This window comes from Bradyrhizobium sp. 2TAF24, from assembly GCF_052115025.1.
Classification (GTDB): domain Bacteria; phylum Pseudomonadota; class Alphaproteobacteria; order Rhizobiales; family Xanthobacteraceae; genus Bradyrhizobium_A.
Genome location: NZ_JBFRFW010000001.1, coordinates 228,411 through 343,753, shown reverse-complemented (window position 1 = coordinate 343,753; position 115,343 = coordinate 228,411). Strand labels below are relative to the sequence as shown.

88 protein-coding genes, 1 other RNA gene and 2 pseudogenes (1 of these 91 only partly in view) are annotated in these 115,343 nt (G+C 66.5%); 63 read left to right on the top strand and 28 right to left on the bottom strand.

The window, feature by feature from the left end:
• Positions 1-58: 58 nt before the first annotated feature.
• The 5 genes from AB4Z37_RS01470 to AB4Z37_RS01450 form a co-directional block, all read right to left on the bottom strand.
• Complete coding sequence (locus AB4Z37_RS01470) at positions 59-1,276, bottom strand: ABC transporter substrate-binding protein (protein ID WP_441514894.1); 1,218 nt, start codon at positions 1,274-1,276, stop codon at positions 59-61.
• Positions 1,277-1,439: 163 nt separating this feature from the next.
• Positions 1,440-2,768 carry an ATP-binding protein gene (locus tag AB4Z37_RS01465; RefSeq protein WP_441514893.1) on the bottom strand — a complete coding sequence of 443 codons (1,329 nt, stop codon included), beginning with the start codon at positions 2,766-2,768 and terminating at the stop codon, positions 1,440-1,442.
• A complete protein-coding gene (locus tag AB4Z37_RS01460; RefSeq protein ID WP_441514892.1) occupies positions 2,765-3,487 on the bottom strand; it encodes a response regulator in 723 nt (240 codons plus the stop codon). The genes AB4Z37_RS01465 and AB4Z37_RS01460 overlap by 4 nt, the downstream gene beginning before the upstream one ends.
• 264 nt (positions 3,488-3,751) lie before the next feature.
• Positions 3,752-5,293, bottom strand: coding sequence for a DUF4403 family protein (locus AB4Z37_RS01455; RefSeq protein WP_441514891.1), 1,542 nt, complete (start codon positions 5,291-5,293; stop codon positions 3,752-3,754).
• Positions 5,294-5,437: 144 nt separating this feature from the next.
• Positions 5,438-6,103 (bottom strand): L,D-transpeptidase, encoded by a 666-nt coding sequence (locus AB4Z37_RS01450; RefSeq protein WP_441515238.1) that lies wholly within the window; start codon positions 6,101-6,103, stop codon positions 5,438-5,440.
• A gap of 626 nt (positions 6,104-6,729) precedes the next feature.
• Between AB4Z37_RS01450 and AB4Z37_RS01445 the strand changes: the two genes are divergently transcribed.
• On the top strand, positions 6,730-7,950 hold the full coding sequence (locus AB4Z37_RS01445) for an extensin family protein (protein ID WP_441514890.1): 1,221 nt from the start codon (positions 6,730-6,732) through the stop codon (positions 7,948-7,950).
• Positions 7,951-7,954: 4 nt separating this feature from the next.
• Here the strand turns inward: AB4Z37_RS01445 and AB4Z37_RS01440 are convergent, their stop codons facing one another.
• Positions 7,955-8,599: a TetR/AcrR family transcriptional regulator gene (locus tag AB4Z37_RS01440; RefSeq protein ID WP_441514889.1), complete on the bottom strand. Its 645-nt coding sequence runs from the start codon at positions 8,597-8,599 to the stop codon at positions 7,955-7,957.
• Positions 8,600-8,861: 262 nt separating this feature from the next.
• Here AB4Z37_RS01440 and AB4Z37_RS01435 point away from each other — a divergent pair, with 262 nt between their 5' ends.
• From AB4Z37_RS01435 to AB4Z37_RS01405, 7 genes are all read left to right on the top strand, one after another.
• A complete protein-coding gene (locus tag AB4Z37_RS01435) occupies positions 8,862-10,088 on the top strand; it encodes an HlyD family secretion protein (RefSeq protein WP_441514888.1) in 1,227 nt (408 codons plus the stop codon).
• Between the two features lie 47 nt (positions 10,089-10,135).
• Entirely contained in the window at positions 10,136-11,740 is a 1,605-nt protein-coding gene (locus AB4Z37_RS01430; protein WP_441514887.1) for a DHA2 family efflux MFS transporter permease subunit, read from the top strand.
• A gap of 45 nt (positions 11,741-11,785) precedes the next feature.
• A complete protein-coding gene (locus tag AB4Z37_RS01425) occupies positions 11,786-12,769 on the top strand; it encodes a hypothetical protein (protein ID WP_441514886.1) in 984 nt (327 codons plus the stop codon).
• A 340-nt stretch (positions 12,770-13,109) separates the two neighbouring features.
• Positions 13,110-14,267: an MBOAT family O-acyltransferase gene (locus tag AB4Z37_RS01420; RefSeq protein WP_441514885.1), complete on the top strand. Its 1,158-nt coding sequence runs from the start codon at positions 13,110-13,112 to the stop codon at positions 14,265-14,267.
• Between the two features lie 401 nt (positions 14,268-14,668).
• On the top strand, positions 14,669-16,498 hold the full coding sequence (locus tag AB4Z37_RS01415; RefSeq protein ID WP_441514884.1) for an ABC transporter ATP-binding protein: 1,830 nt from the start codon (positions 14,669-14,671) through the stop codon (positions 16,496-16,498).
• A 254-nt stretch (positions 16,499-16,752) separates the two neighbouring features.
• Entirely contained in the window at positions 16,753-17,889 is a 1,137-nt protein-coding gene (locus AB4Z37_RS01410) for a thiolase family protein (protein ID WP_441514883.1), read from the top strand.
• Positions 17,886-18,263 carry a Zn-ribbon domain-containing OB-fold protein gene (locus AB4Z37_RS01405; protein ID WP_441514882.1) on the top strand — a complete coding sequence of 126 codons (378 nt, stop codon included), beginning with the start codon at positions 17,886-17,888 and terminating at the stop codon, positions 18,261-18,263. The genes AB4Z37_RS01410 and AB4Z37_RS01405 overlap by 4 nt, the downstream gene beginning before the upstream one ends.
• A 35-nt stretch (positions 18,264-18,298) precedes the next feature.
• Here the strand turns inward: AB4Z37_RS01405 and rnpB are convergent.
• Positions 18,299-18,717, bottom strand: an RNA gene (gene rnpB / locus AB4Z37_RS01400) — RNase P RNA component class A.
• 3 nt (positions 18,718-18,720) lie between these two features.
• Complete coding sequence (locus tag AB4Z37_RS01395) at positions 18,721-19,629, bottom strand: N-acetylmuramoyl-L-alanine amidase (protein WP_441514881.1); 909 nt, start codon at positions 19,627-19,629, stop codon at positions 18,721-18,723.
• Between the two features lie 571 nt (positions 19,630-20,200).
• On the opposite strand from AB4Z37_RS01395, the gene rsmH reads away from it, so the two are divergent.
• From rsmH to AB4Z37_RS01345, 10 genes are all read left to right on the top strand, one after another.
• A complete protein-coding gene (gene rsmH, locus AB4Z37_RS01390) occupies positions 20,201-21,220 on the top strand; it encodes a 16S rRNA (cytosine(1402)-N(4))-methyltransferase RsmH (protein ID WP_441514880.1) in 1,020 nt (339 codons plus the stop codon).
• Positions 21,221-21,223: 3 nt separating this feature from the next.
• Entirely contained in the window at positions 21,224-21,610 is a 387-nt protein-coding gene (gene ftsL, locus AB4Z37_RS01385; RefSeq protein ID WP_441514879.1) for a cell division protein FtsL, read from the top strand.
• Positions 21,607-23,352 (top strand): peptidoglycan D,D-transpeptidase FtsI family protein, encoded by a 1,746-nt coding sequence (locus AB4Z37_RS01380; protein WP_441514878.1) that lies wholly within the window; start codon positions 21,607-21,609, stop codon positions 23,350-23,352. The genes ftsL and AB4Z37_RS01380 overlap by 4 nt, the downstream gene beginning before the upstream one ends.
• Positions 23,353-23,476: 124 nt before the next feature.
• Positions 23,477-24,937: a UDP-N-acetylmuramoyl-L-alanyl-D-glutamate--2,6-diaminopimelate ligase gene (locus AB4Z37_RS01375; protein ID WP_441515237.1), complete on the top strand. Its 1,461-nt coding sequence runs from the start codon at positions 23,477-23,479 to the stop codon at positions 24,935-24,937.
• Positions 24,934-26,373 carry a UDP-N-acetylmuramoylalanyl-D-glutamyl-2,6-diaminopimelate--D-alanyl-D-alanine ligase gene (locus AB4Z37_RS01370; RefSeq protein WP_441514877.1) on the top strand — a complete coding sequence of 480 codons (1,440 nt, stop codon included), beginning with the start codon at positions 24,934-24,936 and terminating at the stop codon, positions 26,371-26,373. Before AB4Z37_RS01375 ends, AB4Z37_RS01370 begins: the two co-directional genes overlap by 4 nt.
• A 112-nt stretch (positions 26,374-26,485) precedes the next feature.
• Positions 26,486-27,571: a phospho-N-acetylmuramoyl-pentapeptide-transferase gene (mraY, locus tag AB4Z37_RS01365; protein WP_441514876.1), complete on the top strand. Its 1,086-nt coding sequence runs from the start codon at positions 26,486-26,488 to the stop codon at positions 27,569-27,571.
• A 7-nt stretch (positions 27,572-27,578) separates the two neighbouring features.
• The gene (gene murD, locus AB4Z37_RS01360) at positions 27,579-28,976 is read left to right on the top strand and encodes a UDP-N-acetylmuramoyl-L-alanine--D-glutamate ligase (protein WP_441514875.1); all 1,398 of its coding nucleotides are present in this window, start codon (positions 27,579-27,581) and stop codon (positions 28,974-28,976) included.
• A 161-nt stretch (positions 28,977-29,137) separates the two neighbouring features.
• The gene (gene ftsW / locus AB4Z37_RS01355; protein ID WP_441514874.1) at positions 29,138-30,289 is read left to right on the top strand and encodes a putative lipid II flippase FtsW; all 1,152 of its coding nucleotides are present in this window, start codon (positions 29,138-29,140) and stop codon (positions 30,287-30,289) included.
• Positions 30,290-30,306: 17 nt separating this feature from the next.
• Entirely contained in the window at positions 30,307-31,407 is a 1,101-nt protein-coding gene (gene murG / locus AB4Z37_RS01350) for an undecaprenyldiphospho-muramoylpentapeptide beta-N-acetylglucosaminyltransferase (RefSeq protein WP_441514873.1), read from the top strand.
• A 123-nt stretch (positions 31,408-31,530) separates the two neighbouring features.
• Positions 31,531-32,817 (top strand): hemolysin family protein, encoded by a 1,287-nt coding sequence (locus AB4Z37_RS01345; RefSeq protein WP_441514872.1) that lies wholly within the window; start codon positions 31,531-31,533, stop codon positions 32,815-32,817.
• Between the two features lie 48 nt (positions 32,818-32,865).
• On the opposite strand, the gene AB4Z37_RS01340 is transcribed toward AB4Z37_RS01345, so the two are convergent.
• Positions 32,866-33,471 (bottom strand): TetR/AcrR family transcriptional regulator, encoded by a 606-nt coding sequence (locus AB4Z37_RS01340; RefSeq protein WP_441514871.1) that lies wholly within the window; start codon positions 33,469-33,471, stop codon positions 32,866-32,868.
• 102 nt (positions 33,472-33,573) lie between these two features.
• Between AB4Z37_RS01340 and AB4Z37_RS01335 the strand changes: the two genes are divergently transcribed.
• From AB4Z37_RS01335 to AB4Z37_RS01320, 4 genes are all read left to right on the top strand, one after another.
• Positions 33,574-34,287 carry a PspA/IM30 family protein gene (locus AB4Z37_RS01335; RefSeq protein WP_441514870.1) on the top strand — a complete coding sequence of 238 codons (714 nt, stop codon included), beginning with the start codon at positions 33,574-33,576 and terminating at the stop codon, positions 34,285-34,287.
• A gap of 33 nt (positions 34,288-34,320) precedes the next feature.
• Entirely contained in the window at positions 34,321-34,596 is a 276-nt protein-coding gene (locus AB4Z37_RS01330; protein ID WP_441514869.1) for a YiaA/YiaB family inner membrane protein, read from the top strand.
• 189 nt (positions 34,597-34,785) lie between these two features.
• Positions 34,786-35,838, top strand: coding sequence for a hypothetical protein (locus AB4Z37_RS01325; RefSeq protein ID WP_441514868.1), 1,053 nt, complete (start codon positions 34,786-34,788; stop codon positions 35,836-35,838).
• On the top strand, positions 35,835-37,037 hold the full coding sequence (locus AB4Z37_RS01320; protein WP_441514867.1) for a hypothetical protein: 1,203 nt from the start codon (positions 35,835-35,837) through the stop codon (positions 37,035-37,037). Before AB4Z37_RS01325 ends, AB4Z37_RS01320 begins: the two co-directional genes overlap by 4 nt.
• Here AB4Z37_RS01320 and AB4Z37_RS01315 read toward each other — a convergent pair.
• A complete protein-coding gene (locus tag AB4Z37_RS01315) occupies positions 37,034-37,939 on the bottom strand; it encodes a LysR family transcriptional regulator (protein ID WP_441514866.1) in 906 nt (301 codons plus the stop codon). The two genes, AB4Z37_RS01320 and AB4Z37_RS01315, sit on opposite strands and share 4 nt — an antisense overlap.
• A gap of 114 nt (positions 37,940-38,053) precedes the next feature.
• On the opposite strand from AB4Z37_RS01315, the gene AB4Z37_RS01310 reads away from it, so the two are divergent.
• Positions 38,054-39,235 (top strand): MFS transporter, encoded by a 1,182-nt coding sequence (locus AB4Z37_RS01310; protein ID WP_441514865.1) that lies wholly within the window; start codon positions 38,054-38,056, stop codon positions 39,233-39,235.
• Positions 39,236-39,269: 34 nt separating this feature from the next.
• On the opposite strand, the gene AB4Z37_RS01305 is transcribed toward AB4Z37_RS01310, so the two are convergent.
• Positions 39,270-39,647: a helix-turn-helix transcriptional regulator gene (locus tag AB4Z37_RS01305; protein WP_441515236.1), complete on the bottom strand. Its 378-nt coding sequence runs from the start codon at positions 39,645-39,647 to the stop codon at positions 39,270-39,272.
• Between the two features lie 460 nt (positions 39,648-40,107).
• On the opposite strand from AB4Z37_RS01305, the pseudogene AB4Z37_RS01300 reads away from it, so the two are divergent.
• The 14 genes and pseudogenes from AB4Z37_RS01300 to ligA form a co-directional block, all read left to right on the top strand.
• Positions 40,108-40,290: pseudogene (locus AB4Z37_RS01300) on the top strand (hypothetical protein); the annotation flags it as partial.
• A gap of 537 nt (positions 40,291-40,827) precedes the next feature.
• On the top strand, positions 40,828-41,415 hold the full coding sequence (locus tag AB4Z37_RS01295; protein WP_441515235.1) for an FAD-dependent oxidoreductase: 588 nt from the start codon (positions 40,828-40,830) through the stop codon (positions 41,413-41,415).
• Between the two features lie 27 nt (positions 41,416-41,442).
• Positions 41,443-41,847 (top strand): hypothetical protein, encoded by a 405-nt coding sequence (locus tag AB4Z37_RS01290; RefSeq protein WP_441514864.1) that lies wholly within the window; start codon positions 41,443-41,445, stop codon positions 41,845-41,847.
• Between the two features lie 155 nt (positions 41,848-42,002).
• The gene (murC, locus tag AB4Z37_RS01285) at positions 42,003-43,415 is read left to right on the top strand and encodes a UDP-N-acetylmuramate--L-alanine ligase (RefSeq protein ID WP_441514863.1); all 1,413 of its coding nucleotides are present in this window, start codon (positions 42,003-42,005) and stop codon (positions 43,413-43,415) included.
• Positions 43,415-44,356 (top strand): UDP-N-acetylmuramate dehydrogenase, encoded by a 942-nt coding sequence (gene murB, locus AB4Z37_RS01280; protein ID WP_441514862.1) that lies wholly within the window; start codon positions 43,415-43,417, stop codon positions 44,354-44,356. Before murC ends, murB begins: the two co-directional genes overlap by 1 nt.
• On the top strand, positions 44,356-45,342 hold the full coding sequence (locus AB4Z37_RS01275) for a D-alanine--D-alanine ligase family protein (RefSeq protein ID WP_441515234.1): 987 nt from the start codon (positions 44,356-44,358) through the stop codon (positions 45,340-45,342). The genes murB and AB4Z37_RS01275 overlap by 1 nt, the downstream gene beginning before the upstream one ends.
• A gap of 78 nt (positions 45,343-45,420) precedes the next feature.
• Positions 45,421-45,712, top strand: a pseudogene (locus tag AB4Z37_RS01270) (D-alanine--D-alanine ligase); the annotation flags it as partial.
• A complete protein-coding gene (locus AB4Z37_RS01265; RefSeq protein WP_441514861.1) occupies positions 45,688-46,677 on the top strand; it encodes a cell division protein FtsQ/DivIB in 990 nt (329 codons plus the stop codon). The pseudogene AB4Z37_RS01270 and the gene AB4Z37_RS01265, both read left to right, overlap by 25 nt.
• Positions 46,674-48,002, top strand: coding sequence for a cell division protein FtsA (ftsA, locus tag AB4Z37_RS01260; protein ID WP_441514860.1), 1,329 nt, complete (start codon positions 46,674-46,676; stop codon positions 48,000-48,002). The genes AB4Z37_RS01265 and ftsA overlap by 4 nt, the downstream gene beginning before the upstream one ends.
• Before the next feature lie 102 nt (positions 48,003-48,104).
• Positions 48,105-49,859 carry a cell division protein FtsZ gene (ftsZ, locus tag AB4Z37_RS01255; RefSeq protein WP_441514859.1) on the top strand — a complete coding sequence of 585 codons (1,755 nt, stop codon included), beginning with the start codon at positions 48,105-48,107 and terminating at the stop codon, positions 49,857-49,859.
• A gap of 338 nt (positions 49,860-50,197) precedes the next feature.
• Complete coding sequence (lpxC, locus tag AB4Z37_RS01250; RefSeq protein WP_441514858.1) at positions 50,198-51,160, top strand: UDP-3-O-acyl-N-acetylglucosamine deacetylase; 963 nt, start codon at positions 50,198-50,200, stop codon at positions 51,158-51,160.
• Positions 51,161-51,470: 310 nt separating this feature from the next.
• Positions 51,471-52,376, top strand: coding sequence for an outer membrane protein assembly factor BamD (locus tag AB4Z37_RS01245; protein ID WP_441514857.1), 906 nt, complete (start codon positions 51,471-51,473; stop codon positions 52,374-52,376).
• A gap of 13 nt (positions 52,377-52,389) precedes the next feature.
• On the top strand, positions 52,390-54,063 hold the full coding sequence (gene recN / locus AB4Z37_RS01240; RefSeq protein ID WP_441514856.1) for a DNA repair protein RecN: 1,674 nt from the start codon (positions 52,390-52,392) through the stop codon (positions 54,061-54,063).
• A 217-nt stretch (positions 54,064-54,280) separates the two neighbouring features.
• Entirely contained in the window at positions 54,281-56,455 is a 2,175-nt protein-coding gene (gene ligA / locus AB4Z37_RS01235) for an NAD-dependent DNA ligase LigA (protein WP_441514855.1), read from the top strand.
• 27 nt (positions 56,456-56,482) lie between these two features.
• Here the strand turns inward: ligA and AB4Z37_RS01230 are convergent, their stop codons facing one another.
• Both AB4Z37_RS01230 and AB4Z37_RS01225 read right to left on the bottom strand, forming a co-directional pair.
• Complete coding sequence (locus AB4Z37_RS01230) at positions 56,483-57,751, bottom strand: multidrug effflux MFS transporter (protein ID WP_441514854.1); 1,269 nt, start codon at positions 57,749-57,751, stop codon at positions 56,483-56,485.
• A gap of 69 nt (positions 57,752-57,820) precedes the next feature.
• Positions 57,821-59,650, bottom strand: coding sequence for an aminopeptidase P family protein (locus AB4Z37_RS01225; protein ID WP_441514853.1), 1,830 nt, complete (start codon positions 59,648-59,650; stop codon positions 57,821-57,823).
• Between the two features lie 219 nt (positions 59,651-59,869).
• Here AB4Z37_RS01225 and AB4Z37_RS01220 point away from each other — a divergent pair, with 219 nt between their 5' ends.
• Complete coding sequence (locus AB4Z37_RS01220) at positions 59,870-60,061, top strand: hypothetical protein (protein WP_441514852.1); 192 nt, start codon at positions 59,870-59,872, stop codon at positions 60,059-60,061.
• A 102-nt stretch (positions 60,062-60,163) separates the two neighbouring features.
• Here AB4Z37_RS01220 and AB4Z37_RS01215 read toward each other — a convergent pair whose 3' ends face one another.
• Positions 60,164-61,072: a 50S ribosomal protein L11 methyltransferase gene (locus AB4Z37_RS01215; protein WP_441514851.1), complete on the bottom strand. Its 909-nt coding sequence runs from the start codon at positions 61,070-61,072 to the stop codon at positions 60,164-60,166.
• 406 nt (positions 61,073-61,478) lie between these two features.
• Between AB4Z37_RS01215 and AB4Z37_RS01210 the strand changes: the two genes are divergently transcribed.
• The 4 genes from AB4Z37_RS01210 to AB4Z37_RS01195 all read left to right on the top strand — a co-directional run bounded on the left by AB4Z37_RS01210 (position 61,479) and on the right by AB4Z37_RS01195 (position 76,085).
• A complete protein-coding gene (locus AB4Z37_RS01210) occupies positions 61,479-62,192 on the top strand; it encodes an STN domain-containing protein (protein WP_441514850.1) in 714 nt (237 codons plus the stop codon).
• Positions 62,189-62,710 carry an RNA polymerase sigma factor gene (locus AB4Z37_RS01205; protein WP_441514849.1) on the top strand — a complete coding sequence of 174 codons (522 nt, stop codon included), beginning with the start codon at positions 62,189-62,191 and terminating at the stop codon, positions 62,708-62,710. The genes AB4Z37_RS01210 and AB4Z37_RS01205 overlap by 4 nt, the downstream gene beginning before the upstream one ends.
• Before the next feature lie 99 nt (positions 62,711-62,809).
• The gene (locus AB4Z37_RS01200) at positions 62,810-63,772 is read left to right on the top strand and encodes a FecR family protein (RefSeq protein ID WP_441514848.1); all 963 of its coding nucleotides are present in this window, start codon (positions 62,810-62,812) and stop codon (positions 63,770-63,772) included.
• 220 nt (positions 63,773-63,992) lie between these two features.
• On the top strand, positions 63,993-76,085 hold the full coding sequence (locus AB4Z37_RS01195; RefSeq protein ID WP_441514847.1) for a filamentous haemagglutinin family protein: 12,093 nt from the start codon (positions 63,993-63,995) through the stop codon (positions 76,083-76,085).
• Between the two features lie 24 nt (positions 76,086-76,109).
• Here the strand turns inward: AB4Z37_RS01195 and AB4Z37_RS01190 are convergent, their stop codons facing one another.
• Positions 76,110-76,886, bottom strand: a complete 777-nt coding sequence (locus AB4Z37_RS01190; protein ID WP_441514846.1) for a DeoR/GlpR family DNA-binding transcription regulator — start codon at positions 76,884-76,886, stop codon at positions 76,110-76,112.
• A gap of 282 nt (positions 76,887-77,168) precedes the next feature.
• Between AB4Z37_RS01190 and AB4Z37_RS01185 the strand changes: the two genes are divergently transcribed.
• The 6 genes from AB4Z37_RS01185 to AB4Z37_RS01160 all read left to right on the top strand — a co-directional run bounded on the left by AB4Z37_RS01185 (position 77,169) and on the right by AB4Z37_RS01160 (position 82,519).
• Entirely contained in the window at positions 77,169-78,182 is a 1,014-nt protein-coding gene (locus tag AB4Z37_RS01185; RefSeq protein ID WP_441514845.1) for an ABC transporter ATP-binding protein, read from the top strand.
• Positions 78,183-78,208: 26 nt separating this feature from the next.
• Positions 78,209-79,486 (top strand): ABC transporter substrate-binding protein, encoded by a 1,278-nt coding sequence (locus tag AB4Z37_RS01180; protein WP_441514844.1) that lies wholly within the window; start codon positions 78,209-78,211, stop codon positions 79,484-79,486.
• A gap of 47 nt (positions 79,487-79,533) precedes the next feature.
• Positions 79,534-80,454 carry a carbohydrate ABC transporter permease gene (locus tag AB4Z37_RS01175; RefSeq protein WP_441514843.1) on the top strand — a complete coding sequence of 307 codons (921 nt, stop codon included), beginning with the start codon at positions 79,534-79,536 and terminating at the stop codon, positions 80,452-80,454.
• Complete coding sequence (locus AB4Z37_RS01170) at positions 80,451-81,260, top strand: carbohydrate ABC transporter permease (protein ID WP_441514842.1); 810 nt, start codon at positions 80,451-80,453, stop codon at positions 81,258-81,260. Before AB4Z37_RS01175 ends, AB4Z37_RS01170 begins: the two co-directional genes overlap by 4 nt.
• On the top strand, positions 81,260-82,099 hold the full coding sequence (locus tag AB4Z37_RS01165) for an endonuclease/exonuclease/phosphatase family protein (protein ID WP_441514841.1): 840 nt from the start codon (positions 81,260-81,262) through the stop codon (positions 82,097-82,099). The genes AB4Z37_RS01170 and AB4Z37_RS01165 overlap by 1 nt, the downstream gene beginning before the upstream one ends.
• 132 nt (positions 82,100-82,231) lie before the next feature.
• Positions 82,232-82,519 (top strand): hypothetical protein, encoded by a 288-nt coding sequence (locus AB4Z37_RS01160; RefSeq protein ID WP_441514840.1) that lies wholly within the window; start codon positions 82,232-82,234, stop codon positions 82,517-82,519.
• Positions 82,520-82,528: 9 nt separating this feature from the next.
• Here the strand turns inward: AB4Z37_RS01160 and AB4Z37_RS01155 are convergent, their stop codons facing one another.
• Complete coding sequence (locus AB4Z37_RS01155) at positions 82,529-84,133, bottom strand: phytoene desaturase family protein (RefSeq protein ID WP_441514839.1); 1,605 nt, start codon at positions 84,131-84,133, stop codon at positions 82,529-82,531.
• A gap of 239 nt (positions 84,134-84,372) precedes the next feature.
• On the opposite strand from AB4Z37_RS01155, the gene AB4Z37_RS01150 reads away from it, so the two are divergent.
• The 4 genes from AB4Z37_RS01150 (at position 84,373) to AB4Z37_RS01135 (ending at position 90,826) form a co-directional block, all read left to right on the top strand.
• A complete protein-coding gene (locus AB4Z37_RS01150; protein WP_441514838.1) occupies positions 84,373-84,699 on the top strand; it encodes a hypothetical protein in 327 nt (108 codons plus the stop codon).
• A gap of 498 nt (positions 84,700-85,197) precedes the next feature.
• Positions 85,198-87,441, top strand: coding sequence for a spermidine synthase (locus tag AB4Z37_RS01145; RefSeq protein ID WP_441515233.1), 2,244 nt, complete (start codon positions 85,198-85,200; stop codon positions 87,439-87,441).
• 75 nt (positions 87,442-87,516) lie between these two features.
• Complete coding sequence (locus AB4Z37_RS01140) at positions 87,517-87,900, top strand: antibiotic biosynthesis monooxygenase (protein ID WP_441514837.1); 384 nt, start codon at positions 87,517-87,519, stop codon at positions 87,898-87,900.
• A 163-nt stretch (positions 87,901-88,063) separates the two neighbouring features.
• Entirely contained in the window at positions 88,064-90,826 is a 2,763-nt protein-coding gene (locus AB4Z37_RS01135; RefSeq protein ID WP_441514836.1) for a UPF0182 family membrane protein, read from the top strand.
• 23 nt (positions 90,827-90,849) lie between these two features.
• On the opposite strand, the gene AB4Z37_RS01130 is transcribed toward AB4Z37_RS01135, so the two are convergent.
• On the bottom strand, positions 90,850-91,629 hold the full coding sequence (locus AB4Z37_RS01130) for a GntR family transcriptional regulator (protein ID WP_441514835.1): 780 nt from the start codon (positions 91,627-91,629) through the stop codon (positions 90,850-90,852).
• Positions 91,630-91,741: 112 nt separating this feature from the next.
• Here AB4Z37_RS01130 and AB4Z37_RS01125 point away from each other — a divergent pair, with 112 nt between their 5' ends.
• The 3 genes from AB4Z37_RS01125 to AB4Z37_RS01115 all read left to right on the top strand — a co-directional run bounded on the left by AB4Z37_RS01125 (position 91,742) and on the right by AB4Z37_RS01115 (position 95,132).
• Complete coding sequence (locus tag AB4Z37_RS01125; RefSeq protein ID WP_441514834.1) at positions 91,742-93,064, top strand: MFS transporter; 1,323 nt, start codon at positions 91,742-91,744, stop codon at positions 93,062-93,064.
• A gap of 77 nt (positions 93,065-93,141) precedes the next feature.
• Positions 93,142-93,822 (top strand): DUF2848 domain-containing protein, encoded by a 681-nt coding sequence (locus AB4Z37_RS01120; RefSeq protein ID WP_441514833.1) that lies wholly within the window; start codon positions 93,142-93,144, stop codon positions 93,820-93,822.
• 14 nt (positions 93,823-93,836) lie between these two features.
• The gene (locus AB4Z37_RS01115; RefSeq protein ID WP_441514832.1) at positions 93,837-95,132 is read left to right on the top strand and encodes an amidase; all 1,296 of its coding nucleotides are present in this window, start codon (positions 93,837-93,839) and stop codon (positions 95,130-95,132) included.
• A 93-nt stretch (positions 95,133-95,225) separates the two neighbouring features.
• On the opposite strand, the gene AB4Z37_RS01110 is transcribed toward AB4Z37_RS01115, so the two are convergent.
• From AB4Z37_RS01110 to AB4Z37_RS01075, 8 genes are all read right to left on the bottom strand, one after another.
• Positions 95,226-96,632 carry an aldehyde dehydrogenase family protein gene (locus tag AB4Z37_RS01110; RefSeq protein WP_441514831.1) on the bottom strand — a complete coding sequence of 469 codons (1,407 nt, stop codon included), beginning with the start codon at positions 96,630-96,632 and terminating at the stop codon, positions 95,226-95,228.
• Positions 96,633-96,834: 202 nt separating this feature from the next.
• The gene (locus tag AB4Z37_RS01105; protein ID WP_441514830.1) at positions 96,835-97,812 is read right to left on the bottom strand and encodes an ABC transporter ATP-binding protein; all 978 of its coding nucleotides are present in this window, start codon (positions 97,810-97,812) and stop codon (positions 96,835-96,837) included.
• A complete protein-coding gene (locus AB4Z37_RS01100; protein ID WP_441514829.1) occupies positions 97,809-99,221 on the bottom strand; it encodes an amidase in 1,413 nt (470 codons plus the stop codon). Before AB4Z37_RS01100 ends, AB4Z37_RS01105 begins: the two co-directional genes overlap by 4 nt.
• The gene (locus AB4Z37_RS01095; RefSeq protein WP_441514828.1) at positions 99,218-99,427 is read right to left on the bottom strand and encodes a hypothetical protein; all 210 of its coding nucleotides are present in this window, start codon (positions 99,425-99,427) and stop codon (positions 99,218-99,220) included. The genes AB4Z37_RS01100 and AB4Z37_RS01095 overlap by 4 nt, the downstream gene beginning before the upstream one ends.
• 23 nt (positions 99,428-99,450) lie before the next feature.
• Positions 99,451-100,512 (bottom strand): ABC transporter ATP-binding protein, encoded by a 1,062-nt coding sequence (locus AB4Z37_RS01090; protein ID WP_441514827.1) that lies wholly within the window; start codon positions 100,510-100,512, stop codon positions 99,451-99,453.
• A gap of 32 nt (positions 100,513-100,544) precedes the next feature.
• Positions 100,545-101,432, bottom strand: a complete 888-nt coding sequence (locus AB4Z37_RS01085) for an ABC transporter permease (RefSeq protein ID WP_441514826.1) — start codon at positions 101,430-101,432, stop codon at positions 100,545-100,547.
• An 8-nt stretch (positions 101,433-101,440) separates the two neighbouring features.
• Positions 101,441-102,394, bottom strand: coding sequence for an ABC transporter permease (locus AB4Z37_RS01080; RefSeq protein ID WP_441514825.1), 954 nt, complete (start codon positions 102,392-102,394; stop codon positions 101,441-101,443).
• A gap of 152 nt (positions 102,395-102,546) precedes the next feature.
• A complete protein-coding gene (locus AB4Z37_RS01075; protein ID WP_441515232.1) occupies positions 102,547-104,175 on the bottom strand; it encodes an ABC transporter substrate-binding protein in 1,629 nt (542 codons plus the stop codon).
• Positions 104,176-104,441: 266 nt separating this feature from the next.
• Between AB4Z37_RS01075 and clpS the strand changes: the two genes are divergently transcribed.
• Together clpS and AB4Z37_RS01065 are read left to right on the top strand one after the other, a co-directional pair.
• Positions 104,442-104,747: an ATP-dependent Clp protease adapter ClpS gene (clpS, locus tag AB4Z37_RS01070; RefSeq protein WP_441514824.1), complete on the top strand. Its 306-nt coding sequence runs from the start codon at positions 104,442-104,444 to the stop codon at positions 104,745-104,747.
• 58 nt (positions 104,748-104,805) lie between these two features.
• Positions 104,806-105,552 (top strand): GntR family transcriptional regulator, encoded by a 747-nt coding sequence (locus AB4Z37_RS01065; protein WP_441515231.1) that lies wholly within the window; start codon positions 104,806-104,808, stop codon positions 105,550-105,552.
• A gap of 4 nt (positions 105,553-105,556) precedes the next feature.
• Here AB4Z37_RS01065 and AB4Z37_RS01060 read toward each other — a convergent pair whose 3' ends face one another.
• Positions 105,557-105,970: a nuclear transport factor 2 family protein gene (locus AB4Z37_RS01060; protein ID WP_441515230.1), complete on the bottom strand. Its 414-nt coding sequence runs from the start codon at positions 105,968-105,970 to the stop codon at positions 105,557-105,559.
• A gap of 300 nt (positions 105,971-106,270) precedes the next feature.
• Here AB4Z37_RS01060 and AB4Z37_RS01055 point away from each other — a divergent pair, with 300 nt between their 5' ends.
• The 4 genes from AB4Z37_RS01055 to AB4Z37_RS01040 all read left to right on the top strand — a co-directional run bounded on the left by AB4Z37_RS01055 (position 106,271) and on the right by AB4Z37_RS01040 (position 112,146).
• Entirely contained in the window at positions 106,271-107,389 is a 1,119-nt protein-coding gene (locus AB4Z37_RS01055; RefSeq protein ID WP_441514823.1) for an ABC transporter substrate-binding protein, read from the top strand.
• Positions 107,390-107,507: 118 nt separating this feature from the next.
• Complete coding sequence (locus tag AB4Z37_RS01050) at positions 107,508-108,380, top strand: branched-chain amino acid ABC transporter permease (protein WP_441514822.1); 873 nt, start codon at positions 107,508-107,510, stop codon at positions 108,378-108,380.
• A 2-nt stretch (positions 108,381-108,382) separates the two neighbouring features.
• Positions 108,383-110,878: a branched-chain amino acid ABC transporter ATP-binding protein/permease gene (locus AB4Z37_RS01045; protein ID WP_441514821.1), complete on the top strand. Its 2,496-nt coding sequence runs from the start codon at positions 108,383-108,385 to the stop codon at positions 110,876-110,878.
• A gap of 17 nt (positions 110,879-110,895) precedes the next feature.
• Entirely contained in the window at positions 110,896-112,146 is a 1,251-nt protein-coding gene (locus AB4Z37_RS01040; RefSeq protein ID WP_441514820.1) for an amidohydrolase family protein, read from the top strand.
• An 89-nt stretch (positions 112,147-112,235) separates the two neighbouring features.
• Here AB4Z37_RS01040 and AB4Z37_RS01035 read toward each other — a convergent pair whose 3' ends face one another.
• Together AB4Z37_RS01035 and AB4Z37_RS01030 are read right to left on the bottom strand one after the other, a co-directional pair.
• A complete protein-coding gene (locus AB4Z37_RS01035; protein WP_441514819.1) occupies positions 112,236-112,871 on the bottom strand; it encodes an alpha/beta hydrolase in 636 nt (211 codons plus the stop codon).
• Positions 112,871-113,809: a ring-cleaving dioxygenase gene (locus tag AB4Z37_RS01030; protein ID WP_441514818.1), complete on the bottom strand. Its 939-nt coding sequence runs from the start codon at positions 113,807-113,809 to the stop codon at positions 112,871-112,873. The genes AB4Z37_RS01035 and AB4Z37_RS01030 overlap by 1 nt, the downstream gene beginning before the upstream one ends.
• 128 nt (positions 113,810-113,937) lie before the next feature.
• Here AB4Z37_RS01030 and AB4Z37_RS01025 point away from each other — a divergent pair, with 128 nt between their 5' ends.
• Both AB4Z37_RS01025 and AB4Z37_RS01020 read left to right on the top strand, forming a co-directional pair.
• Positions 113,938-114,831, top strand: coding sequence for a LysR substrate-binding domain-containing protein (locus AB4Z37_RS01025; RefSeq protein ID WP_441514817.1), 894 nt, complete (start codon positions 113,938-113,940; stop codon positions 114,829-114,831).
• A gap of 70 nt (positions 114,832-114,901) precedes the next feature.
• Positions 114,902-115,343, top strand: partial view of a glycoside hydrolase family 15 protein gene (locus AB4Z37_RS01020; protein WP_441514816.1) — the beginning only. 1,364 nt of this gene lie beyond the right edge of the window; 442 of the gene's 1,806 nt are visible here — the first part of the coding sequence; its start codon is at positions 114,902-114,904; its stop codon lies off the right edge, out of view.

The following is a 115,343-nucleotide window of genomic DNA, read 5'->3' as shown; positions in this document are numbered from 1 at the left end:
GACAAAAAAGGGCGCCCCAGCGGGGCGCCCTTCACGCGCTTTGGTCCCAAGAATGGGGTCAGTGCGCCTTGACCAGCGGACAGCCGCCCTTGTCGAGGGGGCGGAACGCCTGGTCGCCCGGGACGGTCGCCAGCAGCTTGTAGAGATCCCAGTCGCCCTTGGATTCTTCGGGCTTCTTGACCTCGAACAGGTACATGTCGTGCACCATGCGGCCGTCCTCGCGGATGTGACCGTCGCGGGCAAAGAAGTCGTGGATCGGCGTCGCCTTCATCTGCGCCATCACCTTGGTGGTGTCGTCGGTGCCGATGGCGTCGATGGCCTTCAGGTAGTGCATGGTGGCCGAGTAGAGGCCGGCCTGGATCATGGTGGGCATGTGGCCGACCTTTTCCATGAAGCGCTTGGAGAACGCCCGCGTGTCGTCGTCGCGGTCCCAGTAGAACGCATCGGTCAGGATCAGGCCCTGGCCGTCCTTCAGGCCAATGCCGTGCACGTCGGTGATCTCCAGCAGCAGCGCGATCAGCTTCTGTCCACCTTTCATCAAGCCGAACTCGGCGGCCTGCTTCAGCGCGTTGGTGGTGTCGCCGCCGGCATTGGCGAGCGCGACCACCTTGGCCTTGGACGCCTGCGCCTGCAGCAGGTAGGACGAGAAGTCCGAGGAGTTGAGCGGATGGCGGACGTTGCCGAGCAGCTTGCCGCCGGTGTCCTTCACCACGTTGGAGGCATCACGCTCCAGCGCGGCGCCGAAGGCATAGTCGGCGGTGATGAAGAACCAGCTGTCCTCGCCCCGCTGGACCATGGCGCGGCCGGCCACATTCGACAGCGCGTAGGTGTCGTAGGTCCAGTGCACGGTGGTCGGCGAGCATGCCGGGCCGGTCAGGTCGGAGGTGCCGCCACCGGAATTGATGAACACCTTGTTCTTGTCGCGGGTGAGTTGCTGGATCGCCAGCGCGACCGACGATGTCGGCACGTCGAACACCGCATCGACCTTCTCGTTGTCGAACCAGTTGCGGGCGATGCCGACGCCGACGTCCGGTTTGTTCTGATGGTCACCGGATACGATCTGGATCGGCTTGCCCTTGACCTTGCCGCCGAAATCCGCGGCGGCCATCTCGACCGCGATCAAGGAGCCCTTGCCGGTGGCGTCGGCATAGAGGCTCGACATGTCGGTGAGGACCCCGATCTTGACCACGTCGTCAGAGATCTGGGCCCGGGCGGCGATCGAGGAACTGGCCAGCGCCATGGTGGCGGCGCAGCAGGCGGCGACGAGCGACTTCATTTCAGCGTTCTCCCTCTTGGGGCCGCGCTTGGGCATCGGGCGTCCGGAGACCTGCGCGGCTTGTTGTGCGGCGATCCTGCCCAGCTTCGTTGCGGGCAGCAAGCGCAAAACTCGGTCATCCATATGATCGGATTGATATTCCGCTTCGCGGTCGATGGCGGAGCTAGGCCGCGGATTTGCGCTCCGCGCCGCGGGGCAGCACGATGCGTACCGTCAATCCGGTGGGCTCGCGGTTGAGCAGCGAGAGCATCCCGTTGTGTGCGGTAACAATGGCCCGGGCGATCGACAGCCCAAGGCCAAAGCCGGTGGATTCGTCCATGTTGCGGGCCTCGTCGCCGCGCACGAAAGGTTCCAGCATCGCCGCCTTGCGGGCGTCGTCGATTCCCGGACCGTCGTCCTCGACCTCGATGATGGCCTGCTGGTCGGAGATGCCGAGGTTGATGTTGATGACGGTGCCGAAGCGCACCGCGTTCTCGACCAGATTGGTGACGGCGCGGTGCAGATCGTCCGGCCGTGCGACGATGGTCGCACGGGCCGGACCGCGATAGCTGACCTTGTGGCCGAGATCGGAGAACTGGTCGCAGATCAGATGCAGCATTGCGGTCAGATCGACCAGCGTCACCGATTCCCGTGTATGGTCGTTGCGCAGGAACGACAGCACGGACTCCAGCATCGCGCGCATCTGGTCGAGGTCGATGAGTGTCTGCCGGCGGTGGATCTCGTCTTCGATGAATTCGGAGCGCAGCCGCAGTCGGGTGATCGGTGTGCGCAGGTCATGGCTGATCGCCGCCAGCATCCGTGTGCGGTCGTTCATCAGCGTAGTGATGCGCTCGCGCATGCGATTGAGCGCCCGCGCCAGCGAACGGATTTCCTCGGGGCCGCTTTCCGCGAGGGGGGGCGCGGTGCTGTTGAGACTGAAGTTTTCGGCCGCGGTCGCAAAGGTCGACAACGGCGCGCCCAGCGCGCGGGCCGCCCACAGGCCGAGCAGGGTGAAGCTGACAAGGACGAACGGCAGCATCACCGCCCACGGCATCGCGAGCCAGGGCGGCGAGCGGTCCATCCCGAGCCGCGCGGTCAACAGGGCGCCGTCGGGCAGGCGGATGCCGACGTGGTTGTCCGGACCTGGCAGCATGAAGGCATGAAAGCCGGGTGCAAGCCGTAACGGGTAACCCGGGGGCGGCTTGACCGGATCGTTGTGCGCCGCCTCGGGATTGGGTCTGGACAGGTCGATCGCCAGCAGCGGGAAGGCCCGGCGGACATCGTCGAGGACGCGCGGGCGATCGGGCAGGGGCGTCGCGCTGATCAGTTGCGCCAGCGTGCCGAGTTCGCGCCGCGGCCGCTCCGGCGCCGGCTGTGAGTTGGTGCGGTGGAAAAAGAAGAACGCCGTGACCATGAGCTGGCCCGTGATCAGCAACGCGGCCACCAGCATCGCGATCTGGCCGCTGATCCGGCGAACGCTGAAGAAGGCAAGAAACTGCCGGATCGCGGTCACGAGGGGTCCACCACCGGAGTGAACAGATAGCCGCCGGAGCGCACCGTCTTGATGATGTCGGTCTCGCCCGGGCCGCGCTCCAGCTTGCGGCGGATCCGGCTGACCAGCACATCGATGCTGCGCTCGAACGAGCCCGAGGCACGGCCCTGCGTCAGGTCGAGCAGGTTGTCGCGCGACAGCACGCGGCCGGGACGCTCGCAAAACGCCTGCAGCAGATCGAACTCCGCGCTGGTGAGTGCGACGCGGGCGCCTTCCGGGTTGCGCAGCTCACGCAGCCGCAGGTCGATGCGCCAGCCGAGAAAGCCGAGCGCGGTGGTGCCCTTGAGGGAGCTGGCAGTCACCGCTGCGGCCTGGCGGCGCAGCACCGCGTTGATGCGGGCGAGCAGTTCGCGCGGGTTGAATGGTTTGCCGAGATAGTCGTCCGCCCCCATCTCCAGGCCGACGATGCGATCGACATCCTCGCCGCGGGCGGTGAGCATGATGACGGGAAGCTGGGACGACGCGCGCAGCCGGCGGCACAGGCTGAGGCCGTCTTCGCCGGGCAGCATCAGGTCGAGCACAATGAGGTCGACGCGGCTGTTGGCGATGTGTCGATCCATCTCGTGGCCATCGGCGGCGACCATCACGTTGCAGCCATTGGCCCGCAGGTAACGGGCGATCAGCGCTCGCGTTTCGCGATCATCCTCGACGACGAGAATGTGCGGTGGAACGGTCGCCATTGTCGGTCCTCGCTCCGGTTTCACCTGCGTCGCGGATAGATGCATGGTCGTTTGTGTCCAAATGTTTCTGGAGCGCCGCCCGCAACATGCTGCAATATCGGACGGCGACTCGACAAGCGCGCATCTCTACATAACAGACCGGGCCCTGGGCCAGCGTGTCCGCGCCGGATACTAAGCCGCTGCGTTCACAGCGCGGTGATGCGCGTGGTCGCGCGGGAACCCGCGGTAAGGGGCGCGCCGACGGCCTCTCAAGGTGCCGGAAGATCAAGGTGCCGGAAGAGCGGTGACGGTGACGCGCGTGGAGCCGGTGGCTTCGGTGATGATCCGCAGCGTTTCGTTGTCGAATGCGACCTCGACAAGGCGGATGCTGTCGATTCCGGTGCGAACCTTGACCCCGTCCGTGCCGGTCTGGAAGTCCGCCAGCGCGGCCTCGATGCGCTGGCGGGCGTTGGCGGCGAATGGTTTCAGGTCGATGGTGGCCTTCTCCGCCAGCATGTTGCGCAGGTATGGTTCCGCGGCTCGTGCAGCCGGCCCGAGCAGGCCGAAGGCCGCCTTGGATTCCACCGCCAGCTCGATGTCGGTCAGCCGCAGGATTTGCTTTGCCTGATCGAGGGCGGGGCGGCCCCACACATGTACAGTCGCCTGGGCACCGAGGCTGAAGATGCTCTTGGTCTCGGCAGCGTCGACGTCGAGCGAGATCAGCAGCCGGTCGCCGGATGGGGTCACCGAGGCACTGCGCACGGTGACGGCCACTGCGCTGTCGCCGTTCTCGGGCAACGTCCGCCCCTTCAACTGCGCATTGACGATCGCGTTGACCTCGCTGAACGGCAGGTCGATCGGCACGCCGATGGCCATGCTGCCATTGTTGATCGGCGGCACGATGTCGAGCAGCGCCGGGAACGGGCAGGTGGGTGTCGTCTTGGTCGGCAGGATCCGCGTCTCGGCCTCGACGCCGAGCGTCAGGATGAGGTTCGCGGCGTCGAGACGCGGCTGGGCCGCGACGGCCTTGGTGGGGCGCATCTCGAGGAACAGGTCCGGCAGGTTGGGCGCTGCTCGTGGCAGCGGGATGGAGCGGCACATCTTGGTCCATTGCTGCCGCGCGTTCTGCTCCAGCACCGGGTCGTTGCGGACCCGTTGCTGGATGGCGGCGACCTGCTCGCCGACCAGCTTGTCCAGCACCGGCTTGACCTGGGCCGGGACGCCGATCCGTATGCCGCCAGCGGTGATGCCGGTGTCGCCGACGGTGACCTGCGCGGCAAGGTTGGGTTCGATCCGCCAGTGTTCGGTCAGCAGCGGCCGCGAGGTGACGGTGACGTTGCCGCGGATGTCGGCGTCGGCGTTGACGGACTTGATCGCGATGTTGCCGAGCTGCTTGCCGATGTTGCCGCCGATCAGGCCGCCGAGCGCGTTTGCGGCGTTGGCCGACAGCGAGCCGGTGACGTTGAGCTTGCCGGTGAGGGGAGCCGTGATGGTGAGCTGGTTGTTGGCGCCGGTCGCCGCGATCGGACCGCGCTCGGCGGTCCAGTTGATGTCGGCGTTCTGCAGGATCTGTCCGACCGGGTTGTCCGCCTTGCCGGTGAAGTTGCGCGGCGCGGCGCGCTCGGCGGCGGTACGAATGGCCTCGAACGAGATCGCGACCGGCGCGATGATCCGGGATGTCCGCGTCGGCGGCGGCAACGGCGGCAGTTTGACCAAAACAGGTACGACGCTGCCCGGCGGCGGCGACACAAAGTTCATCACCTTGAGGCTGACGATGAACGAGATGGCGAGCGCCGCCAGTCCGAGCAGCAGTGTCTTGACGCGCATGGGGTCCCCGACCAAGTGAAGGTTCGAAGACTAGCGCGTCCCGTGGGCGTCGAGATACCGTTTTGTCGGCAAGCCGGTGTGTCGTGAAGCTGCGAGGTCGTACATGTCGCCGGTCGGAGGTTGCCAGCGTGGCCGCGACGACGATCAGCCCCGCGGCATGGTCGCCGTGGAGGCATGGCGCTCGGCAGGCAGCACCACGACCCTGGTGCCGACGCTGGCGCGGCCGTAGAGGTCGATGACGTCGTCGTTGGTCATGCGGATGCAGCCCGACGAGACATGTCCGCCGATGGTCGACGGATTGTTGGTGCCGTGAATGCGGTACGCCGTACCGCCAAGGTACATGGCGCGCGCACCGAGCGGGTTTTGCGGGCCGCCGGCGACGAAGCGCGGCAGATAGGGCTGGCGCGCCAGCATCTCCGCGGGCGGCGTCCAGTCGGGCCATTCCGCCTTGCGCGTGATTGCCTGGGTGCCCGACCAGGTGAAGCCTTGCCGGCCCACACCGATGCCATAGCGAAGGGCCCGGCCGCCGCCGAGCACGTAATAGAGATAGGTGTTGGAGGTGTCGATCACGATCGTGCCCTGCGTTTCGCGGGTCTGGTAGGCGACGATCTGCCGCTTGAAGCGGGCCGGACGCTCGGCGACGACGGCATCTGCATCGGCCTCGATCTGTGGCGTGGCCTGCGGTTCTGCCGGCATGGCGATCGGCGGTGCGATCGGCAGAGGCAGCGGCAACAGCGGAAAGGGCGTCAGCGGTCCCGCGCCCGCCGGCACGGCGGCGCCGAAGAGGCCGGCGGCAAGCAGTCCGGCCATGACGCTGCGGCGCATGTGAAGTGATGCTGCGATTGTGGTGAACGAGCGAACCTGCAGTCCATGCCAGTGGGTCATCGCGCTCTCCCTGCCTTTTGCGGTTGGTGTGGGCGGGAGCGCGAAGGTTCAAGCGAATGGCATGGTCGTGCGGCGTCTCGGCTAGTGTCCCGGTTCGCAAGTTCGTTGCAGTTGCAGCTACTCCGGTACGAACTTGCGAACCGATCAGGACACTCGAAATCCTATCTTGCTCATGTCCTTGTCGAATCCGAAGTTCACGAAAGCGCTCGCCGCGAAATCGAGCGAACTTCGGATTTGGGACACTAGAACAGTCCGAGCACGATCGCGCCGACAAAGGCGAGCGCGGCATAGGCGACGATCAGGTTGAACCGGCCGGTGAAGGTCATGGAGAGGTCTCCCTGTTCCGACATCGTGGCCTTGGGATCCGAAGCTCGGTCTGCCACAGCGGCAGTGCCCATTACGCACCAGGACTGTCCGTGTTCCCGCGGCTTCGGAATCCGGCGCTCGTCAACGCCGCAGCCGGCGAAAGGTTGCAATCGCTTGGTATGGTAAAAAATCCATAAAAACAACGTGTTGAAGAGTCCTTAAGTAAATTCGCCGAACGTGCGCGCATGACGCGCGGAGTTCGTTTGTATCTCGTCGGCTCCATCGTCCTCGTATCCCTCGCGGGCTGTGGCCGTGGTTTCTTCCAGACCGCGGAGCGGGAAGCCTGGCGGCACGAGGCCGAATTGGCATGCCTGAAATCCGGCGCGGTGCGCGAGACCGCGGGCCTGGTGCGCATCGATCCGATCAGCGGGCCGGGTGTGTGCGGCGCCGACTTTCCTCTCAAGGTTGCTGCGCTCGACAGCGGCAGCGCCACCGGTTTTGCCGACGAGATTCGCCCGCCGGGCGGCATTCCAAACGGCCAGCCGCGCTGGCCGATCTCCCAATCCCCGCAGCCGTCGGGCTATCCGGCCGCTGCGCCGGCGAACGGCGCCTATCGAACGCAGCCGTCGATGAGCGGTGGCGGACAGGGGCCGGTTTCGCTGCGTGCACCGGGCGTTGCATCGTCCTCGGGCGATGAGATCGAGCTGCCGGCGGAGGGGAGCCCCGAGGCGGCGATGCCGGCCGATGGCGGCCAGCGCTATGCGCGGCCGAACTATTCGCCGGGGCGTGAGCCTCAGGCCGAAGCGCCGCTGCCACGGCTCGGCACGGCGCAGCCGCCGCCGGTCGCCGCGATCGGTCCCGTGGCGGTCAAGCCGGCCGCGACACTCGCCTGCCCGATCGTGTCGATGCTCGACCGCTGGATCGCCGACAGCGTACAACCGGCGGCGATGCGCTGGTTCGGCGCGCCGGTAGTCGAGATCAAGCAGATCTCGGCTTATTCCTGTCGTGGCATGAACGGCAATCCCAACGCCCACATCTCCGAGCATGCGTTCGGCAATGCGCTCGATGTCGCCGGCTTCACGCTGGCCGACGGCCGGCGGATCCTGGTCAAGGACGGCTGGCGCGGGCTTGCGGAGGAGCAGGGCTTCCTGCGCGACGTCCAGGGCGGCGCATGTCAGCTGTTCAATACCGTGCTGGCGCCGGGCTCGAACGTCTATCACTACGACCACATTCATGTGGACCTGATGCGGCGCGCCAGCGGGCGCATCATCTGCCAGCCGGCGGCGGTGGCTGGCGACCAGGTCGCCGCGCGCGCCATGCAGCGCAGCGGCAGCTATGCTGCCCGCGATGTCGGTGTCACCGGATCGATCTCGCGCCAGATGCGCAGGATCTTCTCCGGCAAGCTGTCGAAGGACGATGAGGCGACGATCGAGGACGAGTCGCGGATTCGCGATTCCGACCGCTGAACGGTCAGCGCTTCGTCCCGGCGCCGTACGCCGCCATGAACATCCGCACCGCGCTGTCGATGACGTAGGCAATGCGCTCGCGCGACGGCGAGGGCGTAGTCTGGAACACGAACGGCAGGAATAATGTCGCCTGGCAGCTCTTCAGGAACTGCTCGGCGGCGAGTTCGTGGTCGTCGATGGCGAGGATTCCCGCCTTGGACTGGGCGGCGAGGTATTGGGCCAGGCGGTTGATGCTGCCGGCGATGATGGTCGAGTAATAGCGGCGGCCGATCTCGGGCATCCGTTCGGCGATCGCCATGATGGTGCGCACCGCCGAGCCGCCGTCCGGCCGGCACAGCAGTTCCATGTAGGCCATGCCGAACCGGCGCAGCGAGCCGGGGACGTCATGATCATCGAGATCGATATCGGCGCCGATCCGGCCGTGGATCTGGGCGATCTCCTCGACGATGGCCTGGAACAGCGCGCACTTGTCGGCAAAGTAGACGTAGAGGGTGCCCTTGGAGACGCCGGCCGTCCTGGCGATTTCCCCCATGCTGGCGGCATCGAACCCGAATTCCATGAACATCCGGCGCGCGCCGTCCAGGATCTGGCGGCGCTTGGACGAATCCTCCTCGACGGCGGGAACTTTGAGCGCGACGGGGGTGGTCATGGGAGCGGTCGGCCTCTTGTCTGAGCGGTAGCAACGTTTAGGTAGCAGGATGCCGCTATGGTCCTGGACAGCCTATCGGAGGCTTCCTTGCTCCTGACAGCGGTTTCCTGGAAGCGTCCTAAGAAAGTTATGTTGACCGAACCGTTCGGTCAATGGTAATTTGACTTGATGGCGCATTGCAGCAACCGGCGCTGTGGGGGCGTTGGATCGTCGGCTTTGCGCGAGTCGATTTCCAATCGGATGCAAGAACAAGGAGGCCTTCATGGCCGCTGGACGTGACCAAACTGCCCGGATCGTTCGTCCGGACTCCGATGTCGCCCCGTTCGACCCCCACGCCTCCACCCGGCCGCAAGCCGAGGCGCGCCAGGACGCCGCCCCCGACCGCAACACGCCAGCTCCCGCGGCCGAGGCGCCGGTGGCTGCAGCCGCCGCCGTTCAGGCAGCGCCGGCCGCTCCGAATCGCCGCAGGCTGGTGCTGATGGGCATTGCCGCGGTGCTCGCGATCGCTGCCGTGTCCTATGGCAGCTATTACGCGCTGGTGGGGCGCTTCATCGTTACCACCGACGACGCCTATGTCCGTGCCAACAACACCCTGATCGGCGCCCGTGTCGCTGGCCACATCGCCCGCATCGCCCCCAAGGACAACAGCCGCGTGCGCGCCGGCGATGTGCTGATCAAGATCGACGACGGCGATTACAAGATCGCAGCGGACTCCGCGCGCGCCAAGATCGCGACCCAGGAAGCGACCATTGCCCGCATCGGCCGCCAGGCGGACGCACAGGTGAGCATGGTCGAGCAGGCCCGCGCCCAGCTGGAATCGAGCCAGGCCGCCGCCAAGCGCGCTCAGTTCGATTTTGACCGCCAGTTGCAGCTCAGCGACAAGGGTTTTGCCTCGAAGGCGACGTTCGAGCAGTCGCAGGCGACGCGCGACCAGTCGGTCGCTGCGGTGCAGAGCGCGCAGGCGGCGCTGGTTGCGGCCGAGCGCAACGTCGATGTCATCAAGGCCCAGCAAGTCGAGGCTCAGCGCCAACTCGGGGAATTGCAGACCTCGCTCGCCAAGGCCGAGCGTGATCTCGCCTTCACCGAGGTGCGCGCGCCGGTGGACGGCACGTTCTCCAATCGTCTCGTCAACGAGGGCGACTATATCCAGGTCGGCCAGCGTCTCGCCAATGTCGTGCCGCTCGACGACGTGTTCATCGACGCCAACTTCAAGGAAACCCAGCTCGGCCGCCTCAAGCCCGGCCAGCCGGTGAGCTTGACTGTCGATGGTGTCAGCGGCCGCAAGATCGAAGGCACCGTCGAGAGCCTGTCGCCGGCGTCCGGCTCGGTGTTCACGCTGCTGCCGCCCGACAACGCCACCGGCAACTTCACCAAGATCGTGCAGCGCGTGCCTGTGCGCATCCGTGTTCCGGCCAACGTGGCGCGCGAGAACCTGCTGCGCGCCGGCATGTCCGTGGTCGTCCACATCGACACCCGCGCGGCCGACTGACGCGAGCGGAGCGGCGCCCCGCCGCCATCAAAACAGGACGCGACGTCATGTCCGGACCGAGTGCAGGCAATCCGACCATGGGTGGGGCAGGCGGGATGGCCGCCGCCCCGGCCGTCTCCGAGCGGCTGGTGCCCAGGCGCATCTTTGCCTTCCTGATCATGGTGTTCGGGATGTTCATGTCCATCCTGGACATCCAGATCGTGTCGGCGTCGCTGTCGGAGATCCAGGCGGGCCTGTCGGCGTCGTCCAATGAAGTCTCCTGGGTGCAGACCGCCTACCTGATCGCGGAAGTGATCGCGATTCCGCTGTCCGGCTTCATGTCGCGGGCCCTCGGCACACGCTACCTGTTCGCCATCTCGGCTGCCGGCTTCACCGCCGCCAGCCTGATGTGCGGCCTGACGTCGTCGATCGGCCAGATGATCCTGTGGCGCGCGATCCAGGGTTTCCTCGGCGCCGGCATGATCCCGACCGTGTTCGCGTCGGCCTATACCGTGTTCCCCCGCAACAAGCTGCACATCGTGGCGCCGATCATCGGCCTCGTCGCGACGCTGGCGCCGACCGTCGGCCCCACCGTCGGCGGTTATCTGACCGACGCGCTGTCGTGGCACTGGCTGTTCTTCATCAACGTGCTGCCGGGCATCGGCATCACGGTCGGCGTGCTGGCGCTGGTCGATTTCGACAAGCCGAACCTGGCGCTGCTCGACCATTTCGACTGGGTCGGCCTGTTCTCGATGGCGGGTTTCCTCGGCGCGCTGGAGTATGTGCTCGAGGAAGGGCCGCAGTACGACTGGCTCGACGACGACACGGTCGCGACCTGCGTGGTGATCTGTGGCGTCTCGGCCATCGTTTTCTTCTACCGCGTGCTGACCGCGAAGGAGCCGATCGTCGATATCCGGTCGTTCAAGAACCGCAACTTCGCCTTCGGCAGCATGTTCTCGTTCTGCATCGGCATCGGGCTGTACGGCCTGACCTATATCTATCCGCGCTATCTTGCCGAGATCCGCGGCTACAGCGCGCTGATGATCGGCGAGACCATGTTCGTCTCGGGCATTGCGATGTTCATGACCGCACCGCTGGTCGGCCGGCTGATGCAGAAGGTCGACCTGCGCCTGATGATCGTGCTCGGGCTTGGGATGTTCGCGCTCGGCACCTGGCAGATGACCTGGCTGACCCGCGACTATGATTTCTGGGAGCTGTTCCTGCCGCAGGTGTGCCGCGGCATCGGCATGATGATGGCGATGGTGCCGGTCAACAACATCGCGCTCGGCACCCTGCCGCCGTCGATGGTCAAGAATGCGTCGGGGCTGTTCAACCTGACCCGCAACCTCGGCGGAGCGGTTGGCCTTGCGCTGATCAACACCGCGCTCAACCACCGCACCGACCTGCACATCTCGCGCCTGCACGACAAGGTCAATTGGGGCAATGCGACCGCGACCGAGACGCTGAACATGCTGACGCAGAGGTTTCAGGGCATGGGTGATGCGTCGATGATGGCCCTCAAGCAGCTGTCCATGATCGTGCACCGCCAGGCGGCCGTGATGAGCTATGCCGATTCATTTCTGATGTTGTCGATATTTTATGTCGTCCTGGGGTCGCTGGTATACTTTGTCGACCGCCCCAACATGGCCGGCCCCCCGCCGGACGCGCACTGAAGCTGGATATTGTTCGCCGGCCGGGTTCGTGCTTGAACCCCCGACATGGCAGGTTGGTCGTTTTCTCGTCCGGACAATTCGTTTGCTGAGCCCGGGATCGCCGGCGCGGCGGCGCGCTGGATCGCGGGCGCGCTGGTGCTGACGCTCGGGGCATGGCTGGTCGGCTTTGCCGGCCTGCTCGCCCTCGCCAATCGCGTTCATACTGATATTCCTCGCCTTCTTGCGGTTCGTCTGCCGCTGCTGCAATCCCATCCCAAGCTGATCTTCGCTGGCGAGAGCCGCACCGAATACGGGGTCGATCCGGTGCTGGCCGGTGAGCTGCTGGGGAAGCCGCCAGGCTATGCTGTCAATATCGCCTATGATGCCGGCGAGCCGCTTGCGGTGGCCGCGGCCGCGCGGGCCTATCCGGACGTTTTCCGCGACGCCCATGTGGTCGTGAGTGTGGCGCCGTTCATCTTCAACGAGGGGGTGAAGTCAGCGGGCGTCTATCCGCTCGACGTCGCGGCCCGGCTCGACGTCGGCACGCAATTGGTCACGTTCCTGCCGATGCGCGTCGGCACCCTGGTGCGTTACATCCACGATGCGTTCGAGGCGCGGCTGGCACAGCAGCAGAACGTGGCGACAACGTCGTCTGTGCCGCCGGATGGCGGGGTGATCCGCCTGACCCGGCAAGCCCAGGGGCGGGACAATCTCGGCGGTCATCCGCACTATGCCCGCTGGCGTACGGATGGGCCGAAGGCCCGCTACGCGATCGAGGCCTTGTGCGACATCGCGGCAGCCTCGCGCAAGCTGACGGTGGTTAATCCGCCCTGGGTGCCCGGGGACCGTCGCGCCGACACGGCCTGGATGAACGATGAAGCCGACATCAACGCCCTGCTGCGCGCGGCCGGCAAGCGCTGTCGTTTCGAGACGCTGGTCGTCACGGACGTCCCGGGATTGGCGATCGCGAATTTTTCCGACGAGATGCACGTCAACGCATCGGGCGTGCCGATCTACACCCGCTATCTGATGTCGCAGCTCCCTCGCTAGCCGATGCTGTTCTCGTCCTTCACTTTCGTCTTCCAGTTCCTGCCGGCGGTCGCGCTGGCGTTCGCGGTCGCCCGGCTGCATTCCCCCCGGGCCGGCATCCTGGTGCTGTTCGCCGCGTCCCTGGTGTTCTACGGCGCCTGGAAGCCGGTCTATTTGTTGCTGCTGCTCGCCTCGATCGCCATGAATTTCGGCTTCGGGCTGCTGATGGCCGATCCGCGGCGCCGTAGGCTCGCTCGGCGTCGTCATCAATCTCGTCGCGCTGGGATATTTCAAGTACACCAACTTCCTGCTCGACAGCCTCAGCACGCTCACCGGCGCGCCGCTGCCGTTCGCCGACATCGTGCTGCCGCTCGGCATCTCCTTCTTCACCTTCCAGCAGATCGCCTACCTGGTCGATGTCATGCGCGGCGCGCGGGTCGAGCGTGACATCGTCAGCTACACGCTGTTCGTCTCGTTCTTCCCGCACCTGATCGCCGGGCCGCTGGTGCATCACGCCGAGATGATCCCGCAGTTCAAGCGCGCGCGCTCCGGACGCTCCGCGGTGCTTGCGGCACGCGGCGTCGCGATCTTCGCCGCCGGGCTGTTCAAGAAAGTGGTGATCGCCGACAACCTGTCGCAATTTGTCTCGCCGGTGTTTGCCCATGTCGACGCCGGCGGCACCGTGACCGCCGGTTGGGCGTGGCTCGCGACCCTTGCCTACACGCTGCAGATCTATTTCGATTTCTCCGGCTATTCGGACATGGCGATCGGGCTTGCGCTGCTGTTCGGCATCCGGCTGCCGGTCAACTTCCGCTCGCCGTACCGCGCGACCTCGATCATCGCGTTCTGGCGGCGCTGGCACATCACGCTGTCGCGCTTCCTGCGCGACTATCTCTACATTCCCCTCGGCGGCAACCGGCAGGGGTCGTTGCGGCGCTACCAGAACCTGCTGGTTACCATGCTGCTCGGCGGCCTGTGGCACGGCGCCGGATGGAATTTCCTGATCTGGGGCGGTCTGCACGGTTGCTATCTGATCATCAATCACATCTGGCGGGTGGCCACCGAGCGGTTCGGCAAGACCGCCCTGGCGTCATCGACGCTCGCGCACGGTGTCGGCTGGCTGGTGACCTTCGCGGCGGTGGTGCTGGCCTGGGTGTTCTTCCGCGCCGGCACCTTCATAGGGGCGTGGCGGATGCTGCAGGCGCTGTTCGGGCGAGAGGCCGACAGTGCGGCCTATGTCTCGCCTGGCATCCTGCGCCTGATGGACCTGCCGGTGCTGCTTGGTGCGGAGCCGTTGTTCCGGGTTGGCCTCGGCGCGGTCGGCGGTGCGCTGGCGATTGCGGTGCTGCTGCCCAACGTGCCGCAGATTTTCGGCTATCGGGAATACCGCCGTGCGCCGGAGCGGGCCTGGTTGCGCTGGCGTCCGGATCCGGCCTGGGCGCTGGTGAGCGCGGTGGCGTTGGCGTTGTCGCTGTTCGGCATGTGGCAGCGCCTCGAGTTTCTGTACTTTCAGTTCTGACATTGCCGCGATGGCGTGGTTCGGTGCGACACGTTGTCGTGCCGCGTTTCATTGCGTCGATCGGCGCCGCTCGGCAAAATCCTGCCGCAATTGTTGCCCATTGCTTCGGCATTCACTTTTTGCGGCTGCATGCCGCATCATCGCGACCCGGCCACGCCAACCAGGAGGAGCTGCATGAAGACGACTTTCCTGCTCATCGCTCCCGCGTGCGTCGACTTCCGGATCCTCGGTTGACCTCACGCGGTCCTGGGATCCGCCGGGCGCAGGTCTGACGACCGTCCGGCTGCGTCGCTAGACGTTCCACCCTCGTTTTCGTTCTCAGACACTGGCTGCGCACGGTCGCGGCTGTCGTGTCCTCTGCCATGGAGCCGGCTTGCGCGTACGCGTGGCCGGATCGATCAATGACCCGTCTTCGTCAAAAGCCGGCGGATGCGTTCCGCACGGTTCTTCCTTTCGTCTTCCGTCACTGGCGCCGTCAGCCCTGGCGGCTGACGGCGATCTGTCTCGCGCTGGCCGCGTCGACGCTGGCCGACGTGTTCATGCCATACTATGCGGGCCGGCTGGTCGACGCCGTCGCCCATGGCGCGAGCGATCCGTCGCTCGGCCGTGACGCGGCGTTCGTTGCGTTCGCAGCGATCATCGGGCTTGGCCTGATGTCGGTGGTGCTGCGGCACGCCGGCTTTCAGGCTATCGTCGCGCTGACGCTGCGCATCATGAGCGATGTCGCGCGCGATGCGTTCTGGCGCGTGCAGCGCTTTTCCACCGACTGGCACGCCAACAGCTTCTCGGGCTCGACGGTGCGCAAGATCACCCGCGGCATGGGCGCGCTGGATCTGCTCGACGACACCCTGCTGATGGCGCTGCTGCCGTCACTGGTGGTGCTGCTCGGCTCGATGCTGCTGCTTGGCCTGCAATGGCCGCTGCTGGGGCTCGTGATCGCCATCGGTACCATCGCCTATGTGGCGATGGTGGTGGTGTTCTCGACCTACTATATCGCTCCTGCGGCGCGATCGTCGAACGCCTCCGACACCAGGCTCGGCGGCATGTTGGCGGATTCGCTCGGGTGCAATGCGGTGGTCAAGTCGTTCGGCGCCGAGTCTCGCGAGGACGAGCGACTGGCCGGCGTGTTGCGCAACTGGAAGCATCGCACCGGGCGGACGTGGCGGCGCTATACCCGCACCGGAACGGCGCAACTCGTGCTGTTGCTGGGCATGCGCACCGCGGTGGTCGGCGGCGCGCTGCTGATGTGGCTGTCCGGCCGGGCGTCGGCCGGCGACGTCACCTATGTGATGACGAGCTATTTCGTCATCCATGGCTATCTCCGTGACATCGGCATGCACATCAACCACCTGCAGCGCTCGGTCAACGAGATGGAGGAACTGGTCGCGATCCATGACGAGCCGATCGGCATTGCGGATGCACCCGATGCACGGCCGATCGATGTCACCGGCGGCGCGATTCGTTTCGACGACGTCACCTTCCACTATGGTGGCCACTCCACGCCGCTCTACAGCGGCCTGTCCGTCGATATCCGGGCGGGGGAGAGGATCGGCCTCGTCGGCCGCTCCGGCTCGGGCAAGACCACATTCGTGAAGCTGATCCAGCGGCTGCACGATGTCTCCTCCGGGCGGGTGCTGATCGATGGGCAGGACGTGCGGCACGCGACGCAGCAGTCGCTGCGCAGCCAGATCGCGATCGTGCAGCAGGAGCCGATCCTGTTCCACCGGTCGCTGGCCGAGAACATCGCCTACGGTCGCCCCGGTGCGTCGCAGGCGGCGATCGAGCATGCCGCGCGTCTCGCCAACGCGCATGACTTCATCGCCCGCCTGCCGGCCGGTTATGGCACGCTGGTCGGCGAGCGCGGCGTGAAGCTGTCCGGTGGCGAGCGCCAGCGCGTGGCGCTGGCGCGGGCGTTCCTGGCGGATGCGCCGATCCTGATCCTGGACGAGGCGACCTCGAGCCTCGATTCGGAATCGGAGGCGCTGATCCAGGAGGCGATGGAGCGGCTGATGCACGGCCGCACCGCGATCGTGATTGCTCACCGGCTGTCCACGGTCCGCTCGCTCGACCGCATCCTGGTGTTCGAGCGCGGCCGGATCGCGGAGGAAGGTAACCACGCCTCCCTGGTGCGCCGGCCCGGCGGCATCTACCGCGGTCTGTTCGAACGCCAGGTGCTGGAGTTCGGCGCGCTCGGCGAGGATGGCGTCGATCGCGTCTCCGCCGCGGAATGACCGCCGACACGACAACGGCCCGGCAGAGATGCCGGGCCGTTTGCTGTTGGCAGTCATCGCGCCCGGGCGACCTCGCCGTTCATGGGATGCCAGGCGATCTGACGGCGCGCCTGAGCGCCGCGGGCATGCAGCCGCCGCCTGCAGCCATGCGCCGAGCCTTCTGACGGCCGCGCCGCAAACCGCGCTAGCCTTGGATTCGTCCGCGGCAACAGCGATGCAAGGACGAAACGTCGCGACGAGGGAGAGACAGGGCGATGAGCTTCATCACCGGCGTCGGGCTGACGCCGTTCGGGCGGCACGAGGGGCGCGGCACGCTCGACCTCATGAGCATGGCCGCCGAGACGGCGCTCGCGGACGCCGGTCTGACGCGCCGCGACATCGATGGCGTGCTCTGCGGCTACTCCACAACGATGCCGCATCTGATGCTCGCTACGGTGTTTGCCGAGCATTTTGGCCTGCAACCGCACTATGCCCATGGCGTTCAGGTCGGCGGCGCCACGGGCCTTGCGATGGCCATGCTCGCGCATGAGCTGGTGTCGGCGGGGCGGGTCCGCCACATGCTGGTCGTCGCCGGCGAGAATCGCCTGACGGGCGTGTCGCGGGACGGCGCCATGCAGACGCTCGCCCAGGTCGGGCATCCCGTCTACGAGGTGCCGCTCGGCCCGACCATTCCCGCCTATTATGGCCTGCTGGCGTCGCGCTACATGCACGACTTCGGCGTCACCGAACAGGATTTCGCCGAGTTCGCCGTGCTGATGCGCCGTCATGCCATGGACCATCCCGGCGCCCAGTATCGCGAGCCGATCACCGTTGCCGATGTGATGGCGTCGCGCGTGATCGCAACGCCCCTGAAGCTGCTCGACTGCTGCCCGGTGTCCGATGGCGGCGCGGCCCTCGTTATCAGCGCCGCGCCCACGGCCGCGCCGGCCGTGCGGGTGCGCGGCTGCGGCCAGGCGCACCAGCACCAGCATGTCTCGGCCCTTGCCGATATCGCGCAGGTCGGCGCCGCGGCGGCGAGCGCGCGGGCACGTGAACGGGCCGGGATTGCCATTTCCGACGTCCGCTATGCTGCGGTCTACGACAGCTTTACCGTCACGCTGGCGCTGCTGCTCGAGGCGCTGGGATTTGCCGGGCGCGGCGAGGCGGCGGCACGGGCGCGCAACGGCGAGTTCAGCCGCGATGGCCGTCTGCCGCTCAACACCCATGGCGGACTGCTGAGCTACGGTCATTGCGGCTGCGGCGGCGCCATGGCGCATCTCGTCGAGACCCAGTTGCAGATGACCGGGCGGGGAGGCGAGCGTCAGGTGCGCGATGCGTCGCTGGCGTTCATACATGGCGACGCCGGCGTGATGTCGTCTCATGTCAGCATGGTGCTGGAGCGTACGCGATGAGTCTCCCGGATACAGATCCCGCCGACTGGACCTCGGGTGCAGAGGCGATCGCCTACCAGAATTGTCCGTCCTGCGCCGCAGTCTGGCATTTTCGTCGCGGCTTCTGTCCGGCGTGCGGATCGCAGCCTCCACGCACGCATCGGGCCGCCGGCCATGGCGTCCTCTACGCGATCACCGAGGTGCGCCGCGCAGCGACACCGGAGGCCAAGGCGCACGTGCCATATGCCATCGTGCTCGTCGACATGGCGGACGGCTTTCGCATGATGGCCCACGGCGACCCTGGCCTTGCGATCGGCGATGCGGTCTCTGCGCGGTTCGTGTCCTTCACCGGCCGCATCGTGCCGCATTTCAGCAAAGCCGCGCCGAAAGGGTGAAGGGCCCGGCGGGATGCGCCGAGCCCTTCGTGACGAAGATCAGCCGGCCTGTAAGCCGGGTTCTGTAGGGCACCGCGCGCTTGCGCCCGCGATGCGTGACGGCCATTCCTCTGGGACACCGCTTGCGCGCTGCCTCGAGCAACCTACCCGAACGGTCGAGCCAGACATGCCCTGTGGAGTTATCGCCCGAGAGCGAACTGTCCACGACGCCGTTCCTATTCGGTTTTGCTCCCGGTGGGGTTTACCATGCCGTCCGCGTTGCCGCGGACGCGGTGCGCTCTTACCGCACCTTTTCACCCTTACCTGCGCCGTAGCGCCGGCGGTTCGTTCTCTGTGGCACTTTCCCTGGGGTCGCCCCCGCCGGACGTTATCCGGCACCGTTTGTCCATGGAGCCCGGACTTTCCTCCCCCGCGACCTTTCGATCCCTGCGGGAGCGGCCGTCCAGCCGACTGACGGCTACGTCATGGAGTGTGGCGGCAGCGCGGTCAAGTGCGGCTTCTCCGGCGGCCTGGTGTCCAGCAGGGCCCTGAGGGTCTCCCGCGTGGAGGCGTCGGCGATACCATCCACCAGCTCGGGGCGGAAATGACGCTGGAACGCGGCGACGACGGCAGCGGTCGCCGTGTCATACTGAGCGTTGCGTGGGACCGCGTAGCCATAGGCCGCGAGCTTGTCTTGCATCGCCAGCACCGCGTCGCCGCTCATGCCAGGCTGCAGCACGTCGTTGCCGGGGACGATCCGGGCAGGGCGGACCCAGTGGCCGACACCGGAACTCGCCAGCAGGCGCCAGGGAAATTTTTCGCCAGGGTCCTTCTTGCGATCTGGCGCGATATCGGAATGGCCGAGCACGCGATCGCTGGCGATATCGCGGCGGATGATGATGCCGCGGCACAGCGCGATCACGGCGGCGATCTGCCGGGACGGGAAATCCGGATAACCCCAGTCGTGGCCGCCGTTGACGATCTCGATGCCGATCGAGCACGAATTGATGTCGGTCTCGCCGGCCCAGGAGGAAGTCCCCGCATGCCAGGCACGGTAAGCCTCCGGGACGCACTGTACGATGCGGCCATCCTCCAGCACCACGTAGTGCGCCGAGACTTCGGTGCCAGGCTTGCACAGCCGTGTCAGCGCGCCCTCCGCATCCTGCATGCCGGTGTAGTGCAGCACGATCATGTCGGGAGCGCGGTTGTTGCGCCGGTCGCCGTAGTTGGCGGATGGGACGACGTCGGAGATGACCGACGAATCCGGCATGAACTTCAGCATGTCAGCGTGGACCCAGGGAGATGGCAGACGTGATGGCGGCGTGGACGGCAGGATCCGTTGACGCTTCGACGCAGAGCCACCCGACGCAAAAGACCCCTGGACCATGTCACACTCAAACCGGGCGGGAGAGCGGCGGCAACTCGACATTCGAGAGATGCCGGAACCTCGGGTTCCAATGCGTGTCGGCTCTACCCGGACAGCAGTTCCATATTACCGGACCGCGCTTGCCCTGCTGCATCTGACGATGTGGCAGGCAAGATCGGTCCGGGATGAACACCTTCACTATCCTGCCATAAACGTTGTCGTGCAATCGCTTTGCGCGCCCAAGATGGCTGCTGTCCACATCCACGTGCGGTTGGACCGAGCTGAAAGAGCTGAAATTCCATTGACTTATGATGATATTGTTGGCGCGGCGCCACATCGCCGGAGAAAACCGTGCGGCTGTTTTGCAAATTCCGCGTGAACGTCAACGGTTCCTTAATGTTAACCCTCGCTTACTGGGGTTGAATGCCGGTTCGCTGGAACAGGCTGCAATGTATCTTGTCGATCGCGGAACCCCATGGTTGGCCATCAGATTCCATGCGGACGCCAACGGGCCTTCCGGCCTGGATGGTGGCCCGCGCCGGCTGTGCCGGCGCGGCGTGCATGGGGACGGCGGGACACGCGGGAGCGCATCATGATGGCAACAGGCCCGGAGCTTCGGGTTCCATCCGATCGGCGCCATGTCCCGGTGCTGGGTGTCGAGGCCGTGGCGGCGCTCGCGCCGCGCGCGGGCGGCGTCTATGTCGACGCCACCTTCGGCGCCGGCGGTTACAGCCGCATGCTGCTCGAGGTGCCCGGCACGCGGGTGATCGGCATCGATCGTGACCGCACCGCGATTGCCGGCGGCTTTGCGCTGGTCGAGGCTTCTGGCGGACGGCTGACGCTGGTCGAGGACCGCTTCTCCAACCTCGCGGACGTCTGCGCCGGCGAAGGCGTCACGCATGTCGACGGCATCGTGATGGATGTCGGGGTGTCGTCGATGCAGCTCGATCAGGCCGAGCGCGGCTTTTCGTTCCGGCTCGACGGTCCGCTCGACATGCGGATGGGCCAGCATGGCCCGAGCGCCGCCGACATCATCGCGGCCGCGTCCGAAACCGACCTCGCGAACCTCATCTATATCCTGGGCGAGGAGCGACAGTCGCGCGGCATTGCCCGGGCGATCGTCGCCGCTCGGCGGGAGGAGCCGGTCACCACCACGCGGCGGCTTGCCGACATCGTCGCGCGGGTGGTGCGTGCCAAGCCCAACGACATCCATCCGGCCACGCGGACGTTCCAGGCGCTACGGATCGCGGTGAACGAGGAACTCGACGAGTTGCAGACGGCGCTGGTCGCGGCCGAGCAACGGCTCAAGCCCGGCGGCCGGCTCGCGGTGGTCTCGTTCCATTCGCTGGAAGACCGCATCGTCAAGAATTTCCTCAACGCGCGCGGCAAGAGTGCGGGTGGATCGCGCCACCTGCCGGAAGTGGCTCAGCACGCGCCCAGCTTCGAGATTCTGACCCGCCGTCCCATCGTGCCCGGCGAGGCCGAGCTCGCCGTCAATCCGCGTGCACGCTCCGCCAAGCTGCGTTCCGCCGAGCGCACGGCGGCCCCTGCCCATCCCGACGAGGCGCCGCCGGAGTGGCCCTCGCTTCAGTCCGTGATGAGAGGAGGCTGACCTGTGCGGATCGTGCATCTCTTCGTCATCTGTGCGCTGGTGTTCGCCGCCGCCTATGTCTACCGGATCAAGATGGAATCCACGGTGCGCACCGAGACCATGCTGAAGTTGCGTGCCGACATCCGCGAGCAGCGTGATGCGATCGCGACGCTGCATGCGGAGTGGGCGAAGCTGCAGAATCCGGCGCGGCTGCAGGATCTCGCCGGACGCTATCTCGGCATGCGCTCGATCGAGGCGACCCAGTACGATCAGCTCAAGAACCTGCCGGAGCGGCCGCCGAGCTTTGCCCGCGCGGCAACCCCCGATCCGATCGGCTCCATGCTCGATATGATCGGCAAGGATGCCGCTCCCGCCCGGGATGCTGCGCCGGCGGTGGAGGAGGCGCAATGACCGACGCCGCGCTGCCCGCCGCCCGCCCGTCCGAACCGCTGCGTCAGCGATTGATCCGCGGCTTGCTCTACGGGCGCAAGGACCGAGCCGCCAAGGCGCGCGCCCGGGTCGGCTTCACCATGATCGCGTTTGCGGCGATCTACACTGTGATCGCGGCGCGCCTTGCCATCTTCGCCGTGGTCGGCGAGGGCCATGGCCTGCGCCGCAATGCCGCGCAGGATGCGGTCGCCACCGCCCGCCCCGACATCGTCGATCGCAATGGCGCCATTCTCGCCACCGACGTCAAGGCGCCGTCGCTCTTTGCCGAGCCGCGCCGCATCATCGACAAGGACGAGGCGATCGAGCTCCTGACCGCGACATTGCCGGATCTCGAAACCGCCGAGGTGCGCCAGCGCATCATGACGCGCAAGGGATTCGTCTGGCTGAAGCGCGAGATCACGCCGCAGCAGCAGCAGGACATTCATCGCCTCGGCATTCCCGGCATCGGCTTCCTGCGAGAGAACAAGCGGGTCTATCCCAGCGGCCAAGAGGTCGCGCACCTGATCGGCCTCGTCAATATCGACAACCAGGGCATTGCCGGCATCGAGAAGTGGCTCGATACCAACGGCCTCGCCGACCTGCACCGCGCCGGCTTCGCCACCGACCGCCAGCAGTTGCCGGTGGAGCTCGCGGTCGATCTGCGGGTCGAGCATGCGCTGCGTGACGAATTGATAAAGGCCAAGGACAAGTTCCACGCCAAGGCGGCCTCGGGCATCGTCAGCAATGTGCGCACCGGCGAGATCGTGGCGATGGTGTCGCTGCCGGACTTCGATCCGAACAATCCGAAGGAAGCCAACGATCCCGATCGCATCAATCGCCTGACCACCGGCGTCTACGAAATGGGATCGACCTTCAAGGCGTTCACGCTGGCGATGGCGCTGGATTCCGGCAAGATCAATCTCAATTCGATGTGGGATGCTCGCGGCAACCTGCACTATGGCAAGTTCACCATCCACGACAGCCATCCGCTCGGCCGCGCCATCAACACCAAGGAAGTCTTCACCTACTCGTCGAACATCGGCGCCGCGCGGATCGCGCTGAGCCAGGGCGTGGAGGCGCACAAGGCATTTCTCACCAAGATGGGGCAGCTGCAGCGCCTGCGCACGGAGCTGCCGGAAAGCGCGGCGCCGCTGGTGCCGCGGCGCTGGGGCGAGCTGAACACCGTCACCATCTCGTTCGGTCAGGGTCTGTCGGTCGCGCCGCTGCAGGCGGTGATGGGTATCAATGCGCTGGTCAATGGCGGTTATCTCATCCCGCCGACCTTCCTCAAGCGCAGCGAACAAGAGGCTGCGGGCCTCGCCAAGCGCGTGGTCAAGACCGAGACCAGCGACAAGATGCGCTACCTGATGCGCCTTAATGCTGAAATCGGTACGGCCAAGACCGCGGACGTTAAGGGCTATTATGTCGGCGGCAAGACCGGTACCTCGGAAAAGGTCATCAATGGTCGCTATGCCAAGAAGCGGGTGCTCAACTCGTTCACGGCGATCATGCCGGCCGACAATCCACACTATCAGATACTGATCATGCTGGACGAGCCGCAGGCCTTGCCCGAAACGCATGGCTTCATCACCTCCGGCTGGAACACGGTTCCGACCGGTGGCAAGGTCATCGCGCGGATCGCGCCGTTGCTCGGCATGGAGCCGCGGTTCGATCTGCCGCCCGCGGAGCGCCTTATTCTTGCGGCATCGAAGGAAAGCCGCTAAGCGCTGGCACGGCCGGCCGGAGACGCTGGGCGGGCTGCGACAGGATGCTGACAGGCCTTGTGGATCCGTTGCGTGCTGAACCATCACAACTTCGAGATTTCGTGACCCCAGAGCCGTCGTGACGATGAGACTGTGTGATCTTCTCGGCCATGACGCCGCGCTCGACGCCCCGACGGGTGGCCTCGCGGTGACCGGGCTCGCCGTCGACAGCCGCACCGTCAAGCCTGGCGACCTGTTTTTCGCACTGGCGGGGGCGCGGACCGACGGCGCCCGCTTCGTCGCGGAGGCTGCGGCCTCCGGTGCGGTCGCGGTGGTCGGCGAACAGCCCGCGCCGCTGGACGGTGCTGTCCCCTATATTCAGGTGGCGCAGGCGCGACGTGTGCTGGCGCTCGCCGCCGCGCGGTTCTATCCGCGGCAGCCGGCGACGATCGCGGCGGTGACCGGCACCAGCGGCAAGACCTCGGTCGCGGCCTACGCGCGCCAGATCTGGCAGAGCTTCGGCTTTCCGTCCGCGAGCATCGGCACCGTCGGGCTGGTGGCGCCGACGCGCAGCGTCTACGGCTCGCTGACCACGCCGGATCCGATCGCATTGCATCGCTCGCTCGACGAACTCGCCGGCGAAGGCGTTACGCATCTTGCGCTGGAAGCCTCGTCCCATGGCCTCGATCAGTTCAGGCTCGACGGGGTGCGGGTTAGTGTCGGCGCATTCACCAACCTGTCCCGCGATCATCTCGACTATCATCCGACGCTCGAACATTACCTCGCGGCGAAGCTGCGGCTGTTCGAGGCTCTTGTGGTCGATGGCGGCGCGGCGGTCATCGCCGCCGATCATGTGCATGCGGCCGCGGTGATCGCGGCGGCGCGGGCACGCAAGCTGCGGCTGTTCACGGTTGGTCGCCAAGGCCGTGATGACGCTGACGGCATCCGCCTCCTCGATGCCGAGATCGACGGTTTCGGCCAGCGACTGACCCTGGCGCACGCCGGCAAGACCCACACGCTGCGGCTGCCGTTGGTCGGCGAATTCCAGATCGAGAACGCGCTGGTGGCCGCCGGCATCGCCATCACCACGGGCAGCGACGCCGCGCGGGTGTTCTCGGCGCTGGCCGAGCTCGAAGGCGCCAAGGGGCGCCTCGAGCTGGTCGGCGCACGCCACGACGCCCCGGTGTTCGTGGACTATGCCCACAAGCCCGACGCGCTGGAAAAGGCGCTGGCGGCGCTGCGGCCCTATGCCAAAGGGCGGTTGATCGTGGTGTTCGGCGCCGGCGGCGACCGGGACGCCGGCAAGCGCCCGCTGATGGGCGCGATTGCGGCGCGCGGTGCCGACATGGTGATCGTGACTGACGACAATCCGCGCAGCGAGGCACCGGCTGCGATCCGCGCCGCGATCCTGGCCGCGGCCTCCGGCGGGCGTGAGATCGGCGACCGAGCCGAGGCGATCCGCGCCGGTATAGCCGAGCTGCAGCCCGGTGACGTGCTGCTGATTGCCGGCAAGGGCCATGAAACCGGACAGATCATCGGCGATCGCGTGCTGCCCTTCAGCGATCACGAGACGGCGCGCACCGCGCTCGCGGAGGATGCCGCATGACTGCTCAGCCGCTGTGGACCATCGGCGAGATGGCGGATGCGATGCGCGCCGCGCGCAGCGGACCGCTGCCGGCCGCAGTGACCGGGATTTCGATCGACAGCCGCACGGTCGCGCCGGGGGAGGCGTATTTCGCGATCAAGGGCGACGTGCATGACGGACACGACTTCGTCGCGGCGGCGCTGAAGAACGGCGCCGGGGTGGCGGTGGTGGCGGATTCGCACCGCGCCGCGTTTGCGGACGATGCGCCGCTCCTGGTGGTGCCCGACGTGCTGGCGGCGCTCGGCGAGCTCGGCGTCGCGGGGCGGGCACGTCTCGGCGGCAGGGTGATCGCGGTGACCGGCTCGGTCGGCAAGACCTCGACCAAGGAGGCGCTGCGCCGCGTGCTGGCAGCACAAGGCAAGACCCATGCGTCGGTCGCCTCGTTCAACAACCACTGGGGTGTGCCGCTGACGCTGGCGCGCTGCCCGGCGGACGCCGTCTACGCGGTGTTCGAGATCGGCATGAACCATGCGGGCGAGATCGAGCCGCTGGTCAAGATGGTGCGTCCGCACGTCGCCGTCATCACCACGGTCGAGCCGGTGCATCTGGAGTTCTTCTCCGGCGTCGAGGCGATCGCCGACGCCAAGGCCGAGATCTTCACCGGCCTCGAACCCGGTGGCGTCGCGGTGCTGAACCGCGACAATTCGCAGTTCGCGCGCCTGCAGAAGCGGGCCAAGAAATGCGGCGTCTCCCGCATCGTGTCGTTCGGCGCGGACAAGAAGGCCGACGCCCGGCTGCTGGATGTGTCGCTGCATGCTGACTGCTCGGCGGTGCATGCCGATATCCTCGACCACGACATCACCTACAAGATCGGCATGCCCGGCCGGCACATGGCGATGAACTCGCTGGCGGTGCTGACGGCTGCGGCGCTCGCCGGCGCCGACCTGGTGGCCGCGGCACTGGCACTGGCGGGGCTGCAGCCGCCCACCGGCCGCGGCGCGCGGCTGTCTCTCGGATTGCCGCAGGGACCGGCGACCCTGATCGACGAGAGCTACAACGCCAATCCGGCCTCCATGGCCGCGGCGCTCGGCGTGCTCGGGCAGGCGCCGGTCGGTGCCCGCGGCCGGCGCATTGCCGTGCTCGGCGACATGCTGGAGCTGGGACCGCACAGCCCGCAACTGCACCGCGACCTGGCTGAGCCGGTGGCCGCCAACAAGGTCGACCTGGTGTATTGCTGCGGTCCCCTGATGCGAAACCTGTGGGACGCTCTTCCATCGACGCGCCGGGGCGGCTATGCCGAGAGCTCGGCGGCGCTCGAGGGGGCGGTCGCCGCGGCGCTGCGGGCAGGGGACGCCGTCATGGTCAAGGGATCGCTCGGCTCGAAAATGAAGCTGATCGTCACGGCGCTGGAAAAGCGCTTTCCGGGCCATGCGGCGTTCGACGACGTGGTGGCGTAGCGTTTTTCAGGTGGGGCTGATTGCGGGGTGTGTCGTGTACACACGTCAGAACAAGCACATGGAGCTCTTCCGGAATGTCACGGTATTCCGGAACGGGCGTAAGGCGGTTTGAATGTTTTACTGGCTGATCGATCTGTCCAGCTCAATTCCGGTGTTCAACGTATTTCGCTACATCACTTTCCGTACCGGCGGGGCGATGGTGACGGCGGCGCTGTTCGTGTTCCTGTTCGGTCCCTGGATCATCGACAATCTGCGCCTGCGCCAGGGCAAGGGACAGCCGATCCGGACCGACGGTCCGCAGTCGCATCTCGTCAGCAAGAAAGGCACGCCCACCATGGGCGGCCTGATGATCCTGTCGGGTCTCGTGGTCTCCACCGTGCTGTGGGCCAACCCGCGCAACCCCTATGTCTGGGTGGTGCTGGCGGTGACGCTCGGCTTCGGTTTCGTCGGCTTCTATGACGATTATCTGAAAGTGACCAAGCAGACCCATGCCGGCTTTGCCGGCCGCACGCGCCTGCTGATCGAATTCCTGATCGCCGGCACGGCCTGTTTCGCCTTCGTCTGGTTGGGGCGCGAGCCGTTCTCCACATCGCTGGTGATCCCGTTCTTCAAGGACGTGGCGCTGAACTTCGGCTGGTTCTTCGTCATCTTCGGCGCCTTCATCGTGGTCGGCGCCGGCAACGCGGTCAACCTCACCGACGGCCTCGATGGCCTCGCCATCGTGCCGGTGATGATCGCCTCGCTGTCGTTCGGCATGATCTCCTATCTCGTCGGCAACGCGGTGTTCTCTGACTACCTGCAGATCAACTATGTCGCGGGTACCGGCGAGCTCGCGGTGCTGTGCGGCGCGGTGCTCGGTGCCGGTCTCGGCTTCCTGTGGTTCAACGCCCCGCCTGCTTCCATCTTCATGGGCGATACCGGCTCGCTGGCGCTCGGCGGCATGCTGGGATCGATCGCGGTCGCAGTGAAGCACGAGATCGTGCTGGCGGTGATCGGCGGCCTGTTCGTGCTGGAAGCGGTCTCGGTGATCGTGCAGGTGGCGTCCTTCAAGCTGACCGGCAAGCGGGTGTTCAAGATGGCGCCGATCCACCATCATTTCGAGCAGCTCGGCTGGACCGAGCCACAGATCGTGATCCGCTTCTGGATCATTTCAGTCATGCTGGCGCTGGCCGGCCTGTCGACCTTGAAGCTGAGGTGAGGGCGCCGTGATCCCGGTTACCAGTTTCGCAGGGCAGACGGTCGCGGTTTTCGGTCTTGGTGGGTCGGGGCTGGCGAGCTGCCATGCGCTGAAGGCCGGTGGCGCCGAGGTGATCGCCAGCGACGACGACGCCGGCAAGCTCGCAGAGGCTGCCAAGGCGGGGTTCGTCACCGCCGACCTGCGCACGGTGTCGTGGAGCCATTTCGCTGCGCTGGTGCTCACTCCCGGCGTGCCGCTGACCCATCCGGTGCCGCACTGGACCGTACTCGCGGCGCGGCAGGCCGGTGTTCCGGTGATCGGCGATATCGAATTGTTCTGCCGCGAGCGCCGGCGCCACGCGCCGAGCGCGCCGTTCGTCGCCATCACCGGCACCAACGGCAAGTCGACGACCACCGCACTGGTGGCGCACCTGATGCGGGTCGCCGGCCACGACGTGCAGATGGGCGGCAACATCGGCACTGCGATCCTGTCGCTGGAGCCGCCGCGCCTCGGCCGCGTCCATGTCGTCGAGATGTCGTCCTATCAGATCGATCTCGCGCCTTCGCTCGATCCGCTGGTCGGCATCCTGCTCAATGTCAGCGAGGATCACCTCGACCGCCACGGCTCCATCGATCATTACGCGGCCGTGAAGGAGCGCCTCGTCGCCGGAGTCCAGCGCGGTGGCACCGCGATCGTCGGTGTCGACGATCGCTGGTGCCAGGCTGCGGCCGACCGTGTCGAGCACGCCGGCACGCGGGTGGTGCGCATCTCTGTCAAGCGGCCGCTGGCCGACGGCGTCTATGCCGATCATGAGACGCTGGTGCGGGCGTCCGGTGGCGCCCGGTCCGACATCGCGCGCATCGGCGGCATCGGCTCGCTGCGCGGGCTGCACAATGCGCAGAACGCGGCCTGTGCCGCCGCTGCGGCGCTGGCGCTCGGCGTCAGCTTCGACGTGCTGCAGGAGGGCTTGCGCAGCTTCCCCGGCCTTGCCCATCGCATGGAGCAGATCGGCCGTAAGGGCCATGTGCTGTTCATCAATGATTCCAAGGGCACCAACGCGGATGCCGCGGCGCGGGCGCTGTCGTCGTTCAACGACATCTTCTGGATTGCCGGCGGCAAGCCGAAGACCGGCGGCATTGAAAGCCTGCGCGAGTACTTCCCGCGCATCCGCAAGGCCTACCTGATCGGGGAGGCGGCCGACGACTTCGCGCATACGCTGGGCGGGGTGCCGCATGACATCGCCGGCACGCTCGATGCCGCCGTGGCGCAGGCGGCGCGCGATGCCGCCGCATCCGGCCTCGCCCAGCCGATCGTGCTGCTGTCGCCGGCCTGCGCGTCGTTCGATCAGTACCGCAACTTCGAGATCCGTGGTCAGCACTTCCGCGAGCTGGTGCTGGCGCTCGGCTCGGTCGAGCCGGTGGTCTGAGGCGGGAACAATTCCCGCTCTCCGGCCACCGTCCGCAGCGGGTTTTCCGGCCTGCGGCCCATGGCCGCCGTTTTCCCGACAAATCTTTCGAATGTCTTAACGGTCTGGAAACCATGTTGGGCGACCAATGGGTTTGAGCTTTTTCGTCCGCAGGGCCCGGCATGATTTCACGTGAACAGCGCACCCCGTTGAGCGAGTGGTGGTGGACCGTCGACCGGCTGCTGCTGGCGGCGATGCTGGCCCTGATGCTTGCCGGCATCATCCTGTCGCTGGCGGCGAGCCCGCCGGTCGCGGTTCGCATTGGCCTCGACCCGTTTCACTTCTTCAATCGCCACGTCATTTTCCTGATGCCGTCGTGCGTCGTCATGATCGCGGTGTCGTTCCTGTCGCCGCGGCAGATCCGCCGCGCGGCGCTGATCGTGTTCATCGTGAGCGTGGCCCTGATCCTGCTCACCCTCGGTTTCGGCCCCGAGGTGAAGGGCGCCAAGCGCTGGATTACCATCCTCGGCGTCAACATCCAGGCGTCGGAAGCGGCGAAGCCGTCCTTCGTGGTGCTGGTGGCGTGGTTGTTCTCGGAGTCGGCGCGGCGGCCGGAGATGCCAGCCACGTCCATGGCGCTGGCGCTGCTGCTCGGGCTGGTCACGCTGCTGGTCGCAGAGCCCGATTTCGGTCAGACCATGCTGATCCTGATGGTGTGGGGCGCGCTGTTCTTCATTGCCGGCATGCGCATCATCTGGGTGTTCGGTCTTGCAGGCACCGCCGCCGCTGGCCTGTTCGCCGCCTACATGTTCGTGCCGCACGTCGCCGCTCGCATCAAGCGCTTCATGGATCCGGCGTCCGGCGACACCTTCCAGGTCGACATGGCGACGGAATCGTTCAGCCACGGCGGCTGGTTCGGCCAGGGGCCGGGCGAGGGCACCGTCAAGCGCATCCTTCCCGACAGCCACACCGACTTCGTGTTCGCAGTCGCCGCCGAAGAATTCGGCATCATCCTCTGCCTGATGCTGCTGGCGCTGTTCGCCTTCATCGTGATCCGCACGCTGTCACGCGCCTATGCCAGCGAGGACCTGTTCGCGCGCTTCGCCGCCTCGGGCCTTGCCATCCTGTTCGGCATCCAGGCTTCGATCAACATGGCGGTGAACCTGCACCTGATGCCGGCGAAGGGCATGACCCTGCCGTTCATTTCCTATGGCGGTTCGTCGATGGTGTCGCTCGCCTACGGCGTCGGCATGATGCTGGCGCTGACGCGGCTGCGGCCGAGCATCGAGGTGCAATCGGTGGGCGACGCCTATGCGTCGCGTCAGTTCGCCTGAGGCGGTCGAGCCGAACAATGAGCGACACTCCTCTCATCATGGTCGCGGCCGGCGGCACCGGCGGCCATCTGTTTCCCGCCGAAGCCCTGGCGGTCGAGCTGTTCAAGCGCGGCTTGCGCGTGCGCCTCGTTACCGACGCGCGCGCGCTGCGCTACAGCGGTCTGTTCACGCCCGAGCTGACCGACGTGGTGCCAAGCGAGACGGTGCGCGGCCGCTCGCCGGTGGCGCTGGCGAAGACCGCGCTCAAGCTCACGGCCGGCGGCGTGAAGGCGCTCATGCTGATGCGGCGGCAGAAGCCGGCGGCCGTGATCGGCTTCGGCGGCTATCCGACGCTGCCGCCGCTGATCGCGGCACGGCTGTGCGGCGTGCCGACCATCATTCACGAAGCCAATGCGGTGATGGGCCGCGCCAACAAGCTGCTCTCCACGCGCGTCAGCGCGATCGCGACCTCGCTGCCCGGCGTGCTCGATCATGCGCCGGCGCTGGCGGCAAAGGCCACCGTCACCGGCATGCCGATGCGCCCGGCGATTTTGGCCGCGGCAGGCGTGCCGTTCGTGCCGCCCGAAGCCGATGGCACGCTGCGGCTGCTGGTGGTCGGCGGCAGCCAGGGCGCGCGGGTGATGGCCGATATCGTGCCCGGCGCGATCGAGCGGCTCGAGCCGGCGCTGTGGCGCCGCCTGGCGCTGGTGCAGCAGGTGCGCGAGGAAGACATGGCGCGGGTTCGGGTCGTCTATGACCGCCTCAAGATCAACGCCGAGCTGGCGCCGTTTTTCAGTGATCTGCCGGCGCGGCTCGCCGCCACGCATCTCGTGGTGTCGCGCTCCGGCGCCGGCACGGTGGCCGAACTCGCGGCGATCGGCCGGCCGTCGATCCTGGTGCCGCTCCCCGGGGCCATCGATCAGGATCAGTTCGCCAATGCGGGCGTGCTGGAACGCGCCGAGGGCGCGATCCGCATTGTTCAACCGGACTTCACACCGGATCGCCTTGCTGCGGAAATGTCCGCACTCGCCGCCGAGCCGCTGCGGCTGACCACGATGGCGACACGTGCCCGTGCCATCGGCACGCTGGACGCGGCCTCGCGGCTTGCCGATCTGGTGATCAAGGTCGCCCGCGGCTGATCAGTGCAGGCCGTCGTGTGACTTCCTGACGACACCCTGCGGCGATTTTCACCGCGGCGAGCTCTGCCCAACGCCGGTTCTGCGCACTATATACTTCCGCCATGTGTGGAGTGCTTGGAAACGATGTTGGGGCTTGAACTCGCTGTCGTCGTGGTGCTGATCCTGGTCAATGGCCTGCTGTCGATGTCGGAGCTTGCCATCGTCTCGTCGCGTCCGGCGCGGCTCGCGGTGCTGCACAAGCGTGGCATTGGTGGCGCGCAGACGGCGCTGGCCCTGGCGTCGGATCCCGGTAAATTTCTCTCCGCCGTCCAGATCTGGATCACGCTGGTCGGCGTGCTCTCCGGTGCGTTTTCCGGCGCGACGCTCGGTCAGCGCCTGAGCGCGCTGCTGGTCGAGGCCGGCCTTGGCCAGAACCTGTCCGATGCGGTCGGCGTCGGCGCCGTGGTGACGGTCATCACCTATGCCTCGCTGATCGCTGGCGAGCTGGTGCCCAAGCAGATCGCGCTGCGCAACCCCGAGGGCGTTGCCGTGCGGGTCGCGCCGGGCCTGGCGCTCATCGGGCGCATCTGCGCGCCGCTGGTCTGGCTGCTCGACGCGTCGGGCGATGCCGTGCTGTGGCTGCTCGGCCAGCGCGGCGAAACGTCGGGCAAGGTCTCGGAAGACGAGATCCACACCCTGATCGTCGAGGCGGAAAATGCCGGCGTCCTCGAGCCCGGCGAGAAGGAGATGATCGCCGGCGTGATGCGGCTCGGCGATCGTCCGGTCGGCGCCGTGATGACACCGCGACGCGACGTTACCATGGTCGATCTGTCGGGCGATCTCGATGCCATCCGCCAAGCGTTCGCGGCGACGGCGCATTCGCGGCTGCCGGTGCATGACAACAACCGCGATCACCCGATCGGCATCCTGCATGCCAAGGAAGTGCTCGACGCCGTGCTGGCGGGCGGCAAGGTCGATGTCCGTGCGCTGGTCAAGGAGGCGCCGGCCATTCCGGAGACGGTGGATGCCCGCGACGTCGTCGCCGTGCTCAAGCAGTCGGCGGTGCACCTGGGGCTGGTGTTCGACGAATACGGCACGTTCCAGGGATTGGTCACCAGCGCCGACATCCTCGAAGCCATCGTCGGCGAGTTCAAGAGCGACGGGCCGGACGAGCCGGCCTTCGTCCGGCGCGACGATGGCAGCTACCTGCTGTCGGGATGGATGCCGGTCGACGAGCTGTCGGAGCTGCTCTCGATCACGCTGCCCGACAGCCGCGACTATCAGACAGCTGCTGGCTTCGCATTGCAGCACTTCGAGACCCTGCCTGACGAGGGGCAGAGCTTCGTTCATGAGGGCTGGCGCGTCGAGGTGGTCGATATGGACGGCCGCCGCATCGACAAGTTGCTGGCAAGCCGTCTCGCGCGGGCGTGATCTCCGGGGAGCGCCGTCGGTCCGGAACTGACCGGCCCGACGGCGCCATCATGGGGCGGCCGTGAGCCCGCGGACCATGGCGCGCACCATGGTTGCGATCTCGCTGCGCAGCGCATCGATCGGCACAGCGATCAGCTTCTGTTCGAGGCCGAGCAGGACCATGCCGTGCACCGCCGAGAACAGGCTGCGCGCCGTGATGCCGAGATCGAGTGGTGTGCGCTGGGGGAACAGCGCGACCAGCGGCTGGTGGATGTGACGGAACAGGTGCATCTGCTCCGCGATCACCCAGTCGGGAATCGCACGTCCCGGCTCCATGCGGTGCTCGAACAGCGCGCGCCACAATTCGAGGTTCTGCGCCGCGAACTCACAGTAGGCGTCGGCGATGCGCACCAGCGTCTCGCCGGGTGTGTGCGCCGCCCCGCCTTCCGCCGCCGACAGCGCCGCGTCGAGCTTCGCCAGGGTGCGCGACCCGACGCGCAGCACCAGCTCGTCCATGCTCTCGACCAGGTTGAACACCGCGCCGTTGGAGCAGCCGATCTCGCGGGCGAGGTCGCGGGACTTCAGTCCGGCGAGGCCTTTGGCTGCAATGGTCTGCTCGGCGGCGCCAATCAGGGCGTCGCGCAGCCTGTCCCGTCGTTCCATTGTTTTGGACATTGGCAACCATGTTCCTGAGCGACGCTCAAAACAATTCTTGAGCGGCGCTCAAATTGTGGTAGATGTGCGTATATGAGCGATGCTCATAGCAGGGAGTGGCCAATGTTCAAAACGGTTTTGACGCTGTTCCGGGGCAGTGTAGCTGCCGTCGGCGAAGAACTCGAAGATCGCTCGGCGCTGCTCATCCTCGACCAGCAGATGCGCGACGCGGCCGCAGCCGTCGAGCGTGCCAAGCGGGCGCTGGCCCTCGCCATCGCCCAGGATCAGCAGGAAGGACAGCGGCTCGACGCCACCAACGCCCGGATTGCCGATCTCGAAGTCCGCGCCGCCGCTGCGCTCGACGGTGGCCGCGAGGATCTCGCCCGTGAGGCCGCCGAGGCCATCGCCGGCCTCGAGGCCGACCGTGACGCTGCGCTGACCGCGCGCGCCCTGTTCGCGACCGAGATCGCGCGGCTGAGGCGCCATGTCAGCGGCGCCGAAATGCGGATCGCTGCGCTCGACCGCGGCCGCCGTATTGCCCGTGCCTCCGAGGCGGTGCGCGCCTTGCGCCGCGGTGGCATCGAGGCCTCGCGGCCCCACGAGTCGACCTTGCCGGAAGCGGAGCGGACGTTGCAGCGCCTGCGCGAGCGCCAGCAGGAGGCCCAGGCCGCCGATGAGGCGCTGATCGACATCGATGCCGCCAACGGGCCGCTCGCCACCGCTGAAAAGCTCGCCGAGCAGGGGTTTGGACCACGCATGCGCTCGACCGCGGATGACGTCCTCGCCCGTCTCAAGGCCAAGCGGACGCCGTCCGCCGCACCGCAGCACCACGACTGATCGTCTCGAACCACTTGCGAAAAGGAGACCGCCATGAACCAGACCGCCCAGCCGCACACCTCCGCGTGGGTCACCTTCACCTACGTGTCGTTCGCCGCCTCGCTGTTGATGGTGATCTGCGGCATCTACTTCCTGCCGCTCGACCTGTGGGTGAAGGGTTACCTGCTGATGGGCATCGTCATGCTCGTTCAGTCCTGCATCACCATGACCAAGACGGTGCGCGACGTCCACGAGAGCAGCCGCCTCGTCAACCGCATCGAGGACGCGCGCGCCGAGCGCATCCTGATGGAAGCGTCGAAGGCGGCATAAGATAGCCGCGACAACCGGATACTGTTTGCGGGGCAGCTGAGCGATCGGCCGTCCCGAAACGGCGTTGATGCAATCGTCCATTTACCTTGCCGCCACGGCCCGGCGCCCCGATCATTGCGTCTTGGCGGGCCGTCCCGCAGGAACGGGGCGAGATGCACGCGAGGCGGACCGTGCGTCTTTGGGAGTGCTATGGCGACGTTGCGACAGTTCGATGGCTGGACGCGGATTCGGTCAGGCTTCGGTCGGCTGCGCGGCATGGTCGCGTTCTGGTTTCATGCCCTGTCGCAGCCGGCGATCGATCTCACCCTGCGTACCCACGCCGGCCTGCACACACGGATCGTTGAGAGCCCCGGCCGGTCGCTGTCCCACGACGAACTCAAGCGCCTGGTGACGCAACTGCGGACGGTTGCCGCGAAGACGCTGCCACAGGACGAACTGGCTTATGGTGTGTTCTCGGGCGAGCGCGAGCCGCTGTCCCGCGCCATCATCACCTTGATTTGCGAGGAGGCGACCGGGCAGCCGATCGCCTTCAACGCGCTGGCGGTGATGGACGTGACGCTCGACGGCGCGCCTGTTCAGGTGACGCATCTCGGTCTGGTGATGGTCGATCCGCAGGTCCGCGGGCAGGGACTGTCCTGGGTGCTGTACGGCCTCACGGCGCTGGTGCTGTTCGTGCGCCATGGCTTGCGCCCGAAATGGATCTCCAGCGTCACCCAGGTGCCGGCCGTGGCCGGCATGGTTGCGGAGACCTTCTCCGATGTGTTTCCCTCGCCCGACCCCGCGGCGCGCTGCAGCTTCGCTCATCTACAGCTCGCGCGCGATATCATGCGCCGCCACCGCCACGTGTTCGGCGTCGGCGCGGAGGCGGGATTCGACGAGGCCCGGTTCGTGATCACCACCGCCTATACCGGCGGGTCCGATGCACTGAAGAAGACATTTGCCGACGCGCCGAAGCATCGTGACGAGCGCTACAACGCATTCTGTGCACGCGAACTCGATTACGATCGCGGCGACGATCTCCTGCAGCTCGGCCGCATCGATCTCGCCGGGGCGCGGCGCTACCTGCTGAGCGAGGTGCCGCGCGGGTCGCTGCCGGGGCTGCTCGCGGCGGGTGTCATGCTCGGGCTGCAGCGGCTGCTGCTTCCGCCGTTGCACTGGCTCGACGACACCAGGCCGTTCGGCACCCTGCGGCCACGTCAACCGTCGCGTGATGGCGATGCCCAGCGTTCGGAGGCGCCATGACGACGTCGGCGATCGTCGCGGATTCCATTGTCAACATGTGCGGGGCCATCGGCCTTGGCGTCGCCATGCTGACGCTGCGCCGGCGCGATGCCGACAGTCCGCAGACACGTCGGCTGGAGTTTGCGCTGGGCCTCGTCGCATGCCTGTTCTTCATCCGCAGCGCCGCATGGTGGAGCGGCAGCGACCTGCTGGATCGCCTGTCGCTGATCCCAGCCGCACTGATTCCGCTCGGCGCGCTGATCGTTACCGAGGGCATGCTGCGGCGGCATGCCCCGCGCCTGGTCAAGTTCGCCGCGGTGGTCGGTGGCGTGGCGCTTGGTCTTGCTGCCCTCGTCGGCAGTGGGCTGTACGTGGTGGTTCATGGCATCGCGCTGATGCTGTTTCAGATCGCCAGCTTCGCCGTCTGCGCGGTGTTGCTGATGCGGCGTGATCCGGCCACCCTGATGGCGGCGGAGAATCGCAGCATCGCGCGCCTCGCCGTCGGTGCACTGGTGGTGATGCCGTTCATCGTCACCGATTTCCGCGTGGTATTCCCGGATATTCCGGTGCGGCTCGGCGCGCTGGGCGCGCTGCTGGTGATCTCCGTGCTGCTGATCGCTGGCGGAGGCGCCGAAACCCGGCGCCAGGGCCTCTTGCTCACCGCGCTGCGGCTGGTCAGTTCGGGGCTGCTCGGCGCGACCGCGGCCTTCATGACGCCGGATGTCGACGCCGCGCAGGTCGTGCGGTTCTGCGCGGTCGCCATCAGCGGGGTGTTGGCGATCGCGCTGATGGTGGACGCGCTGCGGTCGTTGTTCGAATCCCATGCGCCGGGCCTGCTCAACTCGGTCGCAACCTCGGCGGCACGCAGCCGCGATGACCTGATCGCCGAGCTCGGGCGCCATCCCTTGTTCGCGAGTGCGCGGCGGCTGCGCGAGGCCGAGCTCGTCGATTACGATCCGCCGCTGCTGTGTGGTCTTCTGGCGCGGCACAGTCTCTTGCGCCGCGCCGATGCGCCCTGGGGATCGTCGCCGACTGATCCGGCGGTCGAGCGTGTGGCGTCGCTGTTGGCTGCGCACAGCGCCACCCATCTGATCGTGCTCGCGCATGATCCCATCGACGTCATGGTGCTGGCGGTGCCGGTGGTGTCGGCCGATCCCGCCACCGAAACAGCACTCGCGCTGGTCGGCCGTCTGCTGGTATTGGCGCCGGAGCGCAGCTAGATCTTCACGTGCTCCACCAGATAGTCGAGGAACGCGCGCACCCGCGCCGGCAACTGGCCGCCATGGCCGACGAACACGGCATGGATCGCTTCGAGGTCGCCGGGATTGTAGGTCTCCAGCACTGGCACCAGGCGGCCGGCATCGATGTCGGCCTGGACATGGAAGCGCGTCAGGCGCGCGACGCCGAGCCCGGCGACGACAAGCCGCTGCATCGCCTCGCCGTCGCTGACCAGCGCGTTGCCGGCCGGATGGATCGAGATCACAGCGCCCTTGCTATCGCGGAACGGCCAGCCCTCGATCTGCTTGGTGAAGCAGAAGCCGAGCATGTTGTGGTGAGCGAGATCCTGCGGGGTTTGCGGCGTGCCATGCCGTTCGATGTAAGACGGCGCCGCCACCACCACCATCGCGCTCTCGCCGAGCTTGCGCGCCAACAGGCGTGACTCGCGCAGCGGGCCGACCCGGATGGCGACGTCGGCGCGTTCCTCCAGCAGGTCCACCACCGTGTCGGTGAGGGCGACATCGACATGGACGCCGGGATAGCGCTGCATGAAACCGGGCAGCAGCGGCAGCAGCCGGTGCAGGCCGAACGGCACGCTGGTGTTGACGCGCAGCCGTCCGCGCGGCGTCGCGCCGGTCGTCGCCTCGCGCTCGGCGGTGTCGATGTCTTCGAGGATGCGGAGCGCCCGGTCGTAATAGGCGGTGCCTTCGGGGGTGAGCTGCAGCTTGCGCGTCGAGCGGTTGACGAGGCGCACCCCCAGCCGGCTCTCCAGGCGGGCGACGAGCTTGCTGACGGCCGACGGGGTCATCCGAAAGCTGCGGGCCGCGGCCGAGAAGCCGCCCAACTCCACAACCCGGACAAAGACTTCCATCTCGCCGGAGCGGTTGACCTCGATCCGAGACATTGTGACTTCAGTTCACAGATATTTTGCCTGATGAAACTCTAGTTCACGAATGCCGGCGTGTCCATCTGGACAGGAACCGGCCCTCCGTCGGGGCCGGATCTCTCGGGGTTTTCCATGCCGCTCGCACTCTATGCGCTCACCGCCGGCGCCTTCGGAATTGGCGTGACTGAATTCGTCATCATGGGGCTGCTGATCCAGGTCGGCGCTGATCTCCATGTCTCGATCCCGGCCGCGGGTCTGCTGATCTCCGGCTATGCCCTCGGCGTCGTCCTCGGCGCCCCTATCATGACCATCGCCACCGCGCGCTGGCCGCGCAAGACCGCGCTGCTGGCGCTGATGGCCATCTTCACCGTCGGCAACGCCGCCTGCGCGATTGCGCCGGACTACTGGACGCTGATGGCCGCGCGCGTGCTTACCGCGTTCGCCCACGGCACGTTCTTTGGTGTCGGCTCGGTGGTGGCGACCTCGCTGGTGCCGGCGAACAAGAAGGCCTCCGCGATCGCGGTGATGTTCACCGGTCTCACGGTCGCGAACATCCTCGGCGTGCCGTTCGGCACCTGGCTGGGCCAAGGCTTCGGCTGGCGCGCGACCTTCTGGGCCGTGACGGTCGTCGGCGTGGCCGCGCTCGCGGTGATCGCCGCGTTCGTGCCGCGCGACACCGCAGCACCCGCACCGTCGAAGTTGCGCGAAGACCTCGCCGTGCTCGGCCGCCGCGAAGTGCTGGTCGGCCTGCTCACCACCGTGCTGAGCTGGGTCGGCGTGTTCGCCGTGTTCACCTACATCGCCCCGATGCTGACGCGCATCACTGGTTTCTCGGACGCCGCCGTGTCGCCGATCCTCCTGGTATTTGGCGCCGGCCTCGTGGCCGGCAACCTCGCCGGCGGCCGTTTCGCCGACCGCCGCTTGCTGCCCGCGCTGTTCGGCAGCCTGCTGGCGCTCGCGGTGGTGCTGGGACTGATGACCTTTGCCGCCCACAACCGTGTGGCAATGGTGCTGTTCGTCGGTCTGCTGGGCGCTGCGGCGTTCTCCACCGTGCCGCCGCTGCAGATGTGGGTGCTGGAGAAGGCGCATGGCGCCGGCCAGAGCCTGGCGTCCAGTTTCAACATCGCCGCCTTCAACCTCGGCAATGCCATCGGCGCCTGGCTCGGTGGCGTCGTGATCGACCATGGCTTGGGTCTTGGCGCCATTCCCTGGGTCGCGGCGCTGGTGCCGTTCGTCGCACTGCTGCTGGCGCTCTACAGCGAGCAGGTGGTCCGCAAGCGGCGGCAGCTGGATTGCGCCGAGCAGGCGGCCTGATGCTCGCTCCGCGCTCGGCCTGACGTGGCGAGCGCTAGACGGAAGAGGGCCGGCTCGCGAAATAGCGCGCCGGCGACTCGCCGAAGCTGCGGCGGAACATGGCGATGAAGTTGCTCGGCGAGGCATAGCCCAGCGCATCGGCCACGGTGGCGACAGCCTCACCGCGCGCCAGCAGCTCCAGCGCGTGGGTGAGGCGGGCCTGCTGCCGCCATTGCGCGAAGCTCGTGCCGGTCTGTGCCAGGAAGGTTCGCCGCAGCGTGCGCGCCGACAGGCCGGCCCACTGCGCCCAGGTATCGAGCGTACGGTTGTCGTCGGGCCGATTCAGCAGCGCGGTCGCGATCCGCACCAGCCGTTCGTCCGACGGCATCGGCAGATGCAGCGGCTCCCGCGGCGCACGCCGGATCTCGTCCATCAGCACGGCCGACCAGTCGCTCCTGCTCTGCCGAGAGACGATCCTGATCCGCCCATGATGCCGCCCGTCGCACCAGGGCCCGCAACAGGTCGCTCGTGCCGACGACGCAGGGGCGGTCCGGCAGGCCGCGGCTCGCGTCAGGCAGGATCAGCACGCTCCAGCCACTCAACGCACCGCTGACGCTGGCCTTGTGCAATTCCCCCGGCGGCATCCAGCCGACGCGATGCGGCGGCAACAGCCATGATCCGTGATGGGTGCGGACATGGATCAGCCCGCTGTCGATGCAGAACAGCTGGCCGCGCAGGTGGCTGTGCCAGTCATACTCGCGCGTGCCCAGCCGGAAGGCGTCTGCCGGATCGGTCGAGCCCCACAGGGCGATCACGGCCGGCCCGTCCAGGCGGTCGGTCACGTCAGGTAAGATCATCTCTAGACTGGCCATTTCTCAACATTTATTGGCCAAATGCGGTTATCGCAATCGCGGAAGGGTTCGCTATCGCTGAAACGCCGGAACGGAACCGGCTGTGCTGATGATGGTGATCCGTTGGACAGGACCTCGTTTCAAAACCGCTTTCAGGGCGCTGGCCATGTGACGATCGTCGGCGCCGGACTTGGCGGTCTCTGCCTTGCGCACGGGCTGCAGCGGGCGGGCATTGCGTTCGACGTCTACGAGCGGGATGCCGCGCCCAACGCCCGGAGGCAGGGATATCGCCTCCGGATCAACGATGCCGGACAGCGCGCGCTGGCGCGCTGTCTGCCCGATGATCTGGCGCGGCTGTTTCGCGAGACGTGCGCCATCACCGACAGCGAGGGCCTGTTCTTCGATCCACAGCTCGTGCCGGTCACGGGACGTGCGGTCCGGACATGGCGGCCTTCGGTGGTCGCCGATCAGCCGGTGGCAGGACGCGGCGATGTATCCGCCGACCGTCTCACGTTGCGCGAGGTTCTGCTCTGCGGTCTGCAGGGGCGGGTCCATTTCGGCAAGTCGTTTCGCCACTTCGATCTGCACGACGACGGCAGGGTGGGGATCGCCTTCGACGACGGCACGCGGGCGTGCTCCGATATTCTCGTCGCCGCCGATGGCGTCCACTCGCAGGTTCGCGCCCAGCGCTGGCCGCATGTATGTCCGCCAGACACCGGAGCGGTTTGCATCTATGGAAAGACGCCGCTCTCGTCCGAGGTGTTGCAGCGTGTCGAGCCGCAACTGCGCCGCGGCACGTCGGTGGTGTTCGCGAGCGGCTTTGCACTCGTCGTCGATGCGATGCGTTTCCGGCCGCAAGCGGCGTTGGGACGTCGCTATCCACTGACGCCGATGGAGGACTATCTCTACTGGGCGTTCGTTGGACCGCGGGTTTGCTTTGGTTTCGACGAACGGGTCGATCCGCTGCCGGGAGGTCCGGCGCTCGGTGCGATCGTGGCCTGCATCACCTGCGACTGGCACCCTGCCTTGCGTGCGCTGTTCGAGGCGGTCGACCGCGCGACATTGGCGGTGATGCCGATCCGGCAAGCGGCGACACCGACACCATGGACGCCGGCGCCGGTCACGTTCCTCGGCGACGCCGTCCATGTGATGAGCCCGGCCGGCGGGTTCGGGGCCAACACGGCGCTCACGGATGCGGCGAGTCTGGCCGCCTGGCTGGCTGAGGCGGCGACCGGTCAGTTGTCGCCGCTCGCGGCTGTCGCAGCCTATGAGCAGGACATGCTGCGACGGGCCGCCACAGCCCTCGAATTCTCCCGACAGGGCGCACAGCGCCTGTTCTCGTCCCACTAGCATCACAGACTTCACAGGAGCCCGATCATGCTGCCCAACCCACAATCCTTCCGCGTCCACGATGTCCGCGCCTTTCCGGTGGTGCGGGTGCTGATCGGCGCCCAGGAGCCCGGTTACGCGCCGCAGTGGATCTGCGAGATGGATCTGTTGCTGGCGCTCGGCCGCCCCTTCGTCCTGCTGTTCGACGGCGATCGCGGCGAGGAGAGCCACGAGGACCGCAAACAGCGCGGCCAATGGCTGAAACGCAACAAGGATGCCCTGCAGGCAGTCTGCAAGGGCATGATCGGCATCGAGCCCGAAGCGCTGGCCCGCACTATCCTGCAGGCGCGTGCGGTGATCACGGCCAAGGCCTTCGGCATTCCCATGGAGGTTGTCGCGACCGCCGTGGAGGCCGAAGCGCGCGTGCGGGAACAGCTGAAAATACCGGTTTGAGGCAATTGGGGCCGTTTTGGACGCAAAACCGCCGAATTCTCGATTTCTGACGGTCCGGACTTGTCCCGGCCAGTTCAGTCTTGCATGAAGTGGATTCAGGATTCGTAAGGCTGCGCCGGCGTGGGGCCGGGGCCCGACGACAGCGAGAAACCACCATGAGACTGCCGCGCGAGATCGGCCCTATCCACTTCGTCGGGATCGGCGGCATCGGCATGAGCGGGATCGCCGAGGTGCTCGGCAACCTCGGCTACACGGTGCGCGGTTCCGACGTGGCGGAGAACGCCAACGTCAAGCGGCTGCGCGACAAGGGTATCGCAGTGACGGTCGGTCACGCGGCTGACAACGTCAACGGTGCCGGTGTCATGGTGGTGTCGTCGGCGATCAAGCGCGACAATCCGGAACTGATGGCGGCGCGTGCCCAGCGTGTTCCCGTGGTGCGCCGCGCCGAGATGCTGGCCGAGCTGATGCGGCTGAAGAGCTGCGTCGCGATCGCCGGCACCCATGGCAAGACCACCACCACCTCGATGGTGGCGACGCTGCTCGATGCCGGCAATCTCGACCCGACCGTGATCAACGGCGGCATCATCAACGCCTACGGCACCAACGCCCGGCTCGGCGACGGCGAGTGGATGGTGGTGGAAGCCGACGAGAGCGACGGCACCTTCCTCAAGCTGCCGGCCGACGTCGCCATCGTCACCAATGTCGATCCCGAACATCTCGACCACTTCAAGACCTTCGAGGCGGTGCAGGACGCGTTCCGCAACTTCGTCGAGAGCGTGCCGTTCTACGGCTTCGCGGTGATGTGCATCGATCATCCCGTGGTGCAGGCTCTCGTCGGCAAGATCGAGGACCGCCGCATCATCACCTATGGTGAGAATCCGCAGGCCGACGTGCGGTTGCTGGATCTCACTCCCGCGAATGGCGGCTCGCACTTCAAGGTATCGTTTCGCAACCGCAAGGGCGGCATGACCCACGAGATTGCCGATCTCGTGCTGCCGATGCCGGGGCGCCACAACGCCTCGAACGCCACCGCCGCCATCGCGGTTGCCCATGAGCTCGGGCTCCCGGACGATACCATCCGCAAGGCGCTCGCAGGCTTCGGCGGCGTGAAGCGCCGCTTCACCCGCACCGGCGAGTGGAACGGCGTCACCGTGATCGACGACTACGGCCATCATCCGGTGGAGATCGCCGCGGTGCTGAAGGCGGCGCGCGAGTCCACCGGCAACAAGGTGATCGCGGTGGTGCAGCCGCACCGCTACACCCGCCTGCAGTCGCTGTTCGAGGAGTTCTGTACCTGCTTCAACGACGCCGACACCGTCATCGTCGCGGACGTCTATCCGGCCGGCGAGGCGCCGATCCCGGGCATCGATCGCGAGCATTTCGTGCTGGGCTTGCGCGCGCACGGCCATCGCGAGGTGATCCCGCTCAAGGATCCGGTGCAACTCGCCGAAGTGGTGCGCGGCGTCGCCAAGCCCGGTGACTATGTGGTCTGCCTCGGCGCCGGCAACATCACCCAGTGGGCCTACGCGTTGCCGGCCGAGTTGACGGCGCTGGAGAGCGGCGCCTGATGTCGCAGGGGGCGAGCGGCTTTTCCGATCTGCTGCCGTCGCTGACCGCGGCGATGCCACAGCTGCGCGGCCGGCTGCTCGCCAACGAGCGCCTCGCGCCACTGACCTGGTTTCGCGTCGGCGGTCCGGCGCAGGTGCTGTTCACGCCGGCGGACGAGGACGATCTCGCCTATTTCCTGGCACGGCTGCCGTCCGACATTGCGGTCTATCCGATCGGCGTCGGTTCGAACCTGATCGTGCGGGACGGCGGCGTGCCCGGCGTGGTCATCCGCCTGTCGCCGCGCGGCTTCGGTGACATCAGCACGGACGGCGACACGCTGCGCGCCGGCACCGCCGCGCTCGACAAGCGCGTGGCTGAAGCGGCGGCTGCGGCCGGCATCGGCGGCCTCGAATTCTATTTCGGCATTCCCGGCTCGATCGGTGGTGCGCTGCGCATGAACGCCGGCGCCAACGGCGGCGAAACCAAGGACGTGCTGGTGGAGGCGCGTGGTGTCACGCGCGCCGGCGAGGTGCGCACCTTCGCCCATGCCGACATGAAGTTCAGCTATCGCAACAGCGGCGTCGAGGATGGCGTGATCTTCACCTCCGCGCTGTTCCGCGGCCGTCCGACGGATCCGGAGGCCATTCGCGCCCGGATGGCCGAGGTGCAGAATCATCGCGAGACGGCGCAGCCGATCCGCGAGAAGACCGGCGGCTCGACCTTCAAGAATCCTGACGGCCACAGCGCCTGGAAGCTGGTCGACGCGGCCGGCATGCGCGGCTTCCGTGTCGGCGGCGCGCAAGTGTCGGAGATGCACTGCAACTTCCTGATCAACACCGGCGATGCCACCGGGCAGGACATCGAGGCGCTGGGCGAAACCGTGCGGGCACGGGTCAAGGCGACGTCGGGTATCGACTTGCACTGGGAAATCAAGCGGATCGGAATCGACGGGGCGGCATGATGCGGACGACCATTCTCTTCGGCGGCACGAGCAAGGAATGCCTGGTGTCGGTGGCGTCCGCGCAGTCGCTGCACCGGGCATTGCCCGAGGCCGACCTGTGGTTTTGGGACGTCGACGATACGATCCATGCCGTTCAGTCGGCGCAGTTGCTGGCGCATGCGCGGCCGTTCGAGGAGCCGTTCGTGCCCGGTGGTCCAGGTGTTGCGTTGGCGCAGGCGCTCGATGCCGCGCGCGACGAGGATCGCGTGCTGGTGCTCGGCCTGCATGGCGGTCGCGCCGAGAACGGTGAACTGCAGGCGATGTGCGAGACCCGCGGCATCCCGTTCACCGGCTCCGGCTCGGCGTCGTCCCATCTCGCGTTCGACAAGGTGGCGGCCAAGCGCTTCGCTGCGATCGTCGGCGTGCCGGCGCCGACCAGCGTGGCGCTCGCGGACGCGGAGGAGGCGCTCGGCGAGCATGGCCGGTTGATCGCCAAGCCGGCGCGCGACGGCTCCAGCTATGGCCTGATCTTCGTCAATGCGGTCCAGGATCTGGTGTCGGTCCGCAACGCCGCCAAGGTCGAGGACTATGTGATCGAGCCGTTCATGAGCGGCATCGAGGCGACCTGCGGTGTGCTCGAGCAGTCGGACGGCTCGGTGAGGGCGCTGCCGCCGGTCGAAATCGTTCCGGCGGAGGGCAGCTTCGACTACACCGCCAAATACCTCGCCAAGTCGACCCAGGAAATCTGCCCGGGGCGGTTTGCGCCGGAGATCAGCGCGCAGATCATGGCGCGTGCGCTGACCATGCATAAGGCATTGTCCTGCCGTGGCTATTCCCGCTCCGACTTCATCGTGACCGGGCACGGGCCGGTGTATCTGGAGACCAACACGCTGCCTGGCCTGACTCAGGCCTCGCTCTACCCGAAGGCCCTCAAGGCCGAAGGGATCGCGTTCGCCGATTTCCTGAACGACCAGATCGCGCTGGCGGTGGACCAGCGGCGGCGGTAATCGGGGAAGGATCGCGGCCGCGGGTAGCCATCCGCGGGCGGCGGTCCGGTTCTCGCGCCGCAGTTCCGCCACGATGCTGCAAAGTGCTCATTTGGCAGATCAAAACGCATTCTGCCTGCAATCATTTTACGTTTTGTTTACCCAGAAATCCGAAGGTTAACGCTGGCGGCGCGTGGAGCGTTTGGCTGCCGGGGCGTGAGCCGTGCGGATTTCCGCGACGACCAGCGCATCATCGGGAGAGGGCCTGATCAGTCATGAGGCCGACACCCGGCCCGGCATGACCGAGACGTCACACGTGCCAGAGCCCGCAGCACTTGCGGGCGCAACAGTTGACGAGCTCGTGCAATGGATGGTGGAGGACGCCTCGCTCGGTCCCAGAGACAGCAGAGGCCTCAATCCGAAACGACGAAGACGACGGCGCGGCGGCCTGCGCCGCGGTCGTCGCGCGTCGCGAGCCGTCCGCCCCGCCCGAGCTATCGCGCGCCGGTGAACGACGAGGATATGCCGCGCTTTCTCGCGGCGCTGCAGCGCAGCCTGCCGCGGCGGTTCGGCTGGCTCGCGACCCTCCTGATCCTGCTGGCGGCGCTCGGTTTCGGCACGGTGAAGGGCAACCATGTCGAGGAAGTCGTCACGGCGCTGAGCGATACGCGCAACGCGGCCGCCAACGCGGTCGGCTTTCGCATCACCAACGTCGCCATTTCCGGTCGCAAGCAGCTGACCCAGGACGAGGTCCTGGCGATCGGCGGCGTCACCGGCCGCTCCTCGCTGCTGTTCCTCGATGCCGCCACCGTGCGCGATCGCCTCAAGGCGAGCCCCTGGATCGCCGATGCCACCGTGCTGAAGCTCTATCCCGGCCAGCTCCAGATCGAGATCACCGAGCGCAAGGCGTTTGCCCTGTGGCAGCAGGACGGCGCGCTGTCGGTGATTGCCGATGACGGCCAGATCCTGGAGCCGTGGGTGTCTCGCCGTTTCACCTCGCTTCCGCTGGTGGTGGGCAAGGGGGCAGGTCCGCGCGCCCGCGAGTTCCTGGCGCTGCTCGACCAGTATCCGCAGGTGCGCGCGGCCGTGAAGGCTGTCGTGCTGGTTGGCGAGCGGCGCTGGAATCTGCGGCTCGCCGACGGCCTCGATGTCCGCCTGCCGGAAACCAATCTCGAGCAGTCGCTGGCGCTGCTGTCGAAGCTCGACAAGGAAGACCGCCTGTTCTCGCGGGACATCACCGCGATCGATCTGCGGTTGCCGGACCGGATCACCGTGCGGCTGTCGGAGGACGCGGCGAAGGCGCGCGAAGATCTGGCCAAAGACAAAAAGCCGAAGCGCAAGGGCACCGACGCATGACCAGCCTCGACGGCACCTTGACCCCGAAAACCCGCGCGATGCCGGCGAACCGCACGGCGCTCGTCGCGGCGCTCGACATCGGCACCAGCAAGGTCGCCTGCCTGATCGCACGGCTGAAGCCGTGTCCGCCGAGTGATGCGTTGCGCGGGCGCACCCATGCCATCGAGCTGCTCGGCATCAGCCATGTCCAGTCGCTCGGCGTCAAAGCCGGCGCAGTGATCGATCTCGGCCAGTGCGAGCAGTCGGTGCGCCAGGCGGTGGCGGTCGCCGAGCGCATGGCCAAGGTGCGGGTCGAGTCCGTGCTGCTGTCGGTTTCCGCCGGCCGCCTGCAGGGCCAGCTGATCGAGGCTGCTTCCGATATCCGCGGCGGCACCGTGACACCGGCGGACGTCGGCCGCATCACCTCGACGGGCATGCGTCATGCGACCGGGACCGGCCGCACCGCGCTGCATGCGCTGCCGGTCGGCTACTCGCTCGACGGCGTGAAAGGCATCCGTGACCCGCGCGGCATGGTCGCGCGACAGTTCGGCGTCGACATGAACGTGGTGACGTCGGACGCCTCCGTCGCCAAGAACCTGATGCTGGTGGTCGAGCGCTGCCACCTCAATGTCGAGGCCATGGCGGCCAGTCCCTACCTCGCCGGTCTTTCGGTGCTGACCGACGACGAGGTCGACACCGGTGCGGCGATCGTCGACATGGGCGCGGGTACGACAACCATCGCGACCTATTCCACCGGCCGCTTTGTTCATGCCAGCGGATTTGCGCTCGGCGGGCAACACATCACCATGGATTTGGCCCGCGGACTCGGCGCCTGCATTGCAGATGCGGAGCGAATCAAGACTTTATATGGGACCGTGCTGACGGGTGGGTCCGACGCGCGTGAGCTGATGAGTGTGCCGGCGGCCGATGACCATGATCGGGATACGCCGCAGGTCGTGTCCCGGGCCACCATCGCCAACATCATTCGTCAGCGCGCCGAGGAGATTTTCGAGATGGTCAGGGACCGGTTGGCGGATTCCCCCTTTGCGGCCGAGCCTCGGGCGCGGGTGGTGCTGACCGGCGGCGCCTCGCTGCTCACCGGTATTCCGGAGCTCGCCAGTCAGATCCTCAAACGCCCGGTCCGCATCGGCCGGCCACTCGGCTTCGGGCGGCTGCCTGCGGAAGCCAAGAGCGCCTCGTTCGCGGTGCCGACCGGCCTGCTGGTCTATCCGCAGTTCGCTCACCTTGAGCATGTCGAGCCGCGGCATGTCCGCCAGCTCAAGACGGGGACTCATGGCAGCGGCTATTTCGGAAAGGTCGGGCAATGGCTTCGCGAGGGGTTCTGATGGTTCGGCACGGCACAGACTTCGTTTCATTCACCGCTTCGGTCCCGGGCGCCGGCCTGGACGGGCATTCCGCTACAACGCGCGCGTAATCGAGAGGCAAACATGACCATCAATCTCAACATCCCCGATATTCGCGAGCTGAAGCCGCGGATCACCGTGTTCGGCGTCGGTGGCGCTGGCGGCAATGCGGTCAACAACATGATCACTGCCGGGTTGGTGGGGGTCGATTTCGTGGTCGCCAACACCGACGCGCAGGCGCTGACGATGTCCAAGGCCGAGCGCATCATCCAGATGGGCACCCAGGTGACCCAGGGTCTCGGCGCCGGATCGCAGCCGGAGGTCGGCGCGGCCGCTGCCCAGGAGTGCATCGACGAGATTCGTGACCACCTCTCGGGCGCCAACATGGTGTTCGTCACGGGCGGCATGGGCGGCGGCACCGGCACCGGCGCCGCGCCTGTGATCGCCAAGACCGCGCGCGAGATGGGCATCCTGACGGTCGGCGTCGTGACCAAGCCGTTCCACTTCGAAGGTGGCCGCCGCATGCGCACCGCCGAAGCCGGCATTGCCGAGCTGCACAAGGTGGTCGATACGTTGCTGATCATCCCGAACCAGAACCTGTTCCGGGTCGCCAACGAGAAGACGACCTTCGCCGACGCCTTCGCAATGGCCGACCAGGTGCTGTACTCGGGCGTTGCCTGCATCACCGACCTGATGGTCAAGGAAGGCCTGATCAACCTCGACTTCGCCGACGTCCGCGCTGTGATGCGCGAGATGGGCAAGGCGATGATGGGCACCGGCGAATCCTCCGGCGAGAAGCGCGCGCTCACCGCCGCGGAGGCTGCGATCGCCAACCCGCTGATCGACGATTCGTCGATGAAGGGTGCGCGTGGCCTCCTGATCTCGATCACCGGCGGCAAGGACCTCACGCTGTTCGAGGTCGACGAGGCGGCGACCCGTATCCGCGAGGAGGTCGACCAGGACGCCAACATCATCGTCGGCGCGACGTTCGACGAATCGCTCGACGGCATCATCCGCGTGTCGGTGGTGGCCACCGGCATCGATCAAACCGCCACCGCGCGTCTGACCGGCGCGCAGCCGAGCCAGCCGAGCGCCGGCGGTGCGCCGGACAGCCGCCTTGCCGACCTGACGGCCCGCCTCAAGGCAGACAACCAGCGGATGGCCGAGCGGCTGAAGCAGGAAGCGCCCCGTCCGGCCGCTGCCGTCGCGCCTGCTCAGGCGCCGCGTCCGGCTGCGGACAACATCGACCGCGCCGCGCTTGCAGCCATTGCCGCAGCCGTCGGTCCGGAACAGGCCGAAGCTCAGGTGCAGCCGGCCGCTTATGGCGACGTGATGGTCCGTCCGATCCAGCCGAAGCCGTCGGTGTTCCCTGACACCGCCCCCGCGACGGTGCAGATGAACGAGCCGGCCCTGCCGAGCACCTTCATCCCGCCGGCTGCCGAGCGGGCACCGGTTCGCGCTCCGCGGATGCCGAAGTTCGAGGAACTGCCGATGCCGGCGCAGAACCAGATCCGCCAGGCCAGCAGCGACGTCGAGGAGGAGCATCCGCAGAAGACCCGCCTGTCGCTGCTGCAGCGTCTCGCCAATGTCGGCCTCGGCCGCCGTGAGGACGACAGCGAGCCGCCGGTCGCCGCGCGCTCGGCCGCCCCGCAGATGCCGCCGCTGCCGGAGCGCAAGCCGCAGCGTCCGATCCCGCAGGCCGGTGCCGGCGAGCCGGTGTCCGAATATGCCCGCCGTCCGGCGCCGCAGGGGCTCGACCCGCATGGCCGTCCAGCGCCGATGCCGCAGGGAGATGACCATCTCGACATTCCCGCGTTCCTGCGTCGCCAGGCCAATTGAGGCCTGTAACAATCGATCACAACGTCAAAGTCCCGGCCGCAAGGCCGGGATTTTTGTTTACCGCCGGACGCCTTGGTAAATTCTTTGTAAGAATTTGAAAGATAAGGGAAAAAATGAACGTTAGTGGGTTGCCGAACGGCGTTGAATTTGGTTAACGGGCGGCGCAAATGCGGCGGAGTTGGGGTAACAATCGGTAAAAAACCGTGACTGGCGCGACTCCGCGCGAAGAGTATGGTGACCAGGACTTGGGGATCGCCCTGAATCAGATCGCTGACGTTCATTGGGGAAAGTCGGCGGGGGAAGCTGGTTCGGGCGAGACAGTAGCGGGCAGTACTTGGATGAAATTCAGCCGGCAAACGACGCTTCGTTCGCACGTCACTGTGACGGGCGTGGGTGTTCATTCGGGCTCTGCCGTCAAGCTCTCTCTCGGACCTGCGGATGTCGATGCAGGTTTTGTTTTTGTCCGCACCGATCGTGAAGGACCGGGCCGCAAGGTCAGCGCCGAGGCCGGCGCCGTCGTCGCCACCGAGCTCGCCACCGTTCTCGGCACTGCGGAAGGTCCGCTGGTTTCCACCGCTGAGCATGTGCTGGCCGCGCTGCGCGGCATGGGTGTGGACAACGCCACCATTGAGGTCGACGGACCGGAAGTGCCGATCATGGACGGCAGCGCTGCGCCGTTCGTTGCCGCCATCGACCGTGCCGGCACCCGCGAACAATCCGCGCCGCGCCGTTTTATCGAAGTCTTGAAGCCGGTGCAGGTGTCGCGCGGTGAATCGTTCGGCGAACTCCGCCCCTATGTCGGCGGCTTCCGCGCCGAAGTGGAAATCTGCTTCGCCAATTCGCTGATCGGCCGTCAGAGCTTTCATTTCGACCTGAGCCCGGAGGGCTTCCGCCGCGAGATCGCCCGTGCCCGCACCTTCGGTTGCATGGACGACGTCGAGCAGCTGCTCAAGGCTGGCTATGCCCGCGGCGCTTCGCTGGACAACTCCGTGGTGTTCTCTACTGACCGCCTGCTCAATCCGGAAGGTCTGCGCTACGTCGACGAATGTGTCCGCCACAAGGTGCTCGACGTCGTCGGTGACCTCGCGCTGGCCGGACTGCCGCTGATCGGCCTCTATCGTTCGGTGCGGGGCGGCCATCGTCTCAATCACGCCGTCCTCAGCGCCCTGATGGCCGATCGCAGTGCCTGGCGGGTGGTCGAGGCCGAGCCGGTGGTTCGTCGCGCCGCGCGTGGCCATGCTGAGGTGATTGGCGGCCTCCTGGGCGGCATGGTTCCGGTCTACGGGCCGGACGTATCCTGAGCGGCACGGCCTGCGAAGCCTGACAGATCAAGCGCTTGCACCCGGCGTTGGCGCCGGTGGACCGCTATGGCGGTTATGCAACGGCCCGCCAACCTTGGGGCCGATCGGCGCCTTCGCCTTAATCCCGGCGGAATGTCTGCCTAGTCGGTTGGTTCAGGCAGGTTTTTCAACTACATAAGCGTGCGCTCAGGTTGCGACGAACGCGGGTGGTCGGTAAACGACTGCAGCCTTCGAGGGGATGCAGTAACCTGAAGATGAGAGCGCGCGCTCTCGGGGTCTTCAGTCAGGGGTCAGCAGGTCGGTCACGCGGATGATGGAACAGCGCAACGTGTCGTCTCTTCGCGGCCTCAGCCGCCGCCGGTCGGGGCGCTATCTGGCCCGAGTTGCCGGTCTCCTGGTGCTGGCCTCCACGCTCGGCGGTTGCGGCAGCGGCGCGATCTGGGACAAGTATTTCGCCAAGGAAGAGACCTTCACCGAGGAGCCGGCGGACAAGCTCTACAACGAGGGCCTGTACCTTCTGAACGAGAAGAAGGACATCAAGGGCGCCAACAAGAAGTTCGAAGAGGTCGATCGGCAGCATCCGTATTCGACGTGGGCGCGCAAGTCGCTGCTGATGTCGGCCTACGCCGCCTATGAGAACGGCGATTATGACACCGCGATCGGCTCGGCCTCGCGCTACATCAGCCTGCATCCCGGCACGTCGGACGCCGCCTACGCCCAATACCTGATCGCCGCCTCGCATTACGACCAGATTCCGGACATCAGCCGTGACCAGGGCCGCACCGAAAAGGCGCTCAATGCGCTGGAAGAGGTGGTGCGCAAGTATCCGGATTCCGAATACGCCACCTCCGCTCGCAAGAAGCTCGAGGGCGCCCGCGACCAGCTCGCCGGCAAGGAAATGGCGATCGGCCGCTATTATCTCGAAAAGCGCGACTACACCGCCGCGATCAACCGCTTCAAGCTGGTCGTGACCCAGTACCAGACCACGCGGCATGTCGAGGAGGCGCTGGCGCGCCTGACCGAGTGCTACATGACGATCGGTGTCGTCGGCGAGGCGCAGACCGCCGCCGCCGTGCTTGGCCACAACTTTCCTGACAGCAAGTGGTACAAAGACGCGTACAATCTAGTAAAGTCCGGCGGCCTCGAACCAAACGAGAACAAAGAGTCCTACATCAGCAAGGCCTTCAGGGCCGCGAAGAAGTGGGGCCTCGGATAGGAATTTCCCTGCGATGCTGGCGCGCCTGTCGATCCGCGACATCGTCCTGATCGAGCGGCTGGACATCGATTTCGCCCGCGGCCTTGCTGTGCTGACTGGCGAGACCGGTGCCGGCAAGTCCATTCTTCTCGATGCCTTTGCGCTGGCGCTCGGCGGGCGCGGCGATGCCGACCTCGTCCGTCAGGGCGTGGAGCAGGGGCAGGTCACCGCGGTGTTCGATGTGCCGAAGGGCCATCCCGCGGCGCGCATTCTCAGCGAAAACGGTCTCGACGACAGYGGCGAGATGATCTTGCGGCGGGTCCAGCTCGCCGACGGGCGGACGCGCGCGTTCCTCAATGACCAGGCCATCAGCGTGCAGACCCTGAAAGCGGTCGGCGCCGCGCTGGTCGAGATCCACGGCCAGCACGACGAGCGTGCACTGGTCGATGCCTCCACCCATCGCCGGCTGCTTGACGCTTTTGCGGGCCTCGACAAGGACGTTGCTGCGCTGGAAGTGTTGTGGACGGCGCGGCGGACCGCCCGCACCGCGCTGGATGAGCACCGTGCCGGGATGGAACGCGCCGCGCGCGAGGCTGACTATCTACGCCACGCCTCCGACGAGCTGCGCACCCTGCGCCCGCAGCCGGGCGAGGAGACCTCGCTCGCGGAGCGCCGCACAGCCATGATGCAGGGGGAAAAGATCGCCGAGGATCTGCGCGAGGCGCAGGAGGCCGTCGGCGGCAACCAGTCGCCGGTCGCGAGCCTCGCCGCTGCCGTGCGCCGCCTGGAGCGTCGCGCGGCCAACTCGCCGAAGCTGGTCGAACCGGCGGTCCGGGCCATCGACGTCGCGATCAATGCGCTCGAGGAGGCCGACCAGCATCTCAATGCGGCGCTCAGGGCGATCGACTTCGATCCTGGCGAGCTCGAGCGCATCGAGGAGCGCTTGTTCGCGCTGCGCGCGGCCGCCCGCAAGTATTCGACCCCGGTCGATGATCTCGCCGCGCTGGCCGAGCGCTATGCCGCCGACATGGCGTTGATCGACGCCGGTGCAGCGCGGCTCAAGGTCCTGGAGAAGCAGGCCCTTGAAGCCGACCAAGCTTATGACGCCGCGGCTGTAAAACTGTCGGCGGCGCGGACCAAGGCCGCCGAGAAGCTCAACAAGGCGGTCAATGCCGAACTGGCACCGCTCAAGCTCGAGCGCGCCAAGTTCATGACGCAGGTCGACAGCGACGCCAAGGCGCCCGGTCCGCAGGGCATCGACCGCGTCGAGTTCTGGGTGCAGACCAACCCGGGCACCCGGCCCGGACCGATGATGAAGGTCGCCTCGGGCGGCGAGCTGTCGCGCTTCCTGCTCGCGCTCAAGGTGGTGCTGTCGGACCGCGGCTCGGCGCCGACGCTGGTGTTCGACGAGATCGACACCGGCGTAGGCGGCGCGGTGGCGGACGCCATCGGCGCCCGTCTGGCGCGCCTCGCCGGCAAGGTGCAGGTGATGGCCGTGACCCACGCACCGCAGGTCGCCGCGCGCGCCGACCAGCACCTCCTGATCTCCAAGGACACGCGCGACAAGGGCAAGCGGGTCGCGACCTCGGTCGCCACGCTGATGAGCGAGCACCGCCGCGAGGAGATTGCCCGGATGCTGGCCGGTGCCGAGATCACCGCCGAAGCCCGCGCCGCCGCGGACCGGCTGTTGAAGGCGGCGACGGCTTAGCCGGGACGCCGGCAGCCTGCCGGTCGTTCGATATGGTCTGCTCCTCATGGTGAGGAGACGCGTTAGCGTCATCTCGAACCATGAGGCCACGTGCCGGCTCTCTCGGCCTCATCCTTCGAGACGCCCGCTTCGCGGGCTCCCCAGGATGAGGTATGAACGGCGGAGTCGGAGTTTCGGCCAACGTCCTGCTTTCCCTCATCGCCAACCTTTTTCAGCCATGACCTCCACGCCCAGCAAGCCCACCAAGGCCAAACCCGCCAAGCGCCGCACCAACAAGGACGTCGCTGTCGAACATCTGACCCAGGCGCAGGCCAAGGCCGAGCTGGTGCGGCTGGCGCTGGAGATCTCGGCTCACGACAAGCGCTACTTCCAGGACGACGCGCCGACCGTTTCGGATGCGGAGTATGATGCGCTGCGCCGTCGCAGCGATGCCATCGAGGCACGTTTCCCCGATCTGCTGACGGCGGAATCGCCGTCACAGCGGGTGGGCGCGCAACCGGCCGGACGCTTCGCCAAGGTGCGTCATGCGGTGCCGATGCTGTCGCTCGGCAATGCTTTCAGCGACGAGGATGTCGCCGATTTCATCGAGCGCGTGCAGCGCTTCCTCAAGCTCGATGAAATCCCGGCGATCGTCGCCGAGCCCAAGATCGACGGTCTGTCGCTGTCGCTGCGCTATGAAGGCGGCCGGCTCGTCACGGCGGCGACCCGCGGCGACGGCTTCGAGGGGGAGGACGTCACCGCCAATGTCCGCACCATCGCCGATATCCCGCATGTGCTGAAAGGCAAGGCCGTGCCGGCGGTCTGCGAGATCCGCGGCGAAGTCTACATGACCACGAAGGACTTTCTTGCACTCAATAGGAAGCAGGCGGAGATCGGCGACACCGTGTTCGCCAATCCCCGAAATTCGGCCGCCGGCTCGCTGCGTCAGAAGGACCCGTCGATCACCGCGTCGCGGCCGCTGAAATTCTTTGCCTATACCTGGGGCGAGATCAGCGGCGAGAGGCCGGAGGCGACGCAGTTCGGCATGGTCAAATGGATGGCCAAGACCGGATTCGTCACCAACCCGCGCACCACGCTGTGCCGCAGTGTCGACGAGGCGCTGGCGTTCTATCGCGGCATCGGCGCCGAGCGTGCCGATCTCGGTTATGACATCGACGGCGTCGTCTACAAGGTCGACCGGCTCGACTGGCAGGACCGCCTTGGCTTCGTATCGCGTAGCCCGCGCTGGGCGATCGCGCACAAGTTCGCGGCCGAGCAGGCGACCACCGAGCTCGAGGCCATCGATATCCAGGTCGGTCGCACCGGCGCGCTCACGCCCGTCGCGCGGCTGAAACCGGTGACGGTCGGCGGCGTGGTGGTGTCCAACGCGACGCTGCACAACGAGGACTACATCAACGGCATCGGCAATGACGGCGAGCCGATCCGTGACGGTGTCGACATCCGGGTCGGCGATACCGTGGTGGTGCAGCGCGCCGGCGACGTGATCCCGCAGGTCGTCAGCGTGGTGCTGGACAAGCGGCCGAAGGACGCCAAGCCCTACAAGTTTCCACATGTCTGCCCGGTGTGCGGCAGCCATGCGGTACGTGAAGAGGACGAGGCAGTGCGGCGCTGCACCGGCGTACTGATCTGCCCGGCGCAGGCCGTGGAGCGGCTCAAGCACTTCGTGTCCCGCAATGCGTTCGACATCGAGGGTTTCGGCGACAAGCAGGTGCAGGAGTTCTATGCCGACGGCCTGGTGAAGTCGGCGGCTGATATCTTCACGCTGGAAAAGCGTGACGCGCAGTCGAAGAGCAAGCTCACCGCGCGCGAAGGCTACGGTGAAGTGTCGGTGCGCAACCTGTTCAGCGCCATCAACGAGCGCCGGCGGATCGAGCTGCATCGCCTGATCTTCGCGCTCGGCATCCGCCATGTCGGCGAGGGCAATGCCAAGCTGCTGGCGCGCCACTACGGCACCATCGAGGCGTTCCGCGGCGCCATGCTGGCGGCAGGGGAAGGGCACGACAGCGAGGCGTACAAGGACCTCAACGACATCGAAGGTGTCGGCGAGGTGGTCGCGGATGCTGTAGTGGAATTCTTCGCCGAGCCGCGCAACATGGCGGCGCTCGACGACCTGCTCAGCGAAATCGAGGTGCAGCCGGCGGAGCAGGCGCGCACCGACACGGCGATCGCCGGCAAGACGGTGGTGTTCACGGGGACGCTGACCAAGTTCACCCGCGACGAGGCCAAGGCCTCCGCGGAGCGGCTCGGCGCCAAGGTCGCGGGCTCGGTGTCGAAGAAGACCGACTATGTCGTGGCCGGCGAGAGTGCCGGCTCCAAGCTGGACAAGGCGCGGGAGCTCGGCGTGAACGTCCTGACCGAGGACGAGTGGCTGGCGCTGATCGAGGCGCGCTGAGATCCTGTGCCCACCGGTGCGCCGCGCTCAGATCACCGCGGCGTCCTGCTCCTCGGCCTCGATCATGGCGTCGGTGCTGACGAACGCGTTGCGGCGCGGCACCAGGCAGACGATTGCCGCGGCGCAGGCCGACGACAGCGCCAGGATTGCGATGTTGAGCGGCAGTGGCGTCAGGAAATGGCCGCCGAGATAGGCGCCGAGCTGTGAACACAGCGCACCAAACCCCATCTGCAGAAAGCCCATCGCACCGGACGCTGTGCCGGCGGCCTGGGGCCGCACGCTGATCGCGCCGGCGGAGGCGTTGGACATCGCGAACGCATTGCCAAACATCACGATCATATGGGTGCCGAACAGCCAGGCGGGCTGCGAGTTCCAGCCGATCAGGCCCCAGCCTGCGTTGAGCAGCGAGCCCGTGAGCTGGATGGTGAGGCCGAGCCAGATCATGCGGTCGAGGCCATGGCGAGGCGACAGCCGCACCGACGCCAGGTTGCCGAGCATGTAGGCGAAGCCGGCGGTAGCGAACCACGCGCCGTACTCAGTTGCGGAGCGTCCCATGTGGTTGATCACGAGGTACGGGCCGCCACCGGCGAAGGTGAAAATGATCGACGACGCCAGCATCTGGCACAGCACATAGCCCATGAAGGCGCGGCTCGCGGACAACGCGCGCACGTCGCGCAGGAAGCCGCTGTCGGCGCTCGGCAGCTCGAAACGGCGGGTCTCGGGCAAGGCGGCGAACAGCGCGACCACGAACAGCGTGGTGACGATCGCGAGCACGATGAAGATCGCCCGCCAGCCGAACCAGGCGTCGAGCACGCCGCCGGCGAGTGGGCTCAGCATCTGCGCGATCATCATCACCGCGATCACCAGGCTGATCATGCCGGCGACGCGGCTGCGGTCGTAGATGTCGCGGATGATGGCGCGGCTGATCACCATGCCGGCCGCGCCGCCGAGCGCCTGCAGGAAACGGCCGGCAATCAGCTGCGGCAGGGTCTGGGCGAACGCGCAGCCGATGTTGGCGACGACGACGAGAGTGAAGCAGCCGACCAGCACGGGGCGCCGGCCAAAGCGGTCCGACAGCGGTCCCATCACCAGTTGCGACAGCGCCAATCCGACCATGTAGAACGACACGGTCATCTGCGCCACGGAGATGTCGCGGCCGAACATGGTGGCGAGCTGCGGCAGCATCGGCACCAGCATATAAAGCGAGATGGGGGCGAGACCGTTCATCGCCACCAGCAGGACCAGCGTCATCGGGGTGGCCCGCCGGCCGGAAGCCGCCGCGGTATGGCCGGTCATCTCCACCACGTGGGGGATTGCTCGCTCAGGCGGGCCTCTTTTCTGCGTCGAGGCGCTTGTTGATGTCGCTTAGGCCTTCAGCGGCTGCGTCGCCGCATCCAGCCAAGTACGGGTTGCATCATCGAGAGCCCCGCGCAACGTGTCACGGACGCGGGTGTGGTATGCGTCAATCCATTGGATGTCGTCGGCGCTCATGGCGGCCGGGTCGATCAAGCGGCGGTCGATCGGCGCCAGTGTCAAAGCCTCGAAGCCGTTCATTGCCTTCTCCGCGCCGGGCGGGGCTACAGCAACCACCAGTTCCAGGTTCTCGATGCGGATGCCGTAGGCGTCCGCCTTGTAGTAGCCGGGCTCGTTGGACAGAATCATGCCGCGCTTCAGCGGCGTGGTGCCGAGCTTGGAAATCCGTGCGGGGCCCTCGTGCACCGACAGGTAGCTGCCGACGCCATGGCCGGTGCCGTGCTCGAAGTCGAGGCCGGCCTGCCACAGGTACTGGCGCGCGAAGGCATCGATCTGGGCGCCGCTGGTGCCGTCGGGAAACACCGCACGGGCGATCGCGATGTGGCCGCGCAGCACGCGGGTGAAGCGGTCGCGCATCTCGGCTGTCGGCGTGCCGACCGCGATGGTGCGGGTGACGTCGGTGGTGCCGTCCTCGTACTGCGCACCGGAATCGATCAGCAAGAGGTCGCCGAGGGCGATGCGGCGGTTGCTCTTGCGGGTAACGCGGTAATGCACGATGGCGCCGTTCGGTCCGGTGCCGGCGATGGTCGGGAACGAGACGTCCTTCAGGGCGCCGGTCTCGCGGCGGAAGGTTTCGAGCGCCTCGACCGTGTCGATCTCGGTGAGCGCGCCGGTCGGCGCCTCGCGGTCGATCCAGGCGAGGAAACGCGCGAGCGCGACGCCGTCGCGCACATGGGCGGTGCGGGTGCCGGCAATCTCCGCTGCATTCTTGACCGCCTTGAGCAGGGCGGTGGGATCGGCGCCGCGCGACGGCTTGCCGCCTGCGCCGGTAATCAGGCGGCTCAGGGCATCGGCCGCGGTCGCGGTATCGAGGCCGATCGTCGCGCCGCTGCCCGCGAGATCCGTGAGCCGCTGCACCAATGCCTCGGGCGCGACGACGTCGGCGTTTTCCTCGAGATGATGACGCACGCTGTTCGACAGCTTGCGGCTGTCGAGGAAGATCACCGGCCGGCCGTTCTTCGGCAGCAGGGCGTAGGACAGCGGCAGCGGCGTGTGCGCCACATCCGCGCCGCGGATATTGAACGTCCAGGCGACCGCATGGGAATCCGACAGCACCAGCGCATCGAGGCGGCCGCGGGCAAGCTCGGCGCGGATGCGCGCAAGCTTGTCGGCCGCCGCTTCGCCGGCGAGGGCTGCCGGATGGATGCTGACCTGGCCGAGCGGCGGTCCAGGGCGTTCGGTCCACACCGCGTCGAGCGGATTGCCCTCGACCGCGACCAGCTCGGCGCCGGCGCGGCTGCACGCCACGGCCAGCCGCTCGGCCGCGGCGGTGGTGTGCAGCCAGGGGTCGAAGCCGAGGCGATCGCCGGCGGCGAGATGGGTTTCCAGCCATTTCTCCGGTGGCGGCTCGACCAGCGATTCGATCGTCCAGGCGGTGGTGTCGACCTGCTTTGCTGCCTGGAGGGTGTAGCGCCCGTCGACGAACACCGCGGCCTTGTTGGTCAGCACGGCAGCGAGCCCAGCAGAACCGGTGAAGCCGGTGAGCCATGCCAGCCGCTCGTCGGCGGGTGGGACATATTCGTTCTGCTGCTGGTCGGCGCGGGGAATTACGAAGCCAGTGAGGCCGCGGCGGATCAGCTCCTCGCGGAACGCGGCGAGGCGAGCGGTGAGGGCGACGCCGCCCTCGGGATCTTCGAACGTCTGGAAGTGCGCTTCGAACATGGGACGACCTTAGGGGAGGGAACTGGGAGCGGCAACGCGCGGCTTCGCCGAGGGCGGTTGCGGAAAACTTTTACCTATCGTCCACCTGACATCTTGCAGTCATGCAGCTGTGCATGCCAGACTTCGGTCGTGCTGCAGCGCAATTCGACCATAAAAAGGCGGCACGACGGGGAAAACGTTTCGGGAGTGTTTCAACCTCAATGAAGAGGGGTCACACCGATGCCTGCCTTTTCTTTCGAGAAGATTTCGCCTCCGCCCCGTCGCGATCCTGTTCCCGTGAGCGGCCCTGTCGCGCCATCCAAGCCAGCGCGGGGCCTGATCGTCCAGATGCTTGACCGCCTCACCGAGGTCCGCCTGCGCCGGGCGGGGGTAGACATCAGGAAAGGGCAGGCCAGCAAGGATCAGGGCTGAACGACACCGGGCGTTTGGTCCGCCTCGTCCTCGACGTCCATCGCCCCTCAACCGGTCCCCTTGGCGCGGCCAATTTGAAGCGACGCAGCGTTCCATTTCGAATCAAGGCTTGCGCAGCAGCAGGCTGCTCCAGCCGTCGAGCTGCAGCCGCTTGACCAGGACGAGATCGTTGCCGCGGTAGGCCGAAACGACGCTGTTGGCCTGGTGCGGCAGCAGTCCCGACAGAATCACATAAGCACCTGGCGCCAGATGCCGTGACATTGGCGTCGCGAGCCGCCGCAGCGGGTTCGCGAGGATATTCGCCAGCACCAGATCGAACGGGGCGCGGCTGCGGATGTCGGGTGACGAAAATCCCGGAGCGTGCAAGGCAGTCACCAGGTGGCCGACGCCATTCAGGCGGGCGTTTTCCCGGGCCACAACTGCCGAGCGCCAGTCGATGTCGCTGGCGAGAATCGGGTGCCGCTGCGCCTTCGCGGCGGCGATCGCCAGCACGCCGGTGCCGGTGCCGAGATCGAGCACCCGCCGCGGCCATTTCGAACGCAGCACCTCGTCCAGCAGCAGCAGGCAGCCGCGCGTGGTGCCGTGGTGACCGGTGCCGAACGCGAGTGCGGCCTCGATCTCGATCCCGATCCGGTTGAGCGGAACCCGGGCGCGGTCGTGCTGGCCGTGGACGATGAAGCGGCCGGCCACGACCGGCGCGAGCCCTTCGAGGCTGGCCTTGACCCAGTCGCGGGTCTCCACCGTGTCGAACACGATGGCGTCCGCGCTCGCCTTGTCCGCGGCGAGTTCCACCAGCGCCCGCACTGCCGCCTCGTCCGGCTTTTCTGCGAAGTACAGTGTAACGTCCCAGCGGCCATCCGGGCGCTCGAACGCGGCGATGGCGGCCTCGTTGTTGTCGAAGCTCTCCGCAAGCACGTCCACAACCCGATTGGCGCTGCGCTCGTCCGCCATGGCGAAGCTGGCGCGGGTGGCGGGCGGTGCGGTGACGGAGTCGGTCTGGGGCGAATTCATCAGATGTCCAAGAGAGTTAGGAGTGCAAGCGCACAGCTTTTCGACAGGCTGTCAACAGCATGTGCATAGCCTGCCGACGCCGTCATGCACAGCTTGTCCACAAAGGTGCGGACAGCTTGTCCACTCTCGTTCCACAAGTAATCCACAGGGTTGTCAACAGCCTCTGTACAGGCAGCCAGGTGATCCGCGAGCGCTCTGGGGGCCGTCGCCGGACCTGGATCTCGGTCGGCCGGATGGCGAGCCCCCGGGGGCCTGCGTCGTATAACTGTAATACAGCATCATTAGCGTCCCGCCGACCATTGCTCAGGCGGGATGCGGTGCGGCGATGTCGGTTTCGCATCGTCAGGCGCGCCACCCGGCACTCAGACGCGTGACTTGCCGCCTGCGGCGCGGGTGGGCGTCAGGAATGTCTCGTGACCACGATGCGGACGAAGTCAGGCAACGGCGTGCGGCCATGGAGCGCTGGTCACGTTGCGTGTTTGCGCTGGTCATGACGGTGGTCGCAGCCATGCTGATACCGGCAGGTGTCGCCCATGCGGGTGACGGCGAGCCCGAGCTGGTCTTCGATATCCCGTCCCAGCCGCTGGAGGCCGCGCTCGACGCCTATGGCGCTGCGAGCCGCATGCAGGTGCTGTACGAAACCGCGCTGACGGCGGGGCGCCGCTCCGCGCCGGTGCTGGGCAGGTTGACCCGTGAGGCTGCGTTGCGGCGGCTGTTGTCGGGCACCGGTCTTGTGTTCAACTTCACGGGCGAGCAGGCGTTTACGCTGGTGCTCGCTCCGCTGCCGGCGCCGAGCCCGCCACTCCCGCCAGCGGCGATCTATCAGCCATTTCTCGGCCGGGTTCAGGCGGAGGTGATGGCCGCGCTGTGCCGTCGGGCGGAAACACGTCCGGGTGCCTCGCGGCTCGCGTTCCAGTTCTGGATCAGTGAGGCCGGTGAGATTCGTGCGCCGCATCTCCTGGCCTCGACCGGCGAAACGGCGCGCGACGCTGCGGTGACCGCTGCGCTCGGGCTGGTCTCGCTCGGCCGGTCGCCGCCGGCCGGCATGCCGCAGCCGGTCACCATGGTGCTGAAGGCCGAATCATCCGGCGGCGATTCCTGCGGGGCGTTGCGGCCATGACGGAGGCCGACAAGGAAACCAGCTGGGCGGCGCTGCGGCAGCTCCTGGTGGAGCGCTACGATCTGCTGCGCCGGCGGTTGACCCGCCGGCTCGGCTCGGCGGACGCCGCGCAGGAGACCCTGCACGAGCTCTATCTGCGGATGGAGCGCAGCGACAATGTCGGGGTTTTGCGGAACCCGACGTCCTATCTCCTGACCAGCGCGGTGAACCTGGCGCGGGACCGCTGGCGGACCGAGGATCGTCGGGCCAGTCGTGTCGATGTCGAGGCGCTGCACGAATTGATCGACGAGAATCCGGGTCCGGACCGGGTGGTCGAAGGCCAGATGACCTTCGAGGCGCTGAGTCGGGCGCTGGCGCGCCTGACGCCGCGACAACGGGAGATTCTGATCGCGGTGCGGTTCGAAGGGCTGATCCAGGCCGACATCGCGGCGCGTCTCGATATTTCACCGCGGCTGGTCCGGCTCGAATTGCAGCGGGCTCTGGAGCTTTGCCAGGACCATGTCGCAAAGAATTTGTGACAAGGCTTGCCGAATGTCGTCCGTCGAGTCGTCTATGAATTGGGAACTACGCCGTGACACCGATGGTCGTCGGCGGCTGGACAGGTGCCGGAACTGACAATGGGACGTGACCCGACGAGCGATGAACTGACGCGCGAGGCCCTCGGTTGGCTGTCGCGCATCAGCCTCGGCGAGGCCACGCAAGACGATCTCGCCGAGCTGCGGCAGTGGCGAGACCGCAGCACGGCCCACGCCGCGGCACTGGCCGAGGCGGGGCGGCTGTGGCGAGGACTGGAATTGCCCGTCGCTGCGCTGGCGCGTGAGCAGACGGCGGTACGCCGCCGCGGATTCCAGGTGAGCCGCCGGGCTTTCGTTGGTGGCGGCATGGCCGCCGCGGCCGCCGCGGCGGGCGCCATGATGGTGCGGCCGCCGCTCGGGCTGTGGCCGTCGATCACGGAGCTTGCAGCGGATCACCGCACCGGCACGGGCGAACAACTGCATGTCGCGGTGGGGGAGGCCGTCTCCGTCGACCTCAACACCCGGACCAGCATCGCGCTGCGAGGCGCGTCGCAGGACGGGGCGATGGAGTTGCTCGCGGGCGAGGCCGCGGTGGTGGTGGATGGCCGGGCGTCGCAGCCGTTCGTGGTTACGGCGGCGGACGGGCATATCACCGCGTCGCGCGCCAGTTTCAATGTGCGGCGGACCGGACCGCGCGTTGATCTCACCTGCATCGATGGCGAGGTCGCGGTGGCCTGCAACGGTCGCCACGTGATCGCGCACACGGCTGAGCGCGTGACGTATGATGATCGCGGGATGAGCGAGGCGATCGCAACCGATCCTGCGACGGTGACCGCTTGGCGCGACGGCATGCTGGTGTTTCGCAATGCACCGCTTGCCGACGTGATCGACGAGGTCAACCGCTATCGGCCGGGCCGCATCGTGCTGCTCGATGGCAAGCTCGGCCAGCGAGTTGTCACGGCGCGGTTCGAGATCAAGCGTCTCGACACCGTGATGGGACAGATCGCGGCGGTGTTCAAGGCGCCGGTCCGAACCTTGCCTGGCGGTCTCGTTCTCGTCGGCTGATCGGGGCTTCCGCCATCATGCGTTTCGGTGGAGCGGTGTCACGGAACTGACACCTGGCTCACATCGTATCGAAGCGAGTTTCACCCAAAAAAAGATTCCGCTTCGCGCATCGTCATCTCGTCCACGGCATGGGGAGATGATTGCGGCGCGCGCCCGCATCGTTCCCGGGCCGGACCTGTCCGGCAGTCCGTTCGATGACGCGTTACGTGAAAGGCCGGTCATGCCGCACTCTGCTTATGCATCCTCTCCTGCTCGTCAGACCTGGGGGCGTCTGTCCGATGCGCAGCGGCGTGCGGGTCTTCTGCTCGGTGTGAGTGTGGTCGCGCTGGCGGCGACGTTGCAACCGGCCCGTGCAGCGCAACTCGGCGGCGGCGTCGGCATTCCCGCGACGACCTACGCCACCGACGCCGCGGCCCTGGCCGCGCAGCAGGCGGCGGCCGCGGCCCAGCAAGGCCAGAGCGCGATGCGTCGATCAATCGAAGCGATCCAGGCGATGCAAGGTGCACAAGCTGCGGCGCGTGCTGCTGCAGCAGCGGCTCAGCGTTCGACGACGCTGCCGCAGGTGGTGGTGCCGAATGGTCTCGCTGCCGGCGGCTTGCAGGTCGCGCCCAACGCAACATGGAGCGGCGCTAATGCGCCGGTGCAGAGCGCGGCCGGCAGCGGCACGACCGTCACCATCAACCAGACCGCGCCGCAGGCGATCCTGAACTGGCAGACGTTCAACGTCGGCGCGCAGACCACGGTCAATTTCAACCAGCAGGCGGCGACCTGGACCGCACTGAACCGAGTCGTCGGCAACACCGGCCCGAGCCAGATCCTTGGCCAGATCAATGCGCCGGGGCAGGTGCTGGTCATCAACCAGAACGGCATCATCTTCGGCGGCGCCAGCCAGATCAATGTCGGCTCGCTGATCGCCTCGACGGCGAACAGCACGGGCCTCTACTCACAGTCGGGCGGCAGCAGTCTGGTGCCGAGCTTCACGGGCGCTGGGGCTAAGATCATCGTCGAGAACGGTGCCCTGATCACGACGAACGCCCCGGCGTCCGTCACCTCCGGCGGCGGCTTCGTGGCGCTGCTCGGCACCGAGGTGCACAACGCTGGCACCATCGCCACGCCCAAGGGGCAGACCATTCTCGCGGCCGGCGACGACTTCGTTCTGAGGCCGGGCTACAGCAGCGACGGCAACAAGTTCTCGACCACCAACGGCAATGAGATCGCGCCCGTCATTCGTGCGGGGAGCGCCAGCGGTACCGTCGGCAATACCGGCCTGATCTTCTCCCAGCAGGGCGACATCACCCTGGCCGGCCGCACGCTGACCCAGGATGGCATGCTCGTGTCGACCACCTCGGTCAATCAGCGCGGCACCATCCATCTGCTCAATTCGGCGAGCGATGCGAGTGGCAGCGTGACGCTGACCGGTAACAGCCTGAGCGTGATCCTGCCGGAGACGAACTATGTTGCCTCGCAACTGCCGGGGACCGACGGCAATGCAACCGCGCTGAACTCCCAGCGCGATGCGCTGATCGCGGCATCCGGGCGCAACACGCTGGCCAGCGGCCAGTTCGACAATCTGTCGCAGCTTGCCGATCGCAAGGATCAGTCCCGCGTCGAGATCGTCACCGGCGGTCTGGTGAACTTCCAGAGTGGCTCCGTCACCATGGCCCAGGGTGGCCAGATCGCCGTGTCCGCCGGCAAGCGCGTGTTCACGGGAAATGGCGCGACGCTCGACGTCTCCGGCGTGCGGGGCATGCTGCTGCCGATGGATGCCAACGCCGTCAGCATCAACATCCAGGGCAACGAACTGCGCGACTCGCCGCAGAACCGCGACAGCGGCGCGTTGTTCAACCAGAATCTTTGGATCGACGCGCGGACCTTGACGCTTGTGCCGGCCGGCACGGGCGGCTACGCCACCGATCGCTACTATACGGCGGGTGGCCTGCTCGAGGTTTCGGGCTATCTCGGCAACACCAGGCACGTCATCGGTGAGTGGGCTGCGGTTGGTGGCACCATCACGCTGTCGGCGCCGGAAGTGGTGGCGCAGCCGGGCTCGATCTTCAACATCTCCGGCGGCTCGGTCACGTATCAGGGTGGCTTCCTGCCGCAGACCTTCGTGCTTGGCAGCGACGGTCGCGTCTACAATGTCAACACCGCACCGGCCAATCTGACCTACTCCGCCGTGGTGAACGGTTTCGTGGTGCTGCACAACCAGGGCGGCAAGAACGATCCGAAGCTGACCGAGATCTACGCGAGCCCCCTGGGCTTCGGCGGCAGCGTTTGGCAGGACGGCTACACGGTCGGCCGTGACGCCGGTCAGCTCATTCTGTCGACGCCGACCTCGCTGTTCGAGGGCCAGATCATCGCCGACACGATCACCGGCCTGCGGCAGGCCAATGCACGGCCCGTCAGCGTGACCGACGGCTACAAGCTGACCCAGAACACCGCGCCGCTCGCGGGCACGCTGGCGCTCGGCCAGTACAGCGGCCCGGGACTGACGGGAGCCTACAAGACCGATGTGAAATTCGGTGCCGTCGCCTCGATCACCGGCGATCTCACGGCGTCCGGTGCACTACCGGCCGATCGCGCCCATACCGGCTGGTTCGACGCGTCGTCGGTCAGCGGCTTCAACCTTGGCGGTCTCAACATTGCCTCCGCCGACACGATCACTGTCGCCGCGCCGCTGCAATTCGCTCCGGGCGCACAGGTTCGGCTCGTCGCCCCGAATGTCAATGTCAACGCAGGCATCACCGCCCATTCCGGCAGTGTCACCGTCAGCAATATCCTGAGCGGCGCGACCGGCACGATTTCGCTGACGAATGCGGATGGCGGCGCACAGCTGACCCTGGCGCAGGGTGTCGCCATCGACGCCAGCGGCGTGTGGCTGAATGGCGCAACTGATCCGGCCGGCCTGTCGAATCTCGCTTTCCTCAACGGCGGCAACGTCACTTTCGACTCGACCGGGAACGTGACGCTGGCAGCCGGCAGCCTGATCGACGTGTCGTCCGGCGGCGCCATCCTCGCGAGCGGCAAGACGCAGGGCGGCAAGGGCGGCAATGTCACCATCAAGGTCGGCGATATTCAGCAGGATGCTTCATCGGGCGACGGCACGCTGGTGCTTGGCGGCAATATCCGGGCCTACGGCGTCAGCGGTGGCGGTGCGCTGACGATCTCCTCGCCCGGCAATCTCATCATCGGTGAGGATGCCGATTTCGCAGCCGGCATCCTGCCGGCGGGCAAACCGGCGCCCACCAGTGTGAAGCTCAAGCAGGCGTTGACCATTCCGGCCGGCCAGCCATTGCCCGCGGCGTTGACCTTGACCTTCACCAGCATTCCCCTGGATACGCCGACGACGATTCCCTACCAACTCGGCGCAGCCGTGCCGACCGTGCCGACCGGTGCCGACTGGACTATCCCTCGTGGTGTCAGCATCCACGATACCGGGGGAAATCTGTACAATGTGGATAACGGCGCGACCGTCATGCCTGCGGGAACCGTCATCCGGGATTGGAATGGTGCAATTCCGGTCAACACGACGACGATCACGTCGGCGATCTTTCCCAACGGTTTTCCGGTTCAACCTTATCAGACCACCTTTGCGGCCGGATCGATTCAACCGAGCGCGATGACTTATCAGGTCGGCGCCATTATTGCGGCGGGCGCCGTTCTGCCGCAGACGGTGGCCATTGCAGCCGCGCCTGTGCTCAGCCCGTCGTTCTTCTCCGCCGGATTCTCGAACTACACCGTCAATGGCGCGCAGGGCGTCGCCGTCACCACCAACACCATCCTGAACCCGGTTATGCCGGTGTACCGGTTTACGGCTGACAGCTTTGCCGTGCCGTCCGGCAGCCGTCCGTCGTCGGCGTTGTCGCTATGGACGCCGCCTGTCTTCATCGAGAATCCTGTTGCTGCCACGCTGACCCAGCGCGGTGGCGTCAGCCTGATGTTGCAGTCCAATATCCAGGGCGGCACGGGCGGCGGCGCCATTGTCATCGGCGCGGGGGCATCCATCACTGTCGATCCCGGGCAGAGCATCGCACTCAGCAGCTTCGGGCAGACCACAGTATATGGCAATCTTACCGCACATGGCGGCAGCATCAACCTCGCCAACATCGCGGATGGCACCCAGTTCGACGCCGCTCGCAATTTCGATGCGTACGGCAATGGCCGCGGTATTTCGATCTGGGTGGATTCCGCGGCGCACCTCGACGTCTCCGGCCTGCCTTACCAGACCGCGGACGCTGCCGGTCGTGCCTACGGCAAGGCCACCGATGGTGGCTCGATCGCGATCAATGGCGGTGGCGCATTCGTGCTGATCCGCCCCGGCGCCGAGCTTAACGCCGATGGCTCGCGCATCGCGATCGATCTGGCTGCGGGGAGCAACCGCGCCAGCCAGCCGCTGGGCTGGGCGACCAATGGCGGCGCGATCACGCTGTCCTCGAGCAGCGGGCTTTATCTCGACGGCAACATGCATGCCTTCGCCGGCGGGGCGAATGCGTCCGGCGGCAGCCTCTCGATTGCCCTCAACACACCGATCTTCCGGGGCGATTCCTTTCCGTACGGCCTGCCGTCCAACATCTTCGGTCCCAGCAAACTGACGGTGACACAGACCTATCAGCCGTCGCCGCTTCCAGCGGATATTGCACCCGGCTTGGATGCGTCGTCCCTGACGTTCGGGCAAGGCGCGGTGAGCGTGGCCAGGATCAAGGCCGGCGGTTTCGACAGCCTGGTTCTGAATTCGGGCGACTACATGCAGTTCATGGGCGACATCGCGCTGTCGTTGGGCCGCAGCCTCACTTTGTCGGCAAGCGCCTTCACGTCGGGCGCCATGTCGGCCACGCCGGCGGTTTCGAGTAGCAAGGTTTTGGTTTCCGCACCCTACATACTGCTGAATGGCACCATCATCGACGTCAAGGATCCCAATGTCCGTGCTTTCGGCAACCCGAACGCAGGCGGGGCAATCACCAACGCCAAGTTCGAAGCCGATGCGCAGCAGATCGATATTCAGGGTCCGGTGCAGTTCGCGACCAGTCTGGGTGTCTACGATTCCACGACCAATCTGACCACCTATAGCTATGCGCCGGGGTTCCTGACGACGATCTTGAGGAGCCAGGGCGATATCCGCTTCCTGTCGTCGAGCACCCCGCAGGGGACACAGCTCACGACCGACTGGAATCTCGATCTCGAGGCGGCACAGATCTATCCCGCCACCAAGGCCCTTGCGACCGTGATTGCCGGCCTGCGCGGCAACGATCCGACCGTGGCGCTCGGTCCCAATTCGAACGTGACGCTGACGATCGGCCGTACCACCAGTTCGATTCCCGATGCGCCCCTGTCTGTGTTTGGCAATCTCACCTTGACCGCGCCCCGCGTCGAGCAGGGCGGCATCGTGCGGGCGCCTTTCGGCGGCATCGTTCTGGGCACGGGCAATGCGCCCCTGACCAGTCGGGTCGACCTGCTGCCTGGCAGCTTGACGTCGGTGTCGATGGCCGGCGTGACCATTCCCTATGGCGGGACGGCTGACGGCGTCACCTACAGCTACAATGGCGTCGCGGTGAAGGCCATGGACCTCACCAATTTCAGCAACGTCGGATATCAATCCAGTGTCACGCTCGACGCGCAGTCGGTCAACGTGGCCGCCGGCGCGACGATCGACCTGTCCGGAGGCGGCAAGCTCAGCGGCGCGGGCTTCATCTCCGGACGGGGTGGTTCGCTCAACATCCTCAATACCCCGCTCGTCAATGCCAATCCGACGACGCCCGTCAGCCAGGCTACGGACAGGGTTTATGCCATCGTTCCCGGTTACGCCTCCGGCTATGCGCCGGTCGCTCCCGAGAACGGCGCAGGCGATCCCGTGGTCGGGCAACAGATCACCGTCCCGGCCGGCGTGCCGGGGCTTGCAGCAGGCACCTACACCTTGCTGCCATCGAACTACGCGCTTCTCCCGGGCGCCTACCGGATCGAACTCGCAAGCAGCAGCGCAAATCCAGCGATCGGTCCGACGGCCATCGGCAACGGCACCTACGTGGCGTCGGTCTCCACCGGCATCGCCAATACGGCGATCCGGAGCAGCCTGCCGGTGACGGCGCTGATTACTGCAGGGGCGTCGGTTCGCCACTACTCGCAGTACAACGAGCAGAGCTACAGCGAATTCTTTATCGCGAACGCAGCGCAGTTCGGCGCGCAGCGTCCGCTGCTGCCAGCCGACGGCAAGACGCTGAATCTGAAATTCGAGCCGCCTGCGCCGGGCACGACAGCGTCCGCGCTCTCATTCGGCGGCACCACGCTGTTCCAGGGCGCACCGGGCGGGGCGGCCGGCCAGGTCGGGCTGATGAATGTCGACGAAATCTATACCGATCCCGCGACCGCGGCATTCGCGGGGGTTGCGCTCCGTGCGGCCGACATCAACGCCATCAAGGCGCCGCGGCTGTTCGTCAACGGCACGGTTGGGATCGTCAATGGCGTGATGATATTCGATCAGCCTTATCGCTATGGCGGATACAATCTTTCCATTCGCGACGGCGTCAGCCTGTCCGCCGGCGAAATCTTCATCATCGGCAACAATATCACGATCGGCAACGACGTGACGCTGAGCACGGTTGGGCAGGGCGCGGCGCTCGCTGATTCCACATTGACCGGGGTAAGCTACTCGCCCAACGGTCTCACGGTCCTCGCGCTGTCCAACGGCAACCTCAATTTCCTCGGGGCGACCCCCGGCTCGTTCGGCAGCGCTGCGGGCACGATCACGGTGGGCGCGGGGTCGTCGCTGTTCTCAGAAGGCACGCTGGCTTTTGCGAGCACCGGCGCATCGAGCCTCGATCCATCGGCTCACTTCGGATCGCGCAACATCGCGCTCGCGGTCGGCACTCTCAACATCGGCGATGCTGCGACGATCGCGGCGGCAGGGGCCCCGGCCGGCGTCCTGTTCAACCAGGCGCTGTTCAACATGCTGGTCAATGGTGACCCCGCCCATGGCGCGCCCGCACTGCAGACCATCACGTTCAGTGCCGCAAACGCCATCAACCTGTTCGGCTCGGCCGGTCTCGATGCGACCGCTTCCGGGATCAACCTGACCTTCAACGCGCCGGCGGTCTACGGCTACGGTTCGGCGGGCGACAGCGCAACCATCGCCGCCGGCAAGATTACCTGGAACGGCATCGCCGGCGCCACGCCGCCTCAGATTGCGCCCGGAGGGCCGGGCACCGGAGCGGGCACGCTCAATCTCGTCGCCGGCGAGATCGACTTCGGCCAGTTTTCGCCGTTGAATTCCGCCTCGGTGAGCCGCGTTGTCTACGGCTTCGGCAATGTCAATCTGATCGCCAGTTCGAAGATCGTTTCGGCGGGCAACAGCTCGCTGTACGTCTACCAGGCGCCGAGCTCCGATCCCGCGGCAGTGTTCGGCCAGAGCGGCACCGGCGGCAACCTGACGCTATCGACGCCGCTGCTCACCGGCGCGCAGAAGTCGGTCATGGCGTATGCCACCGGCGGCGCGCTCAATGTCGTCACGCCCGCCGGCATCGCGCCGAGCGCGGTGCGCACCATGGTGGCCGGCGCCGAGATCGACCTCACCGGTGACCACGTCGCCATCGCCAGCACCATCCTGCTGCCGAGCGGCAAGCTGGTCGTCAACGCCACCAACGACATCGCCCTGAATGCCGGAGCACGCCTCGATCTCAGCGGCCAGCCGTCGATGATCCAGAAGGCAACCGTCTACGGCTTCGGCGGCACGCTCATCCTCAACAGCGCCCAGGGCGGCGTCACCCAGGCGGCCGGGTCGGTGGTCGACGTGTCGGCCATCAATGCCGGCGCGGGCTCGGTCACGATCGCGGCAGCCAACGGACAGGTCGCGCTCGGTGGCGTGCTGAACGGCAGTGCCACAGGGCGCGCCGCCAGCGGCGCATTCACTGTCACAGCCGGGACGCTCGCCGACTTCGCAGGGCTCAACGCCACCCTCAACCAGGGCGGCTTCTTCGAGAGCCGCAGCTTCGACATCAAGACTGGCGATCTCTCCATCGGCGACGGCGTCAGGGCGCACAATGTCACCGTCTCGGTCGACGGTGGCAGCCTGACCGTCGCCGGCACCATCGATGCCTCCGGCGCGGCGCCCGGCACCATTCGCCTGTCGGGAATGAACGGGCTGACATTGGCCTCGAATGCTGTGCTCGATGTCCACGGCACGGTGCTGCAGGTCGACAGCTACGGCCAGCCGATCGAAGCCAAGAATCGCGGTCATATCGAACTCACCGCGGCCGGGGGTACGCTTACCTTGTCGTCCGGGGCGACGATGGATCTCAGCACCCCGGACGGTGTGGCCTACGGCGATGTGGTCCTGAACGCACAGCGCACCGCGGAAACCTCGGGCGATATCGCCATCGCCGCTGCTGGACCGCTCACGATCAGGGGCGCGCGCAGCATCGCGCTCAACGCCTTCTGGACCTATGATCTGCCTGGCGGCAGCACCATCAGCCAGGGCACGCTCGACGGCTACGATATCGCGAGCACGGCGTTCATGAATGCCGCGCTTGCCAGCGGCACGCTGCCCGGCAAGATCAGTGGCCTGTCCGCCTACGGCAGTGCGTTCCATCTGCGGCCGGGTGTCCAGATCACGTCGAGTGGCGATCTCTCGACATCGGGCGATATCGATCTTGCGAAATATCGCTACGGCGCCAACGCTAATCGCGATAAGACGTCTAGCAGCTACGGCGCGGGAGAGCCGCTGGCTCTGGTCATCCGCGCGAGCGGCAACGTGACTGTCAATGGCAGCATCTCAGACGGCTTCATGGATGGTGTTGGACAGCCATCTACCAATCGCGCCATTTTAGCTTCTGAAGTATCCGGTAGTTCTCTTTTCACCAGCTCTGCGGTGTACTGGCGACTCGCTGCGGGCCAAACGGCCATTGTAACCGCGCCGGGAGGTTGGACTGTTCCGAAAACGTTGACTGGAGGTCCGCTGGCGCTTCCTTTCCGGCCGCAAGCTGCCGATGGCACCATCTATTCGTCGGGATCGGTCATTCCGTATAACACCAAGTTGACGCGCCTTTTGATCCCCAAAGGCATCGAGAACTCCGTCGTCGGCTTGTCTCTTGTGATCGCGGGCAGTCCGCCTCCTGCCGCGACGACCCCGCGCGCGGCCTTGTTGCCCGCAGGCTCACTCTCCGCGTCGATCCGCCTGGTGGCCGGCGCCGACCTCGCGGCAGCAGACCAGCGTGTGCTTCAGACCACGCGGGCGCTCAACGGCGGCGGCAATCTCACGCTCAGCGATCAAAATTATAGTTCGTCGAACAACGGCACGTACTTCAGCGTGCTTCGCACCGGGACCGGAAGTCTCGAATTGCTTGCCGGGGGAAGCTTCAGCGAGGCGACGCCTTATGGCGTCTACACCGCAGGTACTCAATCGGCGCCGGTCCTGTCCGCGGATGGCAGCAATCCCTACAACCTGATCGGCACCGCGAGCGGTGGCCTCCTGCAGGCGTGGTATCCGGAGCACGGCGGCGACCTGCTGCTGTCGGCACAGCAGGATGTTACCGGCTTTATTCAGATCGCCGACAGGCAGAACCGTTGGGTCGATTCCGATCAGTCCGGCAACTGGCTCGGGCGCCAGGGCGGCACCGTGGTGTCGTCGGATCCCGCGGCATGGTGGATCAACTTCGGCAGGATGGCGAAGGCGGATCCGAATGCTCCTTCGTCGTCGCTGATCGGCTTCCAGGGCATCGGCACGCTCGGCGGCGGCAACCTGACTGTGGTTGCCGGACGCAACGCGGGGGCCAACAATCTCAGCGGAGACCAGCACGTATCCCTGGGCCTCGATCTCGTGGTGGCGTCGACAGGCCGGATCCTGGCAGATGGCTCGTTGCTCCAGACGGGCGGCGGTGATCTCAGGCTCAGCGTCGGCGGCACCCTCAATGGCATCGATCCGAACGTCACGCGTATCCAGAATCTGATCCCCGATTATTTCGGTGCAGTAACCGACTTGCGTGGCAATATTTCTGTCAACGCGGGGTCGGTCGGCGCCATCGCGCAGCAGCCGGGAGCCGTTGCTGGTTCGGTCGATCCGAGGCCGGTCGGTCCCACGGTCTTCAGGTCCGCGTTGTTCACGCCGGGACCGATCCTTGCTCCGGGCGATGGCAGCGTCAGCGTGACGGCGAGGGGCGATCTCATCGTCGGTGGCGCGAGCGATGCGGGCATGGTCGACATTCCCGACGTCAACGGCACGCCCTATCATCAGGTCGATACGACCTTCGTCCTGCAGGGCGGTTCGAGCCGTTTCACGCTGTGGACCCAGCAGAGTGCGATCAACGTCTATAGCGCGGGCGGCGATGCAGCCGCCCTGGGAGGAAACGGCAACAAGCTTGCCATCTATCCCGGTACGCTCACGATGACGGCGGCCAATGGCGATCTCCGCTTTGGCGGAGCCGGTCTGCCGATTGAATTGATGCCATCGCCGATGGGCCAGCTGGAGCTGCTGGCGTCAGGCTCGATCTATGGGCAAGGGCAGGTGATCGGCTTGTCCGGCGCAGACATCAGCCTGCTGGCGACGCCGCTCCATCCGGTGTTCTCGTCCAAGCTGACGACGAACGCGAGTCCGACGGCGCCCTACCAGCTTTCAAACAACAACCCGATCGCATTCGGTCCGGATACGCCGCTGACCAATCTTCATGCCGGCGACGACCAGCCCGCATTGGTCTATGCCGGCGTCGATATCGACGACCTGACACTTGGGCAGGTCGGTCAGGTGTACAGGCAAGGGTCGTTCGTGCCGACATTGGCGACCTGGTACATGGCGGCCAAGCCGTTCGAGGTGATCGCGGGGCGTGACATCGTCGGCACCGGCAAGGTCGCCAGCGCGTTCCTCAATATAAACGCCAACGACATCACGCTCATCCAGGCCGGGCGCGACATCATCTACGATTCGGTAACCGTCGCGGGCCCGGGGCTGCTTCAGGTGCAGGCCGGACGCAATCTGTACCAGGGCTACTATGGCGCGCTGGTCAGTGCGGGCGATCTGGTCAACCCGGCCAACAGTGCGGGGGGCGCAGGCGTCGTCACCCTGGCCGGTGTTGGCGCGGGCGGTCCTGACTATGCCGCTTTCGCGAGGCTGTATTTCAACGCCGCCAACCAGTTGCCGGGGGACGGTACGCCGCTCGCCGGCAGCGGCAAGGTGGCTCACGCCTACGATCAGGAACTGCTGACGTGGCTGCAGCAGCGCTTCGGCTACAAGGGAACGGCGGCCGACGCGCTCGGCTATTTCCTGACGCTGCCGGCGGAGCAGCAGGGCGTGTTCGTCCGGCAAGTCTACTATGCAGAGCTTACCGCCAGCGGCCGCGAATACAACGACGCGAACGGTCCGCGACCGGGAAGCTACCTGCGCGGACGCGAGGCGATTGCAAGCCTATTCCCGAACCAGGATGCGCAGGGCAAGCCGATCACCTATTCGGGTAACGTCACCATATTTAGTGGCTACATACCGGACGTCTTGGACACAACGAAAACCGTGCTCACCGACGGCGGCATCAGGACCCAGTTCGGCGGAGGCATCGAGGTCCTGGCGCCCGGCGGGAAGGTCCTCGTCGGTGTCGAGGGCATCACGCCCGGCGCTGCAGCGGGTCTCATCACGCAAGGCGCGGGCGATATCGACGTCTATTCGCTCGGCAGCGTGCTGCTCGGCCAGAGCCGCGTCATGACCACCTTTGGCGGCAACATCATGGTGTGGTCGGCGCAGGGCGACATCAACGCCGGCCGTGGTTCGAAGACGACGACCATCTTCACGCCGCCGAGGCGCGTCTACGATGCGTATGGCAATGTGACATTGGCGCCGGTGGCGCCGGCATCAGGTGCGGGCTTTGCGACCCTGCAGCCGATCCCGCAGGTGCCGCGCGGCAATATCGACCTCGTGGCGCCGCTTGGCACCATCGATCTCGGCGAAGCGGGCGTTCGATTCTCCGGCAATCTCAACCTGGCCGCGCTTCAGGTGCTGAATGCGGCCAACCTCAGCGGGCAGGGCTCGGTGACCGGCGTTCCTACGGTGCAGGGGCCGCCGACGGCGGCGCTGACCGCGGCGTCGAACACCACCGCGGCTACTCAGCAGGCCGCGCCGCCACCGCCGCGCAACGAGGGCCAGCCGTCGATCATCATGGTCGAGGTGCTCGGCTATGGCGGCGGCAGCGGCGATCAGAACGACGACAAGAAGCGTCGCGAAGCGCCGGAGCAGCACAGCTACAATGCCGACAGCCGCCTGCAGGTGGTGGGGCTCGGACGGTTGACCGAGGAGCAGAAGCGCCAGCTCACCGACGAGGAGCAGGGCGGGCTCGCGATCCGCTGAGACGCGACGCGTCGGCCGGCGCTGTCATTCGGCGCCGGCGACGTGGAGGACGCGAGTCTGGCCGTCGAACAGGGCCCGGAACGGCTCCGGCACAGGCTGATCGGTGAAGACGTGCGGGTGGTCGCCGAGGTGGCCGCCCCGCACCGTTGCGTTGCGCCCGAACTTGCTGTGGTCGACCACGAGCAGCGCGGTGCGGCAGTTGGCGGCGATCGCCTGCCGCGCTTCGACCTCGCCAGCGTAGAAGTCGAGCAGCGAGCCATCGTCATCGACGCCGCCGACGCCGAAGATGCCGACATCCGCCTTGAAACGTGAGAAGAAGCTGACGGCGGCATCCCCGATGATGTCGCGGTCGTGCCGGCGCAGCGTGCCGCCGGCCATGGTGATGTCCAGTTCCGCGTTGCGGGCGAACGCCGATGCCGCGTTGAGGCTGTTGGTGATGACATGCACCCCCTTGCGGTGGCTGAGAGCCAGCGCCACGCATTCCGGCGTCGTGCCCAGTCCGATCATCACCGATGCGCCGTCGGGCACGAAGCCCGCCGCAGCCCTGGCAATGCGGCGCTTGGCCTCGAGGTTGAGGACCTGCCGGCTCTCATAGGCGACATTCTGGTTCGGGACCGGCAGGCCGACGCCGCCATGAATGCGCCGCAGCAGGCCCTCGTCGCACAGCCGGTTCACGATGCGGCGGATGGTCTGCTGGGTGACGTCGAAGCGGGCGGCCAACTGCTCGATGGACGCAAAGCCCTGTTCGCGCACGCGTTCCAGGATCCAGGCCTGTCGTTCGTTGTCGGCGATTCTCGGCATCGGGTCGCGCTCGGGTGGGGCCTTGCCCGGGGGAGGGCGAGGCCGACTTTATATTTTCATTCGAACATTAGATATGTTCATATGAATGTTACAGGGAGATGATATCTGGCCGTCGCCGGAGGGGGCCGGGGCGTGAAATTCGCCTCGGGAAGCCGCCGGCGCAGCGCGCAAATCCTTGCCGTTGCCGATCACACTCACAGGGGACGTCGCGGCGACGGACTGAGGACCACGCGGTATCCGCCGAAGGCGGATCGCCGGTATCCAGCCAAGGCCGGGTTGATCATGTCTGCAATTTCGCTCGATCACATCGTCAAAGGCTTCGGTGCCATGCGTGCCGTCGATGACGTGTCGCTGACCGCCGACGAGGGAACGCTGCTGGTGCTGCTGGGGCCATCGGGCTGCGGCAAGTCTACGTCCTTGCGGTTGATCGCCGGGCTCGAACAGCCTGATGGCGGGCGTGTGTTGATCGGCGGCGCCGACGTGACGGGCCAGTCGCCGGCCCAGCGCCGCATCGCCATGGTGTTCCAGTCCTATGCACTGTTTCCCCATCTCACCGTGGCGGAGAACATCGTGTTCGGCCTGCGCGTGCGTGGCGTCGCCCGCGGCGAGCGCGATGCGCGGCTGAAGCGCGTCGCCGATATCGTCGGGCTCGCCCATCTGCTCGAGCGCAAGCCGGCGCAGTTGTCCGGCGGCCAGCGCCAGCGCGTCGCGCTGGGACGGGCCATCATCGCCGAGGCGCGGGTCTGCCTGATGGATGAGCCGCTGTCCAACCTCGACGCCAAATTGCGCCACGAGATGCGCACCGAGATCCGCGCGCTGCAGCAGCGTCTCGGCATGACCATGGTCTATGTCACTCACGACCAGACCGAGGCCATGACCATGGCCGACCGGGTGGTGCTGATGCGCGACGGGCGCATCGAGCAGAATGGCTCGCCCGAAGAGCTCTATCGCCGGCCGGCGACCGCCTTCACCGCACGCTTCATCGGCACGCCGCCGATGAATCTGATCGCGAAGGGCGAGGCGCTGATCGGTGTCCGTCCCGAGCATGTCCGGATCGTTGGTCAGGGTGGCCGTCCCGCGCGTGTCGGCAGCGTCGAGCATCTCGGCGCCGACAGCATCGTGCTGTGCGACGTCGATGGCCAGTCGGTTGCGGCACGGCAGGACGGCTTCAGCAAGGCTGCGCCAGGCGACGAGATTCGCCTCACCTGGCGCGCGGAAGACGAGCACGTTTTCGACAAGACCACCGGCCGGCGGCGTGAGGACGCTGCCGCGCTGAACCCATCTGCCGCCGGCTGAGCCGGCAGGATCAACAGGAGCACGCCATGAGACTTTTCCGAACCACGCTGCTGGCGGCCGCGGCCGCCACGGCCCTGGCCTTCGGCCCGCGCCCTGCGGCCGCCGTCGACCTCACCATGTACTATCCGGTGGCGGTCGGTGGCCCGGTGACCAAGATCATCGACGACATGGTCGCCCGGTTCGAGAAGGAGAACGCCGACATCAAGGTGACGGCGGTCTATGCCGGCAACTACACCGACACCATGACCAAGGCGATGACTGCGATGAAGGGCGGCCAGCCGCCGCAGCTGTCGGTGCTGCTGTCGACCGACGTGTTCACGCTGATGGACGAGAACGCCATCGTGCCGATGGACGATCTGGTCGCCGACAAGGACTGGTTCAAACAGTTCTATCCGGCGTTCATGGCCAACGGCCAGATCGGCGGCAAGACCTGGAGCATCCCGTTCCAGCGCTCGACCATTGTGCTGTACTGGAACAAGGACGCGTTCAAGGAAGCAGGCCTTGATCCGGAGAAGGCGCCGGCGTCCTGGGACGAGATGGAGCAGATGTCCAAGAAGCTGGTCAAGAAGGACGCATCGGGCAACGTCATCCGCTGGGGCGTCGAGATCCCGACCACTGGCTATGCCTACTGGATGCTGCAGGCGCTGGCGATCGAGAGCGGCCAGAAGCTGATGAACGAGGCCGGCAACGAGCTCCACCTCACCGCGCCGAAGACCGTTGCCGCGCTCAACTACTGGGTCGACCTGTCGCGCAAGGATGCGGTGATGCCGACCGGCAGCATCGACTGGGCGACGCTGCGCTCCGACTTCCTCGAAGGCAAGACCGCGATGATGTGGCACACCACGGGCAACCTGACCGCGGTGAAGGACGGCGCCAAGTTCAACTTCGGCGTCGCGATGCTGCCGGCCAAGGAGCGGCGGGGATCGCCGACCGGCGGCGGCAGCTTCTACGTCTTCAAGAACGCTTCGCCGGAGCAGCAGAAGGCTGCGGTCAAGTTCATCCAGTGGATGACCGCGCCGGAGCGCGCCGCCGAGTGGAGCATCAAGACCGGCTACGTTGCGGTGTCGCCGGCGGCTTACAAGACCCCCGCGATGGAAGCCTATGCCAAGGATTTTCCGGCCGCGACGGTGGCCCGTGACCAACTTGAGCATGCCGTGCCGGAACTGTCGGTGCACGAGAATGGCCGCATCTACAAGTTCGTCAACGATGCGGTGCAGGCCGCCGTCACCGGCTCGCAGAGCCCGCAGGATGCGCTGTCGTCGGCCCAGCAGCAGTCCGACCGCGTGCTGCGCGCCTACAAGTGAGGAGAACGGGCTGGGCGGCCGTCAGGTCGCCCGGTCCGGCCGTTCGCATGACGCAGACCGCAGCCGCCGCCGATCCGACCCGCCGCCCGCCGCGCTCGCTGGCGTGGTTGAACGCGGTTCATGCCTGGCTGCTGCTGTTGCCGGCGGCAGTCCTGCTGGTCGCCTTTACCCACTATCCTGTCCTCGCGACACTGCGGCACAGCTTTTTCATCGCCAGGCGCGGCGGCGGCGAGGTGTTCGTCGGGCTCGACAACTACCACGCCATGGTCGCCGATCCGATCTTCTGGAAGGCGCTGGTCAACAATCTCTGGTTCGCGCTCGGCACCATTCCCACTTCGATCGCGCTGGCGCTGGTGATGGCGCTGTGGGTCAACCGTAACATGCGCGGGCGCGGCTTCCTGCGGCTCGCCTATTTCACGCCGACCGTGCTGCCGATGATCGCGGTCGCCAACATCTGGCTGTTCTTCTACACACCCGACTACGGCCTGCTCGACCAGCTGCGCGGCCTGTTCGGCCTCGCCGGCTGGAACTGGCTCGGCGATCCCCGCACGGTGATGGGCTGCCTCATCGTGATGGTGATCTGGAAGGAAGCCGGCTTCTTCATGATCTTTTATCTCGCCGCCCTGCAGCAGCTGCCGCCGGACCTCGAGGAGGCCGCAGCCGTGGAAGGCGCCGGGCGATGGACCATCTTCCGCCGCATCACCTTTCCGCTGCTGATGCCGACCACGCTGTTCGTGGCGATCAACGCGGTGATCAACTCGTTCAAGCTGGTCGATCACCTCGTCATCATGACCAAGGGCGGGCCGAACAACGCCAGCTCGCTGCTGCTCTATTACATTTATGAAGTCGCCTTCACCTTCCAGGACCAGGCCTATGCCGCGACACTGACCGTGGTGCTGCTGGTGATCCTGAGCACGCTGGCGCTGCTGAAGTTCGGCTATCTCGACCGCAGGATCCATTATCAATGATCGGCCGCACCCATCCGCTCGAGGCGATCGCCGCCTGGCTGCTGGCGCTGCTGTGGCTGGCGCCGCTGGTCTATGCCTGCTGGAGTGCGCTGCATCCGGCTGCTTACGCCACCTCGTTCAGCCTGGCAGCGCCGTGGACGCTCGAGAACTTCGCGCGCGCGTGGCATCAGGCGCCGTTCGGCCGCTACTATCTCAACACCGTGATGCTGGTGGCGCTGGTGCTCGCAGGGCAGCTGGTGCTGTCGACGCTGGCGGCTTACGCGTTCGCGCGCTTCACCTTCAAGGGCAGCGGCATTGCCTTCGCGCTGGTGCTGCTGCAGCTCATGATCATGCCTGACGTGCTGATCGTGGAGAACTACCGCGCCGTCGGCGCGCTCGGGCTGCTCGACACGATCCCGGCGATCGCGTTGCCGTATCTCGCCAGTGCGTTTGCGATCTTCCTGCTGCGCCAGACCTTCAAGGGCGTCCCGCAGGAACTGGTCGAAGCTGCCCGCGTCGAGGGCGCCGGTGCGCTGCAGATCTTGTGGCGGGTCTACGTGCCGCTGGCGCGGCCGACCTACATCGCCTTTGCGTTGGTCTCGGTGAGCTATCACTGGAACAACTTCCTGTGGCCGCTGATCGTGACCAATTCGGTGGAGAGCCGGCCGCTGACGGTGGGGCTTGCGGTGTTCGGCGCGCCGGAGACCGGCGTCGACTGGTCGGTCATCAATGCCGCCACGGTCATGACCATGGCGCCGCTGCTGGTCGCGTTCCTGTTGTTCCAGCGGCAGTTCGTGCAATCCTTCATGCGTGCGGGAATACGCTGATGCGTCTGATCACCTGGAACATCCAGTGGGGCAAGGGATGCGACGGTGTGGTCGATCTCCATCGCATCGTCGCAACGGCAAGAGCGCTTGGTGACGCCGACGTCTATTGTTTCCAGGAGGTATCCGACGGCTTCAGCAAGCTGGACGGCGGTGTCGACCAGAGCGCGGCGCTTGCGGCGCTGCTGCCCGAGCATCGGCCGGTGTTCCGCCCGGCGGTCGAGGCGATCGATGCCGACGGCCGCGTCCGGCGGTTCGGCAACATGACGCTGTCGCGGCTGCCGGTGCTGCAGGTCGAGAACCACCTGCTGCCCTGGCCGCAGGCCGGCCATGGCCGCAGCATGCGCCGCGAAGCGCTGGCCGTGACGGTCGCCGCCGCCTTCGGTCCGCTGCGCGTCGTCAACACCCATCTCGAATTTCACTTCGCGGCGCAACGCGAGGCGCAGATCCTGCGCCTGCTCGACCTGCAGGAGGAGGCTTCCACCGGCCCGCGCGCGGCGACGTCCCGTCACGACGACCCCTATGTCTGCCAGACTCTGGCGGTTTCCAGCCTGCTGTGCGGCGACTTCAATTTCGACGTGTCTGATCCGCAGCACGCGCTGCTGCAAGGATCGATGCGGGGCGGTCTCAACTATCGCGACGCGTGGACGCTGCGCCATCCGCAGGGACCGCGGCCGCCGACCTGCGGCATCCATGACCGCGAGCTGTGGGATGGCCCCGATTGCCGCGATTTCATCTTCGTCACCGAGGATATTGCCAACCGCGTGGTCCGGATCGCGGTCGATGTGGAGACGGCCGCATCCGACCACCAGCCGGTGGTGATCGAGCTCGCTGATCACTGATCGCCGAGCGAGGGGCGGCGCCCCAACGCAACCTGCGGCGCCGGGTTTGCATGACGGCTGGTGATGGCTACCATGCCCTGCGGGCTGTTGCCCGCATGCGCGAAGGTCATTCCGAACCGACAGGTGGAGGCCATGCCGACCATCGATCCGCTGATTGCCGCAGGCGTAGTGGTTGCGACCGCCGCCACCGATGCGGTTTATGTGATGTTCACGTCCGCCGTGGTGGCGCGCAAACGTATGCCGGCCGCGACCTGGAGCAGCATCTGGTATCTGCTGTCGTCGTTCGCGGTGATCAGCTACACCGAGAACTGGGCCTATGTCGCCTTCGCGGCAGCTGGTTCCTGGATCGGCGCCTTCCTGTCCCTGACCTTCCTGCACAGGCCGCCCGGCGGGCCGCCGGTCGGGGCCGCACCCGAATAGGCTCGCCTCTCAGCGGGCGAACAGCGCGCGGTGGTCGCTGAGGATCGCGCGGGCGGCATTGTACCCCGGCGCGCCGGTGACGCCTCCGCCGGGATGAGCGCCGGCGCCGCAATGGTAGAGGCCTGGCAGCGGGCCGCGGTAGTCGGCGTGGCCCAGCATCGGCCGGGCGGAAAACAGCTGGTTCAGCGTCAGGGCGCCATGGAAAATGTCACCGCCGATCAGCCCGAAGTCGCGCTCGAGATCGAGCGGGGTCAGCACCTGGCGGGCGATGACGCTGCGCGCGAACCCGGGCGCATGACGGTCAACCGTCGCGATCATCAGGTCGGCGACCGCTTCGCGGTGTTCATCCCAGGATGTGCCGTCGGGAAGCTCCGGCGCGACATGCTGGCAGAACAGGCTCGCCACGTGGGCATTCTTGGGTGCCAGCGTCTCGTCGAGAGTGGAGGGGATCAGCATCTCGACCACCGGCTCGCGGCTCCAGCCATAGGCACGGGCGTCGAGATAGGCGCGGTCCATGTAGGCGAGGCCTGGTGCGATGATGATGCCGGCGGTGAGATGGTCGCCGCTGCCCGGCAGCACCTTGAATGACGGCAGCGCAGAGAGCGCGACGTTCATCCGGAACGTGCCGGAGCCACAGCGAAAGCGCTGCATGCGCCGCAGGAAATCCGTCGGCAGCGCATCCGCCGGCATCAGGCGGGTATACAGCAGTTTTGGATTGACGTTGGCGGCGACATAGCGCGCCCGGATCGTCTCGCCGCTGTCCAGCGCCACGCCCGTCGCGCGCCCGTTCTCAACGAGGACCTCGCGCACCGCGGCGTCGGTTTCGATCTCGGCACCATGGCTCCGTGCGGCGGCGGCGATCGCCTGGCTGATGGCGCCCATGCCGCCGATGGCATGGCCCCACACGCCTTTGCGGCCGTTCACTTCACCGAAGGCATGGTGCAGCATCACATAGGCTGAGCCGGCGGCATAGGGGCTGGCATAGTTGCCGACGATGGCGTCGAAGCCGTACAGCGCCTTGACCAGATCGCTCTCGAACCAATCGTCGAGCACGTCACCCGCCGAACGTGTGAACAGGTCGAGCAGCACGCGCTTCATCTCCAGCGACAATCCGCCGAGAATGCCGGCGCTGCCGAGCGCATTGAGCGTCTCACGGATCGCCGCGACGCCGAAGCCCTCGACCAGGTTGGGGGGCGCCCGCAGCACGAACTGGCGCAGCACGTCGGCGATTCCAGCGAGCTCGTCACCGAAGGCGTCGATCCGCCCGGCGTCGCGTGTACTCAGCCGTGCGACTGACTGGTGGGTGCGGCCGTCACCGGTCAGCAGGTAGCGGCCGTCCGGTGCAGGCAGGAAATTCTGGGCGCGGCGTTCGACGATGCGCAGGCCGTGGTGATGCAGCCGCAGGTCGGCGATGACTTGAGGATTGAGCAGGCTGACCGTGTAGGATGCCACCGAGTTGCGGAAGCCGGGATGGAATTCTTCGGTGACCGCAGCGCCACCGACCACCCTGCGGCGCTCGACGAGCTTGACCCGCAGGCCGTTCATCGCGCAATAGGCCGCGCAGGTGAGGCCATTGTGGCCGGCGCCGATGATGACGAGGTCGTAGTCCGGCATGGCGGAGCAGCCCTGATTCCGTGCGATCCGCTGCCGCACACGAATGCCCGATGCGGCAACCCTGCATCAATAATCTGCCATGGTGCCGGCGGCAATGGTCGAGGGGATCTGCCGGTCACGCCGTTCGAGACCGAGATGAACAGGATTTGAACGGCGGTTTCAGAACGGATTCAGTCGCGCGGCCTTATGGCTTCGCAGCGCGGTCGACACGGCGTCGATCGGATACGGAGGAGCATCCCATGGGACCGATTTTCAAGACCATGATCGTCACGGCGTCGTTGATCCTCGCCGGTACGTCGGCCTTTGCCGAGACCAACTGGGAGCGCAACCACCCGCGCCGGGAACAGGTCAATGATCGGCTGGAAAACCAGGGCCGTCGCATCAATCGCGAACTGCGGGAAGGTGAGATCTCGCCGCAGCAGGCGCGGCGCCTGCACCGCGAGGATCGCGCGATCCGGCAGGAGGAGCGCACGATGGCGCGGTTCGACGGCGGCCACATCACCCGGGCTGACCAGCAGGCGCTGAACCAGCAGGAAAATGCTGTGAGCCGACAGATCGGGCGCTGACGTCGTGCATGCGCCGATTGTTGAACCTTCAGCCCGATCCGGCGATGACCTTGCGACAGGCAGACCGCGCCTGACTGTCATCGATACGGGGCCGGCGTTGTCCGACCACACCGCGGGAGAGCTCCTGATGGCGCTGCTCGCGCGGCTGGTGGAAGGGCGCGACGTCCGCCATCCCGCGCATGTCGCGTCGGCTCTCGTCGCGGCCTTGCGCTGCCTGCCGCTGGAGGCTGGATAGTGCGGATGGGAAGGCGCCGCCCAATCCGCGCGTCCTTCCGGATCACAGATTGATGACACGTCGGCGCGCCCGGAGGAGGTTGCTCCTCCGCTCGGGCACGCCATCGTGATGACGCAGTTGATCACATCCGGTGCTTCGCTGGTGGTGCAGGTTGCCCTGCCACATCTCCTGTGATCCAATCCCGCCGCAATGCGAAATACCTAGCCGGAGCCTGTATGAGTGCGTTTGAATCATCTGCTGATCCCGGCTCCTTTCCTGTGTCGATGTCGGCCGGCCGGCGTTCGTTGATTCTCGTCGTCTATACCGCGGCTATTTTCGTCAGCGCTTTGCTGCTGTTTTCGGTGCAGCCGCTGTTCGCCAAGATGGTGCTGCCACGCCTCGGCGGCTCGCCGGCGGTGTGGTCGGTCGCCATGGTGTTCTTTCAGTCACTGCTGCTCGCCGGTTATGCCTATGCGCATCTTCTGATGAAGATCCGCAATCGCTTGGTGCCGATGGCGGTGCATCTTGTCGTGCTGATTGTGGCGCTGGGTCTGTTGCCGCTGTCGGTCGCGAGCGGCTGGGAGAATCCGCCGTCGAATGGCTATGCGTTGTGGCTGCTCGGGCTGTTCATTGTTTCGATCGGCATGCCGTTCTTCGCGCTCGCCGCCAACAATCCGATGCTGCAGGCCTGGTTCGTGCGCACCGGGCATCCTGATGCGGGCGATCCGTACTTTCTCTATGCTTCTTCGAATATCGGCAGCTTTCTCGCGCTCCTGTCCTACCCGTTGCTGCTGGAGCCGCTGTTCACGTTGCGGACACAGAACCTGATCTGGACCGCAGGCTACGGCTTGCTGATCGTGCTGATCGCCGGCTGCGGTCTTCTACTGTGGCGGTCGCCGGCGGTCGTGTCGAGTACCAACGCTGCCGAGGAGGTCACGTCCCCGTCGCCGGGCTGGGCGACGCGGCTGCGCTGGATCTTTCTTGCYGCTGTGCCATCTGGCCTCCTGGTCGCGGTCACCGCGCACATTTCCACCGACGTCGCCGCGGCGCCATTGCTGTGGGTTCTGCCGCTGTCACTCTATCTGCTGACCTGGGTGCTGGTGTTCCAGTCGCGCCCGCTGCTGCCGCATCGCTGGATGCTGATGCTGCAGCCTGTGGCGATTGCCGGGGTGATCTTGCTGCTGGCGTTCGGGGGCGAGCAGAACCTGTTGTTGACGCTGGGCGGCCATCAGCTCTGCTTTTTCGTCATTGCCATGGCCTGCCATGGCGAGCTCGCCCGCACCCGCCCGCCGGCGCGGGATCTCACCAGCTTCTATGTAGGGCTGTCGTTCGGTGGCATGGTCGGCGGCCTGTTTGCCGGTCTTGTCGCGCCCTACACATTCTCCTGGATCGCGGAGTATCCGATCCTGGTGGTGCTGGCAGCGCTATGCCGGCCGGCCGGAGACGAGCGATGGCCGCGCTGGAGTCGCTGGCTGTGGCCGGTCATCGGGTTGCTTGCTGTGGGCCTGGTTGCACCGGCTTATGGCGGCGGCCACCTCAGTGAGTGGCTGGAAGACAATCGTGTCGTGCTCGCAGCGGTGCCGGCGGTGATCGGCGTGCTGATCGCGGTCGGTCTGCGGGCCAGCCGCTGGAAGCTCGCGGCGGTCGTGGGGCTGGCGCTGATGCTGATCCGGGTCTACCCGGCCGACGAGGGGCGGGTCGAAACCGTGCGCAGCTTCTTCGGGGTTCACAAGATCGTCGAGACGCCGAATGGCCACTACCATGTGCTGATGCACGGCACCACGATTCACGGGGCCCAGAAGATCCTGAACGACGACGGCACGCCGGTGAAAGGGCGGCCTGAGCCGATCTCCTACTATTCCAAGGACGGCGGCATCGGGCAAGCCATCGAGGCGATCCGCACCCGCAAAGGGAGCCCGCTCCGGGTCGCCGTGATCGGCCTCGGCGCGGGCACGCTCACCTGCGCGGCGCGACCTGGCGAGAGCTGGACTTTTTTCGAGATCGACCAGACCATGGTCGATACCGCACGCGATCCGGCCAAGTTCTCCTTTATCAAGTCGTGCATGCCGGATCTCCAGCCCGTGATGGGCGACGCCCGCCTGACCTTCACCAGGGAGCCCGACGGCGTCTATGACCTGATCATCGTCGACGCCTATTCATCGGACGCGATTCCGATTCATCTCGCTACTGAGGAAGCGATGGCGATCTACAAGGACAAGCTTGCTCCGCAGGGCGCCGTGGTGATGCATGTCTCCAATCGCCACCTCGAACTCGCCAGCGTGGTCGTCGGCATCGCCGACGAAAATGACATGAAGAGCTGGGTCTACAACGAGGATTCCGGCCGCGACAACGAATATATCTTCTCAACCAACGTGGTGATCTCGGCGCGGGATGAAGCCGACGTCGGCGCGCTTGCAGCCAACGGCTCCTGGGTGCTGACAGAACCGGCTGACCATCAACGGGTCTGGACCGACGACTACTCCAACATCCTGGGGGCGGTCTATCGCCGCCTGCGCGACGGCGAATAGGTGCCTGCGGACGTCCGCCGGCCGGATGCACCGGTGGTGTCGCGGCACGGGATGGCGTAAGCTCGGCGACGTGAGATGCTGCCCATTTGTGCCTGGTTGCCCCTGCGAGGCAGCGGTTTTCGTGATGCGGCAGTGGCGGGGCAGCCCAGCGATCGGGAGGAGCCGATGTATGCTGCAATCCGCCAAGCCAAAGCCAAGGCAGGAGCGGCCGAGGAGCTGGCGCGCCGGATCAAGGAAGGCGCCATTCCGATCATCAGCGATGTCGAAGGCTTCATGGGCTATTATGTCATCTACGCGCCGGACGACACCGTGACCGCGATCAGCATCTTCAACAACCATGCGGGTGCGGAGGAATCCAATCGCCGCGGGTTGGCATGGATCGAGCAAAATCTCGGACCGTTGCTGGTCGGACCGGCCACCGCCACGGCCGGGCCGGTTATCGTGCACACGCTGGCCTGATCGCGGCGGGTGCTCGCGGCAAGGCGATGGCAGCCGTCGCGCGAGCGCGGATGACGATGCGCGTCTGGCTTGTCGTATGCCGCGGCGTAAGCGGGCTTTCGCCCGCCGCTGTGGTGTCAGGAATTGAGCGGCGCGCGTCGCTGATTTCTGCTAGATTGTCGGCATGACGATCGGGATCACTGGACCCGAACGAAAGGCGCCAGGACTGAGTGTTCTGGCGGGCTCGCTCATTGCGGCCGTTGCCATCATCACCTTGCTGTTGTTGGGCAGGTTTGCCGGCGATGTCCTGGTCGACTGGCTGTGGTTCTCGTCGGTCGGCTATCTGCAGGTTTTCCTGACGACGCTCACGGCTCAGGGCATCGTGTTTGCCGGCTTTTTTGCGGGGACAGCCGCGTTCCTCTGGTTGAACGGCTGGGTGGCGCTGCGACTGGCGCGGACGGCGCAGTCGTCGTCAGCGGGCGGTCATGGCCGGCTTGGGGCGCACACGCTGCCGGTCGATCTCTGGACGCTGTTGCGCGACCAGTTGCCGTGGCCACGCGTGATGACCAGCGCCGTCGTCATTCTCGCACTGCTGGTGGCTGCGGGGGAAGCCAGCAACTGGCTGACGTTCGCGCGTGTCTTCTATCGTGCCCCCTACGGCATGACAGATCCGCTCTACGGCAAGGACATCGGATTCTACCTGTTCGTTCTGCCGGCCTGCATCGCGCTGAAAAACTGGATGATGCTGACACTGGTGATCGGCGCGGCGCTGGCGGCGCTGATCTATCGGGTCCGCGGCGATATCGGCATCGGGCCGCCGCCGGCTCCGGTGTCGACGGCTGTGGTCGTGCATGGATCGGCGCTGCTCGGTGTGTTCTTCGCGATCAAGGCCCTGTCCTATGCGCTTGATCGCTACCTGCTGCTCTATAGCGACAACGATGTCGTGGTCGGCGCCAGCTATACGGATGTTTATGTGCGGCTGCCCGGGCTTTGGCTGCTGATCGGACTATCCTGTGCCGCTGCTGCGGCAAGCCTGGCGAATGTCCGCATACGGCGAATCTGGTTGCCGGTCGCGGCGCTTGCGGTCGTGTTCTCCTGCTCCATCCTGCTGTCCGGCCTGGTGCCGGGGCTATTCCGGCAGCTGTTCGTCAAGCCGAGCGAGCTGCAACTGGAGAAGCCGTTCATCGAGCGCAACATCGCCCTGACCCGCAATGCCTACAACCTGCACCGCATTGCGGCGAAGCCGTTCGCTGCGGAGCAGAAGCTGACCTACGAGACCCTCGAAGCCAACCGGGCCACCATCGACAACATCCGGCTGTGGGACTGGCAACCGCTGTCGGATACCTATGCCCAGTTGCAGGAAATCCGCACCTACTACAAGTTCCATGACCTCGATGTCGACCGGTACTGGCTCGACGGTTCTTATCAGAGCGTCATGCTGTCGGCGCGCGAGTTGCGCTCATCATTGCTCGCACCGAACGCCCAGACCTGGGTGAACCGCCATATCCTGTTCACGCATGGCAACGGCGCGGTGATGAGCCCGGTGACCCGCAAGAGCGGCGAAGGGCTGCCGCTGCTGTACTTGCGCGATATTCCGCCGCTGGCGGATGGCGGTCCGCCGATCAGGGAGCCGCGGATCTATTTCGGCGAGGAGCATGATGATTTTGTCATCGCCAAGGGAACCGTACCGGAGTTCGACTATCCCAAAGGGGCCAGCAACGTCTACGCCAGCTATGACGGGACCGGCGGGATCGCGATCGGATCAGTGGCGCGCCGGTTGTTGTTCACCCAGTATTTCAGCGACCTGAACCTGTTGCTGACCGACTACATCGGCAGTGACAGCCGGATCATGATCCGGCGCAACATCACCGAGCGTGTCCATGCGATCGCGCCATTCCTGGCGCTCGACCATGATCCGTATCTGGTCGTCAGCGACGGGCGACTGTTCTGGCTCCAGGATGCCTATACGACGAGCTCCTACTTTCCGTCGGCGACTCCTGCCGCAGAGTTCGATCTCAACTATATCCGCAACGCGGTGAAGATCGTGGTGGACGCCTACAACGGCACCGTCGATTTCTATCTGATCGACACGGGCGATCCGATCGCGGCGACCTATGGACGGATCTTTCCGGACTTGTTCAAGCCCTTTTCGGCGATGCCGGCGGATCTGCAGAAGCATGTTCGCTATCCGGAGGACCTGTTCCTGATCCAGGCCCGGATCTATCAGGCCTACCACATGACGTCGGCCGAGGTGTTCTACAACCGTGAGGACCTCTGGCAGTTTCCGCGCCGGCCCGGCGGAGACGGCATCGCGGTGATGGCGCCTTACTACATCATCATGCGGCTGCCGGGTGAACCGCGGGCCGAGTTCTTCCTGATGCTGCCGATGGTGCCCAGCCATCGCGACAACATGATCGCCTGGCTCGCCGCGCGCTGCGACGCGCCGGACTATGGCAATCTGATCGTCTACGAGTTTCCGAAGGACAAGCTGGTCTATGGCCCGTTCCAGATCGAGGCCAGGATCAACCAGACGACCGAGATCTCGCAGCAGTTGACGCTATGGAATCAGATGGGGTCGCGTGTCATCCGCGGCGCCAATCTTCTGGTGATCCCGATCGAGAATTCGATTCTGTATGTCACGCCACTTTACTTGCGGGCCGAGCAGGGGCATTTGCCGGAGCTGAAGCGAGTCATCGCGGCTTACGGCGAGCGTGTCGTGATGAGGGAGACACTGCCGGAAGCCCTTTCGGCGTTGTTCGGAGAGGCGCCCGCGCCCCCCGTTGCACGGCAGGACGCGACCTTTACCAGCCGTGCGCAGCAGGCGCTGGACCTCTACAACCAGGCGATCAAGCGGCTCAAGGCAGGCGATTGGAAGGGGTTCGGTGCGCAGTTCGACGCCTTGCAAGCGATACTGGAAGAGATGAGTCGGGAGCCTACGGGGCACTAACGCGCTCTATTTTTGTTCTGACGCTAGGCGAGCTGAGTGAAGGTCCGGGAAAATGAGTCGATATGGTCGCGCATCGCCTGCGCCGCACGGTCGGCGTCACGCCGCTTCAGTGCGGTGACGATGCGCTCATGCTCATCGATGGTCTCGGCGCGATGAGCCTCGTTGCTGAGCGACAGGGCCCAGAACCGCGCCGACCGGTCGTTGAGATTGGTCACGAACCCGGCGAGCACGCGGTTGCGTGAACCGAGGGCGATGGCCTCGTGGAAACGCTGGTCGAGGGCGATCAAAGCTCCGAGATCATCGCGCGGCAGCCGCCGGCTGTCCGTGACGATGGCGGCCAATGTCCTGATCTCATCGTCGGTCATGCGCTCCGCCGCCAGCGCGGTGCAGGCCGGTTCGTTGATCCGCCGCGCACCGACGAGGTCGAGGAAGTCGTCCATCGACAGTGGCGGCACCAGCATGCCCTTGCGGGGCACGATCTGCACGAGACCTTCGAGCGCGAGACGATGGCAGGCCTGGTGCACGGGCGTGCGGCCGAGGCCGAGCTCATCGCAGATCATTGCCTCGTTGAGCGGCGTATTGGGCGCGATCACCAGCGTCACGATTGCAGCCTTGAGCCGCTGATAGGCAATCTCGGCCTGGTTGGGCCGCCGCGCGGGCACCGCGAGGTCGGCTCGCGCGCTGAACGGCGCGCGCGGCTTGGCCTTGGTCGCAGATGCCTTGGTTGCAGATGCCTTGGTCGCCGGTCCGCGGGAACGGGCGGCGGTCTTGGCAGTCGAGTCGGCTGCTGGTCTTTTGTGCATTGCACCTTGATACATGGCTTTTATTTTCGCTTCAAAAGTATCTCAGATATTGTAGTGATATATCACTGCTGGGAAAGAACATCGGCCAGCGTGGCCAAGCGGAGAACGCGATATGGCGCAAGCTTTTGAAAATGCTCACGTAGCCGATGGCGGGTCGACACCGGCAGCCACTGCAGCCTACGCCAAGGCCGCGGCCCGGCTGATTCCGGCGCTGGTGTTCCTGTTCATTCTGGCCTGGATCGACCGTGTCAATGTCGGCTTCGCCAAGCTGACCATGCTGAGCGACCTCAAGCTCAGCGAAGCCGCGTATGGCTTCGGCGCCGGCATCTTCTTCCTCAGCTATTTCCTGTTCGAGGTGCCGAGCAATCTGCTGCTGGAGAAGATCGGCGCGCGCAAGACGCTTGCGCGCATCACCATCCTGTGGGGCCTCAACTGTGCGGCGATGGCCTTCGTCAAGACCGAGCTCTGGTTCTACGTGCTGCGCTTTACTCTCGGCATGTTCGAGGCGGGCTTCTTCCCGGGCGTGGTGCTGTACCTGACCTACTGGTTCCCGGCGGCGCGGCGCGCCCGTATCAACGGCCTGTTCATGACCTCGTTTGCCATCGCGGGGATCGTCGGTGGTCCGATCGCCGGCCTGATCATGAGCACCATGGGCGGCGTCGCCGACCTGTCGAGCTGGCAGTGGCTGTTCATTCTCGAGGGCGTCCCGTCGGTGCTCGCCGGCATCGCGGTCATTCTGTGGCTGCCGGACCGCCCGCGCGAGGCAAGCTGGCTGACCGCGCAGGAGGCGCAGGCGATCGAGCGCGACCTCGCGGCGGATGCCACAGCGGTGGCGACCGAATCCAGCTTCAAGGCCGCGCTCGCCGACTGGCGCGTCTGGCTGTGCGCCCTGATCTATTTCGGCATTGTCAGCGGCAATGCCACGATCGCGTTCTGGACGCCGTCCATTATCAAGGAGACCGGGGTGACCGATCCGCTGCGCATCGGTCTGCTGGCGGCGATTCCCTTCATCGCCGGCACCATTGCCATGGTCTGGAACGGCGCGCACTCCGACCGCACCGGCGAGCGGCGGCTGCATTGCGCGCTTGCGGCCCTGATCGCTGCGGCCGGTCTTGCGGCGACCGGTGCGCTGATCGGTAGCGGCGGCACCACAGCGCTGATTGCGCTCACTGTCGCCGCGATCGGCATCCTTGCCGCTTTTCCGGTGTTCTGGACCATTCCCCAGGCGCTGCTCGCGGGAACGGCGGCGGCGGGTGCGATCGCGCTGATCAATTCGATCGGCAATCTCGCGGGATTCGTGGCGCCGTATCTCATCGGCATTTCCGCCAGTGTGACCGGCAGTGCCACGTCCGGCCTCTATGTCGTGGCGGTGATCGAGTTCACCGCCGCGCTCCTGGTATTTGCGTTCTGCCGCTGGCAGGCCGTCAAACGCTGATTGCCCCGGAAGGGCGCCCCTCTCGCTCCCCTCCGGTCTTGACTTCACATCCGCCATGATCGACTGCAGAGGACACCATGCTTGAATTCAACCGCCACACCCGGTCCGGCTCGCAAACCGCGAGGTTTTTGCCGGACCATCTCGTGATCGCCGGCTGGGCCGCGCGCGACGAGGCGGCTGTGCGACATCACATCGACGAACTCGCCGCAATCGGCGTGCCGCCGCCGTCGAGCGTGCCGCTGTTCTACCGTGGCGCTGCCAGCCTGCTGACTCAGGCCGAGCGGGTCGAGTTTCTCGGCCCCGACAGCAGCGGCGAGATCGAGCCGGTCATCGTCGCCATGACCGATGGTCTGTGGCTGACCATCGGCTCCGACCATACCGACCGCAAAGCCGAAGCCCAGGGCGTCGCGCTGTCCAAGCAGCTGTGCGCCAAGCCGGTGGCCAAGGACCTGTGGCGCCTCGACGAGGTGGTGGCGCGCTGGGACGAGCTGCAGCTGCGCGTCTACGCCACCATCGACGGCCAGCGCGTGCTCTATCAGGATGGCAAGCTCGCCACCCTGCGGCCGCCGTCCGATCTGATGCCGCGCTATGCCAATGGCGGCGAGCTCGCTGTCGGCACGGTGATGTTCGGCGGTACGCTCGGCGCCATCGGCGGCGTGCGGCCGTCGAGCCGATTCGAGATGGAGCTGATCGACCCGGTGCTGGGCCGCTCGATCCGCCATGCCTATGACGTCGTCGAGCTTCCCGTCGTTGCGTGAACTGGAGAACTGGAATGTCGGCTATTCGGGACAAGGTTGAGAAGGCGCTCGCTCAGATCGACGCCACCGCGAAGACCTCGCACGTCTTCACGAAGGTGTACCATGAGCGTGTGCGGGCCGAGGCTGACGCCTCCGATGCGCGCCGCCGCACGGGCACTTCGCTCGGTCCGCTCGATGGCGCCATCGTGTCGATCAAGGACCTGTTCGATGTCGCCGGCGAGCCCACCACCGCGGGCTCGGCGCTGCTGCGAACGGCGGAGCCTGCCAAGGCGGATGCACCGGTCATCGCCCGGCTGCGTCGCGCCGGCGCGCTGATCATCGGCAAGACCAACATGTCGGAGTTCGCGTTCTCGGGCCTCGGCCTCAACCCGCACTATGGCACGCCCGGCAATGCGGTCGATCCGAACCGCGTCCCCGGCGGCTCGTCGTCCGGCGCGGGAGTTTCCGTGGCGGATGGCACCAGCGAAATTTCGATTGGCTCCGATACCGGCGGCTCGGTGCGCATTCCAGCGGCGTTCAACGGCGTCACCGGTTTCAAGCCGACAGCGGGGCGGGTATCGACCGAGGGCGCATTTCCGCTGTCCTACACCCTCGACACCATCGGCCCGCTGGCGAAGACGGTGCAGCAGTGTGCCGACACTGACGCCATCATGGTGGGGGCCACGCCACAGCCGGTAACGGCATTTCCATTGGCAAACCTGCGCGTCGGTGTGCCGCGCGGGCTGATGTTCGAGAATGTCGACAGCGTGGTTGGCGCAGCGTTCGAAGCGCAATTGACACGGCTGTCGCGGCTCGGCGCCAAGGTGGTGGACTGGCAGATCGATGATCTCATCACTGCGATGCGCCAGGCCACCGCGCCGGCGGCGATCGCGGCGGTGGAAGCGGCAGCAGTCCATGCGCCATGGCTCGACACCCGTGGCGCGGACTATGACCGGCGGGTGCTGAGCCGCATTCTCGGCGGCCGTTCGGTGTCGGCGGCGACGTTCATCAACACCGTGCGCCGGCGCAGCGAGTTGATCGCGGCGATGGACGCGCGGCTCGCGCCGCTCGATGTGCTGCTGCTGCCGACCGTACCGACGGTAGCGCCGGAGATCGCGCCGCTCGAGGCTGATGACGAACTGTTCGGCCGTATCAATCTTCAGACCCTGCGTAACCCGATGCTCGGCAACCTGTTCGAGCTGACCGGCACGTCGCTGCCGGTGAAGACGTCCAGTCTGCCGGTCGGACTGATGCTGATCGGCCGCCGCATGACCGACGCACGTCTGCTGTCGGTTGCCAAGGGTGTGCAGGACGAGTTGCAGCTGCATTGAGCGGCGTTCGCTGCCGGAGCGCCGATCGTAACCAACTAAAAAAGCCCGGGGCCGCGCAGCGGTCCCGGGCTTTTCGTTGTTAGCCAGGTCGTCTTAGGAGTGGATGACCTGAACGTCAGTGTTCTCGAACAGGCCTTCCTCGCCGAATTCGACGCCGACGCCGGAGCCCTTGACGCCGCCGAACGGCGCGTTGGGCTGGATCGCGCCGTGCTTGTTGATCCAGGCCGAGCCGCATTCGAGCTGCAGTGCGATGTCCTTGGCCTTGGCCGTGTCCTTCGACCACACCGAGCCGCCAAGGCCGTTCGGGTTGTCGTTGGCGCGCGCGATCACCTCGTCGATATTGCTGTAGCGGATAATCGGCAGCGCCGGGCCGAACTGCTCCTCGTCGACCAGCGGGTTGCCATTGTCGAGGTCGGAGATCAGCGTCAACGGGAAGAACAGGCTGTCCTCCTTGTCCGCGGTGCCTCCCAGCAGCACCTTGCCGCCGGCGGTCTTCGCCGCCTCGACGAGGCGGGCGACCTTGTCGCGCTGCATGCGGTTCTGGATCGGGCCGAGCACGCTCTTTTCATCGAGGCCGTCGCCGACCGGAATGTTCTTCGCATAGGTCACGAGGCTGTTGCAGATCTCGTCATAGACGTTGTCATGGACATACAGCCGCTTGAGCGCCGCGCAAGTCTGGCCGTTATTGATGAAGGCGCCCCAGAACAACCCTTCCGCGACCTGCTGCGGATCGACATCGGGGAGCACGATGCCGGCGTCGTTGCCGCCGAGCTCGAGGGTGAGGCGCTTGAGAGTATTGGAGGCAGACGACATCACCTTCTGGCCGGTCGCGGACGAGCCGGTGAAGGTGATCTTGCCGATGCCCTGGTGGCCGGACATGTGGGCGCCGAGGAAATCCTCGCCGGCGACACAGCTGACGACGCCTGGCGGCAGCACTTCCTGCATCAGCTCGATCATGCGCAGCGTCGACAGCGGTGTGAACGGCGATGGCTTGTTGACCACGGTGTTGCCGGCGCGGATCGCGGGAATGATGTGCCAGATCGCGATCATCAGCGGCCAGTTCCAGGGTGTGATCGAGCCGACCACGCCGACCGGTTTGCGGTGCAGTTCGATGCGGCCCTCGTTGTTGTCCTGCAGCACCTTCACCGGGATGTCGAGGTCGGCGGTGTAGTGCGCCCACGCCTGCGCGCCACCGAGCTCGAAGCGGGAGCCGAGGCCGTTGAGTGGCTTGCCCTGCTCGATGGTCAGGAGGCGCGCCAACTCCTCGGCGTTGTCCTTGATCTTGTCTGCGACGGCGTGACACAGCTGCTTGCGCTCGGCATCGGGGCGTTTCGCCCACGCTTTCTGGGCCCGGGCCGCGGCTTCGATCGCGTCATCGAGCTGCTCGCGGGATGCTTTCGGCGCGAGGCCGGCGACGGCGCCGGTCGAGGGGTTCAGCACCTCGAAATGGTCCGCGGCCTGAACGGTTTTGCCGTCGATGACGAGAGCATAACGCTCCATCGGTTCCTCCTGGGAAGTCTCTTGGGAATGCGGGCGGTCAGGGGCGCATTCGTCGCGATGGCCGCCGCACTGTCAAGGTCGCCGGATCAGCCATTCGGCGGATGGCGCTGCGAGGCAATGTCGAGTGCACTCTGTGCAACAAGTGCCTCTGACATTTTCGTGACCTGCGGTCGTTCGTGCGACCGGCGATGCTGGAGCAGCTCTAAGCCGCCGGGGCGGCCGGTTCGGCGAGCACGCAACGTGCGAGATGATCCGCCGTGACCGCGATCGCGGGCGGCAGCTGCGCGAGGCAGCGCGGCTGTGCCTGCCGGCAGCGTGGTGCGAACGCGCAGTTGACTGGCGCCTGGTCGAGCGATGGCGGCGTGCCGGGAATGGTCTCCAGCCGAGCGCCGCGGACGGCGCCGTGTACGGTCGCGGTCAGCAGGCCGCGCGGGTAGGGGTGGACCGGCGCACGTACGATCTCAGCGAGTGGCCCGCTTTCGACGATCTGCCCGGCGTACATCACCGCGATGCGATCGGAAATTTCCGTCGCCACGCCGATGTCATGGGTGACGAAGATCACGGACATGCCGAATTCGCGCTGCAGCTCGCGCAGCAGCAGCAGGATCTGGATCTGCACGGTCGCATCGAGGGCGGTGGTGGGCTCGTCCGCCAGCAGCACCTTCGGCTTGCAGGCCAGCGCCAGCGCGATCATCGCGCGCTGACGCATGCCGCCGGACATCTCGTGGGGGTAGGACTTGAGCCGGCGCTTGGCCGAGGGGATGCGCACGACGTCGAGCATCTGCAGCGCCCGCGCCATCGCGTCGGCGCGGCTTGCGCCTTCGTGCCGCATGACCGTTTCGGCGATCTGGTCGCCGATGGTGTAGACGGGGTCGAGCGCGAGCCCCGGCTCCTGGAAGATCATCGACACGGTGCGGCCACGGAAGGCGGAGAGCGCCTCGTCGTCGAGCGCCAGCACGTCCTGCCCGGCGACACGGATGCGGCCGCCGATCTGGGTACGCCGTGCCGGCAACAGCCGCATCAGGGCGCGCAGCGTCACGCTCTTGCCGGAGCCGGACTCGCCGAGCAGGCCCAGCACCTCGCCTTCGGCGAGCGACAGGCTGACGTCGTTGACCGCATGCACGGTGCGCGCGCCGGTAAAGCGCACGGTGAGATTGTCGACCTCGACCAGATTGGTCATGCGAGCGTTGGCCTCCGCGTGTGGAAGTCGGTCGCGCGCTGGAACGCGGCGCCGATCCGCAGGATCGTGGTCTCATCGAACGGCCGTCCCACCACCTGCAGGCCGATCGGCAGCCCGCCGACGCTGAAGCCGGCGGGGATCGCCAGCGACGGCAGGCCGAGATAGTTGATCGGTCGCGTGAAGCGGGTGAGGTTCTGGATCACCGCCTCGGCGCCGGGCTGGTTGCCGACATCGCTGCCGGTGATGGTCGGAGCCGGTACGGGGGAGACTGGCACCAGCAGCGCGTCGGTGCCGGCAATGGCGGCGAGATGCGCGGCGAGCGCGGGGCCGCGCCAGCGTAGCGCCTCGAGATAGCTCAGCGCCGGAATGGCGAGGGCGTTCTGCAGCCGCATCAGCACCTGCGGGCCGGAGTCCTGCGGCCGCTCGAGCATCCAGGCCTTGTGGAAGGCGGCGGCCTCGACGGCGAGTACGAGCTGGCAAGCGGCCGTCAGTTGAGGCTGTGGCGGCAGCGTCACCTTGACGACGCGGGCGCCCTCGCGACGCAGCGTCGCCAGCGTGTCTTCGAGCACACGGCCGACGTCGGCGTCGAGGTCGTCGACATAGAATGTTGCGGGCACGCCGATGGTGAGGCCTTCGATGGACTGCCGGGTCGCAGCGAGATAGTCGGGCAACGGTGCGTCGCGCACCGTGGGATCGGCGGGATCAGCGCCGGCCATCAGGCCGGTGAGCAGCGCACAGTCCTCGGCGGTGCGGGCCAGCGGCCCGACGGTGTCGAGCGACTGCGACAGCGGCATCGCGCCGGCGCGGCTGATCAGGCCGACGGTGGTCTTGAGCCCGGTGACGCCGCAGTAGTGCGCCGGCAGGCGGATCGAGCCGCCGGTGTCGGAGCCGAGCGCGGCGAAGGTCAGCCGCGCGGCGACCGCCGCGCCGGAGCCGGACGACGAGCCACCGGTGACATGCTCCGGATTCCACGGATTGCGCGCCGGGCCATAGTGCGCGTTATGGCCCGTCGGGCCGTAGGCGAACTCCGACATCTGCAAGGTGCCGAGCCGGATGGCGCCGGCGTCCTTCAGGCGCTGCAGTGCGGTCGAGGTCGTGGTCGCCACCCAGTCGCGGCGGATCGCCGAGCCGCAGGTCGCGACCTTGCCGGCCTCGTAGTACATGTCCTTGTGGGCGAGCGGCACGCCGTGGAGCGGGCCACGCGAGCGGCCGGTGGCGCGCTCGGCATCGGCGGTGTCGGCCGCAGCCAGCGCCTGCTCCGCCTCGATGGCCATGAAGGCGTTGAGCGTGGGCTGCAGCTTCGCGATACGGGTGAGGCAGGTCTGTGTCGCCTCGCGCGACGAGATCTTTTTGGCGGCGATCGCCGCGGCGATTTCGGTCAGTGACAGCAGGGCGGGCTCGGTGCTCATCGGCCGGCCTCGTTCTGCACGACCGTGAAGGTTGCGGGCTCGAGATCGAGCGGCAGCGTGCCGGCGATGGCGCTGAAACCGCTGAAAGCCGGGCCGATCGAGCTGGCAATCCGCGCGGCGACCTCGGGCGTCACCGGAAGGCCGGCGACCTTGGCCAGTACGGCCACTTCCTCGGCGGACGGCGCGGCATGAGCGGGCGCAGGCATGAGCAGTGTCCTTGTTCTTGTGGTTATAGGTTTGCAGTCTGATCGACCCGCGCGGCGCGGCTGTGACCAGAGCCAGGCACGGCCATGTGGCATGCGGTTTCATGGCCGCTGGCATCGACCGGGGCGAGCCGCGGCGTCACCGTGCTGCACATCGCTTCGACGAACGGGCAGCGGGTGTGGAAGCGGCAGGCCTTGGGCGGATCGATCGGGTTCGGCGGATCGCCGGTGATCGGCGGGCTCGTGGTGCGCCGGTCCGGATCGGTGCTCGGCATCGCGGCCAGCAGCGCGCGGGTATAGGGATGCGCGGGCGCCTGCCACAGGCTGTCGACCGGGCCGATCTCCACCACTTCGCCGAGATACATCACCAGCACGCGGTCGGAGATGTAGCGCACCACGTTGAGATCGTGGCTGATGAAAATGTAGGTCAGCCCGAACTCGCGCTTCAGATCGGTGAGCAGGTTCAGCACCTGTGCTTCCACGGACTTGTCGAGCGCCGAGACGGCCTCGTCCAGGATCAGGAGCCGCGGCGACAGCGCCAGCGCCCGGGCGATGTTGACCCGCTGGCGCTGGCCGCCGGAGATTTCGTGCGGATAGCGGCCGGCGAAGATGTCCGGCCGCAGGCCAACCTTGCCGAGCAGGTCATGCGCCAGCGCGCGCGCCCTCGCTGCGCTCATGCCATGGACGCGCGGGCCGAAGGCGATCGAGTCCGTCAGGGTCAATCGGGGATTGAGCGAGGCGTAGCTATCCTGGAACACCATCTGCATGCCGCGTCGCAGCTCGACGAGCGGCAGGTCGCGGCCGATGGTCCGGCCATCGTAGAGAATGTCGCCGCGGTCGCGCGGCATCAGGTGCATCAGCAGGCGGGCCGTGGTCGACTTGCCGCAGCCGGATTCGCCGACGATCCCGACGGTCTCGCCCTTGCCGACGCTGAAGGAGACGTCGTCGACCGCGCGCACCGTGCGCTGCTCGCTGAACAGTCCGCCACGCACCGGAAAATGCTTGGTCAGCCCCTGCACCGTCAGCAGCGGCTGCGCCGCGCCGCCGCGATCCTCGATCGGAGCGAAGGACGTCGTTTCGGCGTTCATCGCGGCCTCCCGTTCCTTGCAAGCGCCATGTGTCAGCTCCGGATATCCATGGCGGCACGCAGGCCGTCGCTCAGCATGTTGAAGCAGATCGACACCGCGAAGATCATGGCGCCGGGCAGCGCCGCGACGATCGGGTTGGCGTAGATCGCGGTGCGCAGGGTGTTGAGCATCAGGCCCCATTCGGGCTCCGGCGGCCGGGTGCCGAGGCCGAGGAACGACAGGCCCGAGGCGAGGATCATTGACACCGAGATCAAGCCGGTGGCGTAGACGAAGATCGGGCCGAGCACGTTGCCGAGCATGTGCACCCGCATGATGGTGAGCGGACCGGCGCCGGAGGCGCGGGCGGCATCGACGAAGTCGAGGTTGCGCACGCCGGTGGTGACGCTCTCGGCGACGCGGGTGATCTGCGGGATGAAGATGATGGTCAGCGACACGATCGAGTTGACGATCCCTGCGCCGAGCGCGCCGGAGATCGCGATCGCCAGCAGCACCGAGGGGAAGGCATAGAACACGTCGACCGTGCGCATGATCGCGGTGTTGACGCGGCCGCCGGCATAGCCGGCGATCAGGCCGAGCGCGGTGCCGGCGATGAAGGCGAGGCCGACCGGCAGGATGCCGGTGAGCAGCGACAGGCGGCCGCCATAGATCAGCCGCGCCAGCATGTCGCGCCCCAACTCGTCGGTGCCGAGCGGATAGTGTGGCGTGCCCACCGGGCGCAGCCGGCGGATCATCGAGCCCTGATAGGGATCGGCGAGGCCGAGCCAGGGCGCGAGCAGTGCCGACAGCACGATTGCGAGCAGGATGGCGAGGCAGGCCATACTGACGGGATCGCGCAGGAGACGCCGGCTGACCGTCGACCAGTAGCCTCTCGGGGCCTCGATGGGCGCGGTCTGCAGGGCAGTATCGCTGAGGCTGGTCATGGCGGGCCTCAGCTGCGGCTGATGCGCGGGTCGATCATGGCCTGCGCCACGTCGACCAGCAGATTGAGAAGGACGAAGAACAGCGCCAGCACCAGGATGGTGCCTTGCAAGAGCGGCAGGTCGCGCTGGAAGATCGCGGAGTTGAGCAGGAGGCCCGTCCCCGGCCAGGAGAACACCGTCTCGATCAGGATCGAGCCGCCGAGCATGTAGCCGAGTTGCAAGCCCATCACGGCCATCGCTGTCGGTGCGGCATTGCGCACCACGTGGCGGAACACGAAGGTCTCGCGCATGCCCTTGGCGCGCAACGCCTCGACGAAGTCCTGCGACCGGATATCACCGGTCAGTGCGCGCACGGTGCGGGTGATGATGCCCATGGGAATGGCCGCCATGGTCACGGCCGGCAGCACGAGATAGCGCAGATGGGTCCAGTCCCAGCTCCAGGCATTGGAGCCGCCGGGCCCGGCGCCGACGGCCGGCAGCCAGTTCAGTTGCACCGAGAAGATGATCACCAGCACGATGCCGAGCCAGTAGTGCGGCACCGAGACGCCGGCGACCGCGATGGAAGTGGCGACCTTGTCGACCCAGGTGTTGCGATAGTAGCCGGCGATCAGGCCGAGGGTGAGGCCGAGCGTGAAGCCGACCACCGCCGCGGTGATGGCCAGCATCACCGTGTTGCTGACCGCACGCATGACCTCGCCCAGCACCGGGCGGCCGGTGGCGATCGAGGTGCCGAGGTCGCCATGCAGTGCCTTCCACACCCACAGGCCGAACTGAACAGGCAGCGGCCGGTCGAAGCCGTAGGAGGCACGCAGCTGCGCGGCGAGTTCCTGCGACGCGTCCGCCGGCAGCACTGCGACCAGCGGGTCGCCCGGCGCGAGATGCACTAACAGGAAGCACACCAGCGCGACGCTGATGATGATCGGGATCACATAGACGATACGTCGGGCGATATAGGCCAGCACTCGGTCACCAACAGTCTGACGCAGGCGGTTCGGATCACGTGGAGATCCTGCGCTGCCCGCCGCAATGAGCATATCCCTCATGGTCCGAGATGCGCGGCTTCGTTGCGCGCCTCACCATGAGGGGAGAGTCCTGAACCGTTTGGCCGCTGTCCTCACGGCTCCAGGGTGACGGGCGAGAAGTCGACGAACCAGCTCTTCGGTTGCACGAAGTTCTTGATCTTCGGGCTCAGCGCGCGCGGGCCGACATCATGGGCGACGTAGAGGAAATCGGCGTCGTCGACCGAGGCCGCATGCAGCTCCGCCAGCGCCTGATCGCGGGCCGCAGGATCAAAGGTCTGCCGCGCCTTCTTCACGAGTTCGTCGAACTTCGGGTTGTTGACGAACCCCCAGTTGTTGGACACCGGCGGCGCCATGCCCGACTGCAGGAAGCGCACCAGCGCGAAGAACGGATCCATCGCTGCGAAGGTCACGTTGATGGCGTTGGCGCCGTTGGCGGACGGATCCTTGGCGCCGCGCCGCCAGTTGGTGAACAGCGTGTTCCACTCGATGACGTCGAGCTGGACATCGAAGTAGCATTCCGCCAGCGCCTGCTGCAGGTACTCGTTCATCGGTAGCGGCAGCATCTGGCCGGAGCCCGAGGCCGAGGTCTGGATCTTGACCGTCAGCTTCTTGTTCGGCCCGTAGCCGGCTTCCTTCATCAGCGCCTGTGCCGCCGGCAGGTCGTACTTGATCTGGAAGGTCGGCGTGCCGCGCCAGGGATGTCCCGGCTCGACGGTGCCGGTCGCCGGCGCCATCAGGCCGCTGAGCAGCCCGTCCTTCATGCCGTCGCGATCGATGCACAGGTTGGCCGCCTTGCGCACGCGGATGTCGTTCCAGGGCGAACCTTCGACCCGCGAGAACTGCCAGGGCCAGACATGCGGTTGCTCGTTGGCCTGAATGACGAAGCCGCGCTGCTTGATCTGTGCGATCGCATCCGGCGCCGGCGCCTCGATCCAGTCGACCTGGCCGGACAGCAGCGCTGCGGTGCGGGCGTTGGCTTCGGGAATCGGCAGCAGCACCATGCGGTCGACATGGGGCACGCGCGTCTTGTCCCAGTAGGCGGCGTTCTTTACCACCTCGAGCCGCTCGCGCGGCACGAAGCGCGCCATCTTCCACGGGCCGGTGCCGGACGCGTCACGCGAGAACGCGTCCCACGCGGCTGCGGCCTTCGCCTTGGCGTCGGCGCCGGACGCCGCGCCGTACAGTGCCTGCCATTTGGTTGGGCTGGCGATGAACAGGTTGGTGAGGTTGATCGGCAGGAAGCTGTCCGGCTCCTTGGTGGTGAGTTCGACGGTGAGGTCGTCGATCTTGCGTGCCGAGACGAGGGTCGGCATGCGCGAGGCGGTGACGCCGACCTGGCTGGCGTCATACTGTGGGGCGTCGGTCTTAAGCACCTTCTCGACGTTCCAGACCACGGCGTCGGCATTGAACGGTGAGCCGTCGTGGAAGGTGACGCCTGGCCGCAGCTTGAAGGTCCACTTCTTGTTGTCGCTGGGATCGACGCTCCATTCGGTGGCAAGGCCGGGGATCACGACGCTCGGCTTGGTCGCCGACGACAGGTCCCACATGGTGAGGGCGTCGTACATGGTGAGGCCGGTGAAGCGGTTGCCCTCGAACCCTTGGTCCGGCTGTCCCAGCGTGCGCGGAATGTCAGCGGCCGTCATCGCGATCCGCAGCACGGTTTCTGCGGCCGCATCACGACTGCCTAAGCTGGCGGCAGACAGCGCCACCATCACAACCATGGCACCCTTGCGCGCCGACATCTTGAAGTCTTTCAGCGTCATCCCAATTCCCCTGCACAGAAGGTGGTCAAACGGTATGCAACGCTCGTGCCAATGACTGGCCTGCTTTTCCCTGAAGATTGCCGTGTTCTGTGTCGCTCGCCAAGGTCTCATCAACGCCGCAGTGCAACCATCGCAGTGCATTTGATGCCGTGGCGACCCGCAGTGTGGGATAGAATGGCCCGCAGCGGCCTTGCGCAGCCGGAGCGATCGGAGCCATCGAGGCGATGAGTGACACCACCACGACGCCGCGGACCCGGACCCGTGTGACCACGGAGCGTCCGAGGCTCTACAAGGTCATCCTGATCAACGACGATTACACGCCGCGCGAGTTTGTGGTGATGGTGCTGAAGGCGGAATTCCGCATGACCGAGGGCCAGGCGCACCGGGTGATGCTGACGGCCCATCAGCGCGGCTCCTGCGTCGTCGCCGTGTTTGCCAAAGACATCGCCGAGACCAAGGCGACGCGGGCGACCGATGCCGGTCGTGCCCGGGGCTATCCGTTGCTGTTCACCACCGAGCCGGAGACGTAACTGGCACTGCGCTTGCTTTCCGCTTAAGGCTGACGCAATGGTTGCGAAAGCCGCCGTGATGCCGCCGATGCCGAGAAAACCCGCCGCCAGGACCGCCGACCGCAGCACCCTCATTTACCGGGCGCTGTGGCACGCTATCCTTGAGCAGGCGCTCAAGCCCGGCACGAAACTCCCGGAAGACACCATCGGCGAGCGCTTCGGCGCCAGCCGCACCATTGTCCGCACGGCACTGGCACGCCTTGCCGCAGAGGGGCTGGTCGAGTTGCGCCGCAATCGCGGCGCGGCGGTTGCCACGCCGAGTTGGGAAGAGGCACGCGACATCTTCGACGTCCGGATCGGGCTCGAGCGCCTCGTCGTCGCGCGGCTGACCAGCCGGGGCCTGCGCAGTGAGCAGGTCAAGGCGCTGCAAGCCCATGTCGATGCCGAGGAAAAAGCGCGCGGCCGCAACGAGCCGCTGTCGATCCGCCTCGCCACCGAATTTCACATCCTGCTCGCGGAAATGACCGGCAATCCGACACTGGCGCGCTATCTCAGCGAGGTCGCCTCGCGCTGCGGGCTGATCCTCGCGCTGTACAGCCGGCCACATTCCGCGGAATGCGCCGTGAGCGAGCATCGCGCCATTATCGCGGCACTTGTCGCCGGCGATGCGGCGCGCGCCGCCAAATTGATGGACGCGCATCTCGATGCGGTGGCGAGCCGTGCGCTGATCACCGCGAGCCCGAACGAGGAGCGTGACCTGCGGGACGTGCTCGCAACCTACTCCGCCGAAGTGGCGCCGGCGCGGAAGACCCGTACGGCGAAGTGAGTGCTCAGGCCGTGATCCCGTGGTGCAAGAGCAGCCGTTCGGCGCTGTCGTTCCAGACATCCATCTGCACGATTTTGCCGCCGCGCACCACGAAGCGGTCGACATAGCGATTGCCTTCGAACGGCGTGCCATCCGGCCATTCGCCGTAGAGTGTGCCGAGATTGTAGACGATGGTTTCGCCGTTCCCGGGCATGACATCGGTGCGCTGCATGTTCTTCTTCACCCACTTGTAGCGGCCGGCGTTGAACGCCGCGGTCTCACGCGGGTGGCTGTAGCGGCGGCCGCCGGTGAAGGTGATGATGACATCGGGCGCGACATAGCTGGCGGCGGTGATCGGGTCGGGAACCATCGAGGCCTCGAGAAAGCGCGCGACGATGGCCGCCGCCTCCGCCGTTTCGTCCGTCGCTGCAATCGTCATCGTACGGGCCTGTTGTTCGGAGTGGATCGATCGGCTTGGAAATTTCGTATTCAATGTAGCAAAAAATCGTATACGATCATGCAAAAACAATGGGCGCTGCTGCTCGAATGCTGCGCAGCTTTCCAGCGACTGGCCGGGGTTTGTCGGCGATTTCTGCAGTCCGATCAGTGCATACAATTTGGCACGACGCTTGCTTTTTGAAGGTCCTGGTTCTTCTCAGAGGGTTAGGCAATGGCATTTCGCGCTCGCACCATTTCCCGAAGGCATCTGTTCGCGGCCGCGGGAGCCGCGCTCTCGATCATGACTCTGTCGACGGCGCACGCCGACGATGTCATCAAATTCGGCCTGGTGGCGGCGATGTCCGGCCAGTCGGCGAAATCCGGCGAGGCCATCGTGCGCGGCCTGTCGGTCGCGATCGACGAGATCAACACCAAGGGCGGCCTGCTCGGCAAGAAGGTCGTGCTGGTGGTGCGCGATGACGAGAGCAACCCGGCCAAGGGCGTGGTCGCGGCCCGCGAGTTGGCGCAGCGTGAGCAGGTCGCGGCGATCTTCGGCGGCCTCGACACGCCGGTGTCGATGGCCATTGTGCCGTTCGCCAACCAGGCGAAAATGCCGTTCGTCGGTGTGTGGGCGGCGGGCACGCCGATCACCCGCAACGGCGCCGCTGAGAACTATGTGTTCCGCGTGTCGGCCGTCGACGCGCTGGTCGACGATGCACTGGTCAACTATGCCGACAAGAAATACGGCGCCAAGAAACCGGGGCTGATCCTGATTAACAACTCGTGGGGCGAGTCCAATGAGAAGGGCCTCAAGGCTGCGCTCGAAGCCAAGAAGATCGGCAGCGCCGGCGTTGAGAAATTCGAGACCGCCGACGTCGACGTGGTGCCGCAGCTCACCCGCTTGAAGGAAGCCGGCGCGGATGCGCTGTTCCTGGTCGCCAATGTGGCGCCCTCTGCGCAGGTCGTGAAGTCGCTCGACCGTATGGGCTGGGACGTGCCGGTGATTTCGCATTGGGGGCCGTCGGGTGGCCGCTTCACCGAGCTGGCGGGCGCCAGTGCCGAGAAGGTGCATTTCATCCAGACCTTTAGCTTCTCGGGCAATTCCAGCCCGAAGGCGCAGGCCGTATTCGAGGCGCTGAAGAAAAAGTATCCCGAGATCAAGTCGTTTGCCGACGTGACGCCGGCGGTGGGCATCGCCAACGCCTATGATGCGGCCCATCTCACTGCGCTCGCCATCGCCAAGGCCGGCTCGACCGAAGGGCCCAAGGTCCGCGATGGCTTCTATGCCATCGACAGCTACGCCGGCCTGATCAAGACCTATACCAAGCCGTTCTCGCCGCAGAATCAGGACGCCCTGTCTGCGGACGACTACATCTTCACCCACTTCAAGGGTGACGAGATCCTGCCGCTGACGAACTGAGCGAATACCGTTTGAACATTCGCGCGAGGCGTATCCCCGTAACAGGCGTCATTTGTCGGGCGAACCCGGCAAATGACGCGGCGAGGATGAACCTGGCAAACCGATCGGACAGGGCTCCATGTTGATCACCTCATCCATCATTTCCGGGCTCGGGCTCGGCAGCATGTACGGGCTGATCGCCCTCGGCTTCCATGTCACTTACGTGCTGTCGGGCACCGTCAATTTTGCCCAGGGCTCGTCGATGACACTGGGCGCCGTGCTCGGCTATCTGTTCGCGCTGCGCATGGGCTGGCCGATGCCGCTGGCGATCGCGGCCACGCTGGCCGCGTGCGCGCTGTTCGGCCTCGTGGTGGAGCGCTTCCTGGTGCGACCGTTCGTCAAACGCAAGTCGGAGGCCTGGTTGATGGCCACCGTTGCCGGCGGCATCGTCCTCGACAACCTGATGCTGTTCACTTTCGGCAAGGAGCCGCGCAGCTTTCCCTCGCCGCTGGCGGTCAAGCCGGTGACGCTGTTCGGCGCCGGCGTCTATCCGCTGCAGATGGTCATTCCGGTCGTCGGCCTCGGCATCGCACTCGCGTTGCATCTCGTGCTGCGACACACCTACCGCGGCAAGGCGCTGCTCGCGGTGGTGCAGAACCGTGACGCGGCGCGGCTGATGGGCATCCATGTCCGCCGCACGGTGGCACTGTCGTTCGCGCTGTCGACCGTGCTGGCCGGTCTCGCCGGGCTCCTGATCGCGCCGCTGTTCAACGTCAACTCCGAAATGGGCACGCTGTTCGGCATCAAAGCTTTCGCCGTCGCCATCCTCGGTGGCATCACCTCGGCCTGGGGCGTGATACTGGCCGGTCTGCTCTATGGGCTGATCGAGGCCCTGGTCACCGCGTCGCTCGGTTCGAGCTACACCCAGATCGTCGCCTTCAGCGTGGTGATCCTGGCTCTGGTGGCCATGCCGCATGGCCTGCTCGGCCGCGCAGCAGTGAACAAGGTGTGATGATGCACAGCCGATCCTCCTTCCTTGTTCCCGCAGTCATCCTGCTGGTCACCTGTGCTGGTTTTGCCGTTGCCTGGGGCAGCGCCGGCTATGCCCATCTCGTGCTGTCGCTGGTGGCGCTGACGACGATCGTCGGCGTCGGCCTCAACATCTTGCTCGGGCTCGGCGGCCAGATCTCGCTGGGACATGTCGGGTTCTACGCCATCGGCGCCTATGCGGTCGCCATCCTCACCCTGCATGGCGTGAATTTCTGGCTCGCGCTTGTCGCGGCCACACTGCTGGCCGGGGCGCTTGGCGGCCTCCTGGCGCTGCCTGCGCTGCGGGTGAAGGGGCCGTATCTGGCGATGGTCACCATCGCCTTCGCCTTCATCGTCCAGCACACCATCATCGAGTGGAAGGATCTCACCGGCGGCCAGAACGGCCTGATGGGCCTGCTGCCGCCGTCGCTCGGCGGCGTGGCGTTCGGTGAGCGGGAGATGGCGCTGCTGACGGTTGCCCTTGCCGGCCTTGGGCTGCTGATCTTCGCGCGCATCGCCGTGGGCAGCTGGGGCAAGGCGATGGCCGCGGTCCGGGACAGTGAGGTCGCCGCGCGCTCGCTCGGGCTCAACCCTGTCGTGATCAAGACCGTGGCGTTCGCGCTGTCAGCGGCGTTCACCGGGCTCGCCGGCGGGCTGTTCGCGCCGCTGATGATGTTTATCGCGCCGGATTCGTTTCCGTTCTCGCAATCCATTCTGTTCCTGCTGGCGGTGATGATCGGTGGCGCCGGCTGGGTGTTCGGTCCGTTGGTCGGCGCAGTGGTCACCGTGATGCTGCCCGAACTGCTCTCAAGCCTCGCCGAGTATCGCCTGCTGATGTTCGGGGTCCTGCTGCTGGCCGTGCTCTGGCTTGCGCCGGAGGGCTTGATCGGGTCGCTGGCGCGGTTGATGCCGCGGGCGGCCCGCTCGGTCGCCGGCGATCGCGGCATCGATCTTGGCGAACTGCTGCAGATGTCTGACGACGCGCCGAGCCTCGTGGTGCGCGACATCGGCTTGTCCTTCGGCGGTATCCGCGCCGCGTCCGGTGTGACACTCACCGCGCGGCCGCGCGCAGTGACCAGCATCATCGGCCCGAACGGGGCCGGCAAGACCACTGTGCTCAACATGATCAGCGGCTTCTACCGTCCCGAGACCGGCAGCATCATGCTCGGCGGTGCCGAGCTTGCAGGCGTGCCGGCGTGGCGGGTGGCGCGTGCCGGCATCACCCGCACCTATCAGACGACCCAGCTGTTCGAGTCCATGTCCGTGATCGACAACGTGCTGGTTGCGCTACGTCGTGGCCGGCTCGGGCATCCGTTCGCGGCGTTTGCCGCGGCCGCGGATCATGATCGCGCGGAGGCGCTGCTGGCTTTCGTCGGTTATCGCGGCGCGCTGGAGGCTGTGGCCGGCGACCTGCCGCATGTCGACCGCCGGCTGGTCGAGATTGCCCGGGCGCTGGCGACGCGGCCGCGTGTCCTGCTGCTCGACGAGCCGGCGGCCGGCCTGATGCGTGCCGACAAGGTGGTGCTGAGCGGACTGCTGCGCCGGATCGCGGATCTCGGCATCGCCGTGATCCTGGTCGAGCATGACATGGCGATGGTGATGGGCATCTCCGATCATGTGGTGGTGCTCGACGCCGGTTCGGTCATCGCGTCCGGAACACCCGAGGAGGTGCGTCGCGACGCGCGCGTGCTCGCGGCCTATCTCGGCGATGCCGGGCTGCGTGCGCGCCCGCGGGTGCGTGCCTGGGATGGCTCGCGCGACGCGGTGCTGGCCTGCGTCCGGCTGTCGGCCGGCTACGGCGCCGCGCCGGTGCTCGAGGAGATCGACCTCGAGATCCGCGAGGGCGAGATGGTGGCGCTGCTCGGCGCAAACGGCGCCGGCAAATCGACCGCCATGCGGGCGATCAGCGGGCTGCTGCGCCCGATCGACGGCAGCGTGCTGCTCGACGATGCCAGCATCGGCACGCGCGAGGCGCACAGCATCGCCTATGCCGGTCTCGCGCTGGTGCCCGAGGGGCGGCAGGTGTTCCCGGAGCTCAGCGTTTACGACAACATTCTGCTCGGGGCCTATACGCGCGGTAGCATCGATCGTCGCGCCGAGGCGGAAGCCGTGCTCGATCGCTTTCCGCGGTTGCGCCAGCGTATCGACAGCCGCGCCGGCCTGTTGTCCGGCGGCGAGCAGCAGATGCTGGCGATTGCCCGCGCGCTGATGGCGAAGCCGCGGGTGCTGCTGCTCGACGAGCCGTCGCTGGGGTTGTCGCCCGCCATGATCAACGAGCTGTTCGACATCCTGGCCGAGCTGCGCGACGAGGGCGTCACCATCCTGCTGGTCGATCAGATGGCGGCGCTGGCGCTGACGATTGCCGATCGCGGCTATGTGCTCGAAGCCGGTCGCGTCGTGCGTGTCGGGTCGGCGCAGGAGCTCGCCGGTGATCCGGCGCTTGAAGCGGCCTACCTCGGCCACAGTGAAGCGGCCGAGTAGACAAGGACAGCCACGGCATGCCCCTCGATCTCATTTTGCGGCAGGCGACACTGGCGGGACAGCCGGGCCCGGTCGATATCGGTATCCGCAGCGGGTTGATTACCGCGATCGCGCCGCTACTTCCGGCGCAGGCGCGCGAGATTGCGCTCGATGGCCGTCTCGTCACGCCAGGCTTCGTTGATAGCCACATTCATCTCGACAAGGCCTGCCTGGGCGGGCGCTGTGTCTGCCACACCGGAACGCTCACGGAGGCGATCGCCGCGGTCGCGGCGGCCAAGCGCGACTTCACCGAGGACGACATCTACCGGCGTGGTGCCCGCACGCTGGAGAAAGCGATCCTGCAGGGCACCAACCGGATGCGCACCCATGTCGAGGTGGACCCGCGGATCGGGCTGAAAGGCTTTCGCGCGGTCAATGCGCTGCGGCAGGCCTATCGCTGGGCGATCGATCTGCAGATCTGTGTGTTCCCGCAGGAGGGATTGCTGAATGATCCCGGAACGGAGGACCTGCTGATCGAGGCCTGCGCCGGCGGCGCCGACCTGATCGGCGGCTGTCCCTATGCCGACAGCGATCCTGCTGGGCAAATCGCGCGCATCTTCGACATCGCCCGCCGGTTCGACATCGACATCGATTTTCATCTCGACTTCGACCTTGATCCGTCCTGGATGCATCTCGACGAGGTCTGCCGCCAGACCGAGCGTCACGGTTGGGGCGGCCGTGTTGCGGCAGGACACGTCACCAAGCTGTCGGAACTGCCGCCCGAAGAACTCGCCGCCGTCGCGGCGCGGCTCGCCAATGCCGGCGTTGCACTGACGGCGTTGCCGGCGACCGATCTGTTCCTGATGGGGGCGGGACGCAGCCACAGCGTGCCGCGCGGGGTGGCGCCGCTGCACCGTCTGGCTGAAGCCGGCGTCACCTGTTCGCTGGCGACCAACAACGTGCTCAATCCGTTCACGCCGTTCGGCGACTGCTCGTTGCTGCGCATGGCTAACCTCTACGCCAACGTGCTGCAGATCGGCTCGCCCGCCGGGCTCACGGCCTGCTTCGACATGGTTACGAGGGCGCCCGCGCGGCTGATGCGGCTCGATGGCTACGACATCGCCATCGGCGCGCCGGCCCACCTTGTCGCGTTGGACGCGGCCGATCCGGCCGAGGCCGTCGCAACGCTCGCTGCTCCACTGTTTGGTCTGCGCCACGGTGAGATGACATTCTCGCGGCCGGCGGCGCAACTGCTGCGGCCGGTGCCGCAGGCGGCCCGGGCGGTATAAGCCGCTTTCGAGGTGAGGGTGCGGCAGCAGTGCGGGGCATCAGCAACAACGGCGTGCCTTGGAGAGGGCACGCCGTCGCGCTGTTCGAGTCAGGCGCCGGTGGGCGCCGGGATATGCCGTTGCGCCAGCCAGTTGCGCGCCAGCGTCAGGTCCGCCTGGGACAGCTCGTGGCCCGACGGCAGCACCTGCCGTTCGACATCAGCGCCGGCGGCCGTGAGCATCGCCGCCAGCCGTTCGCCGTTGGCCGCGGGCACGATCGGGTCGCGCCGGCCGGACGCCACCAGCACCGCCGTGCCGACGAGATCCGCGTGCGGCGGATCCGCGAGCGGCACCATGGCGCGCAGCAGGATGCCGCCGGCCAGCACGCCCGGCCGCAGCAGCATCACCGCCGCGGCGATGTTGGCGCCGTTCGAGTAGCCGAGCGCGATCGGTGCCGCGAGGCCGTACTCCGCACGGGCCGCCTCGACGAAGTCGGCGAGCTCATGGGCGCGGCGCCGCACGTCGTCCTCATCGAACACGCCTTCGGCGAGACGGCGAAAGAAGCGCGGCATGCCGTGCTCCAGCACCTGGCCACGCACCGAGAGCAGGGGCGATCCCGGCGCGACCATGCGGCCGAGAGGCAGCAGGTCGTTTTCGTCGCCGCCGGTGCCGTGCAGCAGCAGCAGCGGAGGGGCGTCGAGCCGGGTACCCGGCTCGACGCGATGGGTGAAAGACAGCTTGGACATTACGCGGCCTTTGCCTTTCCAACAGCTGGCAGCACGTTCTCGATCTCCTTGCGGTGCGGCTCGAGGAACGCCGGCAGCTTCAGTTCCTGGCCCAGTGAGGCCAGCGGTTCGTCCACGGCGAAGCCGGGGATGTCGGTGGCGATCTCGAACAGCACGCCGCCCGGCTCGCGGAAGTAGATCGAGCGGAAGTAGTTGCGGTCCTTCTGCTCGGTCGGGTGCATGCCGTGGTCGCGCACCAGCTTGCGGGCCATCTCTGCTTCCTCAACGTCGTCCGCCGCGCGGAAGGCGATGTGGTGCACCGAGCCGCGGCCGAGCCGTCCCGGCAGGAAACCCTTCGCCTCGTAGATGTCGACGATGCCGCCGGCAGCGTCGGACGCCTGATAGCGAATGGTCGAACCCTCGCGGCCGGTCTCCTTGAAGCCGAACACATCGGTCAGGATCGCGCCGGTCTTCGCGGCGCTGTCGAGCAACAGCGTGACGCCATGGAAGCCGCGGATCGCGTGTTCCGCGGGCACCTCGCCGTCGCTCCAGCCGGCCTCGTTCTCTGCGCCGGGGACGCCGACGAGCGCAAGGCTCATGCCGTCCGGATCGGTGAAGGCGAGCACGGTTTCGCCGAAGCGCTTCTCCAGCGGCTCATAGGTCACACCATTCTCGATGAAACGGTGGGTCCAGTAGCCGATCGAGCGCGCCGGGACGCGGAACGCGGTCTGGTGGGTCTGGCCGACCCCGCCACGGCCGGCGGCCGCGTGTTCCCACGGAAAGAAGGTCAGGATGGTGCCGGGCCGGCCGGCCTCGTCGCCATAGTAGAAGTGGTAGGTGCCGGGATCGTCGAAATTGACGGTCTTCTTGACCAGCCGCAGGCCGAGCGTGCGGGTGTAAAAGTCGAGGTTTCGCAGAGCGTTACCAGCGATCGCGGTGACATGGTGGATGCCAGACATAGGGTCGTCTCCATTCGCTTGAGGTGCGTTGTTCGTCTGGCGGAGATATTGGCCCGGGCTGTTTTAAAGACAATCTGGCAATGCTTGACATTACTGTCTATAAAACGAGGACAATCGTTGAGGATGTCATGGACAAGCTGGAAGGGCTGCGGGCCTTCGTGAAGGTGGTCGAACACGGCAGCTTCTCGGAGGCGGGCCGGGCGCTGCGGCTGTCGCGCTCCGCGGTCAGCAAGTACATCGCCGACCTCGAGAACGACCTCGGGGTGCAACTGCTCAACCGTACCACGCGCCATGTCAGCCCGACCGAGAATGGCCAGGCCTATTTCGAACGGGTGCTCGGTGTCCTTGGCGATCTCGACGCTGCGGATCAGGCGGTCGCCGACCTGCAGGCGACACCGCGCGGCCTGCTGCGGGTCAACGCACCGATGTCGTTCGGCACGCTGCAGCTCGGGCCGGCGATCGCCGACTTCATGGTGCGCTACCCCGACCTGCGCATCCAGCTCGTGCTCAGCGACCAGCAGGTCGACCCGGTGCAGGACGGTCTCGACGTCACGCTGCGCATCGCCGACCTCGAAGCTTCCAGCCTGATCGCGCGCAAGATCATGCCGATCGATCGCGCGGTGTGCGCGTCGCCAGATTATCTGGCGAAGCATGGCATGCCGCGGCATCCCAGCGATCTGCGCGAGCACAACTGCCTGACCTACGGCTATCTCTCCACCGGCAACCAGTGGAAGCTGAGCGGCAAGGACGGCGATCACTGGATCCAGCCGCCCTGGACGCTGTGCGTGAACAATGCCGAGGTGTTGCGCGATGCCGCGGTCGGCGGGCGTGGGGTCGCGCTGCTGCCGGTCTTCATTGCGAACGCGGCGCTGCACAGCGGGGAGCTGCAGGAGGTGCTGTCGGACTATCGGGCGCCGCCGCTGACGCTTTACGCCATCTATCCGCCGACCCGGCATCTCGCGCTCAAAGTGCGGCTGTTCATCGATTTCCTGGTGGAGCGGTTTTCGGCCGCGACCCGCTAACCGGCCGGCGTCGGGAACCTTTGCCGCGCCGTGGCGTTGCCTCGCGTCGTCAGTCCGGAGTTCCGTGAGGTTGCCGTCCCGTATCGAAGACTATGCCCTGATCGGGGATTGCCTGACGGCGGCGCTCGTCGGCCGCGACGGCTCGATCGATTGGCTGTGCTGGCCGGCGTTCGATTCGGAGGCCTGTTTCGCCGCGCTACTGGGATCGCGCGATCACGGCCGCTGGCTGATCGCGCCGAAACAGCCGGGCAGTATCGTCACCCGATCCTACCGCGGCGAAACCTTGATCCTGGAGACCCGCTTCGTCTGTGAGAGCGGCGCCATCACACTGATCGATTTCATGCCGCCGCGCGGCGAGGCTTCCGATCTCGTGCGCATCGTGCGGGGCGACAGCGGTACCGTCGTCATGACCATGGAGCTGGTGCTGCGTTTCGGCACCGGGGCCAGCATTCCCTGGGTACGGCGTCTTGCCGACAACACTCTGTTGGCTGTTGCCGGCCCCGACATGGCGG

What these genes read in the sequence shown, in the direction of transcription:
- AB4Z37_RS01470 (WP_441514894.1), bottom strand. Translation starts at nt 1,276, where the DNA reads ATGAAGTCGCTCGTCGCCGCCTGCTGCGCCGCCACCATGGCGCTGGCC.
- AB4Z37_RS01460 (WP_441514892.1), bottom strand. Translation starts at nt 3,487, where the DNA reads ATGGCGACCGTTCCACCGCACATTCTCGTCGTCGAGGATGATCGCGAA.
- AB4Z37_RS01455 (WP_441514891.1), bottom strand. Translation starts at nt 5,293, where the DNA reads ATGCGCGTCAAGACACTGCTGCTCGGACTGGCGGCGCTCGCCATCTCG.
- AB4Z37_RS01450 (WP_441515238.1), bottom strand. Translation starts at nt 6,103, where the DNA reads ATGGCCGGACTGCTTGCCGCCGGCCTCTTCGGCGCCGCCGTGCCGGCG.
- AB4Z37_RS01445 (WP_441514890.1), top strand. Translation starts at nt 6,730, where the DNA reads ATGACGCGCGGAGTTCGTTTGTATCTCGTCGGCTCCATCGTCCTCGTA.
- AB4Z37_RS01440 (WP_441514889.1), bottom strand. Translation starts at nt 8,599, where the DNA reads ATGACCACCCCCGTCGCGCTCAAAGTTCCCGCCGTCGAGGAGGATTCG.
- AB4Z37_RS01435 (WP_441514888.1), top strand. Translation starts at nt 8,862, where the DNA reads ATGGCCGCTGGACGTGACCAAACTGCCCGGATCGTTCGTCCGGACTCC.
- AB4Z37_RS01430 (WP_441514887.1), top strand. Translation starts at nt 10,136, where the DNA reads ATGTCCGGACCGAGTGCAGGCAATCCGACCATGGGTGGGGCAGGCGGG.
- AB4Z37_RS01425 (WP_441514886.1), top strand. Translation starts at nt 11,786, where the DNA reads ATGGCAGGTTGGTCGTTTTCTCGTCCGGACAATTCGTTTGCTGAGCCC.
- AB4Z37_RS01415 (WP_441514884.1), top strand. Translation starts at nt 14,669, where the DNA reads ATGACCCGTCTTCGTCAAAAGCCGGCGGATGCGTTCCGCACGGTTCTT.
- AB4Z37_RS01410 (WP_441514883.1), top strand. Translation starts at nt 16,753, where the DNA reads ATGAGCTTCATCACCGGCGTCGGGCTGACGCCGTTCGGGCGGCACGAG.
- AB4Z37_RS01405 (WP_441514882.1), top strand. Translation starts at nt 17,886, where the DNA reads ATGAGTCTCCCGGATACAGATCCCGCCGACTGGACCTCGGGTGCAGAG.
- AB4Z37_RS01395 (WP_441514881.1), bottom strand. Translation starts at nt 19,629, where the DNA reads ATGGTCCAGGGGTCTTTTGCGTCGGGTGGCTCTGCGTCGAAGCGTCAA.
- rsmH (WP_441514880.1), top strand. Translation starts at nt 20,201, where the DNA reads ATGATGGCAACAGGCCCGGAGCTTCGGGTTCCATCCGATCGGCGCCAT.
- AB4Z37_RS01380 (WP_441514878.1), top strand. Translation starts at nt 21,607, where the DNA reads ATGACCGACGCCGCGCTGCCCGCCGCCCGCCCGTCCGAACCGCTGCGT.
- AB4Z37_RS01375 (WP_441515237.1), top strand. Translation starts at nt 23,477, where the DNA reads ATGAGACTGTGTGATCTTCTCGGCCATGACGCCGCGCTCGACGCCCCG.
- AB4Z37_RS01370 (WP_441514877.1), top strand. Translation starts at nt 24,934, where the DNA reads ATGACTGCTCAGCCGCTGTGGACCATCGGCGAGATGGCGGATGCGATG.
- mraY (WP_441514876.1), top strand. Translation starts at nt 26,486, where the DNA reads ATGTTTTACTGGCTGATCGATCTGTCCAGCTCAATTCCGGTGTTCAAC.
- ftsW (WP_441514874.1), top strand. Translation starts at nt 29,138, where the DNA reads ATGATTTCACGTGAACAGCGCACCCCGTTGAGCGAGTGGTGGTGGACC.
- murG (WP_441514873.1), top strand. Translation starts at nt 30,307, where the DNA reads ATGAGCGACACTCCTCTCATCATGGTCGCGGCCGGCGGCACCGGCGGC.
- AB4Z37_RS01345 (WP_441514872.1), top strand. Translation starts at nt 31,531, where the DNA reads ATGTTGGGGCTTGAACTCGCTGTCGTCGTGGTGCTGATCCTGGTCAAT.
- AB4Z37_RS01340 (WP_441514871.1), bottom strand. Translation starts at nt 33,471, where the DNA reads ATGTCCAAAACAATGGAACGACGGGACAGGCTGCGCGACGCCCTGATT.
- AB4Z37_RS01335 (WP_441514870.1), top strand. Translation starts at nt 33,574, where the DNA reads ATGTTCAAAACGGTTTTGACGCTGTTCCGGGGCAGTGTAGCTGCCGTC.
- AB4Z37_RS01330 (WP_441514869.1), top strand. Translation starts at nt 34,321, where the DNA reads ATGAACCAGACCGCCCAGCCGCACACCTCCGCGTGGGTCACCTTCACC.
- AB4Z37_RS01325 (WP_441514868.1), top strand. Translation starts at nt 34,786, where the DNA reads ATGGCGACGTTGCGACAGTTCGATGGCTGGACGCGGATTCGGTCAGGC.
- AB4Z37_RS01320 (WP_441514867.1), top strand. Translation starts at nt 35,835, where the DNA reads ATGACGACGTCGGCGATCGTCGCGGATTCCATTGTCAACATGTGCGGG.
- AB4Z37_RS01315 (WP_441514866.1), bottom strand. Translation starts at nt 37,939, where the DNA reads ATGTCTCGGATCGAGGTCAACCGCTCCGGCGAGATGGAAGTCTTTGTC.
- AB4Z37_RS01310 (WP_441514865.1), top strand. Translation starts at nt 38,054, where the DNA reads ATGCCGCTCGCACTCTATGCGCTCACCGCCGGCGCCTTCGGAATTGGC.
- AB4Z37_RS01305 (WP_441515236.1), bottom strand. Translation starts at nt 39,647, where the DNA reads ATGGACGAGATCCGGCGTGCGCCGCGGGAGCCGCTGCATCTGCCGATG.
- AB4Z37_RS01290 (WP_441514864.1), top strand. Translation starts at nt 41,443, where the DNA reads ATGCTGCCCAACCCACAATCCTTCCGCGTCCACGATGTCCGCGCCTTT.
- murC (WP_441514863.1), top strand. Translation starts at nt 42,003, where the DNA reads ATGAGACTGCCGCGCGAGATCGGCCCTATCCACTTCGTCGGGATCGGC.
- murB (WP_441514862.1), top strand. Translation starts at nt 43,415, where the DNA reads ATGTCGCAGGGGGCGAGCGGCTTTTCCGATCTGCTGCCGTCGCTGACC.
- AB4Z37_RS01275 (WP_441515234.1), top strand. Translation starts at nt 44,356, where the DNA reads ATGCGGACGACCATTCTCTTCGGCGGCACGAGCAAGGAATGCCTGGTG.
- AB4Z37_RS01265 (WP_441514861.1), top strand. Translation starts at nt 45,688, where the DNA reads ATGGATGGTGGAGGACGCCTCGCTCGGTCCCAGAGACAGCAGAGGCCT.
- ftsA (WP_441514860.1), top strand. Translation starts at nt 46,674, where the DNA reads ATGACCAGCCTCGACGGCACCTTGACCCCGAAAACCCGCGCGATGCCG.
- ftsZ (WP_441514859.1), top strand. Translation starts at nt 48,105, where the DNA reads ATGACCATCAATCTCAACATCCCCGATATTCGCGAGCTGAAGCCGCGG.
- lpxC (WP_441514858.1), top strand. Translation starts at nt 50,198, where the DNA reads ATGAAATTCAGCCGGCAAACGACGCTTCGTTCGCACGTCACTGTGACG.
- AB4Z37_RS01245 (WP_441514857.1), top strand. Translation starts at nt 51,471, where the DNA reads ATGATGGAACAGCGCAACGTGTCGTCTCTTCGCGGCCTCAGCCGCCGC.
- ligA (WP_441514855.1), top strand. Translation starts at nt 54,281, where the DNA reads ATGACCTCCACGCCCAGCAAGCCCACCAAGGCCAAACCCGCCAAGCGC.
- AB4Z37_RS01230 (WP_441514854.1), bottom strand. Translation starts at nt 57,751, where the DNA reads ATGACCGGCCATACCGCGGCGGCTTCCGGCCGGCGGGCCACCCCGATG.
- AB4Z37_RS01225 (WP_441514853.1), bottom strand. Translation starts at nt 59,650, where the DNA reads ATGTTCGAAGCGCACTTCCAGACGTTCGAAGATCCCGAGGGCGGCGTC.
- AB4Z37_RS01220 (WP_441514852.1), top strand. Translation starts at nt 59,870, where the DNA reads ATGCCTGCCTTTTCTTTCGAGAAGATTTCGCCTCCGCCCCGTCGCGAT.
- AB4Z37_RS01215 (WP_441514851.1), bottom strand. Translation starts at nt 61,072, where the DNA reads ATGAATTCGCCCCAGACCGACTCCGTCACCGCACCGCCCGCCACCCGC.
- AB4Z37_RS01210 (WP_441514850.1), top strand. Translation starts at nt 61,479, where the DNA reads ATGTCTCGTGACCACGATGCGGACGAAGTCAGGCAACGGCGTGCGGCC.
- AB4Z37_RS01205 (WP_441514849.1), top strand. Translation starts at nt 62,189, where the DNA reads ATGACGGAGGCCGACAAGGAAACCAGCTGGGCGGCGCTGCGGCAGCTC.
- AB4Z37_RS01200 (WP_441514848.1), top strand. Translation starts at nt 62,810, where the DNA reads ATGGGACGTGACCCGACGAGCGATGAACTGACGCGCGAGGCCCTCGGT.
- AB4Z37_RS01195 (WP_441514847.1), top strand. Translation starts at nt 63,993, where the DNA reads ATGCCGCACTCTGCTTATGCATCCTCTCCTGCTCGTCAGACCTGGGGG.
- AB4Z37_RS01190 (WP_441514846.1), bottom strand. Translation starts at nt 76,886, where the DNA reads ATGCCGAGAATCGCCGACAACGAACGACAGGCCTGGATCCTGGAACGC.
- AB4Z37_RS01185 (WP_441514845.1), top strand. Translation starts at nt 77,169, where the DNA reads ATGTCTGCAATTTCGCTCGATCACATCGTCAAAGGCTTCGGTGCCATG.
- AB4Z37_RS01180 (WP_441514844.1), top strand. Translation starts at nt 78,209, where the DNA reads ATGAGACTTTTCCGAACCACGCTGCTGGCGGCCGCGGCCGCCACGGCC.
- AB4Z37_RS01175 (WP_441514843.1), top strand. Translation starts at nt 79,534, where the DNA reads ATGACGCAGACCGCAGCCGCCGCCGATCCGACCCGCCGCCCGCCGCGC.
- AB4Z37_RS01170 (WP_441514842.1), top strand. Translation starts at nt 80,451, where the DNA reads ATGATCGGCCGCACCCATCCGCTCGAGGCGATCGCCGCCTGGCTGCTG.
- AB4Z37_RS01165 (WP_441514841.1), top strand. Translation starts at nt 81,260, where the DNA reads ATGCGTCTGATCACCTGGAACATCCAGTGGGGCAAGGGATGCGACGGT.
- AB4Z37_RS01160 (WP_441514840.1), top strand. Translation starts at nt 82,232, where the DNA reads ATGCCGACCATCGATCCGCTGATTGCCGCAGGCGTAGTGGTTGCGACC.
- AB4Z37_RS01155 (WP_441514839.1), bottom strand. Translation starts at nt 84,133, where the DNA reads ATGCCGGACTACGACCTCGTCATCATCGGCGCCGGCCACAATGGCCTC.
- AB4Z37_RS01150 (WP_441514838.1), top strand. Translation starts at nt 84,373, where the DNA reads ATGGGACCGATTTTCAAGACCATGATCGTCACGGCGTCGTTGATCCTC.
- AB4Z37_RS01140 (WP_441514837.1), top strand. Translation starts at nt 87,517, where the DNA reads ATGCTGCCCATTTGTGCCTGGTTGCCCCTGCGAGGCAGCGGTTTTCGT.
- AB4Z37_RS01135 (WP_441514836.1), top strand. Translation starts at nt 88,064, where the DNA reads ATGACGATCGGGATCACTGGACCCGAACGAAAGGCGCCAGGACTGAGT.
- AB4Z37_RS01130 (WP_441514835.1), bottom strand. Translation starts at nt 91,629, where the DNA reads ATGCACAAAAGACCAGCAGCCGACTCGACTGCCAAGACCGCCGCCCGT.
- AB4Z37_RS01125 (WP_441514834.1), top strand. Translation starts at nt 91,742, where the DNA reads ATGGCGCAAGCTTTTGAAAATGCTCACGTAGCCGATGGCGGGTCGACA.
- AB4Z37_RS01120 (WP_441514833.1), top strand. Translation starts at nt 93,142, where the DNA reads ATGCTTGAATTCAACCGCCACACCCGGTCCGGCTCGCAAACCGCGAGG.
- AB4Z37_RS01115 (WP_441514832.1), top strand. Translation starts at nt 93,837, where the DNA reads ATGTCGGCTATTCGGGACAAGGTTGAGAAGGCGCTCGCTCAGATCGAC.
- AB4Z37_RS01110 (WP_441514831.1), bottom strand. Translation starts at nt 96,632, where the DNA reads ATGGAGCGTTATGCTCTCGTCATCGACGGCAAAACCGTTCAGGCCGCG.
- AB4Z37_RS01105 (WP_441514830.1), bottom strand. Translation starts at nt 97,812, where the DNA reads ATGACCAATCTGGTCGAGGTCGACAATCTCACCGTGCGCTTTACCGGC.
- AB4Z37_RS01100 (WP_441514829.1), bottom strand. Translation starts at nt 99,221, where the DNA reads ATGAGCACCGAGCCCGCCCTGCTGTCACTGACCGAAATCGCCGCGGCG.
- AB4Z37_RS01095 (WP_441514828.1), bottom strand. Translation starts at nt 99,427, where the DNA reads ATGCCTGCGCCCGCTCATGCCGCGCCGTCCGCCGAGGAAGTGGCCGTA.
- AB4Z37_RS01090 (WP_441514827.1), bottom strand. Translation starts at nt 100,512, where the DNA reads ATGAACGCCGAAACGACGTCCTTCGCTCCGATCGAGGATCGCGGCGGC.
- AB4Z37_RS01085 (WP_441514826.1), bottom strand. Translation starts at nt 101,432, where the DNA reads ATGACCAGCCTCAGCGATACTGCCCTGCAGACCGCGCCCATCGAGGCC.
- AB4Z37_RS01075 (WP_441515232.1), bottom strand. Translation starts at nt 104,175, where the DNA reads ATGGTTGTGATGGTGGCGCTGTCTGCCGCCAGCTTAGGCAGTCGTGAT.
- clpS (WP_441514824.1), top strand. Translation starts at nt 104,442, where the DNA reads ATGAGTGACACCACCACGACGCCGCGGACCCGGACCCGTGTGACCACG.
- AB4Z37_RS01065 (WP_441515231.1), top strand. Translation starts at nt 104,806, where the DNA reads ATGCCGCCGATGCCGAGAAAACCCGCCGCCAGGACCGCCGACCGCAGC.
- AB4Z37_RS01060 (WP_441515230.1), bottom strand. Translation starts at nt 105,970, where the DNA reads ATGACGATTGCAGCGACGGACGAAACGGCGGAGGCGGCGGCCATCGTC.
- AB4Z37_RS01055 (WP_441514823.1), top strand. Translation starts at nt 106,271, where the DNA reads ATGACTCTGTCGACGGCGCACGCCGACGATGTCATCAAATTCGGCCTG.
- AB4Z37_RS01050 (WP_441514822.1), top strand. Translation starts at nt 107,508, where the DNA reads ATGTTGATCACCTCATCCATCATTTCCGGGCTCGGGCTCGGCAGCATG.
- AB4Z37_RS01045 (WP_441514821.1), top strand. Translation starts at nt 108,383, where the DNA reads ATGCACAGCCGATCCTCCTTCCTTGTTCCCGCAGTCATCCTGCTGGTC.
- AB4Z37_RS01040 (WP_441514820.1), top strand. Translation starts at nt 110,896, where the DNA reads ATGCCCCTCGATCTCATTTTGCGGCAGGCGACACTGGCGGGACAGCCG.
- AB4Z37_RS01035 (WP_441514819.1), bottom strand. Translation starts at nt 112,871, where the DNA reads ATGTCCAAGCTGTCTTTCACCCATCGCGTCGAGCCGGGTACCCGGCTC.
- AB4Z37_RS01030 (WP_441514818.1), bottom strand. Translation starts at nt 113,809, where the DNA reads ATGTCTGGCATCCACCATGTCACCGCGATCGCTGGTAACGCTCTGCGA.
- AB4Z37_RS01025 (WP_441514817.1), top strand. Translation starts at nt 113,938, where the DNA reads ATGGACAAGCTGGAAGGGCTGCGGGCCTTCGTGAAGGTGGTCGAACAC.